This window comes from Mesorhizobium sp. LNHC209A00 (assembly GCF_000502915.1).
In the GTDB taxonomy this organism is placed as follows: Bacteria; Pseudomonadota; Alphaproteobacteria; order Rhizobiales; family Rhizobiaceae; genus Mesorhizobium.
In genome coordinates, this window is record NZ_AYWT01000003.1 from 5,001 (window position 1) to 117,850 (window position 112,850).

110 protein-coding genes, 1 tRNA gene, 2 rRNA genes and 1 pseudogene (2 of these 114 cut by a window edge) are annotated in these 112,850 nt (G+C 63.3%); 55 read left to right on the forward strand and 59 right to left on the reverse strand.

Annotated elements, in window-relative coordinates:
* From X739_RS1000000169925 to X739_RS158255, 3 genes are all read left to right on the forward strand, one after another.
* Positions 1-2,123: ribosomal RNA gene (locus tag X739_RS1000000169925) — 23S ribosomal RNA — on the forward strand; it begins 912 nt to the left of the window's first position.
* A 273-nt stretch (positions 2,124-2,396) separates the two neighbouring features.
* Positions 2,397-2,511, forward strand: a 5S ribosomal RNA gene (rrf, locus tag X739_RS158260).
* Between the two features lie 126 nt (positions 2,512-2,637).
* Positions 2,638-2,714, forward strand: a tRNA-Met gene (locus X739_RS158255).
* Between the two features lie 392 nt (positions 2,715-3,106).
* Here the strand turns inward: X739_RS158255 and X739_RS158250 are convergent.
* The gene (locus X739_RS158250) at positions 3,107-3,424 is read right to left on the reverse strand and encodes a DUF2251 domain-containing protein (protein WP_023793663.1); all 318 of its coding nucleotides are present in this window, start codon (positions 3,422-3,424) and stop codon (positions 3,107-3,109) included.
* Between the two features lie 135 nt (positions 3,425-3,559).
* Positions 3,560-4,477, reverse strand: a complete 918-nt coding sequence (locus X739_RS158245; protein WP_023770718.1) for a LysR family transcriptional regulator — start codon at positions 4,475-4,477, stop codon at positions 3,560-3,562.
* 142 nt (positions 4,478-4,619) lie between these two features.
* Between X739_RS158245 and X739_RS158240 the strand changes: the two genes are divergently transcribed.
* Both X739_RS158240 and X739_RS158235 read left to right on the forward strand, forming a co-directional pair.
* Positions 4,620-5,258 (forward strand): DsbA family protein, encoded by a 639-nt coding sequence (locus tag X739_RS158240; protein WP_023781038.1) that lies wholly within the window; start codon positions 4,620-4,622, stop codon positions 5,256-5,258.
* Between the two features lie 36 nt (positions 5,259-5,294).
* Entirely contained in the window at positions 5,295-5,906 is a 612-nt protein-coding gene (locus X739_RS158235; RefSeq protein WP_023781039.1) for an NAD(P)-dependent oxidoreductase, read from the forward strand.
* Here the strand turns inward: X739_RS158235 and X739_RS158230 are convergent.
* Positions 5,890-7,356: an ROK family protein gene (locus X739_RS158230; protein ID WP_023793666.1), complete on the reverse strand. Its 1,467-nt coding sequence runs from the start codon at positions 7,354-7,356 to the stop codon at positions 5,890-5,892. The genes X739_RS158235 and X739_RS158230 overlap by 17 nt on opposite strands.
* A 35-nt stretch (positions 7,357-7,391) precedes the next feature.
* On the reverse strand, positions 7,392-8,300 hold the full coding sequence (locus tag X739_RS158225) for a tagatose-bisphosphate aldolase (protein ID WP_023793668.1): 909 nt from the start codon (positions 8,298-8,300) through the stop codon (positions 7,392-7,394).
* Between the two features lie 274 nt (positions 8,301-8,574).
* Between X739_RS158225 and X739_RS158220 the strand changes: the two genes are divergently transcribed.
* The 4 genes from X739_RS158220 to X739_RS158205 all read left to right on the forward strand — a co-directional run bounded on the left by X739_RS158220 (position 8,575) and on the right by X739_RS158205 (position 12,799).
* On the forward strand, positions 8,575-9,480 hold the full coding sequence (locus tag X739_RS158220; RefSeq protein WP_023770715.1) for a sugar-binding transcriptional regulator: 906 nt from the start codon (positions 8,575-8,577) through the stop codon (positions 9,478-9,480).
* 432 nt (positions 9,481-9,912) lie between these two features.
* Positions 9,913-10,890 (forward strand): ABC transporter substrate-binding protein, encoded by a 978-nt coding sequence (locus X739_RS158215; protein ID WP_023793671.1) that lies wholly within the window; start codon positions 9,913-9,915, stop codon positions 10,888-10,890.
* A 99-nt stretch (positions 10,891-10,989) separates the two neighbouring features.
* Positions 10,990-12,051, forward strand: a complete 1,062-nt coding sequence (locus X739_RS158210; protein WP_023770714.1) for a ribose ABC transporter — start codon at positions 10,990-10,992, stop codon at positions 12,049-12,051.
* Positions 12,044-12,799, forward strand: a complete 756-nt coding sequence (locus X739_RS158205) for an ATP-binding cassette domain-containing protein (protein ID WP_023770713.1) — start codon at positions 12,044-12,046, stop codon at positions 12,797-12,799. The genes X739_RS158210 and X739_RS158205 overlap by 8 nt, the downstream gene beginning before the upstream one ends.
* 36 nt (positions 12,800-12,835) lie before the next feature.
* Here the strand turns inward: X739_RS158205 and X739_RS158200 are convergent, their stop codons facing one another.
* The 5 genes and pseudogenes from X739_RS158200 to X739_RS158185 all read right to left on the reverse strand — a co-directional run bounded on the left by X739_RS158200 (position 12,836) and on the right by X739_RS158185 (position 18,036).
* Positions 12,836-13,612: an ATP-binding cassette domain-containing protein gene (locus tag X739_RS158200; RefSeq protein WP_023770712.1), complete on the reverse strand. Its 777-nt coding sequence runs from the start codon at positions 13,610-13,612 to the stop codon at positions 12,836-12,838.
* Positions 13,609-14,460, reverse strand: coding sequence for an ABC transporter ATP-binding protein (locus X739_RS158195; RefSeq protein WP_023770711.1), 852 nt, complete (start codon positions 14,458-14,460; stop codon positions 13,609-13,611). Before X739_RS158195 ends, X739_RS158200 begins: the two co-directional genes overlap by 4 nt.
* Positions 14,457-15,287, reverse strand: coding sequence for an ABC transporter permease (locus tag X739_RS158190; protein ID WP_023793675.1), 831 nt, complete (start codon positions 15,285-15,287; stop codon positions 14,457-14,459). The genes X739_RS158195 and X739_RS158190 overlap by 4 nt, the downstream gene beginning before the upstream one ends.
* A pseudogene (locus tag X739_RS01000000165865) lies at positions 15,284-16,281 on the reverse strand (ABC transporter permease). Before X739_RS01000000165865 ends, X739_RS158190 begins: the two are co-directional and overlap by 4 nt.
* 144 nt (positions 16,282-16,425) lie before the next feature.
* Positions 16,426-18,036, reverse strand: coding sequence for an ABC transporter substrate-binding protein (locus X739_RS158185; protein ID WP_023793677.1), 1,611 nt, complete (start codon positions 18,034-18,036; stop codon positions 16,426-16,428).
* A gap of 364 nt (positions 18,037-18,400) precedes the next feature.
* On the opposite strand from X739_RS158185, the gene X739_RS158180 reads away from it, so the two are divergent.
* Complete coding sequence (locus tag X739_RS158180) at positions 18,401-19,591, forward strand: Xaa-Pro peptidase family protein (RefSeq protein ID WP_023770707.1); 1,191 nt, start codon at positions 18,401-18,403, stop codon at positions 19,589-19,591.
* Between the two features lie 192 nt (positions 19,592-19,783).
* Here X739_RS158180 and X739_RS158175 read toward each other — a convergent pair whose 3' ends face one another.
* From X739_RS158175 to X739_RS158165, 3 genes are read right to left on the reverse strand one after another with little or no spacing between them, the layout of a single operon-like run.
* A complete protein-coding gene (locus X739_RS158175) occupies positions 19,784-20,200 on the reverse strand; it encodes a cupin domain-containing protein (protein WP_023770706.1) in 417 nt (138 codons plus the stop codon).
* Between the two features lie 3 nt (positions 20,201-20,203).
* A complete protein-coding gene (locus tag X739_RS158170) occupies positions 20,204-21,070 on the reverse strand; it encodes a phosphoenolpyruvate hydrolase family protein (protein ID WP_023770705.1) in 867 nt (288 codons plus the stop codon).
* Positions 21,071-21,079: 9 nt separating this feature from the next.
* On the reverse strand, positions 21,080-22,276 hold the full coding sequence (locus tag X739_RS158165; protein ID WP_023770704.1) for a Tm-1-like ATP-binding domain-containing protein: 1,197 nt from the start codon (positions 22,274-22,276) through the stop codon (positions 21,080-21,082).
* Positions 22,277-22,412: 136 nt separating this feature from the next.
* On the opposite strand from X739_RS158165, the gene X739_RS158160 reads away from it, so the two are divergent.
* From X739_RS158160 to X739_RS158130, 7 genes are all read left to right on the forward strand, one after another.
* Positions 22,413-23,093, forward strand: a complete 681-nt coding sequence (locus tag X739_RS158160) for a TetR/AcrR family transcriptional regulator (protein WP_023770703.1) — start codon at positions 22,413-22,415, stop codon at positions 23,091-23,093.
* 360 nt (positions 23,094-23,453) lie between these two features.
* On the forward strand, positions 23,454-24,770 hold the full coding sequence (locus X739_RS158155) for an ABC transporter substrate-binding protein (RefSeq protein ID WP_015315631.1): 1,317 nt from the start codon (positions 23,454-23,456) through the stop codon (positions 24,768-24,770).
* 69 nt (positions 24,771-24,839) lie between these two features.
* Positions 24,840-25,745: a sugar ABC transporter permease gene (locus X739_RS158150; RefSeq protein ID WP_023770702.1), complete on the forward strand. Its 906-nt coding sequence runs from the start codon at positions 24,840-24,842 to the stop codon at positions 25,743-25,745.
* A 1-nt stretch (position 25,746) separates the two neighbouring features.
* Positions 25,747-26,706 carry a carbohydrate ABC transporter permease gene (locus X739_RS158145; RefSeq protein ID WP_015315633.1) on the forward strand — a complete coding sequence of 320 codons (960 nt, stop codon included), beginning with the start codon at positions 25,747-25,749 and terminating at the stop codon, positions 26,704-26,706.
* The gene (locus X739_RS158140) at positions 26,703-26,933 is read left to right on the forward strand and encodes a hypothetical protein (protein WP_023793683.1); all 231 of its coding nucleotides are present in this window, start codon (positions 26,703-26,705) and stop codon (positions 26,931-26,933) included. Before X739_RS158145 ends, X739_RS158140 begins: the two co-directional genes overlap by 4 nt.
* A complete protein-coding gene (locus tag X739_RS158135; protein WP_023781632.1) occupies positions 26,930-28,033 on the forward strand; it encodes an ABC transporter ATP-binding protein in 1,104 nt (367 codons plus the stop codon). The genes X739_RS158140 and X739_RS158135 overlap by 4 nt, the downstream gene beginning before the upstream one ends.
* Positions 28,033-29,211 carry an ABC transporter ATP-binding protein gene (locus tag X739_RS158130; protein ID WP_023793686.1) on the forward strand — a complete coding sequence of 393 codons (1,179 nt, stop codon included), beginning with the start codon at positions 28,033-28,035 and terminating at the stop codon, positions 29,209-29,211. Before X739_RS158135 ends, X739_RS158130 begins: the two co-directional genes overlap by 1 nt.
* 7 nt (positions 29,212-29,218) lie before the next feature.
* Here X739_RS158130 and X739_RS158125 read toward each other — a convergent pair whose 3' ends face one another.
* The 3 genes from X739_RS158125 to X739_RS158115 all read right to left on the reverse strand — a co-directional run bounded on the left by X739_RS158125 (position 29,219) and on the right by X739_RS158115 (position 31,532).
* Positions 29,219-29,650, reverse strand: coding sequence for a DUF4437 domain-containing protein (locus X739_RS158125; RefSeq protein ID WP_023770699.1), 432 nt, complete (start codon positions 29,648-29,650; stop codon positions 29,219-29,221).
* Positions 29,651-29,767: 117 nt separating this feature from the next.
* A complete protein-coding gene (locus tag X739_RS158120; RefSeq protein WP_023770698.1) occupies positions 29,768-30,739 on the reverse strand; it encodes an AraC family transcriptional regulator in 972 nt (323 codons plus the stop codon).
* Positions 30,740-30,953: 214 nt separating this feature from the next.
* Complete coding sequence (locus tag X739_RS158115) at positions 30,954-31,532, reverse strand: TetR/AcrR family transcriptional regulator (protein ID WP_023770697.1); 579 nt, start codon at positions 31,530-31,532, stop codon at positions 30,954-30,956.
* Between the two features lie 121 nt (positions 31,533-31,653).
* On the opposite strand from X739_RS158115, the gene X739_RS158110 reads away from it, so the two are divergent.
* Positions 31,654-32,538, forward strand: coding sequence for an SDR family oxidoreductase (locus X739_RS158110; RefSeq protein WP_031251973.1), 885 nt, complete (start codon positions 31,654-31,656; stop codon positions 32,536-32,538).
* Between the two features lie 11 nt (positions 32,539-32,549).
* Here the strand turns inward: X739_RS158110 and X739_RS158105 are convergent, their stop codons facing one another.
* The gene (locus tag X739_RS158105; RefSeq protein ID WP_023770695.1) at positions 32,550-32,894 is read right to left on the reverse strand and encodes a GFA family protein; all 345 of its coding nucleotides are present in this window, start codon (positions 32,892-32,894) and stop codon (positions 32,550-32,552) included.
* Between the two features lie 113 nt (positions 32,895-33,007).
* Here X739_RS158105 and X739_RS158100 point away from each other — a divergent pair, with 113 nt between their 5' ends.
* Entirely contained in the window at positions 33,008-34,312 is a 1,305-nt protein-coding gene (locus X739_RS158100) for an amidase (RefSeq protein WP_023770694.1), read from the forward strand.
* Positions 34,313-34,327: 15 nt separating this feature from the next.
* Here X739_RS158100 and X739_RS158095 read toward each other — a convergent pair whose 3' ends face one another.
* From X739_RS158095 to X739_RS158075, 5 genes are read right to left on the reverse strand one after another with little or no spacing between them, the layout of a single operon-like run.
* Entirely contained in the window at positions 34,328-34,714 is a 387-nt protein-coding gene (locus X739_RS158095) for a hypothetical protein (RefSeq protein ID WP_023770693.1), read from the reverse strand.
* Between the two features lie 40 nt (positions 34,715-34,754).
* Entirely contained in the window at positions 34,755-35,735 is a 981-nt protein-coding gene (locus X739_RS158090) for a hydroxyacid dehydrogenase (RefSeq protein ID WP_023770692.1), read from the reverse strand.
* Positions 35,736-35,749: 14 nt separating this feature from the next.
* A complete protein-coding gene (locus tag X739_RS158085; RefSeq protein ID WP_023770691.1) occupies positions 35,750-36,469 on the reverse strand; it encodes a FadR/GntR family transcriptional regulator in 720 nt (239 codons plus the stop codon).
* A 2-nt stretch (positions 36,470-36,471) separates the two neighbouring features.
* Positions 36,472-37,641, reverse strand: coding sequence for a mandelate racemase/muconate lactonizing enzyme family protein (locus X739_RS158080; protein WP_023770690.1), 1,170 nt, complete (start codon positions 37,639-37,641; stop codon positions 36,472-36,474).
* A gap of 60 nt (positions 37,642-37,701) precedes the next feature.
* On the reverse strand, positions 37,702-38,589 hold the full coding sequence (locus X739_RS158075) for a sugar phosphate isomerase/epimerase (RefSeq protein ID WP_015315643.1): 888 nt from the start codon (positions 38,587-38,589) through the stop codon (positions 37,702-37,704).
* 399 nt (positions 38,590-38,988) lie between these two features.
* Here X739_RS158075 and X739_RS158070 point away from each other — a divergent pair, with 399 nt between their 5' ends.
* The 3 genes from X739_RS158070 (at position 38,989) to X739_RS158060 (ending at position 42,202) form a co-directional block, all read left to right on the forward strand.
* Positions 38,989-40,044: a sugar phosphate isomerase/epimerase gene (locus X739_RS158070; RefSeq protein WP_023770689.1), complete on the forward strand. Its 1,056-nt coding sequence runs from the start codon at positions 38,989-38,991 to the stop codon at positions 40,042-40,044.
* 54 nt (positions 40,045-40,098) lie between these two features.
* On the forward strand, positions 40,099-41,286 hold the full coding sequence (locus X739_RS158065) for a Gfo/Idh/MocA family oxidoreductase (RefSeq protein WP_023770688.1): 1,188 nt from the start codon (positions 40,099-40,101) through the stop codon (positions 41,284-41,286).
* A gap of 64 nt (positions 41,287-41,350) precedes the next feature.
* Complete coding sequence (locus X739_RS158060) at positions 41,351-42,202, forward strand: sugar phosphate isomerase/epimerase (protein WP_023770687.1); 852 nt, start codon at positions 41,351-41,353, stop codon at positions 42,200-42,202.
* Between the two features lie 77 nt (positions 42,203-42,279).
* On the opposite strand, the gene phnE (X739_RS158055) is transcribed toward X739_RS158060, so the two are convergent.
* The 12 genes from phnE (X739_RS158055) to phnG form a co-directional block, all read right to left on the reverse strand.
* Complete coding sequence (phnE, locus tag X739_RS158055) at positions 42,280-43,638, reverse strand: phosphonate ABC transporter, permease protein PhnE (protein WP_245273795.1); 1,359 nt, start codon at positions 43,636-43,638, stop codon at positions 42,280-42,282.
* Between the two features lie 68 nt (positions 43,639-43,706).
* A complete protein-coding gene (phnE, locus tag X739_RS158050) occupies positions 43,707-44,663 on the reverse strand; it encodes a phosphonate ABC transporter, permease protein PhnE (protein WP_023770685.1) in 957 nt (318 codons plus the stop codon).
* Positions 44,664-44,719: 56 nt separating this feature from the next.
* Positions 44,720-45,628 (reverse strand): phosphonate ABC transporter substrate-binding protein, encoded by a 909-nt coding sequence (gene phnD, locus X739_RS158045; protein ID WP_023770684.1) that lies wholly within the window; start codon positions 45,626-45,628, stop codon positions 44,720-44,722.
* Positions 45,629-45,740: 112 nt separating this feature from the next.
* On the reverse strand, positions 45,741-46,598 hold the full coding sequence (gene phnC / locus X739_RS158040) for a phosphonate ABC transporter ATP-binding protein (RefSeq protein ID WP_023770683.1): 858 nt from the start codon (positions 46,596-46,598) through the stop codon (positions 45,741-45,743).
* Positions 46,599-46,808: 210 nt separating this feature from the next.
* Entirely contained in the window at positions 46,809-47,519 is a 711-nt protein-coding gene (locus X739_RS158035; protein ID WP_023770682.1) for a DUF1868 domain-containing protein, read from the reverse strand.
* A gap of 86 nt (positions 47,520-47,605) precedes the next feature.
* Positions 47,606-48,244 carry a DapH/DapD/GlmU-related protein gene (locus tag X739_RS158030; RefSeq protein WP_023770681.1) on the reverse strand — a complete coding sequence of 213 codons (639 nt, stop codon included), beginning with the start codon at positions 48,242-48,244 and terminating at the stop codon, positions 47,606-47,608.
* Positions 48,241-48,948: a phosphonate C-P lyase system protein PhnL gene (gene phnL, locus X739_RS158025; RefSeq protein ID WP_023770680.1), complete on the reverse strand. Its 708-nt coding sequence runs from the start codon at positions 48,946-48,948 to the stop codon at positions 48,241-48,243. Before phnL ends, X739_RS158030 begins: the two co-directional genes overlap by 4 nt.
* 46 nt (positions 48,949-48,994) lie before the next feature.
* Positions 48,995-49,771 (reverse strand): phosphonate C-P lyase system protein PhnK, encoded by a 777-nt coding sequence (gene phnK / locus X739_RS158020; protein ID WP_015315654.1) that lies wholly within the window; start codon positions 49,769-49,771, stop codon positions 48,995-48,997.
* Complete coding sequence (locus tag X739_RS158015) at positions 49,768-50,679, reverse strand: alpha-D-ribose 1-methylphosphonate 5-phosphate C-P-lyase PhnJ (RefSeq protein WP_023770679.1); 912 nt, start codon at positions 50,677-50,679, stop codon at positions 49,768-49,770. The genes phnK and X739_RS158015 overlap by 4 nt, the downstream gene beginning before the upstream one ends.
* A complete protein-coding gene (locus X739_RS158010) occupies positions 50,676-51,788 on the reverse strand; it encodes a carbon-phosphorus lyase complex subunit PhnI (RefSeq protein WP_023770678.1) in 1,113 nt (370 codons plus the stop codon). The genes X739_RS158015 and X739_RS158010 overlap by 4 nt, the downstream gene beginning before the upstream one ends.
* 1 nt (position 51,789) lies before the next feature.
* The gene (gene phnH, locus X739_RS158005) at positions 51,790-52,401 is read right to left on the reverse strand and encodes a phosphonate C-P lyase system protein PhnH (protein WP_023770677.1); all 612 of its coding nucleotides are present in this window, start codon (positions 52,399-52,401) and stop codon (positions 51,790-51,792) included.
* A complete protein-coding gene (gene phnG / locus X739_RS158000; protein WP_023770676.1) occupies positions 52,401-52,862 on the reverse strand; it encodes a phosphonate C-P lyase system protein PhnG in 462 nt (153 codons plus the stop codon). The genes phnH and phnG overlap by 1 nt, the downstream gene beginning before the upstream one ends.
* Before the next feature lie 119 nt (positions 52,863-52,981).
* Between phnG and phnF the strand changes: the two genes are divergently transcribed.
* On the forward strand, positions 52,982-53,731 hold the full coding sequence (phnF, locus tag X739_RS157995) for a phosphonate metabolism transcriptional regulator PhnF (protein ID WP_023770675.1): 750 nt from the start codon (positions 52,982-52,984) through the stop codon (positions 53,729-53,731).
* A 7-nt stretch (positions 53,732-53,738) separates the two neighbouring features.
* Here the strand turns inward: phnF and X739_RS157990 are convergent, their stop codons facing one another.
* The 6 genes from X739_RS157990 to X739_RS157965 all read right to left on the reverse strand — a co-directional run bounded on the left by X739_RS157990 (position 53,739) and on the right by X739_RS157965 (position 61,373).
* Positions 53,739-54,755 carry a zinc-binding alcohol dehydrogenase family protein gene (locus X739_RS157990; RefSeq protein WP_023770674.1) on the reverse strand — a complete coding sequence of 339 codons (1,017 nt, stop codon included), beginning with the start codon at positions 54,753-54,755 and terminating at the stop codon, positions 53,739-53,741.
* Positions 54,756-54,819: 64 nt separating this feature from the next.
* A complete protein-coding gene (locus X739_RS157985) occupies positions 54,820-55,785 on the reverse strand; it encodes an ABC transporter permease (protein WP_023770673.1) in 966 nt (321 codons plus the stop codon).
* A complete protein-coding gene (locus X739_RS157980; protein WP_023770672.1) occupies positions 55,782-57,335 on the reverse strand; it encodes a sugar ABC transporter ATP-binding protein in 1,554 nt (517 codons plus the stop codon). The genes X739_RS157985 and X739_RS157980 overlap by 4 nt, the downstream gene beginning before the upstream one ends.
* Positions 57,336-57,484: 149 nt before the next feature.
* Entirely contained in the window at positions 57,485-58,477 is a 993-nt protein-coding gene (locus X739_RS157975) for an ABC transporter substrate-binding protein (RefSeq protein WP_023770671.1), read from the reverse strand.
* 330 nt (positions 58,478-58,807) lie between these two features.
* The gene (locus X739_RS157970) at positions 58,808-59,806 is read right to left on the reverse strand and encodes an aldo/keto reductase (RefSeq protein ID WP_023770670.1); all 999 of its coding nucleotides are present in this window, start codon (positions 59,804-59,806) and stop codon (positions 58,808-58,810) included.
* A 61-nt stretch (positions 59,807-59,867) separates the two neighbouring features.
* Positions 59,868-61,373 (reverse strand): altronate dehydratase family protein, encoded by a 1,506-nt coding sequence (locus X739_RS157965; RefSeq protein WP_015315665.1) that lies wholly within the window; start codon positions 61,371-61,373, stop codon positions 59,868-59,870.
* A gap of 206 nt (positions 61,374-61,579) precedes the next feature.
* Here X739_RS157965 and X739_RS157960 point away from each other — a divergent pair, with 206 nt between their 5' ends.
* From X739_RS157960 to X739_RS157935, 6 genes are all read left to right on the forward strand, one after another.
* A complete protein-coding gene (locus tag X739_RS157960; RefSeq protein ID WP_023770669.1) occupies positions 61,580-62,482 on the forward strand; it encodes a GntR family transcriptional regulator in 903 nt (300 codons plus the stop codon).
* Between the two features lie 118 nt (positions 62,483-62,600).
* The gene (locus X739_RS157955; RefSeq protein WP_023781067.1) at positions 62,601-62,957 is read left to right on the forward strand and encodes a DUF2946 family protein; all 357 of its coding nucleotides are present in this window, start codon (positions 62,601-62,603) and stop codon (positions 62,955-62,957) included.
* Between the two features lie 95 nt (positions 62,958-63,052).
* Positions 63,053-63,595 (forward strand): copper chaperone PCu(A)C, encoded by a 543-nt coding sequence (locus X739_RS157950; RefSeq protein ID WP_023781068.1) that lies wholly within the window; start codon positions 63,053-63,055, stop codon positions 63,593-63,595.
* A gap of 36 nt (positions 63,596-63,631) precedes the next feature.
* On the forward strand, positions 63,632-64,150 hold the full coding sequence (locus tag X739_RS157945) for a YcnI family protein (RefSeq protein ID WP_023781069.1): 519 nt from the start codon (positions 63,632-63,634) through the stop codon (positions 64,148-64,150).
* Positions 64,151-64,202: 52 nt separating this feature from the next.
* Positions 64,203-65,837, forward strand: a complete 1,635-nt coding sequence (locus X739_RS157940) for a copper resistance CopC/CopD family protein (RefSeq protein WP_023793706.1) — start codon at positions 64,203-64,205, stop codon at positions 65,835-65,837.
* 116 nt (positions 65,838-65,953) lie between these two features.
* The gene (locus X739_RS157935; RefSeq protein WP_023793708.1) at positions 65,954-67,204 is read left to right on the forward strand and encodes an NAD(P)-binding domain-containing protein; all 1,251 of its coding nucleotides are present in this window, start codon (positions 65,954-65,956) and stop codon (positions 67,202-67,204) included.
* Between the two features lie 50 nt (positions 67,205-67,254).
* Here the strand turns inward: X739_RS157935 and X739_RS157930 are convergent, their stop codons facing one another.
* Positions 67,255-68,187 carry a LysR family transcriptional regulator gene (locus tag X739_RS157930; RefSeq protein ID WP_023793711.1) on the reverse strand — a complete coding sequence of 311 codons (933 nt, stop codon included), beginning with the start codon at positions 68,185-68,187 and terminating at the stop codon, positions 67,255-67,257.
* Positions 68,188-68,283: 96 nt separating this feature from the next.
* Between X739_RS157930 and X739_RS157925 the strand changes: the two genes are divergently transcribed.
* Entirely contained in the window at positions 68,284-69,156 is an 873-nt protein-coding gene (locus tag X739_RS157925) for an NAD(P)H-dependent oxidoreductase (RefSeq protein WP_023793713.1), read from the forward strand.
* Here X739_RS157925 and X739_RS157920 read toward each other — a convergent pair.
* On the reverse strand, positions 69,138-70,187 hold the full coding sequence (locus X739_RS157920; RefSeq protein ID WP_023770661.1) for a LacI family transcriptional regulator: 1,050 nt from the start codon (positions 70,185-70,187) through the stop codon (positions 69,138-69,140). The two genes, X739_RS157925 and X739_RS157920, sit on opposite strands and share 19 nt — an antisense overlap.
* 400 nt (positions 70,188-70,587) lie before the next feature.
* Here X739_RS157920 and X739_RS157915 point away from each other — a divergent pair, with 400 nt between their 5' ends.
* The 7 genes from X739_RS157915 (at position 70,588) to mgrA (ending at position 77,997) form a co-directional block, all read left to right on the forward strand.
* A complete protein-coding gene (locus tag X739_RS157915; protein ID WP_023793716.1) occupies positions 70,588-71,826 on the forward strand; it encodes an ABC transporter substrate-binding protein in 1,239 nt (412 codons plus the stop codon).
* A 97-nt stretch (positions 71,827-71,923) separates the two neighbouring features.
* Positions 71,924-72,817, forward strand: a complete 894-nt coding sequence (locus X739_RS157910) for a sugar ABC transporter permease (RefSeq protein ID WP_023770659.1) — start codon at positions 71,924-71,926, stop codon at positions 72,815-72,817.
* Positions 72,810-73,745, forward strand: a complete 936-nt coding sequence (locus tag X739_RS157905; RefSeq protein ID WP_023770658.1) for a carbohydrate ABC transporter permease — start codon at positions 72,810-72,812, stop codon at positions 73,743-73,745. Before X739_RS157910 ends, X739_RS157905 begins: the two co-directional genes overlap by 8 nt.
* Positions 73,746-73,750: 5 nt before the next feature.
* Positions 73,751-74,848: an ABC transporter ATP-binding protein gene (locus X739_RS157900; RefSeq protein ID WP_084056201.1), complete on the forward strand. Its 1,098-nt coding sequence runs from the start codon at positions 73,751-73,753 to the stop codon at positions 74,846-74,848.
* A gap of 55 nt (positions 74,849-74,903) precedes the next feature.
* The gene (locus X739_RS157895; protein ID WP_023793720.1) at positions 74,904-75,650 is read left to right on the forward strand and encodes a sugar phosphate isomerase/epimerase; all 747 of its coding nucleotides are present in this window, start codon (positions 74,904-74,906) and stop codon (positions 75,648-75,650) included.
* Positions 75,651-75,661: 11 nt separating this feature from the next.
* The gene (locus X739_RS157890; RefSeq protein WP_023770655.1) at positions 75,662-76,819 is read left to right on the forward strand and encodes a Gfo/Idh/MocA family oxidoreductase; all 1,158 of its coding nucleotides are present in this window, start codon (positions 75,662-75,664) and stop codon (positions 76,817-76,819) included.
* A 131-nt stretch (positions 76,820-76,950) separates the two neighbouring features.
* Positions 76,951-77,997 (forward strand): L-glyceraldehyde 3-phosphate reductase, encoded by a 1,047-nt coding sequence (gene mgrA / locus X739_RS157885; protein ID WP_023770654.1) that lies wholly within the window; start codon positions 76,951-76,953, stop codon positions 77,995-77,997.
* Positions 77,998-78,069: 72 nt separating this feature from the next.
* Here the strand turns inward: mgrA and X739_RS1000000170305 are convergent, their stop codons facing one another.
* From X739_RS1000000170305 to X739_RS1000000170320, 4 genes are all read right to left on the reverse strand, one after another.
* Positions 78,070-78,369: a trypsin-like serine protease gene (locus X739_RS1000000170305; RefSeq protein ID WP_023770653.1), complete on the reverse strand. Its 300-nt coding sequence runs from the start codon at positions 78,367-78,369 to the stop codon at positions 78,070-78,072.
* Positions 78,366-78,539 carry a hypothetical protein gene (locus X739_RS1000000170310; RefSeq protein ID WP_023770652.1) on the reverse strand — a complete coding sequence of 58 codons (174 nt, stop codon included), beginning with the start codon at positions 78,537-78,539 and terminating at the stop codon, positions 78,366-78,368. Before X739_RS1000000170310 ends, X739_RS1000000170305 begins: the two co-directional genes overlap by 4 nt.
* Positions 78,539-79,309, reverse strand: coding sequence for a hypothetical protein (locus X739_RS1000000170315; RefSeq protein ID WP_023793724.1), 771 nt, complete (start codon positions 79,307-79,309; stop codon positions 78,539-78,541). Before X739_RS1000000170315 ends, X739_RS1000000170310 begins: the two co-directional genes overlap by 1 nt.
* Positions 79,310-79,513: 204 nt before the next feature.
* Positions 79,514-80,563, reverse strand: coding sequence for a caspase family protein (locus X739_RS1000000170320; protein ID WP_023793726.1), 1,050 nt, complete (start codon positions 80,561-80,563; stop codon positions 79,514-79,516).
* A 262-nt stretch (positions 80,564-80,825) separates the two neighbouring features.
* Here X739_RS1000000170320 and X739_RS157880 point away from each other — a divergent pair, with 262 nt between their 5' ends.
* Positions 80,826-81,230, forward strand: coding sequence for a Fur family transcriptional regulator (locus X739_RS157880; protein ID WP_015315682.1), 405 nt, complete (start codon positions 80,826-80,828; stop codon positions 81,228-81,230).
* A 16-nt stretch (positions 81,231-81,246) separates the two neighbouring features.
* Here X739_RS157880 and polA read toward each other — a convergent pair whose 3' ends face one another.
* Positions 81,247-84,177 (reverse strand): DNA polymerase I, encoded by a 2,931-nt coding sequence (gene polA, locus X739_RS157875; RefSeq protein WP_023793728.1) that lies wholly within the window; start codon positions 84,175-84,177, stop codon positions 81,247-81,249.
* A gap of 420 nt (positions 84,178-84,597) precedes the next feature.
* On the opposite strand from polA, the gene X739_RS157870 reads away from it, so the two are divergent.
* The 7 genes from X739_RS157870 to X739_RS157840 all read left to right on the forward strand — a co-directional run bounded on the left by X739_RS157870 (position 84,598) and on the right by X739_RS157840 (position 91,225).
* Positions 84,598-85,989, forward strand: a complete 1,392-nt coding sequence (locus tag X739_RS157870) for a M20/M25/M40 family metallo-hydrolase (RefSeq protein WP_031247689.1) — start codon at positions 84,598-84,600, stop codon at positions 85,987-85,989.
* A 78-nt stretch (positions 85,990-86,067) separates the two neighbouring features.
* Positions 86,068-86,688 (forward strand): ribonuclease D, encoded by a 621-nt coding sequence (locus tag X739_RS157865; RefSeq protein ID WP_031247688.1) that lies wholly within the window; start codon positions 86,068-86,070, stop codon positions 86,686-86,688.
* 13 nt (positions 86,689-86,701) lie between these two features.
* On the forward strand, positions 86,702-86,905 hold the full coding sequence (locus tag X739_RS157860; protein WP_023793731.1) for a hypothetical protein: 204 nt from the start codon (positions 86,702-86,704) through the stop codon (positions 86,903-86,905).
* 108 nt (positions 86,906-87,013) lie between these two features.
* A complete protein-coding gene (locus X739_RS157855) occupies positions 87,014-87,268 on the forward strand; it encodes a GlsB/YeaQ/YmgE family stress response membrane protein (protein WP_023770647.1) in 255 nt (84 codons plus the stop codon).
* Between the two features lie 25 nt (positions 87,269-87,293).
* Positions 87,294-87,440: a hypothetical protein gene (locus X739_RS1000000167740; protein ID WP_023770646.1), complete on the forward strand. Its 147-nt coding sequence runs from the start codon at positions 87,294-87,296 to the stop codon at positions 87,438-87,440.
* A gap of 28 nt (positions 87,441-87,468) precedes the next feature.
* Entirely contained in the window at positions 87,469-88,383 is a 915-nt protein-coding gene (locus X739_RS157845; RefSeq protein WP_023770645.1) for a hypothetical protein, read from the forward strand.
* Between the two features lie 568 nt (positions 88,384-88,951).
* Positions 88,952-91,225, forward strand: a complete 2,274-nt coding sequence (locus X739_RS157840) for a transglycosylase domain-containing protein (RefSeq protein ID WP_023793735.1) — start codon at positions 88,952-88,954, stop codon at positions 91,223-91,225.
* A 25-nt stretch (positions 91,226-91,250) separates the two neighbouring features.
* On the opposite strand, the gene X739_RS157835 is transcribed toward X739_RS157840, so the two are convergent.
* Positions 91,251-91,616, reverse strand: a complete 366-nt coding sequence (locus tag X739_RS157835) for a nuclear transport factor 2 family protein (protein ID WP_023793737.1) — start codon at positions 91,614-91,616, stop codon at positions 91,251-91,253.
* 156 nt (positions 91,617-91,772) lie between these two features.
* Here X739_RS157835 and X739_RS157830 point away from each other — a divergent pair, with 156 nt between their 5' ends.
* Positions 91,773-92,525 (forward strand): SDR family oxidoreductase, encoded by a 753-nt coding sequence (locus X739_RS157830; protein ID WP_023770642.1) that lies wholly within the window; start codon positions 91,773-91,775, stop codon positions 92,523-92,525.
* Positions 92,526-92,620: 95 nt separating this feature from the next.
* Here X739_RS157830 and X739_RS157825 read toward each other — a convergent pair whose 3' ends face one another.
* Both X739_RS157825 and X739_RS157820 read right to left on the reverse strand, forming a co-directional pair.
* Positions 92,621-94,399, reverse strand: a complete 1,779-nt coding sequence (locus tag X739_RS157825) for a cation:proton antiporter (protein ID WP_023793740.1) — start codon at positions 94,397-94,399, stop codon at positions 92,621-92,623.
* A gap of 224 nt (positions 94,400-94,623) precedes the next feature.
* Positions 94,624-95,073 carry a host attachment protein gene (locus X739_RS157820; RefSeq protein ID WP_015315693.1) on the reverse strand — a complete coding sequence of 150 codons (450 nt, stop codon included), beginning with the start codon at positions 95,071-95,073 and terminating at the stop codon, positions 94,624-94,626.
* Positions 95,074-95,453: 380 nt separating this feature from the next.
* Here X739_RS157820 and cysG point away from each other — a divergent pair, with 380 nt between their 5' ends.
* From cysG to X739_RS157790, 6 genes are all read left to right on the forward strand, one after another.
* On the forward strand, positions 95,454-96,902 hold the full coding sequence (cysG, locus tag X739_RS157815; protein WP_023770640.1) for a siroheme synthase CysG: 1,449 nt from the start codon (positions 95,454-95,456) through the stop codon (positions 96,900-96,902).
* Positions 96,899-97,192 carry a DUF2849 domain-containing protein gene (locus X739_RS157810; protein ID WP_015315695.1) on the forward strand — a complete coding sequence of 98 codons (294 nt, stop codon included), beginning with the start codon at positions 96,899-96,901 and terminating at the stop codon, positions 97,190-97,192. Before cysG ends, X739_RS157810 begins: the two co-directional genes overlap by 4 nt.
* 45 nt (positions 97,193-97,237) lie before the next feature.
* Positions 97,238-98,908 carry a nitrite/sulfite reductase gene (locus X739_RS157805; protein ID WP_023770639.1) on the forward strand — a complete coding sequence of 557 codons (1,671 nt, stop codon included), beginning with the start codon at positions 97,238-97,240 and terminating at the stop codon, positions 98,906-98,908.
* Complete coding sequence (locus X739_RS157800) at positions 98,883-99,647, forward strand: phosphoadenylyl-sulfate reductase (protein WP_023770638.1); 765 nt, start codon at positions 98,883-98,885, stop codon at positions 99,645-99,647. The genes X739_RS157805 and X739_RS157800 overlap by 26 nt, the downstream gene beginning before the upstream one ends.
* A 169-nt stretch (positions 99,648-99,816) precedes the next feature.
* Complete coding sequence (locus tag X739_RS157795; protein ID WP_023770637.1) at positions 99,817-100,350, forward strand: DUF934 domain-containing protein; 534 nt, start codon at positions 99,817-99,819, stop codon at positions 100,348-100,350.
* 149 nt (positions 100,351-100,499) lie between these two features.
* Positions 100,500-101,120, forward strand: coding sequence for a DJ-1/PfpI family protein (locus tag X739_RS157790; RefSeq protein WP_023770636.1), 621 nt, complete (start codon positions 100,500-100,502; stop codon positions 101,118-101,120).
* A 46-nt stretch (positions 101,121-101,166) separates the two neighbouring features.
* Here the strand turns inward: X739_RS157790 and X739_RS157785 are convergent, their stop codons facing one another.
* Positions 101,167-102,189, reverse strand: coding sequence for a fatty acid desaturase (locus X739_RS157785; RefSeq protein WP_023770635.1), 1,023 nt, complete (start codon positions 102,187-102,189; stop codon positions 101,167-101,169).
* An 88-nt stretch (positions 102,190-102,277) separates the two neighbouring features.
* Complete coding sequence (locus X739_RS157780) at positions 102,278-102,478, reverse strand: hypothetical protein (protein WP_023770634.1); 201 nt, start codon at positions 102,476-102,478, stop codon at positions 102,278-102,280.
* 237 nt (positions 102,479-102,715) lie between these two features.
* Between X739_RS157780 and grpE the strand changes: the two genes are divergently transcribed.
* Positions 102,716-103,348 carry a nucleotide exchange factor GrpE gene (grpE, locus tag X739_RS157775; RefSeq protein ID WP_023770633.1) on the forward strand — a complete coding sequence of 211 codons (633 nt, stop codon included), beginning with the start codon at positions 102,716-102,718 and terminating at the stop codon, positions 103,346-103,348.
* Between the two features lie 104 nt (positions 103,349-103,452).
* The gene (locus X739_RS157770) at positions 103,453-104,085 is read left to right on the forward strand and encodes a trimeric intracellular cation channel family protein (RefSeq protein ID WP_023793746.1); all 633 of its coding nucleotides are present in this window, start codon (positions 103,453-103,455) and stop codon (positions 104,083-104,085) included.
* A 16-nt stretch (positions 104,086-104,101) separates the two neighbouring features.
* Here the strand turns inward: X739_RS157770 and X739_RS157765 are convergent, their stop codons facing one another.
* The 7 genes from X739_RS157765 to X739_RS157735 all read right to left on the reverse strand — a co-directional run bounded on the left by X739_RS157765 (position 104,102) and on the right by X739_RS157735 (position 111,752).
* On the reverse strand, positions 104,102-104,977 hold the full coding sequence (locus tag X739_RS157765; protein ID WP_023770631.1) for a GNAT family N-acetyltransferase: 876 nt from the start codon (positions 104,975-104,977) through the stop codon (positions 104,102-104,104).
* Positions 104,978-105,218: 241 nt separating this feature from the next.
* Entirely contained in the window at positions 105,219-107,513 is a 2,295-nt protein-coding gene (locus X739_RS157760) for a PAS domain-containing hybrid sensor histidine kinase/response regulator (RefSeq protein WP_023770630.1), read from the reverse strand.
* A 143-nt stretch (positions 107,514-107,656) separates the two neighbouring features.
* On the reverse strand, positions 107,657-108,646 hold the full coding sequence (locus tag X739_RS157755; RefSeq protein ID WP_023770629.1) for an MDR family oxidoreductase: 990 nt from the start codon (positions 108,644-108,646) through the stop codon (positions 107,657-107,659).
* 54 nt (positions 108,647-108,700) lie between these two features.
* Positions 108,701-109,198, reverse strand: coding sequence for a signal peptidase II (gene lspA, locus X739_RS157750; protein ID WP_023770628.1), 498 nt, complete (start codon positions 109,196-109,198; stop codon positions 108,701-108,703).
* Between the two features lie 13 nt (positions 109,199-109,211).
* Complete coding sequence (locus X739_RS157745; protein WP_015315708.1) at positions 109,212-110,069, reverse strand: RNA methyltransferase; 858 nt, start codon at positions 110,067-110,069, stop codon at positions 109,212-109,214.
* A gap of 1 nt (position 110,070) precedes the next feature.
* Positions 110,071-111,153 carry a class I SAM-dependent rRNA methyltransferase gene (locus X739_RS157740; RefSeq protein WP_023770627.1) on the reverse strand — a complete coding sequence of 361 codons (1,083 nt, stop codon included), beginning with the start codon at positions 111,151-111,153 and terminating at the stop codon, positions 110,071-110,073.
* 110 nt (positions 111,154-111,263) lie between these two features.
* Complete coding sequence (locus X739_RS157735) at positions 111,264-111,752, reverse strand: hypothetical protein (RefSeq protein ID WP_023770626.1); 489 nt, start codon at positions 111,750-111,752, stop codon at positions 111,264-111,266.
* 268 nt (positions 111,753-112,020) lie between these two features.
* Between X739_RS157735 and X739_RS157730 the strand changes: the two genes are divergently transcribed.
* Positions 112,021-112,458 (forward strand): EVE domain-containing protein, encoded by a 438-nt coding sequence (locus X739_RS157730; RefSeq protein ID WP_023770625.1) that lies wholly within the window; start codon positions 112,021-112,023, stop codon positions 112,456-112,458.
* On the opposite strand, the gene X739_RS157725 is transcribed toward X739_RS157730, so the two are convergent.
* Positions 112,448-112,850: the end of an ornithine cyclodeaminase family protein gene (locus X739_RS157725; RefSeq protein ID WP_023770624.1), read on the reverse strand. 563 nt of this gene lie beyond the right edge of the window; the window shows 403 of its 966 coding nt (coding positions 564-966); the start codon falls outside the window, past its right edge; its stop codon occupies positions 112,448-112,450. The two genes, X739_RS157730 and X739_RS157725, sit on opposite strands and share 11 nt — an antisense overlap.

The window sequence follows — 112,850 nt, forward strand, 5'->3', positions numbered from 1 at the left end:
TCGACCGAATACCCCAGGGGGTAGAGCACTGGATGGGCTAGGGGTCCTCACCGGATTACCAAACCTAACCAAACTCCGAATACCTGGGAGTACTAGTCGGCAGACACACGGCGGGTGCTAACGTCCGTCGTGAAAAGGGAAACAACCCTGACCTACAGCTAAGGTCCCCAAGTTATGGCTAAGTGGGAAAGGATGTGAGGATCCCAAAACAACCAGGATGTTGGCTTAGAAGCAGCCATCATTTAAAGAAAGCGTAACAGCTCACTGGTCTAAATAAGGGTCTTTGCGCCGAAAATGTAACGGGGCTAAAGCCATACACCGAAGCTTAGGGTTTGGTCCGCAAGGGCCAAGCGGTAGCGGAGCGTTCTGTAAGCTGACGAAGCCATACCCGTGAGGGGTGGTGGAGGTATCAGAAGTGCGAATGCTGACATGAGTAACGTAAGGGGAGTGAGAGACTCCCCCGCCGAAAGACCAAGGGTTCCTGCTTAAAGCTAATCTGAGCAGGGTTAGCCGGCCCCTAAGACGAGGCGGAAACGCGTAGTCGATGGGAACCACGTTAATATTCGTGGGCTTGGAGGTAGTGACGGATCATTGAGGTAGTCCAATCTTATCGGATTGAACGGGCTGCTGCGTGGTTCCAGGAAATAGCTCCCCCTTATAAACCGTACCCGAAACCGACACTGGTGGTCTGGTAGAGTATACCAAGGCGCTTGAGAGAACTATGCTGAAGGAACTCGGCAAATTGCACGCGTAACTTCGAGATCGGAAGAGCGTCNGTAGTGACGGATCATTGAGGTAGTCCAATCTTATCGGATTGAACGGGCTGCTGCGTGGTTCCAGGAAATAGCTCCTCCTTATAAACCGTACCCGAAACCGACACTGGTGGTCTGGTAGAGTATACCAAGGCGCTTGAGAGAACTATGCTGAAGGAACTCGGCAAATTGCACGCGTAACTTCGGAAGAAGCGTGACCCTTTTCCACGCAAGTGGAGGAGGGTGGCACAGACCAGGGGGTAGCGACTGTTTATCAAAAACACAGGGCTCTGCGAAGTCGCAAGACGACGTATAGGGTCTGACGCCTGCCCGGTGCTGGAAGGTTAAGAGGAGGGGTGCAAGCTCTGAATCGAAGCCCCAGTAAACGGCGGCCGTAACTATAACGGTCCTAAGGTAGCGAAATTCCTTGTCGGGTAAGTTCCGACCTGCACGAATGGCGTAACGACTTCCCCGCTGTCTCCAGCATAGACTCAGTGAAATTGAATTCCCCGTGAAGATGCGGGGTTCCTGCGGTTAGACGGAAAGACCCCGTGCACCTTTACTATAGCTTTACATTGGCATTCGTAGTGGCATGTGTAGGATAGGTGGTAGGCTTTGAAACCTGGGCGCCAGCTCAGGTGGAGCCACCCTTGAAATACCACCCTTATTACTATGGATGTCTAACCGCGGCCCGTTATCCGGGTCCGGGACAATGTATGGTGGGTAGTTTGACTGGGGCGGTCGCCTCCTAAAGAGTAACGGAGGCGCGCGATGGTGGGCTCAGAACGGTCGGAAATCGTTCGCTGAGTGCAATGGCATAAGCCTGCCTGACTGCGAGACTGACAAGTCGAGCAGAGACGAAAGTCGGTCATAGTGATCCGGTGGTCCCGCGTGGAAGGGCCATCGCTCAACGGATAAAAGGTACGCCGGGGATAACAGGCTGATGACCCCCAAGAGTCCATATCGACGGGGTTGTTTGGCACCTCGATGTCGACTCATCGCATCCTGGGGCTGGAGCAGGTCCCAAGGGTATGGCTGTTCGCCATTTAAAGCGGTACGTGAGTTGGGTTCAGAACGTCGTGAGACAGTTCGGTCCCTATCTGCCGTGGGTGTAGGAATATTGAAAGGATCTGTCCCTAGTACGAGAGGACCGGGATGGACGGATCTCTGGTGGACCTGTTGTGGCGCCAGCCGCATAGCAGGGTAGCTATATCCGGACGGGATAACCGCTGAAGGCATCTAAGCGGGAAACCCACCTTAAAACGAGTATTCCCTGAGAACCGTGGAAGACGACCACGTTGATAGGCCGGGTGTGGAAGAGCGGCAACGCTTGAAGCTTACCGGTACTAATAGTTCGATCGGCTTGATCGTTCTCATTCCTTATGCCCATCTGACAAAGTCAGATGGTCTGTTCTCACTCACGCTTGTTCCGCCCCGCGGGCGGCGCTACGTGGGTGCGGCGCATCAGCGCCGACGGTCGGTCGACCTTGCGAAGCTTCGCTTCGAAAGGCGCCAGGACCAAAAGAACCGTAAAGGCACAATTAAGACCAGCGAACAGCCCCGAGAGGCACCCGACAGCTCCGCTGTCGATGTCTCTTATGCTTCTTCGCTCAAAAGCTTCTCGAATAACGTGCGTTTTGCCGACCTGGTGGTTATGGCGGAGCGGCTGCACCCGATCCCATTCCGAACTCGGCCGTGAAACGCTCCAGCGCTGATGGTACTTCGTCTCAAGACGCGGGAGAGTAGGTCGCTGCCAGGTCTGCAAAACGCACGTTCAAACTCTCATCCAATCGGATGACAGTGAAATCTTCTCTCTACGTACAGGCCCGCCAACGGGATCACGGGCCGCGAAAGCGGCCCTTTCATTTGGCGGTGAGGAATATGACGCGGGGTGGAGCAGCCCGGTAGCTCGTCAGGCTCATAACCTGAAGGTCACAGGTTCAAATCCTGTCCCCGCAACCAAATACAAAAGAGCCCGCCCTCGTGCGGGCTCTTTTGTATTTTGCTGTGGCAGCCGGCGATTTTACCTGTCATCAGGGCCCCGCAAGGAGGCGGAGCCGACGCCGCGGGACAGAAAACGCAAATCCTGTCCCCCGCAACCAAACAATAACGGCCCGCCAGGTTCAAACCTGGCGGGCCGTTCGCGTTCCGCTCTCATGCCGGACAGAAACTTGCCGGACAGAGACTTGAACCCATCAGCCGCCCCCAAACCAAGCCAACAAAACCACAAAAGAAAACATCAAAAAAGACCGTCGTATGGGTCCAAGTCGGGGCACCGTTGCCTATCCGGATCAGAACCGTTTTAGGTCGTGAACTCATAAAACGGGAGACGGTCGGCCCCGGAGGGCTCTGGTTCAATGCACCGCGAAAATGTGACTATCCTCGAGATCGGCCCAGCGGCCTACCGGATCAGCTATGCGCAGATCAAACATGGCTGACAATGCGCCGTCAACGAACAGCCCGACTGCCGCCACAGATGAGCTCCACCGGATCGAAACGGGCGTGTCAGCAGGCAAGTCGGTCGCTGCTTTGGCATTGAATGCGGAGATGATCCGTTTGCCCTCCTGCTTTCTCATGTCGAGCAAATAGAAGTATGCTGTTTCGTCATCTCTTTCGAATACTGCCCCGAACCGCCCTAGCTCGTGAGTCGCGGTTTCGTAGACATCGATCATAGCTGCTCCTCCTCGCAACTTGGCCAACGCGAGCCGCCAACTTCCTCGCCCTGATCCAACTCGCCTCAATGCGCCCGTGGCGCCGCGCTTATGAGTCTGATGTAAGTTTTTGCCGACCTTCTGCGGCGGCTACATTCACGCCACGGCACTGCCGCGCGATCGCTTTCTCTCGGCGGCGGCGAGCAGGTCCACAAACACGCGCACCTTGGCAGGCCGGAACCTTGCCGGCGGAAAGACGGCGTGGATGCCGCCGGTGGGCAAGGCCCAGTCGGCAAAGACCGGCACCAGCCGCCCCTCGGCGATGTCGTCGCTGACGCTGTAGTCGGGAAACACACCCAGCCCTATGCCGGCAAGCACGCAGGCATGGGCAGCCGGGCTCTTGTCGCAGGTGATGACCGGGTTGAGTTCGGTCAGCACCTTGTCGCCATCCCTGGAAAACAGCCATTGGCCGACGCCGCGAAGCTGGGCGTTTCCGACCCAGGCCAGCGATTGCGCCTGCCGCGGGCTCACGCCCTGCGGCAGGCCTGCGGCGAACGCAGGGCTTGCCACCACGATCTGCCGTATCGTGCCCAGGCGCCGCGTCTGGTTGGAGGAATCAGCAAGCCAGCCGACGCGAATGCCGAGGTCGATCTGCTCGTCGACCAGATTGCTTACCGCGTCGTCGAAGATCACGTCGACGCGCATATGCGGATAAGTTCTCAGATAGGCGGCGATGACCGGCGCGACCATCTTCGTGCCGTAGTCGAGCGGTGCCGTCAGTCTCAACATTCCCGCCGGTTCGACGGCCGCGCGCGAAAGCTCGCCATAGGCGGCCTCCGCTTCCCGCAGAATTATCATCGCACGATCGTAGAAGAGGCGTCCCTCTTCGGTCGGCGCGACACGCCGCGTCGTGCGTCGCATGAGTGTCGCGCCCAATTCCTCCTCGAGCTTGCCAATCTGATGGCTGACCACGGCTTTGGCGACGCCAAGCCGGTCGGCCGCCGATGTGAAGGAGCCAGTCTCCATCACGGTGGTGAAGTAGACGAGTCGATTGAGGTTCAGCAGGTCAGCCACGGCGATCGCTTTTGTATGAATAGATCAGACAGTCTGTATTATTGGATGGTGTTTATCGCAAGGTCGTTGTCTGCCACATACGAGCAACAGTTTTTGACAATCCAGACCGCTGCACGCCGCGCCAAGGGATCTCCAGGCAATCATGAGCAATTCGGATGTGATTTATCTTTTCGATCCGCTCTGCGGCTGGTGCTACGGCGCCGCCCCGATGCTGGACAAATTGGCTACCAGCGGCGTGAGCGTCGAATTGCTGCCGACCGGCCTGTTTTCGGGTGCGGGCGCGAGGCCGATGGATGAAGGTTTTGCCGCTCACGCCTGGGCGAACGACCAGCGTATCGAGCGTCTGACCGGACAAGCGTTCACGCTGGCCTATCAGCACAATGTCCTCGGCATCCGTGGCAGCTTGCTGGACTCGCATGCCGCGACCCTCGGCATCAGCGCCGCCGGCCTGGAAGACCCAAGCCGCCGGTGGACCGCGCTCAAGGCAATCCAACGTGCGCGCTATGTCGACGGTCGCGATATCGTGACTGTAGAAGGCGTGGCTGCGGTGCTCGCTGGTGCTGGCATGATGGATGCCGCCGCGATCCTGAAGAGCCCGACCGAAACCTTGCTGACGTGGCACCTCGAGCTGGTCAATCGTGGCCGCGCGCTGTTCCATCGCTTGCATGCCAACGGCGTGCCTTCGCTGGCGGTCATTCGCAACGAAGCGCCTCGGCTCATCGGTTCGAACGCGCTGTTCGGCAGCTTTGACAATCTTGTCGCCCATATCGCGGCGGCGTGATCCCCAACTGACCTCCAACAAGGACTGGAAAAGAACATGGCAAACGTCGCTCTCATAGGTGCATCCGGCGCTGTCGGCTCGCGCATACTCCAGGAACTCTCCGATCGTGGCCACAGGGTCACCGGTATCGCCCGCAGCCCTGAAAAGATTGCCGCGCTGCCCGGCGTGACCGCCAAGAAGGGCGATGTCTTCGATAAGGAAGGCCTTGCCGAGTTGATCCGCGACCATGATGCAGTGATCAGCGCGGTGCATTTCTTGGATAGCGACCCCGATATGCTGATCGCCGCGGTGCGTGCCTCGGGCGTAAAGCGCTATCTCGTCGTGGGCGGCGCGGGCAGTCTCGAAGTCGCGCCCGGCAAGCGTCTGGTCGACACCGCCGAATTTCCTGCGATCTACAAGGCCGAGGCACAGAAGGGCGCCGACTACCTGGACAAGTTGAAGACAGTCAGCGACCTCGACTGGACGTTCCTGTCTCCGTCCGCGATGTTCGTCCCAGGTGAGCGCACCGGCAAGTTCCGCGTCGGCAAGGACACGCTTCTCGCCTCGGATAAGGGTAGCAGCATCTCCTTCGAGGACTATGCTATCGCCATGGTCGACGAGATCGAGAAGCCGACGCATGTCAGGCAGCGCTTCACCGTCGGTTATTGATTGAATTGACCGACGCGTCGCCGGCCAAGGTCGCTCGGAGCCATGCGGCGATGGCGTCGAAGTCGATCGGCTGCGTGGTATCGACGTCGAAGAGCGGCCCGCGCCGCAGCGGTTCGGCGCGCTTGGCCAGTTCGATCAATTCGGGGATATAGGCAGCGCCGGGATGTCCCGGCAGGCGCTGACCGAGCCGGGCGCCATAGCGTTCGGCCAGAACTTCGCCCGGCGCGTGGCACCAGATTTCGACCGTGTCTTCGACGCCAGCGTTGCGCAGGTGATCCTCGAGCGCTTGCCGCGGCTGGAAGCCGAACCAGGCATCGACGATGAAGGTGCTGCCGGCCGGGGCGTCGCCGACGAGCGACCAGATTGCCTGGTAGCTCGCGCGGCCGAGCGTGCGATTGAATTCGCGGTCGGCGCCGCCGAGCACTTCGAGAAACGGGTTCTTGACCGTATCGAGCGCGAGCAGCGGCCATCCCATGCGATCGGCGATGCCGCGTGACACCGTGCTCTTGCCGCTGGCCGGGATGCCGTTGACGAGCACGGCGCGTCTGGCGCGGCCGGGCTGAACGGAAAGCGATGCCGGTGCCGAAAGCGCCTGGAGACTGGCGCCGATCACTCCGGCGTCGTCGCCGAGCCCCGCCGGCGCCACCGGGCACTGGTACCACGGCGCCAGCGCCAGCGCGTGGCCAAGCGCTTTGTGTGCGGCCCGGCCAAGACCGCCGCCAAGCAGGACGAGGTCGGGGTCGAACAGGGCAACGGTGGTATCGATCGCCGCGCGCAGCGGTTTTGCCCAGGCTGCCAGTATGCCGCGAGCCTGGATGTCGCCGGCGGCGTCGCGGGCAAAAAGCTGGTCGACCGAAACCTCGGGACCAAGGCCAGCCCGCGCTATGTGACGGCCGAGCGCCGTACCCGAACTGGTGGTTTCGACACAGCCGCGCCGCCCGCAAGCGCAGAGTTCGCCGTTGACGTCGACGGTGATGTGCCCCAGTTGCCCCGCCGTTGCCCGGCCGCGCATGATCCGTCGGTTCTGGACAACGGCGCCGCCAATACCGGTGCCGATGGTGAACATGGCGATGTTGTCGTGGCCCTGGCCGGCGCCAAGCGCCATCTCGGCGGCCAGCGCCATGTTGCAGTCATTGTCGACGATGACAGGCTTGCTGGTCATGCTTTCCAGCCGCTGCGCGAGCGCGACCGAAGCGAGGTTGACATAGCCGCCCGACAGCACCGCGCCGCGCCGCGCGTCGACGCGGCCGGGAACGCCGACGCCGATGGCCGCCACATCAGGCGTATCGAGAAGGCGCACCATGTCGGCGACGCGGCCAAGCACCAGCTCCGGGTCAGGCGCGCTCTTTTCGGAAAGGCGTTCGAGGATTTCACCGCTGCCCGAGATGCGGGCGGCACGCAAATTGGTGCCGCCGATATCGATCCCTATGGCCATGGACTTTTGTGGCATGACGTCCTGCACGTGTCGGCGATCAAAGATGGATATCAGGCGGCAGCCTTCTGCCGATAGCGCCCGATCACCGCCTGGATCTCTCGCAGTCGCGGCACCGCGATGGTCTTAAGCCTTTCGCGCTGAATGTCACGATCGAGCGAGATGCAGTCCTTCCACAGCGATCGGCCGGCGATGACGCCGGAGGCGCCATTTTGCATGGCGATCTCGACCTGGCCAAGGAAAGTGGCGTGGTTGACGCCGGCCGAAAGTACGGCCCACGGCACTTCGCCGGCCATTTCAGTGATGTTGGCGCAGGCTTCCGGCGTTCCGGGGTAGGGAAGCTTCAGCACCTTCGCGCCGCATTCCAGCGAAATCCTCGTACCCTCCTCGACCAGCCAGGGCGTCTTGGCCGCATAGTCCTCGGGGCTTTCCCCTTCGAGCTGATAGGTCAGGAATTCGACGACGAGCAGCAGGTCTTCTTTGCCGAAGTCGGTGATGCATTGGCGCAGAATGGCGATGTTGTGCTCGTTGGCTTCAGGCTTGTCGGCCCGCAGATACACCATGATCTTGCCGCCGGTGCCGCCCAATTCGCGCACGCGCCGCGCATCGATGCCGGGGACCAGCCGCGACAGCCGATAGCCCTCCGGCGAGACGTCGAAACCGGACGCGTCGAGACCGATGAGGAGTGCGGTATCGCGGTTCAGCACGCCGTCGTCGACAACCCTTGGCACCGCGCAGAGCGGGTCGAGCAGCACGCAGGACGCCGCGCTCGCGAGGTAGCGCGTGATGTCGGCCTTGGTGTCGCCGAGCATGTCGTTGGTGATCCTGGCCTGGTCCGCGGGGTCCGACGCCAACAAGGTGCGCATGCCGCCGCGCTGGTCGCAAGCGATGGCCACCATGGCTCCATCCTTGCCGCATATCTGCTGGTAGCCGCGCAGTTCCGCGGTGGTCATCTTGGTCATGGTTTTCTTCTGTCCGATGTTGGCGCGCCGAGGCGCTGATCCCGTGGAAATAAATGTCAGTTCGCCCGCCTGCCGGCAGGAAGAGTTGCCGCCTGATGCATCGCCGGCTGCTGGGATAAGCAGCCTGGCCGGCGCTTGGCTGGTGTCCCCAAAAGTTGCGAGTTCACCGGATTTGCGCGATAACTCGCATCGGCCTATACGGGTGTAACACGTTGCTGAAAGGAATTGCAAGCTGTCTGTTCCCTCCGTCCAGGACGCGACCGCATCGCGCACGATGCTGCACACGGTTGCCAAGTTGCACTATGTGGAGGAGATGTCGCAGGTCGACATAGCGCGGCAGCTCGGTGTCTCCACCGCGACGATTTCGCGCCTGCTGCAACGGGCGCGGGCGGAAGGTATCGTGCGCATCGAGGTGATCGACCTGGCGACGCCGGAGGATATTACCAGGCAGCTTGTCGACGGATTGAAATTGCGGGACGCCGCCGTTGTCGAGACGCCGGGGGCCGGCGCGCTGACGGCGCTTTCCGCCCCGCTAGGCGCTTTGCTCAGGCAGGCACAACTGGTGGCCGGCTCCGTGGTCGCCATCGGCTGGGGGCGCGCCGTGCGCGAGGTCATCCGAGCCGGTCTGCCGCGTATGCCGGGCGTGCTGACTGTGGCCGCTACGGGCGGCATGCAGCAGCACGCGGCGCATTTCCAGGTCAATGAATTCGTGCGGCTCGCCGCCGAAGAGTTTGGCGGGAAACCGCACTTTATCCATGCGCCCTATATGCCGTCCAGCGAACTGCGAGAGGTCTTCCTCGGAGACGCCACCATCCGCGATGCCGTCGCGCTGTGGGACAGGACCGACGTCGCGATCGTCGGCATTGGCCTGCCGCACGCCATCAACCCACCCGAGGCGAGTGCCGCCACGCCGACCGAGCAGGCGCTGGTCCATGCGGCTGGCGACGTCCTTCGCCATTATTTCGATGCGGAAGGCGCCCTGATCGCCTGGGAAGGGGAGAGCAGGATGATCGCCATGTCGCCAGCGCAGCTTCGCGCCGTACCGCTGGTGATCGGCGTCGCAGCCTCGCCGGAGAAGGCGACGGCAATCATCGGCGCCGTTCGTTCTGGGCTCATCAACACGCTGGTGACGGATACCAAGACGGCGCAGGCCATCCTCGCGGTTCTTGCAACGCGATAGCGGCGGATATGTCGACTGATGCGGCGCTGTCGGTGCGGAGAGAAGCCGTTGCGAAATCGATTGTGTCGCCTCGGAGTCGGGACGATAGTCCGCAGGAGCTCGGAGGAGCAGTCAGATGGCGTCTGGAAAAGCCGGCGTTGCGGCCCCGGAAAAACCGAGTTGCAATTTATTTCTGCAAAGTGTTACAAACTGCCGATCCGCCGTGCAGGCATGCCTGGCGCGATGGTCCCCTGACCTCGCGGAGGCGAGGAAAGTGAGCACGGGGATTGTGCCGGTCGGCTCGACCGGCTGATATTTAGACTGGAGGGCGCTTGGGAGGAGCTGCCCGCGAAAGCAAACAGCGTTCCGGCCGTCGGCATCCTGCCCCTGAGCGGATAACGGCCATTCCAATGTCACCGAAACGGCAGAACTGCCAACAATGAGGAGGATGTCATGAAGAAGATCGTTGCCGCGCTCGCGGCGCTTGCCGTCAGCGCGACGGTGCTGATGGCGCCCGCGCAGGCGCAGGACAAAAAATACACCATTGCGCTCATTCCGGGCCTCACCACCGACGGCTTTTACATTACCATGCGCAAGGGTGCCCAAGCGGCCGCCGACGCGCTCGGCGTGAACCTGGTCTTCCAGGGTGCTCCGGACTTCAACCCGGTCACCCAAGTGCCGGTGCTCGACGCGGTCATCGCCAAGAAACCGGATGCGATCCTGATCGCGCCGACCGATAAGGTCCAGCTGGTCGAGCCGCTGCGCAAGGCCAACGACGCCGGCATTCCGGTCATAACAGTCGATACTTTCATCGGTAGCGGCGTCTACCAGACGGGTGCTGGGGATGCCGATTTCCCGCTGGCCTACATTGCCTCGGACAACGTTCTGGGCGGCGAGATCGCCGCGCGTGCGCTTGCCACCGCCGTCGGCGACAAGGGCAAGGTCTATGTGTCGAACGTCAAGCCCGGCATCTCGACCACCGACCAGCGCGAAGAAGGCTTCAAGAAGGAGATGGCCAAGCATACGGGCATCACCGTGCTGGAGACGCAATTCAATGACGATGACGCCAACAAGGCGGCCTCGCAGCTGCAGGCCGTCTTCGCGCGCAATGCCGATCTGGTCGGTGTGTTCGGGGCCAATTTGTTCTCCGCGCTGGGTGCGGCCAACGGCGTCAAGCAGGCCGGGCAGAGCGGCACCGTCAAGGTCGTCGCCTTCGATGCACCGACCAGCATCGTCGACAACATCAACACCGGCCTGGTGGACGTGGCGATCGCCCAGCATCCCGCCGAGATCGGCTACTTCGGCGTCGTCTCGGCCTATGCCCACCTGACCGGCCATTCAATCCCGGTCACGATCGGCACCGGCTTCACGATCATGGACAAGTCCAACATCGCCGACCCGAACATCTCGAAGTATCTCTACTCCGAGTAGGTCAAGACGAGCTTGGCTCCTCCCGGTCCGCCGGGGGGAGCTCGTGCCGGGTTCCCAGAGGCGGGGCCTGTTTGAACACAGCCGCGCCGCGGAGTATTCATGACATCGACATCACCAGCCCAGTCGGCCGAGAAGCATGTCGCCCCCCAGGCCGATCATGGCGATCCGGCCAGGAGCCTGATCGGACGCATCGCCGAAGGGCGCGCCTGGTTGTTCCTCGCCGGTCTGATCATCTGCTTCGAGGCATGGTCGAGGTTCGCCTTCGGTGCGACGTTCGTGCTCAACCCTTTCAACCTGCAATCCATCGCGATCTTCGCCATAGCGCCGCTGCTGCTTGCGACCGGACAGACTTTCGTCATCATTTCTGGCGGTATCGATCTGTCGCTCGGCTTCATCATGGGCCTTGCCGCCGTCGTTGCCGCGCATGCCACCAATATGGCGGGCGCCGCCATTCCCTTGCCGCTGGCCATGCTGGCGGGCATCCTCGCCGCGGTGATCGTCGCCGGCTTGCCCGGCATCATCAATGGCCTGCTGATCTCGCGCCTCAGGGTGCCGCCGTTCATCGGCACGCTCGGCATGTTCGGCGTCGCGCGCGGCGTTGCCTTCCTGCTTGCCGGGGGCACGACGGTGCCGGTGCAGAATTCCTGGTTCGCGCTGCTCGGCAACGGCAAGTTCCATGGCGTGCCCTATCTGGTCGTGATCGCCGCCGTCTTCGTCGTGGTGATGCATTATCTGCTCAGCCAGACGCGGTTCGGCCAGCACAATTATGCCATCGGCGCCAATGTGCAGGCGGCGCGGCGCGCCGGCATCGATATCAGGGGCCACATATTGCGGCTCTATGTGCTGTCGGCGATGTGCGCCGGTCTTGGCGGGGCGCTCTACGCGGCGCGCTTCACCGCCGGTGCGGCGCAAGCCGGCGAGCCACTGCTGCTCGACAGCGTCGCGGCGGTCGTCATCGGCGGCGCCAGCCTGTTCGGTGGCTCCGGCACCATCCTGGGCACGGTCGCCGGCGCGCTGGTGATCGCGGTCATCCAGTACGGGCTGGTCTTCGTCAATGTCGAGCCGTTCTGGCAGTTCATCGCCGTCGGCGTCGTCATCATCATTTCCGTGCTCATAGACCAGGCGCAGCGCCGGTTCAGTGGAGGCCGCCAGGATGAATAGCAACGACCAGAACACCCCCTTGCTCGAGGTCCGCAACCTGTCCAAGCATTTCGGCGCCGTGCGCGCGCTCAACGATTTCTCCATGGCCGTGCGGCCAGGCGAAGTCGTGGCGCTGGCCGGCGATAACGGCGCGGGCAAGACGACGCTGATCAAGGCGATCTCGGGCGTGTTCCAGCCGACAGGCGGCGAAATCCTGCTCGGCGGCCAGCAGGTGGCATTCGCGACGCCGCAGGAGGCGCGCGAAAAAGGCATCGAGACGATCTATCAGGATCTGGCTCTCGCCGACAATCTGTCGATCGGCGCCAACATTTTCCTTGGCCGCGAACCGATGCGCAAGGCGTTCGGCTTCCTGCCGGTGCTCGACCGCAAGGCGATGGCCGAGGCGGCCAGAGAGACGATGAAGCGACTGGATTTCCACGTCAGCCGGATGAACGCCCCGGTCAGCAATTTCTCCGGCGGCCAGCGCCAGGCCGTCGCCATCGGCCGTGCCGTCTACTGGGATGCGCAGATCCTCATCATGGACGAACCGACCGCGGCACTTGGCGTGCCGGAACAGCGCAAGGTGATCTCGCTCATCCACCAGCTCAAGGCGCAGGGACGCGGCGTGATCTTCATCTCGCACAATCTGCAGGATATCTTCGCGGTCTCGGACCGCATCGTCGTACTGCGCCGCGGCGTCCAGGCCGGCGAGCGCAAGATTTCCGAGACCAACCATGACGAGGTCGTCAGATTGATGGTTGGGGGGTAGGCCGTCCTGTCGGCATGATCTTGTTTGAAGACCGGATCATGGTCTGTTCCTGTTCAGTCTAGGCGCAGCCGCGACCAGTGCCTTGCCGATGGCCGATCGCGGCGCGTCGATAACGGTTCGGGCAGCGCCGCTCTCGGCAATCCGCCCGGCATCGAGAAGGATGACGCGGTGGGCGACCGCCCGGACGACGCCAAGATCATGCGAAATGAAGAGATAGGCGATCCGTTCCTCGCGCTGCAGGTCGAGCAGGAGATCGAGGATCTGGCCGCGCACCGAGACGTCGAGCGCCGACACCGCTTCGTCAAGCACGATCAGCGGCGGCTTCGTGGCGATGGCGCGGGCAATCGCCACACGCTGCCGCTGACCGCCGGAGATTTCATGGATTGCGCGGGGCGCGAGATCGGCCGCCAGGCCGACGCGCTCCAGCAGGGCAGCGATGCGGCGCGGGCGCTCTGAGCGCGGGCCGACGCCATGAATGCGCAAGGGGTCATCGAGGACGCGCGCCACCGTGGCGCGCGGATTGAAGGCGGCCAGCGGATCCTGGAACACCATTTGCAGGCGCGCGCGACGGGCTCGAAGTGCCGAGCCGCCCAGAGCCAGGAAATCATCGCCTTCGAATTCAATGCGTCCGCCATCCGGCTCGATCAGGCGCAGCGCCAGCCGCGCGATGGTCGACTTGCCGCTGCCGGAAGGGCCTGCCAGCGCCAGCGTTTCGCCGGGCTCGATATGAAAGGAGACATCGTCCACCGCAGCAAGGGTCGTGCCGCCGCGACTATAGCGTTTGGTGAGATTGGACACTGTCAGCAGGCTCATGCATTCAGCCTGCTTCGGTGCAGCAGCGGCTCGGCGTCGAGGCCGATATGGGCGTCGAGCAGCGCGCGGGTATAGGCTTGCGTCGGGGCTTCGACAATCTGCTCGGTCTTGCCAAACTCCACCACCTGGCCGTGGCGGAACACAGCGATGCGTTCGGCAAGCTCGGCGGCGAGCGCAATGTCATGGCTGATAAACAGCAGCGTCATGCCGTCCTCGGCCACAAGCCGTCGAATCAAATCGACGATCTCGGCCTGCACGATGGTGTCGAGCGCGCTGGTCGCCTCGTCGGCGATCAGCAGTTTCGGCCCGGCGGCAATCGCGGCGGCAATCGCCACACGCTGCTTCTGGCCGCCGGAAAGCTGATGCGGGAAGGCACGCAGGGCGGAGTCGGGGTCGGGCAAGCGGACGCGTTCGAGGAGGGTTTTGGCTTTGGCAAAGGACCGGTGCCAGTCAAGGTTGAGATGGGTGCGCAACACCTCGGCTATCTGCTTGCCCACGGTCATCACCGGGTCGAGGCTGGCTGATGGGTCCTGGAACACGAAGCCGATATCGCGGCCGCCGAGGGGGATATTGTCGCGAAGCAGGAAAGGTTCGCGTTCCGGCTCGAGGGAATGCGACATTTGAATTTTCGAGGTCTGCCAGTCGATACTCCCCTCAATCCTGGCGCTCGCCGGCAACAATCCCGCGATCGCCAGCGCCAGCGTGCTCTTGCCCGAACCGCTTTCACCGATGATGGCCAGCCGTTCGCCTGCCTGGATATCGAGAATAATGTTCTTCAGCGCGGCGACCTCGCTGCCATCACGGCGGTAGGTCACCGTCAGATCTCGGATCGACGCCAATACCGTCACGACAGGCCCCCGCGTACCGCCGTCGTTTCGACGATGCCTTCGCCGGCGAGATAGACGCCGAGCACAGTCAGCACCAGCGCAATGCCCGGGACGATCGAGAGGAACGGGGCGGTGCGCAAGACAGCGCGACCTTCCGCGATCATGCCACCCCAGGTAACCCGGTTGGGGTCGCCAAGACCAAGAAAAGACAGGGCTGCTTCGGTGAGGATCGCGGCGGCGACGATCACCGATGACATCCCCAACATCGGCGGCAAGGCATTGGGCAGCACCTCGCGAAAGGCGATTTCCAGGGGATGCATGCCAATGACACGGGCACTGGCGACATAGTCGCGTTCGCGAATGGAGAGGACTTCCGCGCGGGCGACCCGCGCCGGTCCCGTCCAGGTGCCGAGCGCTATTGCCATGACGACGACGCCGAGCGAGGGCCCAACCACGCTGACGAAGGCCAGCGCCAGCAGGAAGCCCGGCACGGTTTGGAAAGCGTCAGTGATGCGCATCAGCACCTCGTCGATCAGGCCGCCGGCGAAACCGGCCAGCGTGCCGATCACCGCGCCGACGGCGAGTGCCGCGGCCGCCGCGGCCAGACCGACCGCCAGCGACGTACGGGCGCCGTGGAACAGCTCGGCCAACACGTCGCGGCCGAGCCGGTCGGTGCCGAGCGGCAGCGACCAATCCCGGAAGGGCGGCAGCAGCGCCGCGCCGGCAATGGCTTGCGGGTCCCCGGGAAACAGCAGCGAGGCCGACAGCGCCATGGCGAAAAGCGCCGCCAGGATGATGGCACCGGCGACCGCCTCGGGCGTGCGCAGAAAGCGGCGCAGACGGCTCATGCACCGGCCCCGCTGGCGCCGACGCGCGGGTCAAGGAAGGCATAGGCAATGTCGACGACAAGATTGATGACGATGACCAGGACGGCGCTGGTAAGAATGATGCCGAGCAGCAGCGGCGTGTCGCGCGCGGCCACCGCTTCCTGCGCCAGCCGGCCGAGGCCCGGCACCGCAAAGACGCTCTCGATGACGACGCTGCCGCCGAGCATCTGCGCCGACTGCAGGCCGAGCATGGTGACCAGCGGCAGCAGCGCATTGCGGGCGACATGAGCGAGCACGATGCGGCGGCGCGATAACCCCCTGGCGCGGGCTGCCAGCACAAAATCCTGGCGCCAGGCCTCGGCCATGCCGGCGCGCATCATGCGCAGATAGAGCGCCAGATAGATGAAACCGAGTGCGCAAACCGGCAGCACCAGATGGACGGCGATGTCGGCGGCGCGGTCGAGGCCGGTCTTGTCCGAGGCCAGGGTTTCGACGCCACCGATCGGCAGCCAGCGCAGGTCGACGGCGAAGATCACGATCAGCACCAGGCCGAGCCAGAAGCCGGGCACTGCGTAGAGCGCCAGCGAGGCGACGGAGAGAAAACGGTCGCGGAAGCTGCCTGGCCTGGCGCCGGCATGGATGCCGAGCGCCGAGCCGAGGCCAAAGGAGAGCGCGGTGGCGCTGACCATCAGGAAGANATCAGGAAGAGCGTGGTCGGCAGTCGCTCGAGGATGACATCGCGGATCGGTCGGGAAAAAGTGACGGACCGGCCGAGATCGAGATGCAGCAGTGCCCAGAGGTAGTTGGCGAGCCGCGTCAGCTCCGACTGATCGAGACCCCAGCGGTGGCGCAACAGCTCGATCATGCCGGCGTCGCCGCCGGTCGAGACGATGTAGGCGTCGACCGCATCGCCGGGCGCTGCTTCGAGCAGCACGAAGGTGCCGATGACGACGATCAAAAGTACGAAGATGCTGCCGACGAGGCGACGGCGCAGGAGGACGAGGGCGCGACTCATGCGGACCTCGAATGTGCGATAAAGGACATAAGGAAATGTCGAGCCCAGGGGCCCCCTTCTGTCCTGCCGGACATCTCCCCCTCAAGGGGGTAGATTGGCTGCTGCCGATGTTTTTCCTCGCGAACTCTCATCCGCGCAAGTCTGTCACGATTCCAGATACGTGTCCGCCCAGTTCGACACCGCCCAGCGCGGGTTGTTGGCGATGTTGCCGACCTTGTCACTGGCGACGCTGATAAAGCTCCATTCGGCGACGTTGATCAGCGGCAGGTCGGCCGCGACCTGCTTCTGAAACTCCTTGTAGAGGTCGGTGCGCGCCGTGGTGTCGAGCGTCTCGGAGGCCTTGGTGATCAGGGCGTCGAGCGCGTCATTCTTGTAGCCGCCCTGGTTGGAGAACGGCACGCCATCGGGAATGCCGCTCTGCACCAGGATGGTGGTCGAGATCGCCGGGTCGCCGCGGAAAACCGGCGGGCCGACCGCGAGGTCGAAGGCGTGGTCGGTATAGACCGCCTTGATGTGGGCGGCCGAGTCGTTGTTGACCAGCTGCGCGTCGATCCCTATTGCCGCGAGCGCCTGACGCAGATAGTCGCCGAACTGTTTCGTCTCGTTGAAATAGGGGGCAGGCAAGAGCCTGAGCGAGAAGCGGTTGCCGTCGGCGCCTTTCTTATAACCGGCTTCGTCGAGCAGCGCGTTGGCCTTGTCGACATCGAAGGCATAGATCGGCACGTCGGCGGTGTAGAATTGCGGATCGTTCTTCGGCACCGGGCCGGTCGCCGTGGCGGCGTAGCCGAGGAACACTGTCTTGACGACGAAGTCCTTGTCGATGGCGTGCGCGATGGCCTGACGCACCTTGAGGTCGGCCAATTCCTTGCGGCGATGGTTGATCTCGACCACGAGCTGGTAGGTGAGGCCCTCATAGCCCTTGGTGATGACCTTCAGGCCGGGAACCTTGGAGATGCGGTCGAGATCGGCCAGCGGCACGGCCGAGAAAGCCGCGAGTTGGATTTCCTCGGCCTCCAGCGCGGCGGCGGCCGAGGTACGGTCGGGCAGGACCTGATAGATGATCTCGTCAAGATAGGGCTCGTCCTTGCCCCAGTAGTCGACGTTCTTCGTCAGCCGGTAATACTGGCCGGCCTTGTACTCGCCGAACTTGAACGGACCCGTACCGATCGGTGCGTTGTTGGCAGGGTTGTCCTCGATCTTGCCGACTTCGTAGATGTGCTTCGGCACCACGCTCGACAGCGCCGGCAAGGCGTTGCGGATCAGCTGGAACGGCGTCGGCTTGGCGAATTTGAACACGGCGGTCAGATCGTCTGGTGTCTCGACCGTGCTGAGGTCCTTGAACACGGTCCGGCCGAGATTCTGCAGCGGCTTCCATATCTGCAACGCCGAGAAGGCGACGTCGGCCGAGGTGAACGGCTTGCCGTCATGCCATTTGACTCCTTCGCGCAGCTTGAAGGTCGCCGAGAGCCCGTCGGCGGCACCTTCCCAGCTCACCGCCAGCCGAGGCGCGAGCCCGCCCTTGGCCTCGAAGGAGGCTTCGGCCAGCGTCTCGACGATCTTGCTGGAGATGAAGAACACGCCGTTGGAGGCGACGATCGCCGGGTTGAGATTGCGCGGCTCGGAATCGGCGGCAAGCACGAGCCGTCCGCCCTTCTTTGGCGTCTGCGTCCAGCCCAGGGCCGGCATGGCGGTGGTGGCCAGCAGCAGTGCCGACCCGGTAAGCATGGTGCGTCTGGAAATGATGAAACCTGACATGATCGAACTCCGTCCTCTCCTCCACCCGACCCGGCGCGACGTCGAACGTCGGCGCGCGCATCGGCATCCTTGCGGCGGAGATTATGGGCCTTGCCGAGGGTTTCGCCAGAGACGGAATTGGCGCATCCTTGCTTGGCTTTGAAATTTCCGTCCGCTGGACCAGTTTAGCACAAGCCCAGTCAATTCGATTGGCTGGTAGGACCAGATTAGCGGATATGCGCACAAATGACGCTTGGGTGACCACCGAACGTTGTGTTCGTGAACATTCTGGCTGGACCAGAGCGAGAAAAATAGTGCAGGTTTGATCGCGAGCCGGGGATCGGATGCGAAACAGCGCCAATCCCGGCAATTCAGGGAGAGAGTGATGAACATTGCACCAGGCAAGAGTGCCGTCAGCAATATCCCGTTCGAGCAGGCCAGGGTCGACCGGCTGATGGATGAGGCCAGCATCGACGTGCTGCTCGCGACCTCCAAGCACAACACGCAATATCTGCTGGGCGGCTACAAGTTCATCTTCTTCGCCGCCATGGATGCGATCGGCCACAGCCGCTATTTGCCGATCGTGGTCTACGAGAAGGGCGGGCCGGATCATGCTGCCTATATCGCCAACCGCATGGAAGGCGGCGAGCACCAGAACCACTCGTTCTGGACGCCGACGCTGCATGCCGCCTGCTGGGGCACTCTCGACGCCGCCAATCTTGCCGTCGAGCATGTCAGGAAGATCGGCAAGGGCGATGCCCGCATCGGTATCGAGCCCGGTTTCCTGCCTTCGGACGCTTATGCGCTGATCCGCAAGGCATTGCCCGATGCGAAGCTGATCGATGCGACCGACATGCTGGAACGTATGCGTGCCATCAAGACCGACGCGGAGTTGGAGAAGCTTCGCATGGCCTCCGAGCTGATCACCGATTCCATGCTGGCGACCATCGCTTGGGCGCGCGAGGGCACGACCAAGGCCGAGATGATCGAGCAGATCAGGCGCGAAGAGACCAATCGTGGTGCGCATTTCGAATATTGCCTGCTGACGCTGGGCTCCAGCCATAACCGCGCCACCTCCCCGCAAGCGTGGAGGAAGGGCGAAGTGCTGTCGATCGATTCCGGCGGCAACTATCACGGCTATATTGGCGATCTCTGCAGGATGGGCATTCTGGGCGAACCCGATGCCGAGCTCGAGGATCTGCTGGCCGAGGTCGAAACCGTGCAGCAGGCGGCGTTCTCCAAGGTGAAAGCCGGCACGCTTGGCGGCGACATGATTGCTTACGCCGAGGGTGTGCTGAAGACATCCAAGGTCGCGCCCTATACGGATTTCTTCGCCCACGGCATGGGGCTGATCACGCACGAGGCGCCGTTCCTGATGACCAACCACCCGGTGACCTATGAAGGCACCTATGCGGCCAAGCCGCTGGAGAAAAACATGGTGCTGTCCGTGGAGACCACAATGCTTCACCCGACGCGCGGCTTCATCAAGCTGGAGGATACGCTGGCGGTGACCGAGAGCGGGTACGTGATGTTTGGCGATCGGGGCCGGGGATGGAATAGGGGTGGGACGGCCTGATTTTGGAGGGCGGCGCTGCCCCTCATCCGCCCTTCGGGCACCTTCTCTTCGTAGAACGGGGAGAAGGGAGCAGCCTCAGCACTGGCAATTGGCGAAAGCGTCGATGACAGCACCTTTCTCCCCGTCAGTATACGGGGAGAAATGTCCGGCAGGACAATGAGAGGCGGCGCTGCCTCCAGCAGAATAGGTTGATCAACTGCGCGGCGGGATCAGCCTGAAATCCGGCAGTTCGCGCAGACCCAGTTCCGGCCCGGCCGGCGAATAGACGACGAACAACTGCATCGGCCCGTCGCCGGTGTTGAGCGTCGAATGGAAGCGGCTTTCCGGCACATAGATGGTGCAGCCGGGGCCGACTTTCTCGACCACCGGATTGCCCTTCTCGTCCTCGACCATCTGCTCGCCATGGCCCGAGATGACGAAGATGATCTCTTCCGCACCCGGATGGTTGTGGCGGGTATGGCCCTTGCCCGAGGGCAGGTCGACGACGCCGCCGGAAAAGCGGGTCGCGCCGTTCACTTCAGGTGCCACCGTCAAAGAGAGTTTTCCCCAATCGAAGCCGAAGGCGCTGACGTCCTTCGGGTAGACAAACACCTTGCTCTTGTCGGCCATCTCTCATTGTCCCATCTTTTTCTTGGCGGTCTTCTCACCGCCGAGCGTCACCGCCTTGAAGTCCGCCGTCTGCCTGGCGATCGCGGCTTCCGCCGGCAGCCGTTCCATCGAGCTTGCGCCATAAAAGCCGTGCAGGCCCTTGGCGTGGGAGAGGATGTAGCGGGCATCGTCGGGCATCGAGATCGGGCCGCCATGGCAAAGCAGGATGACATCCTTGCGCACTGAGCGCGCCGCCTCGGCAATGGCGTCGATGGCCACGACGCAGTCGTCGAGCGACTTGGCCGAGGTGGCGCCGATCGAGCCGCCGGTGGTCACGCCCATATGGGCGACAACGATGTCGGCGCCCGCCTTGGTCATGGCGCGCGCTTCTTCGGGGTTGAAGACATAGGGCGTGGTCAGGAGGTCGAGCTTGTGTGCCTCGGCGATCATGTCCACCTCTAGGCCGAAGCCCATGCCGGTCTCTTCGAAACTCTGTCGCATCTGGCCGTCGAACAAGCCGATGGTGGGAAAGTTCTGAACGCCGGAAAACCCCATCGTCTTCAGTTCCGCCAGCAGCAGCGGCATGATGACGAAGGGATCGGTGCCGTTGACGCCGGCCAGCACCGGCGTGTGTCTGACCACCGGCAGCACCTCATAGGCCATCTCCTTGACGATCTCGTTGGCGTTGCCATAGGCGAGCAGGCCGGCGGCCGAGCCGCGGCCAGCCATGCGGTAGCGGCCGGAATTGTAGATGATGATGAGGTCGATGCCGCCGGCCTCCTCGGCCTTGGCAGACAGACCGGTGCCGGCGCCGCCACCGACGATCGGCACGCCTTTGTCGATCATTCCCCGGAACTTCTTCAGTATGTCCTTGCGTGGTATGGCTGGCATGTCTGGGTCTCACTGTCTGGCGATGTCGAGAAAGGCCGCGACCGCCGCCTTGGCAAAGTCCGGATCGTTGATGTGCAGCGCTAGGCGGGTGACGCGGCGCGTCGCACCCGGCCTGATGGTGCGCTCAATGGCTTCGAACAGAGCTGCGTCGGCTTCCGGATCGAAGAAGGGGGCGCCTTCGATGTCGAGCGCGGAAACGCCATTTTCCGGGATCAGGAAATGCACCGGGCCTTCGCAGTGGGCGAGCCTTGTGCCGATCCATTCGCCGATCGCGCGGCATTCCCGCGCGGTCGTGCGCATCAGCGTGACGTTCGGATTGTGCTCGTAGAACAGCCGACCACGATGATGCTCCGGAATGGTCGATGGCGCCCAGAAATTGACCATGTCGAGCGCGCCGACCGAGCCGACATAGGGCAGCTTGGTGCGGGCGATGGCACCGAAACGATCCTCCGTCGCCGGCAACACGCCGCCGAACAGCAGGTCGCAGATCTCCGTCGTGGTGATGTCGACGACACCCGACAGCAGACCGCTGTCGGCCAGCTTCTCCATGCTGCGGCCGCCCGTGCCAGTGGCATGGAAGACCATGCAATCATAAGTCGAGCGGAGGTGTTCGGCGATTGCCGTCACGCAAGGCGTGGTGACGCCGAACATGGTGAGGCCGATCGAGGCCTTGCCGTCCGCTGCAGGCGCCGGATTGACCGCCATGCCCGCTATCGCCTGGGCGGCGTTGTGCAGCACGACACGAGACAGCCGGTTGAGGCCTGCCATGTCGGTCACCGATGGCATCATGATGATGTCGGACACGTCCACATAGGGGGCCGTGTCGCCCGAGGCCAACGTCGAGACCATCAGCTTGGGCAGACCGAGAGGCAGCGCGCGTAAGCCCGCTGTGATGATCGAGGTGCCTCCGCCGCCGCCAATGCCAATGATGCCCGATATGTCGTCGCGGGACCGGACAAAGCGCGTGAAGGCCTCAGCCATTGCCGCAACCGATCTGCCGCGGTCGTCGATGCCGAGCACCGCACCGCGGCCATCGGGGTGATGGGCGGCTACCTCCTCAGCCGAGACGTCGACCGGCACGGTCGCGCCTCGCGTGCCGACATCGACACGGCAGACGACGGCCCCCGTCGCGGCGATCGCATCGGCCAGGAAGGCGAGTTCCTCGCCCTTGGTGTCGGCGGTGCCCACCACATGGATACGCTTCATCCGCGCCTCCCTCGGCTGGTTGGTTCGAAGGTGGTGATGCTCATCAGAAAGCTTTGTGCGCCGTAGAGCGTCAACGTGGCCACTCCAGGAAAAGGGCTGCCATTGCAAATTTTTGAGACGCGCGTATCGTATTGGCATGGATGTCTCACGTCAACAACCCGCAACGGACGACAACGCCGGGGAGAGGGCCGAGCGCGGACCGCGGGCGCGGACAAAGCGGCTGATGCTGGAGACGGCCACGCGACTGATGCAGGCGGGTGCCACGCCTTCCGTCAGCGAGGTCGCGGAGGCAGCCGAGGTCTCCCGGGCCACGGCCTACCGCTATTTCCCCAGCCAGGCAGCCCTGGTCCAGGCCGTCGTCGACGAGGGGCTGGGGCCAATCTTGACCTGGAAGTCCACCGCCGCCGATGCCGAGCGCCGCGTCGCCGAACTGTTCGATACGGCCATGCCGCGCATCGAGGCCTTCGAGGCGACATTCAAGGCTGCGTTGAAGCTGTCGCTCGATCAATGGGCGCGGCGCCAAGCGGGCACGCTGGGCGGAGAACCGGCCTTTACGCGCGGCCATCGCGTCGAATTGCTGAAGGAGGCGCTCACGCCGCTCAAGGGCCGCTTGCCGCCGCGCGACGTCAAGCGGCTGGCGCAGGCGCTGTCGCTGATCTTCGGCGTGGAGGTGCTGATCGTGCTCAAGGATATATGGGGGCTGGACAGCCGCCGGACGATGTCGGTGGCGCAATGGGCGGCGAGTGCGCTGGTGCGCACGGCAATCGCGGAGTCGGCTTATGGTGGTGATGGGTCTGCTTCAGGAGCGGCAGAATAGTCTCGATCTGGTTCGACCAGATTTCCCTGCATACCGCTGATCCTAGCCCAAAATAAGGTCATGGGGCAAGGCCAATGTGTATCACTGAGTAGGAAAATCATGGGAAAACAGGCAGATAAAGCTCCACTTGGACGGTAACGGCCCAGCCCTCCGTTCAAGAAAGGACTTGACGTCGCTGCAGGATTGGTAATACCAGATCAAGGAAGATAAGCGGTTCGAAAGTGAGGGCTGCGATCCATTTCCGGACAGAGCGAGGAGGCTCCGAATTCGGAAAAGCGCGACCACGGGAGGAACTACCAGGGCCGGCTCCGTCGCCGGCTCGCACGACAAGGTAGAATGCGCACAAGGGAGGAAATCATTATGCGCAAGTTAGTGACCAGCATGCTTGCTGGTATCGGCTTAACGCTTGCCTGCGGAACGTCCGTCTACGCGCAGGAAAAGTCGCTCACCATCTTCTGGGCGGAATGGGATCCGGCCAATTACCTGCAGGAACTCGGCAACGAGTACGAGAAGGAAACCGGCGTCAAGATCACGGTGGAGACCACGCCCTGGTCCGACTTCCAGACCAAGGCCTTTACCGAGTTCAACGCCCATGGCGACGCCTATGACCTGGTCGTCGGCGACTCGCAGTGGCTCGGCGCCGGCTCCACCGGCGGCCACTACGTCGACCTGACCGACTTCTTCAAGAAGCATGATCTCGGCAACGTCATGGCACCGGCGACGGTGAAATATTATGCCGAGTATCCCGGCAACAGCGGCAAATACTGGGCGATCCCGCTTGAGGGCGACGCCGTCGGCTGGTCCTATCGCAAGGATTGGTTCGAGGATCCCAAGGAAAAGGAAGCCTTCAAGGCCAAATACGGCTACGACCTCGACGTGCCGAAGGATTTCAAGGCGCTGCGCGACATCGCCGAGTTCTTCCACCGGCCGGATCAGAAGAGATACGGCATCGCCATCTACACCGACAATTCCTACGACGCGATGGCGATGGGCTTCGAGAACGCGCTGTTCTCCTATGGTGGTGAGCTGGGCGACTACACGACCTACAAGGTCGACGGTCACATCAACTCCGACAAGGCGGTGGCCGCGCTCGATGCCTACAAGGAGCTCTACAAGTTCACGCCTCCGGGCTGGGCCAAATCGTTCTTCGTCGAGGACAACCAGGCAATCACTGAAAACCTGGCCGCGATGAGCATGAACTTCTTCGCGTTCTTCCCCTCGCTGATCAACGAGGCGTCGAACCCGAATGCCAAGAACACCGGCTTCTTCGCCAACCCTCCCGGTCCAAATGGCGATCAGTTCGCCGCACTCGGCGGGCAAGGCATCTCCGTCATCTCGTACTCGAAGAAGCAAGACGAGGCGATGAAGTTCCTCGAATGGTTCATCAAGGACGAGACCCAGAAGAAGTGGGCTGCCCTTGGCGGCTATACCTGCAGCCAGGCGGTGCTCAAGTCGCCTGAGTTCCAGAACGCCACGCCCTACAACAAGGCCTTCTACGAGACCATGTTCAAGGTGAAGGACTTCTGGGCGGTGCCGGAATATGCCGAACTGCTGCAGCAGCTCAACCAGCGCGTTTATCCCTACATGATCGGCGGCAGTGGCACCGCCAAGGAAACGCTGGACGCATTGGCTGGAGACTGGAACGCGACCTTCAAGAAATACGGCCGCGTCCAATAATCCTTCATGTCCCGCGGAGGGGGCGGTGTCGCCTCCTCCGTTTCTTTTTCTTGAACCGGGAGCAGGGTCTTGGCGACCACGATGATCACCACCCTCGACAGATCCACGCGCGCCGCGGCACGCGGCCTAAGCGATATCTCCATCCGCAATCTCTTCATCATCCCGACGGTTCTGTTCCTGATCGTCTTCAACATTTTTCCGCTGATCTACTCGCTCGGCTATTCCTTCACCGACTTCCGCGCGTCGACCAATGCGCCGGCGAATTTCGTCGGGCTGCAGAATTATCGCGACCTGCTCAACGACCCCTATGTCTGGTCGAACTTCGCCATCACGGCGAAATACGTGATTGTCTCGGTCGTCGGACAGCTGCTTGTCGGCTTCGGCGTGGCGATGCTGCTCAACCGGGACATTCCGCTCAAGGGTCTTATCACCACGCTGCTGCTGCTGCCGATGATGCTGTCGATGGCGGTGGTCGGGCTATTCTGGAAACTGCTTTACGACCCGTCATGGGGAGTTATCAACTATGCGCTCGGGCTCGGCAATTTCGAGTGGCTGGCCGATCCCAAGATGGCACTCTACGCTGTTGCGTTGACGGATATCTGGATGTGGTCGCCCTTCGTCATGCTGCTGTCGCTGGCCGGACTGTCGGCGGTGCCGAAGCATCTCTATGAGGCCGCCGCGATCGACCGCGCCGGGCCGTTCTACACGTTTTTCCGCATCACCCTGCCGCTGGTCGCGCCGATCCTGATGATCGCCGTCATCTTCCGCACCATGGAAGCCTTCAAGACCTTCGATCTCGCCTACATCCTGACCAGCCAGCCGACGGCCGAGCTGATCTCGATCCGGCTCTACAAGATGGCGTTCCAGGAATGGCAGACCGGGCGCTCCTGCGCGATGGCCTACATCGTTCTGATCATGGTGCTGGCGATCACCAACATCTACGTCAAATATCTCAACAAGGTGAAGGAGCGCTGAGATGGCAGCCGTCCGCACTTCTTCCGAAATCACCTTCAACCGCGTCGCTATAGTCGCCGTGCTGCTGGTGACGATCATCTTCCTGGCGCCGATCTACTGGATCGCCTCGACGGCGTTCAAGCCGCGCAATCTTGCCACCACTATTCCGCCGACCGTCGTCTTCCAGCCGGAGATATCGCCGTTCGTGAAGCTGTTCACCAAGCGCTCTCAATTGCGCAGTCCGCCGTCGCCGGAAGAGTACGCGGCGGCCCCATGGTGGGAGCGGGTCGTCTTCGACGGTGGCGAAAAGATCGTGCGCGACGGCAAGGGCCAGGTGCAGTGGTCGGGCTATCCGAGCCGCTTCCTGAACTCGCTGATCATCGCCATCACCTCGACAGTGCTGGCCGTCGGCATGGGCACGTTCACCGCCTATGGCTTCTCGCGCTTCAGGGTGAAGGGGGAGGCGGACCTGCTCTTCTTCATCCTGTCGACACGCATGCTGCCACCGGTGGTGGTCGCGATCCCGATGTTCCTGATGTACCGCGCGGTCGGCCTCAACGATACCCACATCGGGCTGATCATTCTCTACACCGCCTTCAACCTGTCCTTTTCGGTGTGGCTGATGAAGGGTTTCATGGATGAAATCCCGAAGGAATATGAGGAGGCGGCACTGGTCGACGGCTACACACGCATGGAAGCCTTCTTCAAGATCGTGCTGCCGGAGGCCGCCACCGGTATCGCCGCCACCGCCGTCTTCTGCTTCATCACGGCGTGGAACGAATACGCCTTCGCGCTGATCATGACCAACCGCCGCGCCCAGACGGCGCCGCCGTTCATCCCGAGCCAGGTCGGCTCGGGCCTGCCGGACTGGACGGTGATAGCCGCCGGCACCTTCCTGTTCCTGCTGCCGGTCGCCATCTTCACCTTCCTGCTCCGCAACCATCTGCTGCGCGGCATGTCCTTCGGAGCGATCCGCAAATGAGCTTTCGCGCCATCAATCAGAAATATCTGGAGCCGGGTTCGCAGATACTCATGGTGCTCGGCATCGTGGCCCTCTGCCAGCCCTGGAACATGACCCTGCACACCTACGGCCTGACCATCATCCTGATCGGACTGATCGGCTTCAACATCACCTCGAAGATCGCGCCCGAGGAACAGGCCGGCACCGGTCATGCCGCGGACGCGCGAAATCCGGGAGCACAGCATTGACCCAGATCGAGCTTCGCGGCGTCCAGAAATTCTTCGGTGCCGTCCAGGTCATCAAGGACCTCAACCTCAAGATCGCGGACAATGAGTTCATCGTGCTGCTCGGCCAGTCCGGTTGCGGCAAGACGACGACGTTGCGCGCCATCGCCGGACTGGAAACCATCGACGAGGGCGACATCCTCATCGACGGCAAGCCGGTCCAGCATCTGAAGGCCGCCGACCGCGACATCGCCATGGTGTTCCAGTCATTCTCGCTCTACCCGCATATGAGCGTATACGAGAACATCGCCTTTCCCTTGCGCGCCACGCGCAAGAGCAAAAGCGAGATCGACCAGGAAGTGCGCTCGGTCGCCAAGACGCTGCAGATAATGGATTTGCTGGCGAAGAAGCCGTCGGCGCTTTCGGGCGGCGACATGCAGCGCGTCGCGATCGGACGGGCGCTGGTGCGGCGGCCGAAGGCGATGCTCATGGATGAGCCGATCGGCGCGCTCGACGCCAAATTGCGCGAGGAGATGCGGGCCGAGATCAAGCGGCTGCATATCAAGCAGGGCTCGACCACCATCTATGTCACGCACGACCAGATCGAGGCGATGAGCCTCGCCGATCGTATCGTCATCATGCATGAGGGCGTGCTGCAGCAAGTGGGAACGCCCGACGAGGTCTATTCGCGGCCGGCCAATCTGTTCGTGGCCCAATTCGTCGGCAGTCCGGTGATGAATGTCGCCGACGCGGCGGTTGCCGAAACACCGTCATCGGCTTCAGTTACGGTTGGTGGAGCGGCTTCCGGCTTTGAGTTTCCGCGGGCGCTGCTGTCGAAACTCAACGGCCACGCCAGCGGCCAACTCGCACTCGGCATCCGGCCGGAAGGCGTCCTCATTCGCCGTGACGCGGCCGATGGCTTCATGGCCGTCGAGACGCAGATCGTGGAACCGCTCGGCTCCTTCGACATCGTCGACCTCAAGGTTGGCTCTAAAATGCTGCGGGCCCGCACGAAGAGCGGCTTCGTTGCCGGACCGGGCGAGAAGGTGTTTGCCCGAATCGATCCGACCCAGGCGCATTTCTTCGACAAGGCAAGCGGCAAGTCGCTTGAGGTGAGGCTCTGATGGCCCATATCCAGCTCAAGAACATCTCCAAGAGCTTCGGCAACCACACGGCCTTGACCGGGCTCGACCTCGACATCGCCGATGGCGAATTCTTTGTCCTGCTCGGCGAGACGGGCGCCGGCAAGACGACGACGCTGCGGCTGATTGCCGGCCTGGAGAAGCCGAGCGAGGGGCAGGTCTTCATCGACGGCGTCGACGTCGCCGACTGGGGCGCGGCCGAGCGCGACGTGGCGCTGGTGCTGCAACAGTATTCGCTCTACCCGCGCTACACGGTGCGCGAAAACCTCGAATTTCCGCTGAAACCGAAGATCCGCCGGCTGCCGGATGCCGAGATCAAGGACCGCGTCGACCGCGCCGCCCGCACGCTGCGGATCGAGCATCTGCTCGACCGCAAGACCGACCGCCTGNTCAAGGACCGCGTCGACCGCGCCGCCCGCACGCTGCGGATCGAGCATCTGCTCGACCGCAAGACCGACCGCCTGTCCGGCGGCGAGATGCAGCGCGTCTCCATCGGCCGCGCCATCGTGCGCAAGCCGCGCGTGTTCCTGATGGACGAGCCGCTGTCGGCGCTCGACGCCAAATTGCGCGAGGCGCTCCGTACCGAGTTGAAGAACCTGCAGATACAGCTTGGCGCCACCTTCCTGTTTGTGACCCACGACCAGATCGAGGCGATGTCGATGGGCGACAAGGTCGGCGTGCTCAACCATGGCCGGATCATCCAGACCGGCACGCCGCACGAGATCTACAACAACCCGCGCGACACCTATGTGGCGAGCTTCGTCGGCTCGCCGCCGATGAACCTCATCGACGGCAGGCTGGTGAACGGCCGCGCGGTGATGGCGCCATTGAATTTCGAACTGCCCTTTGCGGGGGGAGCCAAGATTTTTACGGGGGCTGGGGCGAGTGCGGCGACCGACGGTCGCCCGCTCGTCTTCGGCATCCGTCCGGAGGATGTTTATCTGGAAAGCGGCGCGCCGGTCGAGGCGCGTGTCCACGACGTCGAGAACCATGGCGTGGAAAAGATCCTGACGCTGCGGGTCGGCGATACAACTCTTCGCGCCACGGTGCCGGCCAGGACCGATGTCGCGATCGAGCAACCGGTGCGCTTTGCCTGGAATCCTGACAAGGTGGTGCTGTTCGACAAGGGCAGTGGTGTCAGCCTGCGGCACGCGTCATAGGGCGCGGCTATTTCGGCAGGTAGGTCTCGTAAGGCGTGTCGTTGATCAGCAGGATCACGCATTCCGTCTCCGAGAGGCACGCGTCGTCATGCATCTCATTGGCCTTCTGGGTCCAGTAGGATCCAGCTGGCAGTTCGACCTTGGTCGCTTCACCGCCTTCAATCTGCCAGTGCGCCCACAGACCCTGAATGACCACGGCGCGATAGTCTGCGGTGTGCGCGTGGACAGGCGCGCGCCAGTTGCCCGGGACTTTCAGCAAGGTTCCGGCAGGGCCTTTGGCCCTTTCGCCCCACAGTGGTCCCAGGCGCTGCGGCTGGTCCGGCGCCTCGGCGACGTAAGGGATCTTGCCTGCAGGGAGATAGCTGTCCTCGAGGGCAAAGGCGTGTCCGGGAATGACCGACAGGACACCAAGCGCGAGCAGTACGAAATGATTGGCCATGGGATTTTCCTCCACGGGCCAGATTATCCGCCGGAAGCTGGCCTGCAATGACGCTGCGTCCAAAAGACCAGGCAATTCCTCCAGCCGGAAGGATCGCAGCGATTTGTCGTCCCGACGTCAGGACGGCTTGTCGCCGGCACCAACGTGGCGCAGATGGCTTGGCGCCATGCCCATCACCCGCTTGAAGGCGCGGCTGAAGGATGCTTCCGAATCATAGCCTAGCTTCGCCGCCGCCACCGATACTCTCATGCCATCGCGAGCCAACCATTGCCTGGCCTGGTGCATGCGCACGCGCAGCACATATTTGGCCGGCGTCTCTCCGACCACTGTGGCGAAGCGCTTGGCAAAGGCCGAGCGCGAGGCTCCCATCATCCGCGCCAGCGCCTCGACGCTCCAATCGCGATCCGGCTGCAGGTGGATGGTCGCCAGCACCTTGCCGACGTCGGGATTGCGGACGGCGGCGATCCAGCCGGTGGCATCGCCACAGCCGTTCTCGACCCAGGAGCGGATGATCGTGGCGGCGAGCACATCGGCAAGGCGGGCCAGAATCCCCCCGGAGCCGACCCGATCCATCGTCACCTCGGAGGCCATCGCGTCGAGCAGATGCTGAATACCCGGGGCGTTCGCCATCAACTTATGTGCCTGCATGAGGGTGGGCATCATGTCGAGCAGCGGATGCGAGCCGTCGAGATTGAAATGCATGCTGCCGCAAAACAGCAAGGTCTTGGGCCCACTGCACTCGTTGGAGACGTCGTAGATGTTCTCGCACACCGGTTCGATCGTATAGCTGCCGATCGGCACCGGAGGCACGCCGGGCGCGCTGGCCAGGACATGCTCGTCGCCGCGCGGGATCAGAAGCGCGTCACCCACCGAGAGTTCGATCCACTCCCTGGCGGGTGAGAACAACCAGCAGCCCTGCTGGCCGATGAAATGAAACCGCGCCGCCCTCTGTGCGGGGAAGGAAACGGCCCAGGGCTCGCCCAACACGCAGCGGCCATAGTCGACGCCGTCGAGCCGCAATCCGCGCAGCATGTCGGTCAGAGGATCGCCAGAAGTCGACAGTGCCACTTTGGACGAATTGTAGTTCATTGCGGTGTTTCTAGCATGGGAACTCCAAGCCGTCACTCCCATGTTGCAGTGCGGCCGGATGCTGCGCTGCAGACAAACAGAAGACCGACCGCATAGCAGCCCCGGCGGCAAGGCCATGGAGCCGCGACGCTGCTGCCGTCGTAGTTCCTGCGCGGCCCAAAGCAGTCCGAATAGTCTCTCGCAACAGCCACCGCTGGCAACGGCTCGAGAACCCTTACGGTTTTCGGGCCGCTTGCGTCGTGATGGCGGCAACGAAGCGGTTGAGACTGTCCTCGACATAGACGGCCACTTCGATCGTCGGATCGAAGCTCCACCATAGCAACGAACCTTGCCAATGCGATGCCATGAGCAGGCCAACGTCTTGCGGCGGGTCGTCGATTTCGGCGAAGCAGGCCGCAAGAGCGGCGCATAGGAATGCCTTCCAGGCAGCGCCACGCGCCCTCAGAACGGGGTCGCGCAGATCCTCGCGCAAGACGAGCAGGCCTTCGGCATAGGTTTCGATGCCGCCATAGCCTTGCGATAGCGCAACCAGCAATTCGATGGCGCCAGCCGGGGTTCTTACAATGTCTGTGGCCAGCGTTCTGGTCTTGTCGTCAAGACCGTCCCAGGCATGCAGCAAGGTGCGCTGCTTCAACCGCGCTTTGTTCTTGAAGCGCTGCACCAGGGTTGCGCCTGAAAGGCCGCAGGCTTTTGCCAGACGCTCGAAGGTGAGGGCCTCCGGGCCGTGCTCGTGGATCAATCGCAATGCGGCTTCCAGCACCTGCTCGTCGGACCGGGTTTTGGGACGGGTCATCTTGACATCCTGATATAACCGAATGATCATTTATATATGATGCGGGCGGCGTGAGCCAGCTCGGATTTGATCGATGATGCTGTTTTGGAGAGTTCAATGACGCTGCAGGGGAAAGTTGCCCCTGGTTGCCGGCGGCACACGGGGTGCCGGGCGTGGCATAGCGATCGAACTCGGCGCCGCCGGCGCCACGGTCTATGTCACGGGGCGGAGCACGCGCGGGCAGCCATCGGAGTATGCCCGGCCTGAGACGATCGAGGAGACGGCGGAATTGGTTACCGCGAATGGCGGCAGGGGCATTGCAGTGCGGGTCGATCATCTCATCGCCGATGACGTACGCGGCCTGGTCGGGCGCATCCGGGCCGAACAGGGTCGGCTCGACATACTGGTCAACGATATCTGGGGCGGTGAACAACTGTTGGAATGGAACAAGCCGGTCTGGGAGCACAATCTGGAGAACGGCTTGCGGATGATGCGCCTGGCCATCGACACGCATCTGATCACCGCGCACCATGCCTTGCCGTTGATGATCGAGCGGCCGGGCGGGTTGCTTGTCGAAATCACCGACGGTACCGCCGAATACAATGCCGGGCATTATCGCCTGTCGCCCTTCTACGACCTTGCCAAGGTAGCGGTGAACCGCATGGCTTGGGCCCACGCCAAGGATCTTGCGAAACACGGCTCCACATCGGTCTCGCTGACGCCGGGCTGGATGCGTTCGGAAATGATGCTGGAGCTTTACGGCGTTGCCGAGGAAAACTGGCGCGACGCCACGGCAAAAGTGCCGCATTTCGTCATTTCCGAAACGCCGCGCTTCGTTGGCCGCGCCGTTGCCGCTTTGGCGGCGGATCCGGATCGCGAGCGCTGGAACGGGCAGTCACTGTCCAGTGGCGGGCTGGCGCAAGTCTACGGTTTCACCGATTTGGACGGTTCGCAACCCGATGCCTGGCGCTATGTTCCGGAAGTTCAGGATGCCGGCAAACCGGCTGACGCGACAGGCTACCGATAAAGCAGAATTGCTCAGGCCGAACGCCCGTCGAAGTCGAAGATCGACAAGGTGGACGGGTCGAGACCGGTGACGCAATTGATGTTGACGTAAGCGCTGCGTTCGCCTTGGCTGGTGTCCTCGGCAAATGGATGGATGCCGCAGGTTCGGCAGAAGCGGTGTGCTATTCTCGCCTCGCCGAATGTGTAGCGGCCAAGGTCATCGCCCCAGGCGACGAGCGTAAGCTTGTCGTGTGGCACGGCCCATAGCAGCGCACCCTTGCGGGCGCAGATCGAGCAATTGCAGCGCACGACGCCCTCAAGTTCGCCCTCCACCTCGAACGCAACCTTGCCGCAATGGCAGCTGCCTTTGTACAGCATCAGTATCTTCCTGTCTGGCAGGTGCAAAGGCACGCTGGCCGGGTTATCCCTTCGGCAGTCCCAACGGCTGCTTGCCTTAAAGACGTTCCATTCTGGCGGAGTCCGACACCAACATGCAACCAATCCGCGACCGCCTCGAAACTATCATGTCACGTCTTACCAATCGTGTGGCCGACGAGAAGGTCTTCACGAAGCTCTATGCCGAAGCGGCGCGGGTCGCGGCTGACGCCAGCGATGCCCGCAAGAGAGTGGGCGTGACACTCGGCCCGCTCGACGGCACCATTGTCTCGATCAAGGACCTGTTCGATGTCGCCGGCGAGCCGACCACGGCCGGGTCGCTGATGCGCAGGACCGCCGCGCCGGCACAGCGCGACGCCGCCATCGTCAGCCGGCTTAGGCAAGCCGGTGCGGTCGTCATCGGCAAGACCAACATGACCGAGTTCGCCTTCACCGCGATCGGCGACAACATGCATTACGGCACGCCTGGCAATGCGACGGACGCGAGCCGCATCCCCGGCGGTTCGTCATCCGGGGCCGGTGTGTCCGTCGGTGAGGGGACGAGCGACATCTCGATCGGCTCCGACACCGGCGGCTCGATCCGCATTCCGGCGGCGCTCAATGGCGTCGTCGGCTTCAAGCCGACGGCGGGGCGCGTGCCGCTCTCCGGCGCCTTCCCGCTTTCGGGCACTTTGGACTCGGTCGGCCCGCTTGCGCGAACCGTCTCGCAATGCGCCGCCGCCGACTCGGTTATGGCCGGCGAAGTGCCGACGGAGTTGGTGGCCATTCCACTTGCCGGGCTTCGCATCGGCATTCCGCGCGGCGTTCTTTTCGGCGAGACGGAAGGCGAGCTTGCCGCCGCCTTCGAGTATTGTCTCGGCAAGATCGAACAGGCTGGCGCACGCATTACGGATCTGTCGATCGACGACATGATCGCGGATCTGCGCGCGGCCACCAAGCGCGGTTCGATCGCGGCGATGGAGGGCGCGGAAGTGCATGCTGACTGGCTGGCGACAGGCGCATCGGTGCCGGTCGACCCGCATGTCAGCGGGCCATTGTCGCGGGCGGCGCTGCTGCCGACGCCGGTCTATATCAGGGCGCTCGGCCGCCGTGCCGTGCTGGCCGCCGCCATGGATGAGCGGCTGGCATCGGTTGACGTGCTGGCGTTGCCAGCCACGCCGGTGACGGCGCCGGCCATCGCTTCCATGGCCGAGGATGCCGAGTTGCGTGACCGCACCGAAGCCCTGCTGCTGCGCAACACCCAGATCGCCAACCAGTTCGACCTTTGCGCAATCTCGTTGCCGATGCCGGGACCATCGCTGCCGATGGGGTTGATGCTCGTGGCGCGCAACGGCCATGACCGGCATCTGCTGCGGATCGCGGTGTCGGTGGAGAGGCTGCTGGGGGTTGATCGGCAGTGACTCGTAGATGACGGATCAATGCGATGAACAGTGCTTGCGTTCGCTGTCCTTGGCGGTGCGCACGATGCGGGTCGCGACCAGCCGGGGCAGGCTGTATTCCTTGCCGGCGAAGGTCTGGATGCGGTGCTCGATCGAGCCTCTGACGACGATCTTTCCGCTATAAAGCACGTCGGACTGAGCCGTTATCGCCTTGTCGGCCCGCGGCAATCCGCTGGTGTCGATCGACACGCCCTTGATGGTGCCGGTGCCAAGGTCGAGTGCGCTGCTCGACGGGCAGGGCGCCTTGAAGCAGCGTAGTCCGTTGTCGCAGTAGACATAGCTGCTCTCGGCCGCTGCGAATGACGGCGAGGTGCAGATGGACGAAGTTGCGACAATCAGAACTGCAACGCGAAGACCGGACATGGCCCGCAACGTCGCGGAGAATTGGGGCGAAACCGCGATGCTATATCCGCGCCGGAAATCGACGCCGGTAGTGATCGACCACTTCTGGATTGCGCAGATTGACAGGCAGTTTGTTGGCCAGCACCAGAAGGGCTTCGCCGGCCGCGCCGACGCCCATGCGCATCATCGATTCCTCGGTAATGCCTGCCATATGCGGGGTGACGATGACGTTGTCGAAGCCGAAATAGGGATGATTTGGCGGCAGCGGCTGCGTAGAGAAAACGTCGAGCGCGGCGCCGCCGACGCGGCGCTCCTGCAAGGCCTCAACCAGCGCGTCGTCATCGACGACCGGTCCGCGCGATACGTTGATCAGCAGTGCGTTGGGTTTCATGCGGGCGATGCGCTCGCGGCTGATCAGGCCGCGTGTCTCCTGCGTCAGCGGACAGCAGAGCACGATGATATCGCTCTGCTCGACCAGCGCGTCGATCGACAGGAAGCCGACCTTTTCCGGCGCCGGCTGCATGCTGCGTGTCGTTGCCACCACTTTGAGGTCGAAGCCGTGTGCGGCGATGTGGCCGACCGCCTGCCCGACGGCGCCGAGACCAACGATGCCGATGGTCTTGCCGGCGAGTTCGACGTTGGCATTGGCATGCTCGCGTCCGGCCAGCCAGCCCTTGGCGCGCAGGTCGCGGTCGACCCTGCGGAACTGCCGCAGCAGTGCAAGCGCGGTGAACATGACATGTTCGGCCACCGAGCGGGCATTGACCGCCGGCACGTTGGCCACGAGCACGCCGGCCGCCGCGGCCGCTTCCATCGGGATCATGTCGAGCCCGGCGCCATGGCGGATCGCGGCCCTCAGCTTCCATGCAACCTCGAACAGCGCCGGCGGCAGCGGCGCCCGCACGATGACGATGTCGGCATCCTTGGCTTCCCTCGCCAATGTGCCGGGGTCAAGCGCCGAAGCGATGATCAACTGGCCGGCGCCGGCCAGCTTGGCCGTGGCGCGCGGGTGCAGCGGATGCGTTGACAGGATCTTTGGCACGGTCTGGGTCACGGTCAGGCCCTTTCGAGTGCCGCGCCCGCGGGCGAAGCCGCCATGCCGCCCTCGATCAATCCCTTCCAATAGCTTTCCGCGCCTTGCAGATGGGCGCTCATCAGCGCCTGGGCGAGATTGCCGTCGCGGCGCAGCAGCGCCTCGTAGATCTGCACGTGCTCGGCGTGCGAGCGCACGCTGCGTTCGGGATCGTTGAAGTAGATCGGCAGGCGCTGCTCGCCCATCAGATAGTAGACGCTGCAGATATTGTGGAAGACGCTGTTCTTGGTGGCGCGCACGATCTCGAGGTGAAACTCGCGGTCCTCCTTGGCCAGACCTTCGCCAGCGGCGATGCGGTCTTCCGACGCTTTGAGGATTTCGCGCAGGCGCTCGAAATTCTCCTCGGTGGCGCGCGAGCAGGCAAGCTCGGCGGCCTTGATCTCATGGATCTTGCGCAACTCGACCGTCTCATAGATCTGCAAGGGATCAAGCGGCAGGCCGGCCCGTGCGAACAGCGCCAGCGCCTCGACGCTGGCCTGCTTGGTGTCGATGTAGATGCCTGACTTGGCGCGGCGCTCGACGATGCGCATTGCCTCGAGAATGGCGAGCGCTTCGCGGATCTGGCCGCGGCTGACGCCGAAATGCTCGGCCAATTCGCGTTCCGACGGCGTGCGGCCGCTCTCCTTGTCCGAATGGGAGAACAGATAGGCGGCGAGTTCCGCGAGAAGGTTCTTTTCTTTCATCGTCAATTGCGTTGCGCGTGCGCCTCCAGGAATCGCTCCGAAACGGTGAATCCCAATCCGGGCTTTTCCGGGATCGCTATCATACCGTCCTTGGCTTCGACAGTCTCTTCGACCAGATCGTGGATCATCGGGTTGGCGCCGAGCGAATACTCGACGGTGAAACTCGAAGGCGACGCGGCGCAGACATGCAGCCCGGCGAAGAAGCAGGGCGCGCCGGCCCACAGATGCGGTGCAAAGCGCAAATTGAAGGCGCTGGCGATGGTGCCGATCTTCATCGCTTCGCTGATGCCGCCGCAGAAGGCCGGGTCCGGCTGGAAGATGTCGGCGGCCTTGAGCACGGCGAGATCGCGGAAGGCATAGCGTGTCGCCTCGCTTTCGCCGGTGGCGATCGGAACGGCGCCGGAGGCGCGCACTTCGGCCATGCCTGCCTTGTCGTCGGCGATAACAGGCTCCTCGAACCAGGCGAGATCGAGGTCTTTGACGAGATGGATGAAGCGTTTGGCTTCCGCTACCGTGTAGGTGCCATGGGCGTCGACCATCAGCTCGACGTCGGGGCCGAGGGCCTGGCGTGCGGCGCGCACGCGGGCAGCGGAAACGTGTGCCGCCCCATCCATGGCGCCCACCCGCATCTTCAACGCCTTGAAGCCGCCTTTGGCGATGTAGGATTGCAATTGCTCGCCGATGGCATCGGCGGAGGCCCAGCCGCCCGAGGCATAGGCCTGCATGCGATCGACCTTGCGGCCGCCGAGAAGCCGCCAGACCGGTTGGCCCAGCGACTTGCCCAGGATGTCCCAGAGCGCGATGTCGACCGCGCTTATGGCGGCGACGCTCATCCCACGCCGCGCCAGTTGCGGCATGGCGTGGCCGGCATGGGCGGCACTTTGGTGGCGCACACCGTTGTAGAGCATCTCCCAGATGATGCCGATGTCGGCCGGGTCGCGGCCGATCAGCTGCGGCCCGACCTCGTGGTTCAGCATGTGGACGAGTGCGCCGTAGCTGCCGGCGCTGCCGGCTGCGTTCTTGCCTTCGCCCCAGCCGACCAGCCCGTCATCGGTTTCGACGCGCAGGATGGCGGCGTCGAAGGTCGTCACCTGGCCGAAGTCGCTGCGATGCTGCTTCGCGGCTTCGATCGGCACGCGGACCCACCAGGCCTGGACTGTCTTGATGCGCATGTTTTTCCCCAGCCCTGCCGCCGGTCGGGGCGGAAGGGCAAATTTCCCAGCGGCGGTCGACTACTTGATCAGCGGCAGCAGCGTTTCGGCGGTGATGCGCATCTGGTCGGTGTAGAATTTCTCGGTGAGCACGCTGGAGCCATGGTCCTGGATGAACTTCAGCTGCTCGGGCGAGATATCGACCGGGTGACGCTCGACCATGTCGGGATAGGGTGCTGCCGGCGTACGATCGACCGGGGCGACGAACTCATTGGTCAGTGCGCCGTCGTAGCCGACTTCTTTCAACGTGGCGACGATCCTTGGCCAGTCGATCTGGCCCAGGCCGGCGGCAAAGCGGTTGTTGTCGGCGACATGGAAGTCGAACAGACGCTTTCCGACCTGGCGGATAGCGTCATGCACGTTAAATTCCTCCATGTGGATGTGGTAGGCGTCGAGGCAGACGCCGCATTCTGGGCTGACCGCGTCAGCCAGCGCCAGGGCCTGGGCGCCGCGATTGAACAGATAGGTTTCGAAGCGGTTGAGCGGTTCGACGGCGATCTTGACGCCGACCTTCTTGGCATGAGTGAAGCATTCGCGGGTCGCGTCGACCACCCACTTCCATTCCTCTTCCTCGGTGCCGTCCGGGACCACCTTGCCGACTGTCGCCGGAACCAGCGTGATGATCTCGCCGTCGAGCTCGCCGACCATCGTCAGCACATCCTTGACGTACTGCACGGAGCGTTCGCGCTGGCCCTGGTCCCTGGCGGCGAGGTTGCGTTCACCCAGCATCAAGGTCACCGCGCCCCAGCAGCGAATGCCATGCTCCTTCAGCAACGCCCGCGTCTCCTTGGTCTTGTACTGCGCTGGCTCGCCGGAAATCTCGATCGACTCATAGCCGAATTTCTTGATGCGCTTCAGCGTCGTCTCAAGCGGTTCCGCGCGCATCCAGTTGTGCGTCGAAAGATGCATGGTCTGTCCTTCCCAGATTCGTCCGTATGGTTTGCCTGCGACATGCATCGCCGCAAGACGACGCAAGGGTTCCTCCCCAAGGCATCCCCAGCCTTTTCCTGCAAACTGGTTAGACCAATTGGGCCTGAAATGAGGTCTACAGCAAATTCCTCAAGACGGCAACAACTGTGGAAGCGCGACTTTCATGGTGAATTAGTTTGTTGATTACATTGCGATATGTGCCGTTATTTCGCGCTTTGGGAGTGCCTTTTCGGCGCATTCCAAGGCTTGACCAGATTGCCTTATTTGGTCATACCAGAATGACGGTGTCGGCAGAGCGTCCGACGCGATAAGACCAAAGTGACTGGCCCGGCTTTTATCAGGCGCTATGCTTGGTCATGACAAACAAGGAGGATGCCGATGCCGACGACAATGAAGGGCCCTGGGCTGTTTCTGGCGCAGTTCGCGGGCGATGCCGCACCGTTCAATTCGCTGGCGTCGATCACCAAATGGGCCGCCGGTCTCGGCTACAAGGGCGTGCAGATCCCGACCTGGGACGCGCGCCTGTTCGACCTCAAGAAGGCGGCGTCTTCCAAGGGCTATTGCGATGAGGTGAAGGGCATCTGCACTGACGCCGGGGTCGAGATCACCGAATTGTCGACGCATCTGCAGGGGCAATTGGTGGCGGTGCATCCGGCCTATGACGCCCAGATGGATGGGTTCGCGCCGCCGTCGGTGCACAACAACCCGAAGGCGAGACAGGAATGGGCTGTCGAACAGATGAAGTTCGGTGCCAAGGCATCGCGCAATCTCGGGCTGAATGTCTCGGTGTCGTTCACCGGCTCGCTGGCTTTCCCCTACCTCTATCCCTTTCCGCAGCGGCCCGCCGGACTGATCGAGGAAGCCTTCGGCGAACTCGGCAAACGCTGGAAGCCGATCCTCGACGCCTATGAAGACAATGGTGTCGATGTCGGCTACGAAATCCATCCTTCGGAGGACGTGTTCGACGGGGCGACCTTCGAGATGTTCCTCGACGCGGTCGGCGGCCACAAGCGCTGCAACATCAATTACGACCCTTCGCATTTCCTGCTGCAGCAACTCGATTATCTCGAATTCATCGACATCTATCACGAGCGGATCAAGGCGTTCCACGTCAAGGACGCCGAGTTCAATCCGACTGGACGGCAGGGCGTGTACTCCGGTTACCAGAGCTGGACGAACCGCGCCGGCCGGTTCCGTTCGCTCGGCGATGGGCAAGTGGATTTCGGCGGCATCTTCTCCAAGCTTACCCAGTACAACTACGATTCCTGGGCGGTGCTGGAGTGGGAATGCTGCTTGAAGCATCCGGAGGATGGTGCCGCCGAAGGGGCGCCCTTCATCCAGCACCACATCATCCGGGTGACGGAGAAGGCATTCGACGATTTCGCCGCCGGCACCACGGACAAGAAGCTGCTGCGCGCCATGATGGGAATTTGACACGGCTTTCCCTCCTCCCTCGGGGGAGGGGTATCTCACACGAGGGAGAAGAACATGGTTGGTGCATCGAAGTCGGAAACGGGAGGCGGCCCGATCCGCTACGGCATGGTCGGCGGCGGGCAGGGCGCATTCATCGGCGCGGTGCACCGGATCGCGGCGCGCATGGACAATGATTTCGTGCTGGTCGCCGGCGCCCTGTCTGCTGATCCGGCACGCGCGAAAGCCTCGGCCGCCGAACTCGGGCTCGATCCCTCACGCAGCTATGCGTCCTACGCCGAAATGGCCAAGGCCGAGGCGAAGCGCTCGGATGGCATCGAGGCGGTGGCCATCGTCACTCCCAACAACGTGCATGTGCCGGCGGCCAAGGCCTTCCTGGAAGCAGGCATCCACGTGATCTGCGACAAGCCGCTGGCAACGACCCTGGCCGAGGCGAAAAAGCTTGCGGCGATCGTCGAAAAGACCGGCAAGGTGTTCGTGCTCACCCACAACTACACCGCCTATCCGATGGTGCGGCAGGCGCGTGAAATGGTCGCCAAGGGCGTGCTCGGCGACATCCGCATCGTGCAGTCGGAATATCCGCAAGACTGGCTGACCGAGGACCTCGCCGCCACCGGCCAAAAGCAGGCGGCGTGGCGTTCAGACCCCAAGCAGGCGGGCGCCGGCGGTGCGCTCGGGGATATCGGCACCCATGCCTACAATCTCGCCCGCTTCGTCTCCGGGCTCGAACTCGACTCCCTGTCGGCCGATCTCGACGCCTTCGTACCGGGCAGGCTGCTCGACGACAATGTCAACGTCATGCTGCGTTTCAAACCGACGGGAAAAACGCATCCGGCCAAGGGCATGATCTGGGCGAGCCAGGTGGCGCCCGGTCATGAGAACGGCCTGAAGCTGCGCATCTATGGTTCGAAGGGCGGGCTGGAATGGGTGCAAGCCGATCCCAACTATCTCTGGTACACGCCGTTCGGCCAGCCGAAGCAGTTGATCACCCGCAACGGCGCCGGCGCGCTGCCGGTGGCGGGCCGCGTCAGCCGCGTACCGTCAGGCCATCCCGAGGGCTACCTCGAAGGCTTCGCCAACATCTACCAGGAGGCCGCACGCGCGATCCGCGCGGCACGCAAGAAGGGTGGCAAGCCGGCAAAGGATGTCGTCTTCCCGACCATCCAGGACGGCGTCGAGGGCATGGCCTTCATCGAGGCCTGCGTGAAGTCGTCGAAGAAGAATGGGGCCTGGACCAAGCTGTAAGAGGCGCCGAGCAACGAAGGGGCGGGAACAACCAGCCGGTTGTCAACATTGGGGGAGGGCGTCGATGAAGATCGGCATGTGCATGTTCTTGTGGACGACGGCGGTATCGAAGAAGCACGAGCCGCTGCTTCGCGACATCAAGGCAACCGGCTTCGACGGTGTCGAAATCCCAATCTTCGCCGGCACGTCGGACGACTACAGGAAACTGGGCGAATTGCTCGACCGTATCGGGCTGGAGCGGACCGCCGTATCAGCCATGGGCGATCCGGGGATGAACCTGATTTCTGCCGATGCTGCAACGCGCAAGGCCGGTATCGACTACATGAAATGGGCCATCGATTGCGCCGATGCGCTTGGCGCCCGCACGCTGAGCGGACCGCTGCATTCGACGCTCGGCGCTTTTTCCGGGTCCGGACCGACCGCCGCCGAAAAGAAGCGCTCGATCGCCTCGCAGCGTGCCATCGGCGACCATGCCGGCAAGCGCAACGTCACCATCGGGCTGGAGGCGCTGAACCGCTTCGAATGCTATCTTCTCAACACCATGGCAGACCTATCGGAGCATATCGATGCCATCGACCGGCCGCACATCAAGGCAATGTACGACACGTTCCACGCCAATATCGAGGAAGCGGACCCGATCGGCGCCTATACGAAGCATCGCGGCAATGTCGTGCATATCCACATATCGGAGAACGATCGCGGCGTGCCCGGGCGTGGCAACATTCCGTGGAAGGAGACCTTTTCCGCCATCCGCAAGAGCGGTTATGACAACTGGCTGACGATCGAAGCGTTCGGCCGCTCGCTGAAGGATCTGGCGGCGGCGACCAAGGTGTGGCGGGATTTTTCCGAGACGCCGGAAGCCGTCTATCGTGACGGGTACAGGCATATCAAGAACGGCTGGAGGAACGCGGGATAAGAAGCCGATCTCGCTGCGTCAGCGATCCTTCGCGCCCCCGCTATCCCGCCGGCCTCTAGTAAGTTTTACATCACAAGCTATCCCTGCTGGGCCTGGATTCTATTGTAGTCGTGGATCGTCCGGCTCAGCCGGCGGCGCAGGAAGTTGGATATGTTGTCGAAAATGAAGACGACGAGCAGGATCAGCAGCACCATGTAGAAGACGTTGGCCCAGTTGGAATTGGTACGCATCGCTTCCCACAGTTTCAGGCCGATGCCGCCGGCGCCGACGGCGCCGATGATGGTGGCGCCGCGGGTGTTGGATTCCCACTGGTAGAGCGTCTGGCTGATGAAGACCGGGATCACTTCGGGCATCACGCCGTAGCGCTGCACCAAGATGCCGTTGGCGCCGGTCGAGAGCACGCCTTCGCGCGGCTTGTCGTCGATGTTCTCCAGGCCTTCCGAATAGACTTTGCCGAGGGTGCCGATCTCGGTGAAGAAAATCGCTGCACTTCCCGCCAGGGGGCCGGGGCCAAAGGCGCGGGTGAAGAACAGCGCCCAGATCAGCATGTCGACCGAGCGCATGAAGTCGAAGAAGCGCTTGAGCACCTGGCTGAGCATGCCACTCGGCGTAATGTTGCGCGCCGCGAAGAAGGCAAGGGGGAAGGCGACGATGCCGCCGAGCAGCGTGCCGAGGAAGGCCATGACAATGGTCTGCAGGAGCTTCGTCCAGACGTCGCCGTGCTGCCACTGGGCGTTGTTCCAGATGTTGTCGCCGGCAAGAGCAAGGTTGGTGGTACCTGGTTTCAGCTCCGGTCCCGAGATGATCAGCGAGATCACTTCCCGCGCTGATTTGCCAAAGAAGGGCGAGCGCGTGTCGAAGACGAAGTTCGCCCAGCCGAGGAAGCGCTTGCGCACCTTGACGCGGTCGACAGTGACGCGCACCTCGCCGACGAAGCCCATCTTGGCCACCACCTCGTCGTCATGGGCGGTGATCCAGTCCGGTACCGCGTCCGTGACCACCGGCTTGCCGCTGGTCAGCGAAACAGACACGGTCTGGCCGTTGGCGACGATTGTCGCCTGCGTCTTGTCGAAGGTGACGGATTTTGCCGGACCGTCGATCAGCACGGTGAAGGTGCCGTCTGGATTCCTGACCACCCAGTCGGGATTCGGGTTGTCGCCCAGCGCGGAAAAGCGCGGGTATTTGGGCGTGATCTCCGGCTGGTCGAGACGGAATTCCGGCTGCAGATCGTAGCTGATCCATTGCGTCAGGAAGAGCGGCAGGCGCTCCCAGTGCGATTCCCGCAGGACCTGCGGCAGGCTGAAGAACCACAAGGCATAGATCAGATAGAGGAGCGTACCGACGAACAGAAGGAGCGGACCGAAGCGCTTGTATGCCGGGCGCCGGAACACCTGCGGGTGTCGGGCCTCGATCGACAGCATCTCCTCGGCGGTCATGGTCGTTTGTCCTTCCATTTGGCCATGACCTCTTCCGAAGACCGAATGCCACTTTTCGGGGTCATGGCCTAAGCCCCCATCATAAAGGCTTGTTCGCCGACCAGCTTGCGCCGAAGCCAGGCGGAAAACTGGTCGATGATGAAGATGGTGGTGAACAGGAGCAGCACCAAAGCCAGCGTCTTGGCGCCGAAGCCGCGTGAGATGGAAAGCTTCAGCTCCTCGCCGATGCCACCGCCGCCCACGGCGCCGATGATGGTCGAGACGCGGACGTTGATCTCCACGCGCAGCAGCGTGTACGACATGAAGTTGGGCAACACCTGCGGCAGGCCGGCAAAGCGAACCCGCTCGAACCAGTTGGCGCCGACCGCGCGCAGGCCTTCCTCGGCTCGCATGTCGATGTTCTCGTTGATCTCGTAGAACAGCTTGCCGAGCGCGCCGATGGAATGCAGGCCGATGGCGATGACGGCGGCGATCGGACCGGTCGAGACGATGGCCGCGAACAGGCCGGCGATGACGATTTCGGGAAAGGCGCGCAGCAATTCCATGAAGCGCTTGACCACCAGCCTCAGTGCCGGATGGGGTGTCAGGTTGCGCGCCGCGGTGAAGGAAAATGGCACCGCGAAGACAAAGCCGATGAAGGTCGAGACCAGCGCGACGTTGACGGTGGTCAGCATCAGTTCGAAATATTCGGGGATGTAGAAATCGCCCCAGACGTGGACGCGGCCAAGCGGGAAGTTGAATTCCTGGGTGCCGGTGTCGTGCGGCGAGGCGATATCGAACAGAGCCCGCCAGACGTCGTTCCAGTCCTTGGGGACCAGCCAGCTCAGGAAATCCAGAATATGCGGCAGCCGGTCGAAGAAGTGCCCGGCGTTGGCTTCGTCGGCGAACCACATGCTGGCGAACATGGCGGCGAGCAGCAGGCCGACGCCGAGCACGGTATAGAACCGGCGCAGCGACGTCTGGCGTCGCCAGGCAGCGGCCATCTGGTGGGTGTCGCCGGAGGGGGCTGTCACGGAAAGGGTCATGATGGGAGATGCAAAAAGGGCGGTACTTCAGGTACCGCCCTTTTGCAATTTCGCCGTTAGCCGCCGATAGCTGCCTTACGGGCTTCGACGATGACGCTGTAGAAGTCCGGCTTCACCGGAACATAGCCGGTAAAATCGCCACCCTCGACGCCTTCGAAGCAAGCCTTGTCCTTCTTGGGCAGATCGGTGAAGAAGGTGGTCAGCTTGGCGGTCATGTCGTCGCCGATCGCGGTGCGCACGACAAGCGGGCCGTTCGGGATCAGGCCCGAGCGCCAGACTTCGACGAAGTCGTTGGGGTCGACGGCGCCCTTGGCGACTTCCTTGTGGAATGTGCCGGAGGTGTAGCCGTTCTTGAAGTCGCCGATGCCCGAGGAATCGTCGACCGCGACGTCGACCTTGCCGTCACGCACGGCCAGGACGTTGTTTTCGTGGCCGCCATTGAACTGGGTCGAAGCGAAGAAGGTTTCATTCGAGGCACCGGTGTCCTTCGGAATCTGGGTCAGCGGGATCAGATAGCCGGAGGTCGAATCCGGATCGGCATAGCCGAGCCTCTTGCCCTTGGCCGACTTGATGTCGGTGATCCCCGACGTCTTCAGCGCCAGCCCGATCGAATAGTAGCCGGTGGAGCCGTCGGTCTGCTTGGTGGTGAGGATCGGGGTAACCGCCTTCGGATCCTTGAGATAGACGCTGGCGTAGCCGGAAGCGCCGAGTTCGGCGAAGTCGAGCGTCCCGCCGAGCAGGCCCTGGATGACGCCGTCATAGTCGGCGGCGGGGAACAGCGAGACCTTCTCGAAGCCAAACTCTGCCTTCAGGTGATCGGCCAGGCACTGGTAGTTGCGCAGCCGGTCGGTTTCGTTTTCACCGCCGAGAATGCCGACGCGAAATTCTTTCATGTCGGCGGCATGGGCCATGCTGGTGGCCATGGCGAGCACCGAAACGGCGCTGAAAACCATCTTCCTGAACATCTGTTATCTCTCCTGTAGGTTCCGGCCCCGCGCCGGCAGCGTTCTTGATCTTGACAAGTGCCCTTGACGCGGGCGGACGATCCAGGCTGCTCACTTTTGGCCCGTAATGGGCTCAGTATCCCGGGAATGCGGGTTCGAGCGGTCCGGCGGATGCGGCGATCTTCTGCTTGAAGGCAACACTGGTGGAGGTGATGACCTCCGATATCTCGCCGCCATTGCTGTCGGCGCCATAGACAAGACGCACGGCTTGGCGGTCGAGCTCTTCGGGCGGGCCGTCGAAGACGACCTTGCCGGCGGCCATGCCAATGATGCGGTTGCAATAGGTGCGGGCGGTATCGAGCGTATGCAGATTGGTGACAACGGTGATGCCTTCGCGCAGGTTGATGTCCTGCAGCGAATCCATCACCACCTTGGCGTTGAGCGGGTCGAGCGAGGCGATCGGCTCGTCGGCGAGGATCACCCTGGGCTGCTGCATCATGGCGCGGGCGATTGCGACGCGCTGCTGCTGGCCGCCCGACAGCGTACCGGCGGGCTGAAGTGCGGTGCGGGCGATGTCGAGCCGCTCGAGCGCGGCGACCGCCTCGGCGCACTCGGCGCGCGAAAACATGCCTAGAAGATTGGACAGGGTCGAACGGTGGTTCAGTTTGCCGAGCAGCACGTTGGTCAGCACGTCGAGGCGCGGCACCAGGTTGAACTGCTGGAAGATCATGGCGCAGTCGCGCTGCCAGCGCCGCAGCGGCGAGCCGCGCAGCTGGGAGACCTCGGCGCCGTCAAAAAAAATCGACCCCTGGCTGGGGTCGACAAGACGGTTGATCATGCGAAGAAGAGTTGACTTGCCGGCGCCCGAACGACCGATGACGCCGACCATCTGCCCCTGCGGGATCGAGATGCTGACGTCGCTGACGGCAGTGTTCTTGCCAAATCGTCGGCTGACGCCGCGGATTTCGAGTGTGGCAGAGCTTGCTGACATGGGCTGGTTCCAGTCCGGTCCATATTGATCGTCAGGCACTCGCCTAACGCAGCCACATGAACCTGCCGTGTCGCGATGATGTCAGTTTTGTTACGCTCCACAGGGGCGACGGCTGAAGCGCGTCGCGCTTCAGGTCTTTTGTTTTTATGCATGTCGTTCTCCCGACACCGAGGTCACTTTCGGCGACATGCATTGGCGCCTGGCGGGCGATCAGCCGAGCACCAGCAATTCCTCGAAATGCTTCATGTCGCGGAATGCGCAGAAGGCGGGAGCCTTGATCTCGATCACCGGCGCCTGGCGCGCGAAAAGCGCCAGGCAATCGTCAACCCGCGCCTGCCACGCGGCGGCTCCATCGTCATCAAGGCGCTGGATCTGATAGGCGAAGGTGATGTGGAAGACGTAGGTGTCGTGATCGGGATGGCGGTAGCCGAACGGCACCGCGAGCGCATCGCGCCATTGACGCATGATGCGCACATCCTCGTCCGTCGCGCCGGCGACGGTGAGGCCGGTCGGCACGATCTCGACCACCTTGATGTTGAATGGGCCGAAGCCCTCGAACCCTTTCAAGCGCCCCAGATAGAGGCGGGTCATGGCGTCGATGCTGGTGTCGAGCGGCACGTCCTGCGGCCAGTAAGGCAAGCGGCGGCGATATTCGATGATGCCCTGGAACAGCGTCATGTGCAGGCTGGAGACCGGCGTGAAGGCGAGGCGGTCGGCATCAGGCATCGCCAGCATCTTCTCGCGGACGGCCAACACCACCGCTTCCGAATGCGAGCCGCCGACTAGATGGCTGACGACGGTGTTGCCCGGCTCGAGGAGGAAGTTGCCTGAGGAATCGTAGCGCGTGCCAAGATGCGCCGGCGACGCCGGGTTGGAGCCGGCGAAGAATCCGGCGAGCGAGGGTTTGATGGTGTCGAGCATGGCGATCTCCTTGAAGGAGATCGCGTCCTGTCCGAGTCCTGTGTCAAGGATATGAACAAGCCGGCGATCTGGCGAAGATGTGAGGGCTATGCCCCTTTGCCCGATGCACTTTCCTCGTATTTCTCCAAAAATGCTTCGGCCGTCAGCTCCCGAAAATCGTCGAGCGCGGCGCGCAGCCTTGCGTGATCCCAGTCCCACCAGGCAAGCGCCTGGTAGCGCGCGGCGGTGCGGCGGTCGAAGCGCTCGCGGATCGGTTTTGCCGGTACCCCGGCGACGATGGTGTAGGGCGCGACGTCTTTCGAGACGACCGCTCCGGCGCCAACGGCGGCGCCGTCACCGATGGTGACGCCGGGCAGGACGGTCGAGCCGTGGCCGAGCCAGGTGTCGTGGCCGATGGTGACGCGCTTGGCGCGGCGCTCAGCGAAGAATTCACTCTCATGCTCGGCGTCGTCCCAATAGTCGGAGGCGCGATAGGTGAAGTGGTGGAGCGTCGGCCGCCAGGTCGGGTGGTTGGTGGCGTTGAGGCGCACGCTGGCGGCGATGTTGGCAAACTTGCCGATCGTCGCGCACCAGACCGCGCAGTCCTGCATCATGTAGGAATAGTCGCCGAGCTCGCTTTCCGAAACCCGGCTGCGGTCGGCGATCTCGGTCCAGCGGCCGAGTGTCGAGTTGTGCACCTCCGCCGTCGGGTGAACCAGCGGCGTCTCCGATAGCTTCCTGGTCATGCGGCGAGTTTTCCCGGAGCGAAGGCGGTGACGTCGATGATGCGGTCGGCCACCGCCTCGCGCACATCGTGATCGTGGAAGATGCCGAGCAGGGCAACGTCAGCCGCCTTCTTGGCGGCGATGAGTTCGATCACCACGTCGCGGTTCGTCGCGTCGAGCGATGCGGTCGGCTCGTCGAGCAGCAGGATGGGGTGCTCGGTGATGAAGCCGCGCGCGATGTTGACACGCTGCTGCTCGCCGCCCGAGAAGGTTGCCGGCGGCAGCATCCAGAGTTTTTCCGGGAGGTTGAGCTGGGCCAGCAACGCGCGTGCCTTGGCTCGGGCCGCCTCGCGCTCCTCGCCGCGTTCAACCAGTGGCTCGGCGACGACGTCGAGAGCCGAGACGCGCGGCACGGTGCGCAGGAACTGGCTGACATAGCCGATCGTCTGCCGGCGTACGGAAAGCACGGTGCGCGGGCTGGCATGGGCGAGGTCGATCAGTCCGTCCTCGTGCCTGACGATGATCTGGCCTTCGTCGACGGCGTAGTTGCCGTAGAGCATCTTCAGGATCGAGCTCTTGCCGGCGCCGGACGGGCCGCCGAGCACGGTGCATTCACCGGCCTTGATCGAGAACGAAACGCCGGTGACGACGGGCAGTTTGATGCCGTCGCGCAGATGCATGGTAAAGCTTTTGGCAACGTCGGAGACAACGAGTGGGGTCGGCATCAGAAGGTTCTCCAATCGTCGATGGTCGGCCGGACACGCGCCATCATCACACCTGCAAAATCGAGGAAACGAGCAATTGCGTGTAGGGCGCGCGCGGGTCGTCGAGGACGCGGTCGGTGAGGCCGCTTTCGACGACGCGGCCGTCCTTCATCACCATCATGCGCTGTGACAGAAGCCGCGCCACGGCGAGGTCGTGGGTGACGACGATCGCGGCCAGGCCAAGGTCGGTGACCAGCCCGCGCAACAGGTCGAGCAGGCGTGCCTGCACCGAGACATCAAGGCCACCGGTAGGCTCATCCATGAACACCAGCCTTGGCCCGGTGACGAGATTGCGGGCGATCTGCAGCCGCTGACGCATGCCGCCGGAAAAGGCGCGCGGTTCGTCGTCGATGCGGTCTTCCTCGATCTCGACGCGTGATAGCCAGTCGACCGCCGTGGCGCGGATCTTGCCGTAGTGGCGGTCGCCGACCGCCATCAGCCGTTCACCGACATTGGCGCCGGCCGACACCGTCATGCGCAGGCCATCGGCCGGGTTCTGGTGGACAAAGCCCCAGTCGGTGCGCATCAGGAAGCGGCGCTCGGCCTCGCTCATGCGGTAGAGCTCGCGGAACTGGCCATCGCGCATGCGGTAGCTGGCGGTGCCCGACGAAGGCAAAAGCCGTGTCGACAGGCAGTTGAGCAGTGTCGTCTTGCCGGAACCGGATTCACCGACGACAGCCAGGACTTCGCCGGGCCACAGGTCGAAGGAGACATTGTCGCAGCCAACGCGCGAGCCATAGAATTTGGAGAGCGCCGAGACGCGCAGCAGCGGTTCGTCGGTCATTGGGCCGGCTCCATTTTTCCCGCGGCAAGATCGGTTTCGGGGGCAAGGTGGCCGCGATGGCCGTCGGCGCGCCGCTTCTCGCAATAATCGGTGTCGGAGCAGACGAACATGTGGCCGCCATGGTCGTCGAGGATGACCTCGTCGAGATAGACATTCTCGGCCGCGCACAGCGCGCAGGGCTGATCGAAAGTCTGCACCTCGAACGGATGGTCCTCGAAGTCGAGGCTGACGACATCGGTGAAGGGCGGCACCGCATAGATGCGCTTTTCGCGGCCGGCGCCGAACAGCTGCAGGGCCGGCGAGCGGTGCATCTTGGGATTGTCGAATTTCGGCGTCGGCGACGGGTCCATGACATAACGGCCCTCGACCTTGACCGGATAGGCATAAGTGGTGGCGATGCGGCCGTGCTTGGCGATATCCTCATAGAGCTTCACATGCATGAGGCCGTATTCCTCCAACGCATGCATTTTCCGCGTTTCGGTCTCGCGCGGCTCGAGGAAGCGCAGCGGTTCGGGGATCGGTACCTGGTAGACCAGCACCTGGCCCGCGGTCAGCGGATGCTCGGGAATGCGGTGGCGTGTCTGGATGATGGTGGCGCTGGCGGTATCGGTGGTGACCGCGACATTGGCGACCTTCTTGAAGAACGCACGGATAGACACGGCGTTGGTGGTGTCGTCGGCGCCCTGGTCGATGACCTTCAGCACATCGTCGGGGCCGATGATCGACGCGGTGACCTGCACGCCGCCAGTGCCCCAGCCATAAGGCATCGGCATTTCGCGCGAGGCGAACGGCACCTGATAGCCGGGGATGGCGATGCCCTTGAGGATCGCCCGGCGGATCATCCTTTTGGTCTGCTCGTCGAGATAGGCGAAGTTGTAGGTGGCGATGTCTGTCGGTTGCGCAGTCATTCCGCTGCCTCCTTTTTTTCTTCCGCCTTCGCTGGATTTTCGCGAGCTTCGTACTCGGCGCGGATGCGGCGCACGAGGTCGAGTTCGGCCTGGAAGTCGACATAGTGCGGCAGCTTCAGATGCTCGACGAAGCCGGTCGCCTGGACATTGTCGGAATGCGAGATGACGAATTCCTCGTCCTGGGCGGCGGCGACGATGTCCTCGCCGAGTTCTGAGGCACGCAGCGCCCGGTCGCAGAGCGCCATGGCCATCGCCTTGCGCTCGCTCTGGCCGAAGACGAGGCCGTAGCCGCGGGTGAATTGCGGCGGCGCCTTGGCCGAGCCCTTGAACTGGTTGACCATCTGGCATTCGGTGACGCGCACCGTGCCGAGCGGCACGGCGAAGGGCAGTTCGGGAACGTCGAGTTCCAGCTCGACCTCGCCGATGCGGATTTCGCCGACAAAGGGATGATTGCGGGCATAGCCGCGCTGGGTGGAATAGCCGAGCGCCAGCAGAAAACCCTCGTCGCCGCGCGACAGCGCCTGCAGGCGGATGTCACGCGCCATCGGGAATTCCAGCGGCTCGCGCGTGATGTCGCCGGGCACATGATCGCCAGGCATCTGGCCATCCGGTTCGATCAGGCCTTCACGGGCGAGGATCGCCGAGACGCGCGGCATCGCCTGCGCTTCCGTCTCGCGCCGCAAGGGCTCGGCGACATCGGCACCGGCGGCGAGCTCGGGGTCGAGCAGGCGGTGCGTGTAGTCGAAGGTCGGACCAAGCAACTGGCCACCGGGCAGGTCCTTGTAGGTCGCCGACACACGCCGCTCGACCAGCATGGTGCCGGTGTCGATCGGTCTGGAATAGCCGAAGCGCGGCAGCGTGGTGCGGTAGGCGCGCACCAGGAAAATCGCCTCGATCATGTCGCCGCGCGCCTGAACGATGGCCAGCGCGGCCAATTCCCTGTCATAGAGTGAGCCTTCGCTCATCACCCTGTCGACGCCGAGCGCCAGCTGTTCGACGATCTGGTCGAGGCGAAGTGCGGGCACCGAGCGGTCGCCGCGCCGGCGGTCGGCAAGCAGGCTGTGGGCGTTGGCAATGGCGGCTTCGCCACCTTTTACGGCGACATACATCTTACGCCTCCATCGTCTTGATACGCGTCGTGCGCGGCAGGCAGGCTATGCCGTCAGATGTGGCGAGGACGATGTCGACGCCGCGCGGAAAGCGCCTGATATTCTGCTTCCACTGCTCGACGAAATGGCGCGGCATCCGTGCCGGCGCGATCGTGGCGCTGGTTTCGATACCCGGGCCTTCCAGCAACAGCGGGGTCCCTGAAGTGAGATCGCCGACCTGCAGGATCAGCGTCGTCGATCGGTCGGGATAATCCTGCGTGCCCTGCGAAAAACCGTCGAGCGCCATCATCTCGGCCGGCGTGGCAACAAACGCGAAATGCGCGTCGGGCGGCGTGTTGGCCAGCGGCGCGCCCGTATGGAAACCAAGCCAGGACCCGATCGCGGCGGAGGCATGGAGGGCAGGGTCGAGCCAGAGCGGCGTGTCGTTGTCGCATAGCGCCAGTGCCACGGCGCCCGATGTCGCCGAGAGCGGAGCCGGTGGGCGGGCCAGGGCCGGCAAGGGCTGGAAGCTGCCCGGCCGCGCCATGGCATCCATGACGGCCCGAAACACGGTCTGAGCGTTGAAGACCGGATCGGCGAAACCGCCCTCGATCGATTGCGCAGCGATATCCATCAATCTTCTCCGCGAACCATGGTGAAGAAATCCACCTTCGTTGCCGCCGTCTCGGCGCGGCGTTTTTCGTGGGCAGCGGTGAGAGCCGAGCGTAAAGGCGTAATGAGCCTGGTCTCGACCTCGGTGCGGCGGGCAGGGTCCTGCCAGAGCGCGTCGGCTATTGCTCCCAGCTTCGCCTTCTGCTTGTCGCGGCCAAGCGCGTAGCAATGGCCGACCTGCCCGGATGGCAGCCGGACAGTGGCACGCGTGACGGTCGCCTCGCCGAAATTGAAGGGCGCGCCGCCGCCGCCGATGCGGCCACGCAGCGTGACCAGGCCCGTCTCGGGACCGCGCAGAAGTTCGGCTTGCGAAGGCAGGCCGGACTCGTTCCAGAGCCGGACGATGTCTTCGCCGCTCGATTGCGCCAACGTCGCCATGGCGGCCTTGCGCTCGGCCTGGTCGCGGGCTTCCTGTCCTCGCATCGCCAATTTCCTCTTCATTATATTTGTCTATTGATATAGACAACTATACAAATTATACCTAATACCTAGCGCGAGTCCATGACGGGTGGATGACATCTGACGGAAAGCGGGGGCAATCCATGAGCGAACGACAGCAAGCCGACAGCATCGAGCGACGCAGCGGCGTCTCACTGTGGCGCCAGATCGCCGACAGGATCCTGCAATCGATCGCTGCCGGCGATTTCGCCGAAAATGCCGCGCTGCCGCCGGAGGTGGCACTGGCCGAACACTATGGCGTCAACCGTCACACGGTGCGCAGCGCCATATCGGCGCTTGTGCAGGAAGCGGTGCTGCGGGCCGAGCAGGGACGCGGCACCTTCGTCCTGTCGCGCAAGCGGCTGTCATATCCGATTGGCGCGCGGACACGCTTTTCAACTGGCCTGCAGGGGCAGACGTCGGAACGGCACATCGTGCTGCTCGCTTCGTCGGTCGAGCCCGCCAGCCAGCGCGTGGCCGAAGGCCTTGGCCTTGCCAGGGGCGCCGAGGTGATCCGGTTGGAGACACGCGGCGAGGCTGACGGACGGCCGGTGTCGCGCGCCGCCGGATGGTTCGATGCCAGACGCTTTGTCGGGATCGACAAGGCGATGGCGCAAACCGGTTCTATCACCGCCTCGCTCGCACGTTTCGGTATCGACGATTATCTCAGGCAATCGACCGTGCTCTCGGCGCGCCATGCCGACGCCGCCGATCTCGCCGATCTCGACCTGCAGCCGGGCGCCATCGTCCTGGTCACGGTGGCGGTCAACGTCACGCCCGACGGCCAGCCAATCCAGTTTTCGGAGTCGCGTTTTCCGGCCGAGCGAGTGGAGTTGAAGCTGTCGGCGCTGTGACGCCTGGCTATCCGATCTCGATCACGGCCTTGATCAGGCCCGACTTTTCGTGGGCCCAGCGTGCGAGATCGCCTGGCGTATCGGCCAGCGTGGTGCGGTGGGTGACAAGCTTGGACAACGGCACGGCACCATTGCGGATCGAGGCCGCGACATGGTCGAAGTCGGCGCGCAACGCATTGCGGCTGCCGATCAATGTCATTTCTCGCTTGTGGAACTCGGGATCGGAAAAGGCAATGTCGTCCTTGACGACGCTGACCAGTACCAGCGCTCCGCCATGCGCGACGTGGGCGAAGGCCGATTGCACCGATCGCGTGTTGCCGGTGGCGTCGAAGACCACGTCGAAGCCTTCGCTGCCGGTCGCATCACGCACCAGATCGGACACGGGTGCTTGCGAGCCGTCGAGAATCGAAAAGCCGAGTTCACTCACCGCGAAGACCAGTCTTTCGGTGCTCATATCGAGAAGTGTCACATCCAACCCGGCAATGCGGGCGAAGATGGCGGTGCCGAGCCCGATCGGCCCGGCTCCGATGACCAGAGTGCGGGCGCCAGGCTCGGCCCGGGCGCGCCGGACGGCATGCGCCCCGATGGCCAGGAATTCGACGGCGGCGGCGTCGGCGAGCGACAGGCCGTTGGTGGGATAGAGATTCTCAGCCGGCACCAGGATCTGTTCGCACATGGCGCCGTCGCGGTGCACGCCGAGCACTTCGATCCTGACACAGCAATTGGGCTTGCCATGCCGGCAGGCGATGCATTTGCCGCAGGAAAGATAGGGGTTGACGATCACCGGTTCGCCAAGGGCGAGGTCGACGCCTTCGCCCCGCTCGATCACGGTGCCGGAGACTTCATGGCCCATGACGCGGGGATAGGCGAGGAAAGGGTGCTTACCCTCGAAGATATGGTAGTCGGTGCCGCAGATGCCGACATGACTGACCGCCACCAGAGCCCAGCCGGGAGGCGGGGCGCCGGGAGCCGGGTGGTCTTCGACAACAAGGTCGCCGGGCGAGCGGCAGACGACGGCTTTCATGCTTTGATCCAGTCTGTTCAAGAAATCGCCGGCCCGCGCCAGGCCGGCGATCGATTGGAATGCGTCATTTGCCGCGGCGGCGCAGTCCGTCGAAGTAGACGATGATGATGATCAGCGCGCCGGTGATGATGCGCTGCCAGAACGAGTTGACGTTGAGCAGGTTGGCGCCGTTGTTGATGGTGGCCAGGATGAAGGCGCCAAGCAGCGGCCCGTGCACGGAGCCGACCGCGCCGAACAGCGAGGTGCCGCCGATGACCGAAGAGGCGATCGCCTGCAACTCCCAGCCCTCGGCCTGGGTCGGGTTGCCGATGCCGATGCGGGCGGCGAGCAGCACGCCGACGAAGGCCGCGCACAGGCCGGAAAGCGTATAAGCCATGTAGATGGTGCGCTGGACATTGACGCCGGACAGGCGCGAGGCCTCGGCGTTGGATCCGACCGAAAAGAGATAGCGGCCCCAACGGCTGTGATGCAGGAAGACATAGGCGGGCACACCCACCAGGATCACCATCCAGAACAAATTGGGGATGCCGACAAAGGAATTGCGCGAGAAGGCGGTAAAGCTGTCGCTGTTGATGTTGATCGAGTTGCCGTTGGTCATCAAAAGGCCGATCCCGCGCAGCGAGGTCAGCGTCGCCAGCGTGATGATGAAGGGCGGCAAGCCCATCTTGACGATGCCGAAGCCATGGAAAAGGCCGATGGCGACACCGACGAGCAAGGTGATCAGGATGGCGACCGCGATCGGAACGCCGGCATTGATCAGCAGGGCGACGACGACGGTGGCGAAGCCGACCACCGCGCCGACCGACAGATCGATGCCGCCGGTGATGATGACGAAGGTCTGGCCGACCGCCATGATGGCGATCATCGAACCCTGCCGCAGAAGATTGGCGATGTTGTTGCCCGAGGCGAAGCTTGGCGTCGCCAGGGACAGGACGATCCAGAGCAGCACCAGCAGCGCCAGCAGCGTCAGCCCGAACAGGACGTTGTAGTTGCGCTTCGGTTTTTCGGCGGGGATCGCCTCGATGCTCATGTCTGTCCTCCCAGTTTTTCTTGTTTCTCGGCGAGCGCCTGCGTGAGAATGTCCTCGTGACTGGCGGTGTGGAACCCGTGCGTGGCCACCAGCTTGCCGCGCCGGAACACGTGCAGCGTGTCGGCCAGTTCGTAGACCTCCGGCAAATAGGACGATATCAGGACGATGCCGGCGCCCTTCGACAACAGTTCCCCGAACAGGCGATAGATCTCCGCCTTGGTGCCGACATCGACGCCGACCGTCGGCTCGTCGAAGATGAACAGCTTGGCGCCATGCGCCAGCCATTTGCCGATGACGATCTTCTGCTGGTTGCCGCCCGAAAGGCTTGACGCCAGCGCCCCGCGCGTCGGCGTCTTGATCCTGAGGCCGGCGATCTGACGGTCGGCCTCGGCCTTTTCTTTCGCGTTCGAGATCAACAGATTGCTGGAGATGCGCTTGTAGATCGGCAAATTGAGGTTGAGGCCGACCGGCAAATTGAGGCAGAGGCCCTGGTCGCGACGGCTTTCCGGCGCCAGCGCCATGCCGAGCTTGATGGCGTCGTGCTCGGAGTTGATCTGGACGTCCTTGCCTTCCCACAGGATCTGGCCGGCCGACTTCTTGTGACGTCCATAGAGAGAGGTGACGAACTCGCTGCGGCCGGCGCCGATCAGTCCATAGAGGCCGACGATCTCACCGGCACGCACCGTCATCGAGATGTTCTCGAAGCCTTTGCCGGACAGGTTCCTTGTTTCGACGATCGGAGCGCCAGGCGTGAAATGCTCCTTGTGGTAGACCTGTTCGATCGAGCGGTTGATCATCATCTTGACCAGCTCGGCATCATTGGTCTCTGCGATGTTGCGTGTGCCGACCAGCGTGCCGTCGCGCAGCACGGAAACCCGGTCGGCCAGTTCGAAGACCTCCTCCATGCGATGGCTGATGTAGATGATCGTCACCCCTTCACCCTTCAAGCGGCGGATCAGCGTGAAGAGCTGGTCGGCCTCCTTGCGGGTGAGGTAGGCCGTGGGTTCGTCGAAGATCAGGAATTTGGTGCCGCGCACCGTGGCGCGGGCAGCGGCGATCAGCTGTTGCTGGCCGATGGTGAGATCACCCAGCACGACATGCGCCGGCAGGTCGAAGCCGAGATCGTCGATAATCGTCTGCGCTTCCCTGACCATGGCGCGCTGCTGCAGGATGCCGAAACGGGAATTTTCCTCGCCGAGGAACATGTTGGCGGCAACCGTCAGGTGACGGCACAGCACGACTTCCTGGTGCACGGCATTGATGCCGAGCGCCATAGCTTCATGCGGCGTCGCCAGGGCTGCCGGCTGCCCTTCCCAGAGGACCTCGCCAGAGGTCCGCGGCATGACGCCGGTCAGGAGTTTGATGAGGGTCGATTTGCCGGCGCCGTTCTCGCCGACGATGGCGTGGATTTCGCCTGACTTGAAGGCGAGATTGACCGGCTTCAGCGCATGGGTGCCGGGGTAGCGTTTTTCCAGCCCGCGTAGTTCGAGGATGGTCCTGCCGGGTTCCAGCACGGGGGCCGGATGCAGTTCCTGCGCCGTCGGCGTCATGGCAATCCTCCCAGATTGGCCTCGCGGTTGGCATTCGGCGAGGCTGCGGTCGTCTTTCAGGCAAAGGCCAAACGGGCTGATCGCCAAGCCGCTTTGGCGGCGGATGCTTCCGGGGCCCTGGCCCCGGAAGCGGTTTTAACGCCGGCTGCTTAGAGCTTTGGATTGAGCAACGCGTCGATCTTGGGGTCCTTCATATTGGCCTTGGTCACCAGATTGGCGCCGGTGTCCACATTGGCCTCGACCTTCTCGCCCTTCGAGGCGGCAAGCGCGGTCTTGATGCCGTCATAGCCCATCCGGTAGGGATCCTGGACGACGAGGGCGGAAATGACGCCGTCGTTGAGGAACTTGATCAGCTTCTCGTCGCTGTCGAAGCCGACCAGCGCCAGCTTGCCGCCAAGGTTGTTTTCGGCGACGGCCTGGCCGACGCCCTGCGCCATGATCAGGTTGGAGGCGAAGATGCCCTTGAGGTTCGGATTGGCGGTGATCAGGTCGGTGGCGATGTTGAGCCCGGTGGTGGCCTGGCCGTCGGCGTATTTGTCGGCGACCAGCTTCAGGCCGGGATATTTTGCCTTGAGCTGCTCAGTGAAGCCCTGCTTGCGCTGTTCGAGCGAGCCGGCGCCGGGAGCGTTGGTGATCAGGGCGACGTCACCCTCGACCTTGCCGCCATTGGCGGCGCCGATAGCGGCGGCAAGGCCGTCCGCGGCGACGCGTCCGCCCTGCACGTTGTCGGTGGTCAGGAACGAGGTGAAGGCCTTGGAGTCGGCGCCGGAGTCGATGCCGATGACCTTGACCTTGGCGGCCGCTTCATCGATCGGCTTGCCCAACGCCTTGAATTCGGTGGGCGCGATCACGATCGCGGCGGGGTTGCTGGCGACGGCGTTCTCGAGGATCGAGACCTGGCCGTTGACGTCGGTCTCGGCCTGGGCGCCGAGTTCCGGCACGTTGATGCCGAGATCCTTGCCAGCCTTGCGGGCGCCGGCCAGAACGATCTGCCAGTAGAAGGACGTGGTGTCCTTGACGATGATCGGGATGGTCACATCCGCCGCCGAAACGGGTGCGGTATGCATGACGCCGGTGAGCATCGATGCTGCCGCCAGGGCCATGACGGCGCGGCGGTTGAGAATGCTGGTCACGAATTTCATAGGATCCTCCCTAAGTCGCCCGGTGAACGTTAACGGAAGCTCCGTCCGGATAGGCGTGGCCCAAACAGAACTTTATCAATAAAAAACAGTTGCACCGTTTTGATAGTGCATCGATCCAGCCGATGCAAGCGGTGTTTGAGCCGGTTCTTCCCGACAATGACTCCCCTGGCGGCGGCTTCTCCTTTGTCGCGGTCAGGCGCTCCCGTCTCCGTTCTGTGAAGCTATGGAATATTAATTCCATAAATCAGTCAATATGGAATGTTCATTCTTCTCCGGATCGCGACATCGTGAAGGCTGGTCGCGCCCCCGTGCACATCGCCAAGATGCGCTTCAATGCAGTTCCTGCACCACCGTATAGGAACGATACCTGGCATATTCCGTCTCCGGCACGTCGATATCGAGCAGCTCGAGGTTGCGCGTCAGGTTTGCCAATTTTGCGGTACCGGTCAGCACGGTGGCAACCGCGGGTTCGTGCAAAGGAAACTGGAACGCGGCGGCGGGCAGCGGGTAGCCCCCTTCACCGGCAATCTTTTCCATGGCATCGACACGGTCGAGAACATCGCGGCTGGCGGGCTGGTAGTCGAAATGCGCGCCCTGCACCGGCCCGGTCGCCAATATGCCCGAGTTGAAAACCCCGCCAATGACAAGCGAGGTCCGTTGCGCCCGGCATAGCGGCAGCAATTCGGCTTCCGCGCTGCGGTCGAGCAAGGAATAGCGGCTGGCGAGCAGGATGCAGTCGAGCGGCGCGCGGCGCATCACGTCGAGGCAGATCTCGACTTCATTGACGCCGAGCCCGTAGGCGGAAATCGTGCCGGCCCGCTTCAGTTCCTCGAGCGCCTTGAGGCCGCCGTCCATAAACTGGCGAAAATGCAATTTGGTTTTCTCGACCCCATGCGTGTAAACGCCGATATCGTGGACAAACAGGATGTCTATCCTGTTTAGCCCAAGGCGCGCATAGCTGAACTCGACCGAGCGCATGATGCCGTCATAGGAATAGTCGTAGTCCAGCGCGAAGGGCAGCGGATCGACGTAGGAGTGGTCTGGCACCTGATCTTCGGGCACCGGGTGGAGCAGGCGGCCGACCTTGGTCGACAGCACATAGGAGTCACGCGGCTTGTAGCGCAGGAAATCGCCGAAGCGCCGTTCCGACAGGCCGAAACCGTAGAAGGGCGCGGTGTCGAAATAGCGCAGGCCCGCCTCCCAGGCGCCCTGCAGCGTTTCCATCGCCGCTTCGCGCGAACACGCCCGGTAGAGGCCGCCGATCGCGGCGCCGCCGAAACTGACTTCGGTGACCTCCAACGCGGTCTGGCCGATGCGGCGTTTTTCCATGCGCAACCTCCCTATCCCGGCCACCTGTCCGGCCGGGCAGTCTATCGGATATCAATCGAAATCAGAGCGTCGCGCCGAGATGCCAGGGCACGAATTCGTTGTCCCCGTAGCCAAAATCCTCGCTCTTGGTCTTGCGACCCGAAGCCGTCTCGACGATCAGTTCGAAGATCTCGCGGCCCATGCCGGCAATGGTCTTTTCGCCGGAGGCGATGACGCCGCAATTGACGTCCATGTCCTCCTCCATCTGGTGATACATGGTCGAGTTGGTGGCGACCTTGATCGAGGGGGTCGGCCGGCAGCCGAAGCAGGAGCCGCGGCCGGTGGTGAAGACGATGACATTGGCGCCGCCCGCGACCTGACCGGTGGCAGAGACCGGGTCGTAGCCGGGCGTGTCCATGAACACCAGCCCATTGCCGGTGACCTTCTCGGCGTAGCCGAAGACGCCGTTGAGCGGCGTCTGGCCGCCCTTGGCGACCGCGCCCAGCGACTTTTCCAGGATGGTGGTGAGGCCGCCGCGCTTGTTGCCGGGCGACGGATTGTTGTCGATCGAGGCGCCATGCTTGGCGACGTGATCCTCCCACCATTTCACGTAACCATCGAGCTTCTTGGCGACCTCGGGGCTTGCGGCGCGATAGGCGAGCAGGTGCTCGGCGCCATAGATTTCCGTCGTCTCGGAGAGGATGCCGATGCCGCCGACGCCAGCGAGGATGTCGACGGCCGCACCCAGCGCCGGATTGGCCGTGATACCCGACATGCCATCGGAGCCGCCGCATTGCAGGCCGACGACGATTTCGCTGACGGGGATCGGCTCGCGCTTCAACTGGCCGACTTCCTCGGCGATCTCGGCCAGCACGCCCATCGCCTTTTCGACCGATTTGCGCGACCCGCCGGCATCCTGGATGTTGAAGTGGCGCTTGCCGGCGGCGGCACCCTTCTGGCCGTAAAGCGTGAGCTGGTTGACCTCGCAGCCGAGCCCGACCATCAGCACGCCGCCGAAATTCGGGTGGCGGGCATAGCCGGCAAGCGTGCGGTGCAGCACCATCATGCCGTCGCCGGTGCCGCTCATGCCGCAGCCCTGGCCGTGGACGATGGGCACGAAGCCATCGATCCCGGGATATTTCGGCAAAAGGGTCCGGTTAGCGGTATCGGCGATCGAATGGCAGACGGTGGCCGAGCAATTGACGCTGGCGATGATGCCGATGAAGTTACGGGTGCCGGCGCGGCCATCGGCGCGGCGATAGCCCATGAATGTCCGGGCGCGGTCGGCCTCCGTCGCATGCTCGGCCTCGCTTGGCGGCACCACGGGGAGGCGGCCGGCCTCGAAAACCAGATTGTGCGAATGGACATGTTCGCCCGGCGCGATGTCCTGTGTGGCGCGACCGATCGCCTGAGCGTATTTGACCACGGCTTCACCCGCGGCAATCGGCTTGATCGCCACCTTGTGGCCGGGCTCGATGACGGTGGCCGCGAGCGCGCCGCCCGGCAGCGCGGTGCCGATTTCGATGCGGCCATTGGCAACGGCGACATTGTCGGCGGGGGACAGAAGAATGGTATTCGAGACGTTCACGGGCGGTTTCCTGGGTGATCCTGGGATGCGCGGATTGACACGCGCCTGTTAAGAGTTAATGTCTTTTATCGTGAAAAAACAGTTTTGCGTCAATCGTTTTTTCACGGCGGTTCCGCCCTGGGTAAGTGGTGGCACTGTAGACGATGGAACGTCATATTGCGCTTCAAGCCGGCCGCCGCAAGCGCTGGCGTGCAACGGGTCAGGGGATGTCGAAGAGCAACAACGTCTACAAGGACGCCTTTAACCGTTGTCTGAGGCTGCTCGATGAAGCGCGCAGCCTGCCTTCGGAACCGGAGCTGGGTGCGCTGCTCGGCGTCAGCCGCACGACCGTGCGCAGCATCCTGGCGCGGATGGAAGAGACCGGGCTGATCGCCTGGAACAAGCGCGCCAAGACGGTGCTGCGCGACCCACGTTCGGATGATTTCTTTCCCGAGGAAGAGACCGACACGCTGGCCGAGATCATCGAACGGTCGTTCATGCGCAGGCTGCTGGCCGGCGGCGCCGAGGCCGGCATGCAGATCAACGAGCTCGAACTGGCGCGCGAGATCGGCGTCGGCACCACGAGCGTACGCGAGTTCCTGATCCGCTTCTCCCGCTTCGGCCTGATCGAAAAACGCCGCAACAGCCATTGGGTGCTGAAAGGCTTCACGCGGGCCTTCGCGCTGGAACTGACCGAGATCCGCGAAATGTTCGAATTGCGCTCGGCCGCCGCCTTCACCGCGCTGCCGCAGGACAGTCCGGTATGGAGCGATCTCGATCGGCTGGAAGGGGAACACCGCGTTCTGGCACGCGAGATCGCGACGCGTTTCAATGAGTTCTCGGAGCTGGACGAGCGCTTGCACCGGCTCATCCATCGTGCCTCGCGCAACCGCTTCATCGTCGATTTCTACGACGTCATCGCCATGATCTTCCATTACCACTACCAGTGGAACAAGGCGCAGGAACGCGAGCGCAACGAAGTCGCGATCGGCGAACACCTTGCCTATATCGAGGCGCTCAAGTCGCGCGATCTCGGCAAGGTCGATGCCGCCTGCCGCAAGCACCTGAAGTCGGCGCGCCAGACATTGCTGACCTCCATCCCGGAAAGCCGGCCATCCCAAAAGAACTGATCCTGCCGTGTTGCCGCAGCATGGAATTGCCGATTTTCGACCTCTGGCTGCCGTGGTAGGGATAGTCATCGATCGTTTGAAGAGGCAAATGGTGAACCGCCGCGAGAGACGCTGGAGCATGCCGGTCGCGCTTGTCGCGGCCTGTTTGCTGTTGCTCCAGTCGACACTTGGCGCGTTCACCTTCAGCATCGGCCCTGATACCGCGCAGCTCGATGCCTTCGGCAACGTCATCTGTACCCGGGACGGCGCTACCCAGCTTCCCGCCGGCGACCAGCACCCGTCGCATCTGCCGGCCTGCTGCACACTCGGCTGCAGCATGTTTTCGCCGGCCTATACGCCGCCGCCCGATGCCGGGCTTGCGCTTGCCTCCCTTTCCTTCGAGACCGTCGCCTTCGTCTTCCCGGCGACCACGCATCTCGACTTCGCCCGCGAACGCTCCCCATCGAACCCGCGCGCGCCGCCACCGGCGGCTTGAGCCTGCTTGCTCGCGGAACCTTTCGCGAGCGTACTCATCCAAGATCAAACATTCGCGACCGGCGACGGCGCGATCATCACGTCATGGAGCAAACCATGTCCCATCCTTTCCGTATGTCTGCGGGCACTGTGTTCGGCCGAACCCTGTCTCGCTTCAAAGCCAATCTCGGCCTTGCCGCGTTGGCCCTCGCGCTTGTCTTCCTGGGCGCCCAGGCGGTCCTGGGGCATGAATTCAAGGTCGGCGATCTCGACATCGAACACCCCTGGTCGCGCGCCACGCCTGCCGGCGCCAAGGTGGCCGGCGGCTATTTCACCATCGTCAACAAGGGCAGTACACCGGACCGGCTGCTGTCGATTTCATCCGATGTCTCGGAAAAGGCCGAACTGCATCAAATGGGCGTCAAGGACGGCGTCATGACCATGCGGCCAGTGGATGGTGGCCTGGAAGTCCCGGCAGGCGGCAAGGTGGCGCTGGCGCCGGGTGGCTACCACCTGATGTTCATCGGCCTGAAGCGCCAACCCAAGCAGGGTGAAAAATTCGCCGCCACGCTGACCTTCGAGAAGGCCGGCACGGTCAATGTCGAGTTCGCCGTCGAAGGCATGGGCGAAATGGGCGGCATGGACGACCACGCCAATTGATCGCGCCGATCACAGTTTGAAATCAGAGGGACCATCATGAACAAATTTTTTTTGGCGGCCGGCGCGTTTCTCGTGCTGGGGACAAATGCCGCCTTCGCGCACATCACGCTCGAGACCCAGGAGGCGGCAGTCGGCTCGACCTACAAGGCTGTGCTGCGCGTGCCGCATGGCTGCGACGGCAAGGCGACGACGGCCGTGCGCGTGCAGATCCCGGAAGGGGTGATCGCGGTGAAGCCGATGCCGAAGCCCGGCTGGACGCTGCAGGCCAAGAAGGGCAAATATGAAAAATCCTACCAGCTCTATGGTCAGGCGGTTGCCGACGGGGTCAAGGAAGTCGACTGGAGCGGCGGCAATTTGCCAGATGAATTCTACGATGAGTTCGTCTTCCGCGCGACGCTGACGGCCGACCTGCCCGCCGGCCAGAAGCTGTACTTCCCGGTAGTGCAGGAATGCGGCGATGCCGCCGCCCGCTGGATCGAGATACCGGCGGCCGGACAGGATGAGGACGCGCTGGAGAACCCGGCGCCCAGCATCAAGCTCACGCCGAAGAAATAGCTGTTCTCCCTGGCGCTCTGCTTGTCGGAGCGCCGCATCCCCACGGCATGGCATGATCGCAACACCTTCCTGGATGCTCGATACGAACAGCAAGCTCGTCGGCTGGATTGCCGGCGGGCTGCTCGCCGCGGCCATGGCGCTCATCGTCATGGCCTCGACAAGCCAGGCCCTTGCTCATGCGGCGCTGATCAAGACCGATCCGGCCGACGGTGCGGTGCTGGCGCAGGCCCCGGCGCGGTTCTCGCTGACCTTCAGCGAGCCGGTCTCGCCGCTGGTGTTGACGTTGATGACGCCCGACGGCACCCCGGTTCCGCTGACCGACTTCCGTCTTGGCGATCAGACGGTCGAGATCGACAATCCGCGGGCACTCAAACCCGGCACGCATGTGCTGAGTTGGCGTGTCATTTCCGCCGACGGCCATCCGGTCGGCGGCTCGCTGCTGTTTTCCATCGGCGCGCCAAGCGAGCCGCCGGCCGTGGCCGAGGCGATTGACTGGCCGCTGCGGTCGGCGATCTGGATCGGCAAGGTTTTTCTCTACATAGGCCTTTTCCTCGGCATTGGCGGCGCGTTCGCCTTCGCCTGGCTGGCCGGGGATGGCCGTGCCGGCCAGCGCTTTGTCACGGCCGCGATCTTGTGCGGGCTGGTGGCGGCCCCCTTGTCGCTGGGCTTTCAGGGTCTCGATGCGCTCGGGGCGCCGCTCTCCCATCTGGCGCAGGCGGTGATCTGGGACACCGGGCTCGGCACCAGCTTCGGCTGGACGGTGCTGATCGCCCTGGTCGCCTTGGGACTTGGCCTGCTGTCGCTGGCCGGGCCGCGCGCGGCCGCCAGGCCGCTTGCCCTTGCCGGGCTGGCTGGCGTCGGCGTCGCACTCGCCGCCAGTGGCCATGCCAGTGCGGCCGAGCCGCAATGGCTGACACGGCCGCTGGTCTTCGTGCATGGCGTCGGCATCGCTTTCTGGGCCGGCGCCTTGGTGCCGCTCGGCCTCGCGCTGAAGCGTCAAGCGGCGGGCGCCGTCGAATTCCTGCACCACTTCTCATGGGCAATCCTGCCCGTGGTGGCCTTGCTTGCCGCGGCAGGCATCGTGCTGGCCGTGATCCAGGTGCAGACACTCTCGGCGATGGCCGACACAGCCTATGGCCGGCTGCTGCTGGTCAAGCTCGCATTGCTGGTCTTCCTGTTCACCCTTGCCGCGGTCAATCGCTGGAAGCTCACCGCTTCGGCCGAGGCGGGAGCGACCGAGGTGCAACGCAGGCTCACCCGCTCGGTCGGCGTCGAAGTGCTGATCGTGCTGGCGATCTTCGGAGTCGCCGCGGGCTGGCGCTTCACGCCGCCGCCACGAGCACTGGCGATCGCGGCGGCGCAGCCGGTTTCGCTGCACATCCACGCGCTGCAGGCGATGGCCGACCTCAGCATCACGCCCGGCCATGCTGGGCCGGTGGTCGCCTCGATGATCATCATGACCGGCGATTTCGGACCGCTAGACGCCAAGGAGGTGACGCTGGTGCTGTCGAAGCCCGATTCCGGCATCGAACCGCTGAGGCGCGCGGCCACCAGGCCCGGCGACGGCAGCTGGCGTGTCGACAACCTCGTCATCCCTGTACCCGGCCGCTGGATGGTGCGCATAGACATCCTGGTCTCGGACTTCGAGATGGTGAAGATCGAGGCGCCAGTCGACATCAGACCGTAATGTCCCGGCTACACAATTGGGCGAGGCGGTTGACGCGGGCCTGTAGGGCCGTCAATCATTCAAGCAACAATGAGCGCAAGCTCGAAAACACCAGATCCGAAAGCAGGGAAGAAACGATGGAAAAAGCCGAAATCGGCCTGATCGGCCTTGGCACTATGGGCTCCAACCTGGCGCTGAACATCGCCGAGCACGGGCACCGCATCGCCGTCTTCAACCGCACAAGGGCCCGCACCGACGCTTTCGTCGAGAATTCCGGTGCGCTCAGGGACATGGTCGTCCCCTGCTACAGCCTTGAGGAACTCGCCGCCGCGATACGGCCGCCGCGCCCGCTCATCATCATGGTGCTGGCCGGCAAGCCGGTCGACGAGCAGATCGAAGCGCTGCGTGGCGTGCTGTCCGACAACGATATCGTCATCGATGCCGGCAATGCCAATTTCCGCGATACGATGCGGCGCTTCTCCGAGCTCTCTGGCTCGGGTTTGACCTTCATCGGCATGGGTGTCTCCGGCGGCGAGGAGGGCGCGCGCCACGGACCCTCGATCATGGTCGGCGGCACGGAAGACTCCTGGAAGCGCGTAGAGAAGGTGCTGACCGCCATCTCCGCCAAGTTCAAGGACGAACCTTGCGCGGCCTGGCTCGGCACTGACGGCGCCGGCCATTTCGTCAAGACCATCCATAACGGCATCGAATATGCCGACATGCAGATGATCGCCGAAATCTACGGCATCCTGCGTGACGGCCTCGGNGTCATCGAGGCGCAGCAGCTCGGCATTCCGGCGACCGCGATCGAAGCGGCGGTGGCGGCGCGCGTGCTGTCGTCGATCAAGGACGAACGGCAGGCGGCTGAAAAGGCCTATGGCAATATCGGCGTGACCAGGATTTCCGGCGACAAGGACGCGCTGCTGAAAGACCTCGAACTGGCGCTGTTCGCCGGCAAGATCGCCGCCTACGCGCAGGGCTTCGCGGTGATGAGCGGCGCTTCGAAGGAGTTCAACTGGAACCTGCCGATGCCGACCATCGCCAAGATCTGGCGCGCCGGCTGCATCATCCGCTCGCAGATGCTCGACACGATGGCCGAGGCCTTCAGTGGCGGCGCTTCGACCAACCTGCTGATGGCGCCAGCCTTCATCAGCTTGATGCAGGAGGCGCATCCCTCGCTGCGGCGGGTCGTGGCGAGGGCTTCCGAAGCCGGCGCGCCGGTGCCTGCACTGTCTTCGGCTCTTGCCTATTTCGACAGCTACCGCCAGGGCCGCGGCACCTCGAACCTGATCCAGGCGCAGCGCGACTTCTTCGGGGCGCATGGTTTCGAGCGCATCGGCGAGCAGGGCGCGTTCCACGGACCGTGGGGCAGCGGCGCGGCTGGCTAGATCACGCTCATGGAAACATCCGGCTTAGCTTGGATGCCGTGCCGGAATACTTATCGCTCCACATGCGGCTTCTCGATCCCGGGGATGCCGCCGATCTGTTGGGCAAGAAAATCGACCAGCAGCCGGACCCGGGCGATGCCCGCCCGTTCGGGGACGATCAGCATGCTGAGCGGAACCGACGGCAGCGCATAGTCCGGCAGAATCGCTTCAAGCCGGCCGGACGCCAGGAGATCGCCGACAAGCCATTGGTGGGCGGGCGCAATGCCGCGCCCGGCGAGCAGGGCTTCGCGTGCGGCAAGTCCGTGGTCGACCCGGAGGCGCCCTGCAAACGGCACTGTACGGCGGTTGCCGTCTGGTCCTTGCAGCACAAGGGTGTCGCTGCCGGCAACGTTTGACATCCGGATACCTTCGTGATCGGCCAGGTCTCCGGGACTTTCAGGCCTGCCGCGTTCAGCGAAATAGCCGGGCGCCCCCACGAGCAGTCGCCGGGATTGGCCGAGCGCCCGCAATTTCATGGAACTGTCGGTGAGCGGGCCGAGACGAAGCGCGATGTCGACGCCTTCCGTGACGAGGTCGATGCGTTCGTCGGTGAGGCTGAGATCGACGCCGATGTCGCGATAGCGGTCCTGAAACGCGAAGATAAGCCGGCTGACATGAAGCACCCCAATGGCTGCGGTGCAGGAGAGCCGGATCGTGCCCGCGGGCGCTGCGCGCGTGCCGCGAACCTCGTCGCCCGCCTGTTCGACAAGGCGCAGGATCTGCAGGCTGTCCGCATAATAACGGCTGCCCTCATCGGTCATCGTGACACGCCGGGTGGTCCTGCTGAGCAAGGCGACCCCGACGGCGTCCTCCAGTTCCCTCAAATGGCGCGTGACTGTCGACTGGCCGATCCCGAGTTCTCGCGCGACCGCCGACAGACTGCCTCGTTCAGCAACGCGCACGAAGGTGCGCATGCGCTCGAGCGTGACAGCTGATTTATCCATTAATCGGCAGAATATTATTCATTCCCGACATGTAGCGGATGATGCGGCCGCTGGCTATCTCAGGGTCAACGTTTTCCAACGGAGGATCGACTAATCATGAAAGTCCTACTTGTCTTTGCCCATCCCGAGCCACGGTCGCTCAACGGCACGCTGCGTGACGTCGCCGTCAAGGAACTCAAGGCTCAAGGCCACGAGGTTCGGGTGTCCGACCTCTATGCGGACAGTTGGAAATCGGAGGTCGACCGCGCTGACTTCCCCGAGCTTTCGCCAGACGCGCGGCTGGTGCCGGTGGTGGCCTCCAAACAAGCATACGAGTCCAACGCGCTGACTGCGGACGTCAAGACCGAGATCGAGAAGCTGCTTTGGGCCGATGCGCTGATCCTGCAGTTTCCGCTGTGGTGGTTCACCATGCCGGCGATTTTGAAAGGCTGGGTCGATCGGGTCTTCGCCTACGGCTTCGCCTATGGCGTCGGCGAACATAGCGACAAGCGATGGGGTGACCGGTACGGCGAGGGCACACTCGCGGGCAAGCGAGCGATGCTGATTGTGACAGCCGGCGGCTGGGAGGATCATTATTCCCCGCGTGGCGTCAACGGACCGATCGACGACCTGCTGTTCCCGATCAATCACGGAATCCTCTATTATCCGGGCTACGACGTGCTTCCGCCGTTCGTGATCTACAGCGCGGACCGTCTCGATGCAGCCGGCTTCGAGCTTGTCGCCGAACGCCTGCGCGAACGGATGCGGACACTGGCGACCACGGCGCCCATTCCCTATCGACGGCAGAATGGTGGCGATTATCTGATCCCGAGCATGCGACTTCGTGCCGAACTAGGCGATCCGGAAGCAGCCGGCTTCGGACTTCACGTGAACCGCGGGGCTACCGACCAGAACGGTTCCTGCTTTCATGGAACGGACGTGGATTTGCGCGCTCGGATCCAGGCAGACGCTCAGTCAGAGCGTCGATAGGCCACGACGCCCTTCGGCTCGCTCAGGCTTTGCAGCGAGCCGGGCGCGGCGCCGCCGATCCAGCCTAGCACCGAGCGGGCGAGTTCCGACCCGGCAAGGCGGAAGTCTTCGTTGACGACCAGTAATTCATGCCTGAACAGATGCAGCAATTCCGACGATTGCTTCGACACCACGTCGACGTCGCGGCCGAGCTTGAGGCCGGCGTCCTCGATGCCGGCGACGATGGCGAGGGTCGCGGCGGCGGCACTGCTGATGATGCCGTCCGGCCGGATGTCTCGCCGCATCAGCTGCGCGGTCCTGGTCCTGATCTGTTCGATCGAGTGGTCGATCGAAACGGTGTTGAACGGCACCTCGCTGGCGCCCACTTCGCTCAGAGCGTCGGCAAAGCCGTTGACCGTGTGGCGGTAGTAGCTCAAACCCACCGGCGGCGTCACCAAAGCGAGCCGGCGGCGGCCCAGGCCGGCGAGATGGCGCACCGCCTCGGCCGCGAAGGCGTAATTGTTGAAATCATGATAGGGATGCACGAGCCCCATATCGGTTCGGCCGTGGGTCGCGAAGGGAATGCCGCGCTCCAACATGTAGCGGGCGCGGGGATCGTTCGGCTGCGTGCGTGAAATGATGACGCCGTCGGCGGAGCCTGTCTCCACGAGATAGCGCACCGGATCCAGCGGATCCTGCGAGCGCGAATATGGTGTCACGATCAGGTGGTAGGGCGTGTCGGCGATGACTTCCGTGACGCCATAGATGATGTCGGAGACAAAGCTCATGAGTTCGTGCTCGGTGTTGAGCACGAGGCTGATGACATTGGTCTTGCCGGTCCTGAGGCGCACGCCGGCGCGGTTCGGCCGATAGCCGATCTGCTTGGCCACGAGCTGGACGCGGCGCCTGGTCTCGGCGCCGATCTCGGGCGCGTCCTTCAAGGCCCGTGAGACGGTGGTGACGCCAAGTCCGGTCATAAAGGCAAGCGTCTTCAGCGTCGGCCGCTCCTGTGCCGTCGCCTCGTCATCCTTGGCCTTGCGCTCTTTGTCCATCCGTCCCGCCCATCAGGCGCATAGCAGCCGCCGAGCAGCCCGGCAATGTTGCGGCCGCTCCCCATGGCGCGTCACCTACAGTGGAAGGAATATACTGAAACGTTACAGCTGTCACGATCGGTGTAAAACGGGTGCTGGCGGACGCAAAAAGAACCCGTCAACCGCGTGGCGAAAAACCGTTGGGATTCAGAGGGAAGCGTGCTCCTAGCAAGTTTCTTGCTGCTTTTGCCTAGGACGCGGAGCATTTCTGCATATTGCGTCGCACAATGTCGCGACAGCGAGTGATTCTGTTCGTAGCTCGAAAAATGTCGAAGTGACACTTGCCGGAAGGGGTTGCGTACGGGCTTCAATTGCCGTATCGAAAATCTGTAACGTTTCAGATTTCTGGGAGGAAGCCGAAATGCGATACAAATTCCTGACCGCTGCCTTGGCCGCGACTGTTGCGCTCAACTTTGCCGGGCCGGCGGCCGCGACCGATCTGGAAGTGACCCATTGGTGGACCTCCGGCGGCGAGGCGGCGGCCGTCGCGGAACTCGCCAAGGCGTTCGACGCCACCGGCAATCACTGGGTCGACGGCGCCATCGCCGGATCCGGCGGCACGGCGCGGCCGATCATGATCAGCCGCATCACCGGCGGCGATCCGATGGGGGCCACGCAGTTCAATCACGGCAGGCAAGCGGAAGAGCTGGTTCAGGCTGGCCTCATGCGCGACCTCACCGATGTCGCCATTAAGGGCAAGTGGACGGATGTGGTACGGCCCAAGAGCCTGCTCGACTCTTGTACCATCGACGGCAAGATTTATTGCGTGCCGGTCAACATCCATTCCTGGCAGTGGCTGTGGCTGTCGAACGCGGCGTTCGAGAAGGCCGGCGTGCCTGTGCCGAAGGACTGGAATGAGTATGTGGCCGCCGCTCCGGCGCTGGAGAAAGCCGGCATCGTGCCGCTCGCGGTCGGCGGACAGGCTTGGCAGGCATCGGGCGCCTTCGACGTGCTGCTTGCCGCGGTCGGCGGAACCGACACCTTCCTCAAGGTCTACAAGGACAAGGACGCCAAGTTCGCGGCCGGTCCTGAAGTCGCCAAGGTGTTCAAGGCGGCCGACGATGCGCGCAAGATGGCCAAGAACACGAATGTGCAGGACTGGAACCAGGCCACCAACATGGTCATCACTGGCAAGGCCGGTGGCCAAATCATGGGTGACTGGGCTCAGGGCGAGTTCCAGGTCGCCGGCAAGACCGCCGGCAAGGACTACACCTGCCTTCCCGGCCTCGGCCTGAACGAGGTCATCGCAACGGGCGGCGACGCCTTCTATTTCCCGCTGCTCAAGGACGCCGACAAGTCCAAGGCGCAGGAGGTGCTGGCGCAGACGCTGCTTGATCCCAAGACCCAGGTCGCCTTCAACCTCAAGAAGGGCTCGCTGCCGGTGCGCGGCGACGTCGACCTCAACGCGGCCAATGATTGCATGAAGAAAGGCCTTGCCATCCTGGCCAAGGGCGCGGTCATCCCATGGACGGACCAGCTGCTCTCGCAGGACAGCCAGAAGCAGAAGGAGGACCTGTTCTCGGAGTTCTTCGCCAAGCCCGATATGAGCCTTGAAGAGGCGCAGAAGCGCTTCGCCGACATCATCGCTTCGGCTGATTGACGACTGACGAGCCGTCCGCTCCCGACCTTGCCAGGCAGGGCCGGGAGCCAAGGCGTGCTGACTTTCCGCCCTTATCCGATCCAGCACGGCTGTACCGATGAGCAAGAGCGAACGCCCGAGCCAACTTTTCCGCAATCTCAATGCGAAGGTCGCGTCGATCCCGATGATCCTCACCGCGATGGTGGTCTTTGTCGGTGGCACCGCATGGACGGTGCTCTACTCCTTCACCAATTCGAAGCTGCTGCCGCGGCTGAATTTCGTCGGACTCGACCAGTACTACCGGCTGTGGGCGACGCCGCGCTGGCTGATTTCGATCGAGAACCTTTTGATCTATGGCGTGATCTCACTGGTGTTCTCGCTGGTGATCGGCTTTCTGCTGGCTGCCCTGCTCGACCAGAAGATCCGTTTCGAGGACACGTTCCGGACCATCTTTCTCTACCCCTTTGCGCTCTCCTTCATCGTCACCGGCCTTGTATGGCAGTGGCTGCTCAATCCGGATTTCGGCGTCCAGGGCGTGGTACGAGGCCTCGGCTGGACCAGCTTCGACTTTAATCCGCTCTACAATTCCAGCATCGTCATCTACGGCATATCGATCGCGGCGCTTTGGCAAGGCACGGGGCTGATCATGTGCCTGATGCTGGCGGGCCTGCGCGGCATCGACGAGGACATCTGGAAGGCCGCACGGGTGGACGGGATTCCCATGTGGAAGACTTATCTGTTCATCATCATCCCGATGATGCGGCCGGTTTTCATCACCACGCTGGTGATCATCGCGTCCGGCATCGTCAAGGTCTATGACCTCGTCGTCGCGCAAACCAGCGGCGGGCCGGGCATCGCCTCCGAAGTGCCGGCCAAATACGTCTACGACTACATGTTCTTCGCCCAGAATCTCGGCCAGGGCTTTGCCGCCTCGACCATGATGCTGCTGTCGGTGATGATCGTCATCGTGCCGTGGGCCTATCTCGAATTCGGAGGCCGCAAGCGTGTCTGATCATGCCGTATCCTTGTCCGCCACGTCGTCAGACCTCCGGGCTGGCGCCTCCGGCCCGAGCGGACCAAAGCCGCGGCATATGTTCTCGCGCCGTAACATTTTCCTGTACGGCACACTCATCGTCGTGGCGCTCTACTATCTCCTGCCGCTCTATGTGATGGTCGTCACTTCGCTGAAGGGCATGCCGGAGATCCGCCTCGGCAACATTTTCTCGCCGCCGCTCGAGATCACCTTCGAGCCCTGGGTCAAGGCGTGGTCGCAGGCCTGCACCGGCCTCAATTGCGACGGGCTCTCGCGCGGGTTCTGGAATTCGGTGCGCATCACCGTTCCCTCGGTGATCCTGTCGATCGCCATCGCCTCGGTGAACGGCTACGCGCTGGCCAACTGGCGCTTCAAGGGCGCCGACACCTTCTTCGTCATCCTGATCGTCGGCGCCTTCATTCCCTATCAGGTGATGATCTATCCGATCGTCATCATCCTGCGCGAAATCGGCCTCTATGGCAGCCTTACCGGCCTGGTGATCGTGCATTCCATTTTCGGCATGCCGATCCTGACGCTTCTGTTTCGCAATTATTTCACCTCCATGCCGGAGGAGCTATTCCGGGCGGCGCGCGTCGATGGCGCCGGCTTCTGGGGCATCTACCTGCGCATCATGCTGCCGATGTCGCTGCCGATCTTCGTCGTCGCCGTCATCCTGCAGGTGACCGGGATCTGGAACGACTTCCTGTTCGGCGTCGTCTACACCCGTCCCGACACCTATCCGATGACGGTGCAGCTCAACAACATCGTCAACTCGGTGCAAGGCGTGAAGGAATACAACGTCAACATGGCCGCCACCATCCTGACCGGGTTGGTGCCGCTGATCGTCTATTTCATTTCCGGCAAATTGTTCGTGCGCGGCATCGCCGCCGGCGCGGTGAAAGGGTGATGGCGATGGCGGCGAACGGCACCAGCGTTTCGATCCAGGATCTGTCGCTGAACTTCGGCGCGGTCTCGGTGCTGCAGACGCTCAATCTCGATGTCGCCGAAGGCGAGTTCATCGTGCTGCTCGGGCCTTCCGGCTGCGGCAAGTCGACCTTGCTCAACTGCATCGCCGGTCTGCTCGACATTTCGGAAGGCCGCATCTTCATCAAGGGCAAGAACGTCACCTGGGAAGAGCCCAAGGACCGCGGCATCGGCATGGTCTTCCAGTCCTATGCGCTCTATCCGCAAATGACGGTGGAGAAGAACCTGTCGTTCGGGCTGCGTGTCGCCGGCATCGCCAAGGACGAGATCGCCAAGCGCATCGCGCGCGCCGCCGAGATCCTGCAGATCGAGCCGTTGCTGCAGCGCAAGCCGGCGGCACTCTCCGGCGGCCAGCGTCAGCGCGTGGCAATCGGGAGGGCGCTGGTGCGCGATGTCGACGTCTTCCTGTTCGACGAACCGCTGTCCAATCTCGATGCCAAGCTGCGTTCGGAGCTGCGCGTCGAGATCAAGCTTCTGCACCGCAAGTTGCAGAACACGATGATCTATGTCACCCACGACCAGATCGAGGCGATGACGCTGGCCGACCGTATCGCGGTGATGAAGGGCGGCGTCATCCAGCAGCTCGACGCCCCGCAGACCATCTACAACCGCCCGGTCAACCGGTTTGTCGCCGGCTTCCTCGGTTCGCCTGCGATGAATTTCGTCGAGGGTCAGTTGGAGGCTGGCACGACGGCGGTGTTCAAGACCGGGGATTTGGCCATACCGCTCGATCGCTATGCCTTCGACGGCGCCGGCAACAAGAGCGGGCCTTGCGTGTTCGGGATTCGGCCCGAGCACGTTGCCTTTGGCGAGGCCGCGAATTCGATGCCCTTTGCCACCGATGCCGCCGTCGAGATCGTCGAGCCGATGGGCTCCGATACGCTGGTGTGGACGAAGCTCGGCAGCCGCATTTTTTCGTTCCGTGTCGAGGCGGAAAAGACGCTGCGCAATGGCGACCCGATCCGGATCGGCTTTGATCCTGCCCGCGCCTCGCTGTTCGATACTCCATCCGGCAACCGCATGTAGCTCCCAAGAAAACCATCCTCCCAAAGACAATCCCCAAGCAGAACGGACAGAGATGATGAACTGGTCATTCCAACTTTACAGCGCCCGCAATTTCTTGCCTTGGACCGATGTGCTCGAAATGCTCGGCAAGCTCGGCTACGCCGAGGTCGAAGGGTTCGGCGGCGTCTATGACGATCCCAAGGCCTTCCGCGCCGAGCTCGACAAGAACGGCCTTGCCATGCCGACCGGGCATTTTTCCATCGATGCGCTGGAGAATGATTTCGACGGCGTGCGCCGGATCGCGGAAACGCTCGGCGTCAAGCTTTTGATCTGTCCCTATCTGATGGCCGAGGACAGGCCATCCGACGCCGCCGGCTGGCGCGGTTTCGGCGAGCGCCTGGCCAAGGTCGGCGAGGTCGCGTCGAAGGCCGGCTATGGCTTCGCTTGGCACAACCATGATTTCGAGTTCAAGACGCTCCCCGACGGCTCGGTGCCGCAGGATCATATCCTGTCGTCCGCGCCCAATATCGGCTGGGAAATGGACGTCGCCTGGGTGGTGCGCGGCGGCTCCGATCCGCTGCCCTGGATCGAAAAGCACGGCCAGCGCATCGTCGCCGTCCATGTCAAGGACATGGCGAAGGCGGGCGAGGGGCTGGATGAGGATGGCTGGTCGGATGTCGGCCACGGCACGATCGATTGGGCCGGCCTGATCAAGGTGCTGCGGGCCAAGAGCGCGGCGAAATACTTTGTCATGGAACAAGACAATCCCAACGACATCGAACGCTTCGCCCGCCGCTCGATCGCAACCGTCAAGAGCTACTAGGAACAACCACCATGGCAAAGAAGCTGGGTACTGGGAAACTGGGTGTTGGCGTCATCGGCTGCGGCAACATCTCGAAGGCGTACTTTTCGCTGGCGCCGCTGTTTCGCGGCATCGAGATGCGCGCCTGCGCCGACATCAACATGGACGCGGCCAGGGCGCGGGCTAAGGAATTCAAGCTCCGCGCCGAAACCGTCGAGGATCTGCTCAAGGCCGACGATATCGACATCATCGTCAACCTGACCATTCCGGCCGTGCACTACGAGGTGTCGAAGCAGGTGCTCGATGCCGGCAAGCATGTCTATTCCGAGAAGCCGTTCGTGCTGTCGCTCAAGGAGGGCCAGGATCTCAAGGCGCGGGCGCAGAAGAAGGGGCTGCGAATCGGTTCGGCGCCGGACACCTTCCTGGGCGGCGCGCACCAGCTGGTGCGCGAACTGATCGACGAGGGGAAGCTTGGCAAGATCACCAGCGGCACCTGCCACGTCATGGGCCACGGCATGGAGCATTGGCACCCTAATCCCGACTTCTTCTTCCAGCCCGGCGCGGGACCGGTACTCGACATCGGACCGTACTACATCACGAATCTGATTCAGCTGATCGGGCCGGTGAAGCAGGTGGCGGCCTTCGCTACGACTCCGGCCAAGGAACGGACCATCAGCTCAAAACCGCGCGCAGGCGAAAAAATCCCAGTCAACACGCCGACCACGATCCATGGCCTGCTGGAATTCGAGAACGGCGCCGTGGTGACGCTGAACACCAGCTGGGATGTGTGGGCTCACGGCCACGCGCCGATGGAACTCTATGGCGAGGCCGGGACGGTGTTTGTGCCGGATCCGAACTTCTTCGGCGGCGACGTGCGCTTCACCGAGGAAGGCAAGCCGGTCAAGAAGCTGCCGAAATGGAAGCATCCGCTTGGCATTCCCAATGAGATGCATGGCCAAGGCATGATGGCCAATTACCGCACGGCGGGCCTGGCCGACATGGCGCTGGCGATCGCCGAAGGGCGGCCGCACCGCTGCTCGATGGAACTCGCGCTGCATGCCGTCGATGTCATGACCGGCCTGCTGCGCTCCGGCGAAACCGGCAAGTTCGTCGCCATGCAGACCACTTGCGAGCGTCCGGCCGCGCTTGGCGTCAAGCCGGCCAAGGAGCTGCTGGCCAAGAAGAAGTAGTCGCGTGGATTATCGATAATTTTGCTTTACCCTCTCCCCGTTCCTCAGGGGAGGGGGTAAGGATGGGTTATGGGGCATGTCATCGCCTCTGCGATGACGGTACCTGTCCGTTCAGTTTCGAGGATTTCCCCATGCCCTATATCGCCGCTGAAAACCGCTACGAGAAAATGATCTACAACCGCTGCGGTCGGTCCGGCCTCAAGCTGCCGGCGATCTCGCTGGGGCTGTGGCACAATTTCGGCGACGACACGCCGCATCGGACCAAGCAGGCGATCGTCCGCAAGGCCTTCGATCTTGGCATCACCCATTTCGACCTCGCCAACAATTATGGGCCGCCTCCCGGCTCGGCCGAGACCGCTTTCGGCGAGATACTGCGTACCGATTTTGCCGCCTATCGCGACGAACTGATCATCTCGACCAAGGCCGGGTACGAAATGTGGGCCGGCCCCTACGGCGAATGGGGCGGGCGCAAATACATGCTGGCCAGCCTCGACCAGAGCCTGAAGCGAATGGGCCTCGATTATGTCGACATCTTCTACTCGCACCGCTTCGATCCCGATACGCCGCTCGAAGAAACCATGGGCGCGCTCGACCATGCGGTGCGTTCGGGCAAGGCGCTCTACGCCGGCATCTCGTCCTACAACTCGCAGCGCACCCGCGAGGCCGCCGACATATTGAGGCAACTCGGTACGCCCTGCGTCATCCATCAGCCGAGCTATTCGATGCTGAACCGCTGGGTCGAGGAGGACGGACTGCTCGACACGCTCGAGGGGCTCGGCGTCGGCTCCATCGTGTTCTCGCCGTTGGCGCAAGGGATGCTGACCGACAAATATCTCGGCGGCATTCCCGATGGCAGCCGGGCCTCCCAGGGCAAGTCGCTGAAGACTGCTTTCATCAACGACCGCACCATTGCCAACATCAAGGCGCTCAACGCGATCGCCGGCAAGCGCGGCCAGACGCTGGCCCAGATGGCCTTGGCCTGGGTGCTGCGCAGGGGCCGGGTTACCTCGGCGCTGATCGGCGCCAGCCGGCCCGAGCAGGTCGAGGACTGCGTCGGGGCGCTGAAGGTGCTCGACTTCAGCGACGTCGAACTTGCCGAAATCGATACATACGCGCGCGAGTCCGACATCAATCTGTGGGCTGCTTCCGCCGAACGCAAAGGCCCGCCGAGGAAATAGGCTCGCTTGGCAAGCCGGCAGGCAAGAACGGCGGGATCCCGCCGTTCTTCATTGCAATCCGAAGCGGCCGCTTCAGGGGGACTTTGGCTTCTGGGCGGTGCCGAGCCCGGCCTTGGGTTTTTCGGGCGCTGGAGCCTTGGTCTTCATCTTCTCATCGATCCAGGCGGTGTAGTTGGCCAGTCGGGTGTAGATGCCATAGGCGTCCTTGTGGCCGCAGGCGGCGCTGCCGTCAGCCGGACCTTCACCCCAACTGACGACGCCGACCTGGACCGGGCCGCCGGCGACGGTCATGAAGAGCGGGCCGCCGCTGTCGCCATTGCAAGCGTCACGCACACCGCTGGTGGTGCCCGCGCAGATCATGTTGCCGGTCACGGGTGGGTCATGTCGGCGGCAATCGCATTGGCCGCGGCATCGATGCCCTTTTCCGAATAGCGCATGCGGTGCGACAGGTCTCCGAGGGCCGCTTTCAGGTCATGCGCATAGATGGCCTTGATGCCGCTGTTGCAGGCACCGTTCGGCTGAAGATCGAGATCGGCGACCATCAGCGTGGTTGGAAAGGGTGCCGTCCTGCATCTTGCCCCAGCCGGTGACGGTGGTCCCGTGGGATCTCTGCATCGTAACGCTGAAGCAGGATGTCGGCACCAATCTCGAGCGTGGCCTGCGGCGCCAGCCGCTCGGCAACGATGTGGGTGATCGAATAGTCGCTGCCGACATAGAGCACATTGATGTCGACCAGCTGGTCCGAGCTGTTCTTCGCCAGCACGTGCACCTCGTCGCCAGGCGAGACGCGTGGCACCACCGAGGCCTGCAACGGCTCCAGCCCGTCGCCGTCGCGACGCTTGACGTGGAATTGCACGTCGACCTCCTCGGGCTTGTAGTCCGAGGCCGCCGCGAGCCTGGAAAGCCCGGTGGCCCGGAAGATAGTGCGCAAATTCGTGGTCGTCGCATCGACCAGCTTCTTGCGATCGTCGGGGTGGATGATGATCAGCGGCGGCCTGCCGCCATCCTTCAAGGTCACGTCGCCCGAGGCCGGCAGGAACCATAGGGCCGGCTTGTCGGTCGCGTTCTTGTCGGCGCCGGCAATGGCATTCTCGCGCATCACCGCGAAGCGCAGTTCCGCGCTCTTGCCCGGATCGACCAGTTCGATGGTAAAGCCGGTCTCCTTGGCCGCGGCCAGTTCGTCGAGAACCGAATTGACGAGTGCTTTTTCCTTCTCCAGTCCCTTCGTCACGGCGGGCCGCGCGACGGCGAGCTTGTAGTCGACGGCGATTTCGGCCAGCCGTGCATAGGCATTGGCAGGGATGTCGGCCACTTTGAGCGCGGGCCCTGTCGAACTCGACCGGCTTGACGCGGCTCTCCAGGTTCTTCGCCGATTCCACTTCGAGATAGCCGACCGCGTCGGACAGCGACGACAGCGCCGACGGCAGGATGGCAAGCTTGCTGCCTGGGGCAAGACGATGCAGCAGGCCGGCGCCGATCGACGCCTCGCCGTCCCTGACGACAATGGGCCACTGCATCACCGCGTCCGTCTTGTCGGTGCCGAGACGCGCGCGTCGAGTTCGCCTTCGAACAGCGGCGTCGGTCGGGTGCGGCTGTCGGCCGAATATTGCTGCAGCACGGCCTGGCCAAGCTGCCGGTAAGTGACGTCTGGGTTTTCAGCGAGCTTCGACAGGATGGTGAAGGTGAACAGGCCGAAGCGCGGCGCATCGGCCGTGCGCTTGGGGAGTGGCATCTCCGGCGTCGTCTCCACCGTCTGCGCGGCATAAAAGGCGACCAGCTTGCCCTTGGTGACCGGTTCGCCGCTGGTCGGCGTCAGGTTGAAGGCGGGCTTGCGTTGGCCGTTCCCGTCGATGCCGCGCGAGGCGCTCGCGACGGTGTCCCCATAGGTCTTGATGGCCGCCGCCCTGGCGGCCTCGTCGCCACCGACCAGGTCGGCGAATTCGACCTTGCGATCCAACTCGTCGTCGACCTCCACCGCGCGGGTCGCGGTGCCGGAATGGCAGCAGTCGAACACCGCCCAGACGAAGGCGCCCTTGTCGCGGATGGCATCGAGCGCTTCGCCGATCTCATTGTCGACCAGTGCGTTCGGTACGCCGGCATCGCGGTTGATCCATTTTTCAATGTCGACGGGCAGGAAGATCTCGTCGAGACCCTCGGTTTCGTCGCCCTTGACCATTTCCGGCTGCTGCGCGCCGTGGCCGGACAAATGCAGGTAGACGAAGTCGTCGCGCTGAACCTTGACCGCAAGGTCGGCCAGTGCCGTCTTGATCGCGGCATGGGTCGGCAAGCCGTTGGCGCCGGGCACGTCCTTGGCCAGGAGCGTGACGTTCTCCGGCGCGAAACGTACCGGATCGGGCACGTTCTTCAGCAGGTACTCGTGGACCAGGCCGGCATCGTTCTTCGGCCCGATCAGCCAGTTCCTCCGCGGCAGGGCCGGATATTCGGTGCAGGCGACCAGCAGCGCATGGTAGGTGCGCGATGCGGCCAACGCCCGGGACGAAACCGTGCCGGCGGCCATCAGCGCGGACGTGCCGACAAGCAGCGTCCGGCGTGTCAATTTGATCATGTTGCTTCCCCAAGCCCGATCGAATTTCCCAAGCCCGATCGAATTTCCCAGGCGAAGCCATCCATGTCGAGGATTTTATCAGTATTTTGAATGTCGCCCGCTCATCAAGCCTGCGATCACCAATGTGCCGGCACGTCATCGATCGGTCCGGGACAACAACAGAAGAGTAGCAAAGAAGGCGGTTCGTCGCTATCTGAATGGGATCGGGTCGTTTGCACGCGCAGACAGCCCGCCAACAGCGCAGGACAAGTGGAACAGGACCATGGCGGCAAGGGATGTGCTGACGAAAAACCAGTTGTGCGTGCTCGAGAAACTCGAGATCGCCAGCGGCCCGCTCAGCGCCTACACCTTGCTCGATCAGCTTCGCGAGCGCGGTTTTCGCGCACCATTGCAGGTCTATCGCGCGCTCGACACACTGGTGAAATCAGGCTTCGTGCACCGGCTGGAAAGCATCAATTCCTTCGTCGCCTGCGCCGAGCCGCACGACCATAGCCACTCGATGACGGCCTTCGCCATCTGCGATACTTGCGGGCAGGTGACCGAAATGTCCGATCACGACGTCGACCACCGGCTGAACGAATGGGTCAACTCGACCGGCTTCGCCGCCAAGAAGGCGGTGATCGAATTTCGCGGGACCTGCGCGAAATGTTTGGCGCAAGCGGCCTGAGGGCCTCGCTAGCGCGTTAGTGTGCCTCGTCCCAGTTGTTGGCGGCCCGCGCGTCGACATGCAGCGGCACCGACATCGAAACCGCCGGCATCGCCGCGTTTTCCATGACATGGCGCACGACGGGGATCGTCGCCTCGACTTCCACTTCCACCGTTTCGAAGATAAGTTCGTCATGCACCTGCAGGAGCATGCGGGCCGACAGCTTGGCCTTGTCCAAGGCTTCCTCCATGCGGATCATGGCACGGCGGATGATGTCGGCGGCGGTGCCTTGCAGGCGGGCGTTGATCGAGGCGCGCTCGTTGAAGGCGCGCAGAGAAGGGTTCGACGACCTGATGTCGGGATAGTGGATGCGGCGGCCGAAGATCGTTTCGACGAAGCCGTGCTCGCGGGCATAGGCCTTGGTCTCCTCGATATAATCGCGGATGCCGGGAAAGCGCTCGAAGTATTTCTTGATGTAGGCGCTCGCCTCTTCGCGCGGGATCGACAGCTGGTTGGCGAGACCGAAAGCCGAGATGCCATAGATGATGCCGAAATTGATAGCCTTGGCGCGGCGGCGCACTTCCGAAGGCATACCCTCCACCGGCACGTTGAACATTTCCGACGCTGTGATGGCGTGGATGTCGGCGCCATCCGCAAAGGCCTGCCGCAACTGCGGGATTTCGGCGACATGGGCGAGCACGCGCAGTTCGATCTGGCTGTAGTCGGCTGACACCAGCCGGAGGCTCTTGTCGGTGATGAAGGCGGTCCGGATCTTGCGGCCTTCAGCCGTGCGCACCGGGATGTTCTGCAGGTTCGGGTCGGAAGACGACAGACGGCCCGTCGTCGTCGCGGCGAGCGCGTAGGAGGTGTGGACGCGTTTCGTGTCGGGATTGACGAAGCCGGGCAGGGCATCGGTGTAGGTCGATTTCAGTTTGGTCAGCTGGCGCCAATCGACGATCTTGCGCGGCAGTTCGTGCCCTTCCGCGGCAAGGTCTTCGAGCAGCTGCGCCGAGGTCGACCACTGGCCGGTCTTGGTCTTGGAGCCGCCGGGCAGGCCCATGCGGCCGAACAATATGTCGCCGAGCTGCTTGGGCGAGCCGATGTTGATGCGCTCGCCGATGAGCAGGTAGATTTCCTCCTCGAGCCGGGCCGCACCTTGCGCCAGTTCCCCCGACAGCCGCGACAGGATCTGCCGATCGACCGAAATGCCGCGCTGTTCCATGCGCGCCAGCACCGGCACCAGGGGCCGCTCCAGGCGTTCATAGACCGAGACCAGGCCCTTGGCTGCAAGCCGGGGCTTCAGCACCAGCCACAGCCGCAACGTCACGTCGGCATCCTCGGCGGCGTGAGCGGTCGCCCTGTCGATGTCGACCTGGTCAAAACCGACAGAGCTCTTCCTGGAGCCAGTCACGTCCTTGAGTTGAAGGGGTTTATGGCCAAGCCATTTGTCGGCAAGGGCATCCATGCCGTGGCCGTGCGGCGTGCCGGCGTCGAGCACGTAGGAGATCAGCATGGTGTCATCGAACGGCGCGACATCGATGCCGTAGCGGCTCATGATGACCAGATCATATTTCAGGTTCTGCGCGATCTTCAGCACCGACCTGTCCTCGAACAGGGGTTTGAGGACCGCCAGAGCCTCGCGAAGCGGAATCTGGTTTTCGAGCGTGCCGCCGCCAAGCAGGTCGCCATTGCCGCTCTTGTGGGCGAAGGGAATATAGCCGGCGCGGCCAGGCGCTGTGGCCATGGCCAAACCGATCAGTTCGGCCTGCATCGGATCGGTCGAGGTGGCCCTGACGTCGAAGGCAGCGATACCGGCCTCCCGCGCCTCGGCGACCCAGGCTTTCAGCGTCGCGATATCGCGGATGCCCTCATAGGCCGAGGTATCGATCTTGGCGGTCGCCGCTCTCTCCAGCCGCAATGCGGCCAGGAGGGAAGGGGTGTCGCCTTGTTTTGGCGTCTCCGTCGTCTCGATTTCAGCAGCCCGGGCAACGGGCGGTGTTCCGGCGCCGACATCGGGGCCATGTGCGTTATCGGCGCGTTCGACGGGCACCGCGATGGCCTGGACGTCGCCGGCCTCGGTGCCTGTCGCTTCCGCCACACGGCGCGTCAGCGAGGTGAATTCCATGGTCTTGAGGAAGCCAATCAGCTTCGGTCCGTCGGGGGCATGCAGGACGAAATCGTCCAATCCTTCCGCCACCGGCACATCGTTCTTCAGCGTCACCAACTGGCGCGAGATGCGCGCCTTGTCGGCGTTGGCGATGATCGATTCCCGCCTTTTCTCCTGCTTGATCTCGCCGGCGCGGGCGAGCAATTCGTCGAGGTCGCCGAACTGCTCGAGCAATTGCGCCGCGGTCTTTGGCCCAATGCCCGGCACGCCAGGCACATTGTCGACGGAGTCGCCCGTCAGCGCCTGCAGGTCGATCATCTTTTCCGGGGGCACGCCCCATTTCTCGACGACTTCCGGAATGCCGATCTGGCGATCCTTCATCGGGTCGTACATGCCGACGGTTTCGCCAACCAGCTGCATCAGGTCCTTGTCGGAGGAGATGATGGTGGTGTCGCCGCCGGCCTCGCAGGCCAGCCGGCAATAGGTGGCGATGAGATCGTCGGCCTCGAAGCCTTCCATCTCGACGCAAGGCAGGTTGAACGCCCTAGTTGCCTGGCGGATCAGGCCGAACTGCGGGATCAGATCCTCGGGCGGCGCCGAACGGTTGGCCTTGTATTCGGGATAAAGATCGTTGCGGAAGGTTTTCGAGGAATAGTCGAAGATGACGGCGAAATGCGTCGGCACTATGCCCACATCGGTGTTGCGGGCATCCTGCATCAGCTTCCACAGCATGTTGCAGAAGCCGGAAACGGCACCGACCGGCAGGCCGTCCGACTTGCGGGTCAGCGGCGGCAGCGCGTGATAGGCGCGGAAGATGTAGCCGGAGCCGTCGATGAGAAAGAGATGATCGCCTTTTTTCATGCCGGCAGGGATAGCGCGGCGCGATGGCTTGGTCCATGCCAAAGACATCGCCAGATACAACACCCTGACAGATCGTGACCCGGACGGATCGGAGGCATACAGGCCCGCTCACGGGGACGTTACAAAAGTGTAACGTTGACGCCCTTGAATCGCCACGTTCACAGACCCAAATAGACGTCATCGGCAGTTTTCGCCGAAGTCCGGAGCAAGGCCCGTCCCCCGCCTATACCGGACAATTGCGGCAGCCTATCCCCCCTCTCCGGGCTGCCGCATCGTTTGGAGTAAAAGGCCGCCGTGGTTCCCCCTCCACCACGGCGGCATTTTTTTGCCCGCGGCGGCCATCCGGGTCGTGGTCCAATCGCCCCGGGCTTTTCGTTTCGCCGCTCTGCCTTTACGGTTCCGGCACTGAATCGAAAGGCTATGCAAATGTCCGCAGTCTCCCCCGTCCTCGACCGTCTCGACAAGAATCTCGACCAGAGCCTGGAGCGGCTCTTCGGCCTGCTCGGGATCAAGTCGATCTCCACCGATCCAGCCTACGCCGCCGACTGCCGCAAGGCGGCGGAATGGCTGGTGGCGGAACTCAAACTGATCGGCTTCGACGCCAGCGTGCGCGACACGCCGGGCCACCCAATGGTGGTTGCGCATCATGATGGGCCGGCTGGGGCGCCGCATGTGCTGTTCTACGGCCATTACGACGTGCAGCCGGTCGACCCGATCGAACTGTGGGAAAACGACCCCTTCGCCCCCGCGATCAAGGAGGTCGGACCTGGTCACAAGATCATCACCGGGCGCGGCTCGGCCGACGACAAGGGTCAGCTGATGACCTTTGTCGAGGCATGCCGTGCCTGGAAACAGGTGCACGGCAGCCTGCCGTGCCGGGTCACCATCCTGTTCGAAGGCGAGGAGGAATCCGGCTCGCCCTCGCTGAAGCCGTTCCTCGAGGCCAATGCCGAGGAGCTCAAGGCCGACTTCGCGCTGGTCTGCGATACCAGCATGTGGGACCGCGACACGCCGTCGATCTGCGTCGGGCTACGCGGTCTGGTCGGCGAGGAGATCACGGTTAAGGCCGCCGACCGCGACCTGCATTCGGGCCTGTATGGCGGGGCTGCCGCCAACCCGATCCGCATCCTGGCCAAGGTGCTGGCCGACATCCACGACAAGGACGGCCATATCACCATCCCGGGCTTCTATGACGGCGTCGAGGAAACCCCCTCGCAGGTGCTGAAATCATGGGAGACGCTGGGCGAGACGGCCGAGACCTTCCTCGGCCCTGTCGGCTTGTCGATCCCATCGGGCGAAAAAGGCCGCTCGGTGCTGGAACTGACCTGGGCGCGACCCACCGCCGAATTCAACGGCATCATCGGTGGCTACACCGGCAAGGGTTTCAAGACCGTCATCGCGGCGGAAGCCTCGGCAAAGGTCTCGTTCCGCCTTGTCCATAAGCAGGATCCGGCCAAGATCCGCGCGGCCTTCCAGAAATTCGTCAAGGAACGCATCCCAGCCGATTGTACGGTCGAATTCCACGCTCATGGCGGCTCACCGGCAATCCAGCTTTCTTACGACTCGCCCTTCCTGGCCAAGGCCAAGACAGCGCTTTCCGACGAATGGCCAAAGCCCGCGGTGACGACCGGCAGCGGCGGCTCCATTCCGGTCGTGGGCGACTTCCAGACCTATCTCGGCATGGAATCGCTGCTGGTCGGGTTCGGCCTCGATGACGACCGCATCCACTCGCCCAACGAGAAATACGAGCTCAGCTCCTTCCACAAGGGCCAGCGCTCCTGGGCGCGCATTCTGGATGCGCTGACACGCTGAGCGCGGAAAACACGTTTTCTTGTTGATTTTTCACCGGATCGCGGCGAGGACGGGTAACGCCGCGACCCGGAGAAAACGATGAGCGATATCCGCTTCCATAAAAACGATCTGCCCGACCTTTCGCACTACGATGTCGCGGCGGTGGCGATCGATACGGAAACGCTTGGCCTCAAACCGCACCGAGACCGGCTCTGCGTGGTGCAGATCTCGCCTGGCGACGGCAGCGCCGATGTCATCCAGATCGCGCCGGGCCAGAAGGAGGCATCGAACCTGGTCAAGCTGCTGGCAAACGACAGGGTGACCAAGCTGTTCCACTACGGTCGCTTCGACCTCGCCGTGCTCTACCACGCGTTTGGCGTGATGGCCGAGCCGGTGTTCTGCACCAAGATCGCCTCGCGGCTGACGCGCACCTATACCGACCGGCACGGGCTGAAGGACATCTGTTTCGAGCTTCTCGGCGTCGGCCTGTCCAAGGCGCAGCAATCGTCGGATTGGGCGGCCGAAACGCTGTCGCCCGAACAGCTCGAATACGCCGCCTCCGATGTGCTCTATCTGCATCGTTTGCGCGATGCGCTGGCGGGACGGCTGGCGCGCGAGGGCCGCACTAAGGAGGCGGACGCCTGTTTCCGCTTCCTGCCGACGCGGGCCAAGCTTGACCTGATGGGCTGGGACGAAGAGGATATCTTCGCTCACAGCTGAGAAAAGGGATGAGATGGCGGACAGAAAGCCGATATCGACCGCGCCGACCGACGGCTCAAAGGTCACCGTCACCTGGAAGGACAGCGACGGCGTCCTCAATGAATCCATAGCGCAATACCGCGACGGCGGCTGGTGGGTCTACACCGACAGTCATACGCAGAAGAAGGTCGAGCCGACCAGCTGGCGGCCCGCTGCCAGCGACGACCACGACCAGTGAGCGCCGCTGGTGGGACGGGGTGCTTTCGACTAGCCTGAAGTCGTTGATATCGGGGCCGATTCGGAGCCTTCCGCTCCGCACCCGCCCTCTTGCACGGAGAAACCCGCCATGGGTGTCGAAAGCCTTCTCGTCTTCATCCTCATCGGTGCCATCGCCGGCTGGCTCGCCGGTCTCATCGTTTCGGGTTTCGGCTTCGGCCTGATCGGCAACATCATCGTCGGCATTATCGGCGCCTTCATCGCTGGCTGGCTGTTTCCGCGCATCGGCTTGTCGATCGGCGGTGGCATCATCGCCTCCATAATCCACGCCACGATCGGCGCCATCATCCTTTTGGTTCTGGTCAGGGTCCTGAAACGAGCCTGAGGCTCGGCATGACAGAAGGCGCGCCATGAAGCAGAACACGCTCTATCTCCTCATTGGCGCGCTCATCATCGTGATCATCGCACTGGGCGTCTACGTCTACCGCGAGCAGGCCAGGCCGAAAGGCGTCGAACTCAGGATCGACGACAAGGGCATTTCAATCCAGCAGAACTGAACCCGCCGGGCGGATCCAGGAGCGTGACATGGAGGCTTCCGACGCATGGCAGAGCGGAGAGCGGCCCAGGATCACCGTGGCGGAATGGGAGAGGTTGAACCGGCCGCCACGACGCGAGGCGTTGCTGCGCTATTACTGGCGGACTTTTCGCTTCCTGAGGACATCCGCGCCGATCAGCGAATTGCAGGGACGACAGCAATCGTTCCGTGACGCGGTCGTGGCCACTGTTGCCTTCAACCGGCCTGATGTGATCGCATGGCAGATCCACCTCGTGCGCCGACACCTGGCCGAGCACGAGAGCTATGTCGTCTTCGACAACAGCAAGAAGGAGGAGGCGAGGGAAGCCATCCGCGACCTCTGCCAGCGCCAGCACGTCCCCTATGTAGCGTTGCCGAGGAACAGGCTGACGGTCAGCAGATCGCACGGCCAGGCGCTCAACTGGATCGTGCGCAATTTCATGACCGGCTTGGCCCCGAAGGTCTTCGGCTTCATCGACCATGACATCTTTCCGACGGAACCGTTTTCAATCCACGACCGGCTGAAGGGCAAGACCATTTACGGCAGTGTCCGCCGCGACACGCCGACGCCGGGCGGCTGGTTCTTGTGGCCCGCCTTCTGTTTTTTCGACGGAAGCCTGTTGCGACAGCGGCTGGATTTCGCGCCGAGCTACAAATTCCGTATGGACTCGGGTGGCGGCAACTGGCCGCTGCTCTACCGCACGATCGACCATGCGCTGGTCAGATTTACCGAGAACAAGTTGCTGCGCTGCGGCGAGGGCGATGACGAGCACGAGGATTTCTTCATGTCGGTCGACGGCTGGCTGCATGTTACCAATGCCTCGAACTGGCGAAGGCAGCCGGTCGACAGGCGCGAACAACTCATCGCCTTGTTGCGGCAGGCGGCGGGTCCTGACCAGTTGGATGTGAAGTTCGAGCCGATCTAAAAGGTTCGCCATGTCGCGTCGGCTCCAGATGGCCTTTGATCGACAAACGCGAGCCAGCCGATCCAGATCGCGGCCAACTCGCTGCACGTGCAGACCTGGCGGCTCGCCTGCAAGCGGTCGACTGTCTCGACGGCCGAAAGCGGCACGCACTGTTTGGTCGCTGGCGATCGAGGAGCAACGGGCGTCGCGACCCGGCGCGTTCAATCGGTGTGCGCGACGAGGAGACCTTTCTGGGGGTCGGGCCAGTGTCGAGGAAGGCGGCCCGAAGGGCCTCGACAACGACCGCTCGAACAGTGTCGTTGCGGTCACCTGCGAGGTAGGCGCTGGCCTTCTATCCGCTGGCGTCGATTGTCGGAACGGCAAGCTCGGGGATCGAGCCAGGCTTGGCGCGCTTTTAGGCGCCGGCCGTTTCCCTGATGGCGAACCGACGGTGTCGGAGAGAAGAGGATTAACAAATTCCTAACGGAATTCAGAGGTTTGGCCGAAGGCCTGCTTAACCCGCCCTTAAATCGCCGCATCTACTCTTCAACCCGAGCGCCATTGGCACCGGGGACATCAAGCGCAGCGCATGGCGAACCGCAGAGACAGTCGCATCGAGCCCAGCTTCGAGGGACCGCCGCGAGCGAGATCCCAGACGGGTCTTTCGGTGAGCGAGGAGGACCGCGTCGTGCCGAACAACAGCAAAGCCTCCGCCAAACGCAAATCATCCAACGCGAAATCGTCGCGGGGGAAACGCGGCGGAGGCGGGCGCGGGCTGTTCGGCGTGCTCGGCCGGCTGTTCTACTGGTGCTTCGTGCTCGCCATCTGGGGCGGCATCGCGGTGGCCGGCGTCGTCATCTACTACGGCGCCAAGATGCCGGCGGCCACGACCTGGTCGATTCCCGATCGTGCGCCCAACATCAAGATCGTCTCGGCCGATGGGCAATTGCTCGCCAATCGCGGCATGAGCGGCGGCGAGGCTGTCGGCCTGCACGAAATGTCGCCCTATATCCCCGAGGCAGTCATCGCCATCGAGGACCGCCGTTTCTATTCGCATTTCGGTGTCGATCCGATCGGCCTGTCGCGCGCAATGGTCACCAACCTCATCGGCGGGCATTTCTCGCAAGGCGGTTCGACGCTGACGCAGCAATTGGCCAAGAACCTGTTCCTGACGCCGGACCGTACATTGGAGCGTAAAGTGCAGGAGGTGCTGCTGGCCCTGTGGCTCGAGCACAAGCACAGCAAGGACCAGATCCTCGAAATGTACCTCAACCGGGTCTATTTCGGCTCCGGCGCCTATGGCGTCGAGGCGGCCTCGCGCCGTTATTTCGGCAAGAGCGCGCGCGACGTCACGCTGTCCGAAGCCGCCCTGCTTGCCGGCCTCTTGAAGGCGCCCTCGCGGCTGTCGCCGGCGCGCGATCCCAAGGCCGCCGAGGAGCGTTCGCAGCTGGTGCTCGGGGCCATGCGCGAGGAGGGCAAGATCAGCGAAAAGGAGCTGAAAACGGCGCTCAGCGCACCGGCGACGCGCTCGCCATCCTACTGGACCGGTTCGGAAAATTATGTCGCCGACACCATCATGGAAGAATTGCCCGACCTGATCGGCGACGTGCGCGGCGATATCGTCATCGATTCTACCGTGGACCTGAACCTGCAGAAGCTCGCCGAAAAATCGATCCGCCGGCTGATCGACGACAGCGGCAAGAAGCTCAACGTGACCCAGGGCGCGCTGGTGTCGATCGACGATTCCGGCGCGGTACGCGCCATGGTCGGCGGCTACGACTATTCGACCAGTCAGTTCGACCGCGCCTCGGAGGCGCGCCGGCAGCCGGGCTCGGCGTTCAAGCCGTTTGTCTATATGGCGGCACTTGAGGCCGGCCGCACGCCTGACAGCATCCGCAACGATGCGCCGATCAAGATCGGCAACTGGACACCGGACAATTACGGCGGCAAGTACTTTGGCAAGGTCACCTTGGCGACAGCGCTGGCAAAATCACTGAACTCGGTTGCCGCGCAGCTGACCATGGAAGTCGGGCCGAACGCGGTGGTGGAAGCCGCGCACCGCATGGGCATCCAGTCCGACCTGCAGGCCAACACCTCGATCGCGCTCGGCACCTCGGAAGTGACGCCACTGGAGCTGACTTCGGCCTATGTGCCCTTCGCCAATGGCGGCTACAAGCCGGACATCCATTTCATCCGCCGCGTGACGACGTCGGACGGCAAGGTGCTCTATGATAGCGCCGGCGGCAGCGCACCGCGCGTGATCAAGCCCGAGATCGTCGGAATGATGAATTCGATGATGACCGGCACGGTCGAGGTCGGCACCGCCAGGAAGGCGGCTTTCGCCTGGCCGTCGGCAGGCAAGACCGGCACCAGCCAGAATTCGCGCGACGCCTGGTTCGTCGGCTATACCGCCAATCTGACCACCGGCGTATGGTTCGGCAATGATGACGGCACGGCGATGAAGAAGGTCACCGGCGGCGCGCTGCCGGCGCAGGCCTGGCACGAATTCATGGTCGCCGCGCATGAGGGCGTGCCGGTGCGGCCGCTGCCCGGCACCTGGAAATCGACTCCGGCCGACACCATCGTGCCCGACGAGATTCCCTCGGCCAGCAACAACCAGCCGGCACCGGTTCCGCCGGCGCCCGTCGGCCAGCAGGCGCCGGCCGCGCAGGCCGCGGGACAGGCGACGCCAGCGCCGGTCCGTACGGCGCGGCCTGCCCAGACCGTCGATGCCGATGGCTTCGATATGCCAGCGGATGACGGCACCACCGCTTCGGTCGGACATCCGGTGCCGCCAGGCAGCGTCGGTGGTCGGCTCAAGAAACGGCAGACGTCGATCCTGGATATCCTTGGCGGCGGCTAGTTAGGGCGGCGGCTAGTTTGGGCGGCTAGTTCGCCCGTGGCTTGGCACTGCCCAGTTTCTTGCTGTCAAAGGTCAGCTTGTCGCTGTGGATCTTTCCGTCGCTGACCGTGAGATGCTTGGCGCAGGACAGCGCCCCCGACGACTTCGTCATCAGGTCGTACATCAACAGCGCCTGGTGGTCGTCCCCGAACGCGGCGATCATGCGCACACCGGTCACGTCCTCGGAGAGCTTCGTAAGCCCCTTCAAGTAAGGTTCCTTGCCGGTCGATTGCTGCATCGGCCCATCGAAAACGACATCGTCGGCAACGTAGGACGCCGCCTTTTCAAGGTCGTGGCTCGTCCACGCCTTCGTGAAGGCCGTTGCGATGTCGAGGGGAGCTGGCTGTGCCATGGCTTTCTCCTGATGGATTGGTGTGAACCCAGATCTTGCGATTGTCGAAACCAACGGCAAGCCGGCGTCCAGGTTCCTCATGTCGGCCCATGGTGACATTTCGGCCTCTCGCCTCCGAGACACGGTTCGGCTACACCTCCGGCCGGAGACCGCGACATGGCTGAACTCGACACCAGAAAAACCATCGTGCTGACCGGCGCCAGCCGCGGTATCGGCCATGCCACGGTCAAGCGCTTTTCGCGCGAGGGTTGGCGCGTCATCACCTGTTCGCGCCAGGCCTTTGCAGAGGATTGCCCGTGGCCGGCAGGGCCGGAAGACCACATCAAGGTCGACCTCGCCGATCAGGAAGATGTCGGTATTGCGGTCTCGGAAATCCGCCATCGGCTGGAAGCGCATGGCGGCCAGCTGCACGCGCTGGTCAACAACGCCGGCATTTCGCCCAAGCTCAAGGATGGCAACAGTCGCATGAACTCGATCGACACGCCGATGCATGTCTGGCGCGACGTGTTCCAGGTCAATTTCTTCGCGCCGATCATGCTGGCGCGCGGCCTGTTCAAGGAATTGGCGGCGGCGAAAGGCTCGATCGTCAACGTCACGTCAATCGCCGGCACCCGCGTGCATCCCTTCGCCGGCACCGCCTATGCGACGTCGAAGGCCGCTCTCGGCTCGCTGACGCGCGAGATGGCGCATGATTTCGGCCCGCACGGCATCCGTGTCAACGCCATCGCGCCAGGCGAGATCGATACCGCGATCCTGTCGCCGGGCACGGAAAAGATCGTCGAGACCATCCCACTGCGGCGCCTGGGCACCACGGCGGAAGTCGCCGACATCATCTTCTTCCTGTGCTCCGGGCAGGCATCCTATGTCACCGGCTCGGAAATCCACATCAATGGCGGCCAGCACGTGTGAACTGGTCGAGCCAAGGCCCGCTCATCTGGTCGGAGTGACAACAGCCTTGGCAATTCATTCGTGGCTTGATCAACGCGCCTGTGGGCAGCGCCGGCTCAGGCAGCGGACGGTTCAGCGACACGCGACTTGTGGCCAAGCACCTCTTCGACAATGCCACGCGCGATTTCGCGTTCGCCCATGATCACCGTATTGGCGCCGAGCCCCTTGAGATGCTCGACCTCGGCGTCGGAATGGGCGCGGGCGACGACGTTGATGTTGGGATTGGCGGCGCGCGCCCTCAGCACGATCTGGCCAGCCTCGAAGGCATTGGGGATGGCAAGGATCAGCCGCGTGGCGCCTTCGGGATTGGCGGCGGCGAAGACTTCGGTGTTGGCGGCGTTGCCGGCGACGGCTTCGATGCCGTCTGCTTTCAGCCTCGCCAGCGTCTTGTCGGCGTCCTCGATGACAAGGAAAGGCCGTGCTGCATCTTTCAACGCCGCGCCGACGAGGCCGCCGACGCGGCCGTAGCCGATCAGGATGGCATGACCGGTGAGCGCCGTCCTTGGTGGCGGGCCGTCTTCCTTTTTGGACGCTACGGCGACCGAGGCGACTTGGCCCGGTTCCGTCGCTGGACCAACCGGCTTGGCGTCCGTCGGCGGTGCCGTCCTGGCGGCGCGGGCCTCGAGCCACGGCTTCATCCAATCGATGATCAGGAACATCAGCGGGTTGAGTACGATCGAAAGGATGGCACCGGCCAGGATGAGGTCACGTCCCTGTTCCGGCAGAAGTTTCAGCCCGACGCCGAGTTCGGCCAGGATGAAGGAGAATTCGCCGATCTGGGCGAGGCTGGCCGAAATCATCAAGGCCGTGGCCAACGGATAGCCGAAGGCGACGACGATGACGAACGCCGCCAGCGACTTGCCGATGACGATGATGGCCAGCGTCGCCAGGATCGGCAGGCCGTTGCTGAACAGGCTGAACGGGTCGAACAACATGCCGACGGAGACGAAGAACAGCACCGAGAAAGCATCGCGCAGCGGCAGCGATTCTTCCGCGGCGCGGTGGCTGAGCTCGGATTCGCTCATGATCATACCGGCGAAAAAGGCGCCCAGCGCCAGCGAGACGCCGAACAGTTTTGCCGCGCCGAAGGCGACGCCGAGCGCTATTGCCAGCACCGAGAGGCGGAACAGTTCGCGCGACCCGGTATGGGCGACATAGTGCAGGATCCACGGAATGACCCTGCGGCCGACCACCAGCATGACGATGACGAAGGCGGCGACCTTCGCCAGCGTGATGCCGACGACACCCCAGATGCCATAAATGGCCGGCAGCGACAGCAGGCCGCTCGAATGGGCCTGTTCCTGGCCGCCGAGCACGCCGGCAAGTGCCGGCAACAGCACCAGCGCCAGCACCATGGCCAGATCCTCAACGATCAGCCAGCCGACGGCGATGCGGCCGCGCTCGGTCTCGATCAGGCGGCGTTCCTGAAGCGCGCGCAGCAGCACCACGGTCGAGGCGACCGACAGCGCCAGGCCAAACACCAGGCCCGCGCCCATCGACCAGCCGAGCATCCAGGACAGCCCGGCGCCGAGCGCCGTGGCGAAGCCGATCTGGACAATGGCGCCCGGCACGGCAATGGCGCGGACCGACAGAAGGTCCTTCAGCGAAAAATGCAGGCCGACGCCGAACATCAGGAGGATGACGCCGATTTCGGCCAATTCGTTGGCAAGGCCAGCGTCGGCGACAAAACCGGGTGTGTTCGGCCCAACCAGCACGCCGGCTACGAGATAGCCGACCAGTGGCGGAATGCGGAACCGATTGGCGAGGGCGCCGAAGACGAATGCCAGCCCCAGACCGGCGACGATGGTGGCGATAAGGGGCGTGTCATGCGGCATTGTCTATGGAGCGCCTTTTAAGCTAGCGATGTCGGATATGCGCCGCCCTAAGCCGCCGCCTGTTTGCAATATGGTGGACGCGGTGTCGGCGATGCAACCCGCAAAGCCGCGAAATCAACGTCGAGACGGCAAAAACTTGACCGGCCGCTGAGTGACTGCCGGTCAAGTGCCTGGGTTCAGTGGTAACCGTGCTGCGACCCGATAGGCCCCTTCGCCGCGCGTGGTCAGGCTGCCTGCAGCAACGCCTCGATCTCGAAGATGGCGTGGTTGGTCATGGTCTTCGGGATTTCGGCCGTCACCTTGTCGCCAACCTCCTTATGCAGCTTCTTGCGCATCGCGCCGAGCACCATTGGCGGGGCGACAAGCACAAGGCTGTCGAATGCACCCTCATGTGCAAGCTTGTAGAGGCGGGCGGCAATCTCCTCGGCGAAGCGCTCCTTGCCGATGCGATGCCAGTCGGTCTCCTCGACCGCGCTGCGATGCACGGATGGGCCGTCATTGTATCGACCGGGGCTGTCGCTTCCCTGTTCGCGTGTGGGCGGGTTCTCCTGTTCCATCACCTGCACGACTTCAAGGTTGGGAAACTTAGTGTCGCCGGCGTTCTTGAGCAGGAGCGCCTTTTCGCCGTCGGCCACCAAAACCCAAATGCCATGCTTCAGTTTGATCGTGTTCATGGGAACGCTCCTTGTTGAGTGGTGGCTATACCGGGAACGCATTTTGACCCGTCAACGTTCCACCCGAACGGAGGACCGAGTGGCCGTGCAGCCAGGCCCTGAAGACGAAATCACCGCTGCACGACTTTAATTTACTGAATTGGTAGAAATTAGAAAAAACTGTTTTGTGGGACAGGTCGCCGGCAGCTAAAAGTGCCTGAAATCAAGGCGCATTTCAGCAGCTCGGGCGCTCCCGGTGCATGGGCATGGAATATTTTTCTCCTGCCCTTCGCGGTTGCGAAAAAGCGATTGCCTGCCATCACCGGATGCGCGAGTGCTTTGCTTCTGCTTTTTTACGCTTGGGCGTAAAACTGCGATCCTGTTCCCGGATTTGCTTTGTCATGTCGCAAGCCACCACCAAGCTCAACTCCTTTCCCGTCTTCATGCGGGTCGAGGGCGAAGCCGTGGCCATTGTCGGCGGCGGCGAGGAGGCTTTGGCCAAGGCGCGGCTGATCGCCCAGTCGAGCGCGGTCCTGCACATCATCGCTAGGGATGCCGAACCGGAGCTGTTGGCCTTCATCGCCGAGTCCGGCGCCAACTATATGCCCGGCGCGTATAACGCCTCGCAGATCGAAGGCGCCGTGATGGTGTTTGCCGCCAGCGGCGACGAGGCGCTCGACCGTCGCGTCGCCGCCGATGCGCGCCGGCTGGGCATTCCCGTCAATGCCGTCGACCGGCCGGACCTCTGTGATTTCTTCACCCCGGCGCTGGTCAACCGCGCACCGGTCGCCGTGGCGATCGGTACCGAAGGCGCGGGCCCCGTGCTTGCACAGATGCTGCGCAGCCGAATCGACCGCATGCTGTCGCCGTCGCTCGGGCCACTGGCAGCGCTTGCGGCGTCGTTCCGCAATGCCGCCGAGAGATTGCCCAGGGGCAGTATACGCCGCCGTTTCTGGAGCGACTTCTTCGGCGGAGCGCCAGCACGCGCCGTCGAGGCCGGCGAATTTTCGCAGGCGCGCGAAGCCGCCACCGACCTGCTGTTGTCCAACGCGCCCGTTCGCGGCCACATCGCCCTGGTGGGCGCCGGTCCCGGCGCCGAGGACCTCCTGACCCTGCGGGCGCATCGTCTGCTGATGGAGGCCGATGTCATCGTCCATGACGCGCTGGTCCCGGAGGCGGTCGTCGCCATGGGCCGCCGCGATGCCGAGCGCCTGCCGGTGGGAAAGCGCAAGGGCTGCCATACCAAGAGCCAGGCCGAAATCAATGCGTTGCTGGTGGATCTCGGCCGTCAGGGCAAGCGCGTCGTGCGGCTGAAATCGGGCGATCCTCTGGTGTTCGGCCGCGCCGGCGAGGAGATGGCCGCGCTTCGTGACGCCGGCATCGCCTATGAGGTGGTTCCGGGCGTCACAGCGGCCTTTGCCGCTGCCGCCGATTTCGAACTGCCGTTGACGCTGCGCGGCGTTTCCTCCTCGATGGTGTTCACCACCGGCCACGATCTCAAGGGCAATTCACTGCCGGATTGGGCCAAGCTCGCCATTTCCGGCGCTACCGTTGCCGTCTACATGGGCCGCTCGGTCGCGGCCGAAGTTGCCGGCCGGCTGATCGAGGCGGGCTTGTCGCCGGACACCGCGGTCGCCGTGGTCGAGAATGCCAGTCTGGCCAATCGCCGACGCTTCCACGGCACGCTTGCCGACTTGCCGTCGCTGGAAGCGCGCGCCGATCTGTCGGGCCCGGTCATGACCATCATCGGCGACGCCGTCGCCGGTGCCAATTTCGAGCGGTCCGAGCCGCTCGCGGCACACAGGCTCGAGAGCGTGCCCGTAGCAGCCGCCGAGGGAGTTCAGCCATGAAGATACTGACCGCCAATCGCCTCGGCGACGGTATTGCCGTCTGGTACGCCGATGGCGGCTGGGCCGAGACGGTGGATCATGCGGACCTTGCCCACGACAAGGCGGCCGAGGATCGGCTGGAGGCGATCGGCGCCAAGGCCCACGCCGACAATGAAGTGGTCGACGTCAATCTGATCGATGCGGACATCGTCGACGGCGTTGTCGAGCCGGTGCGGCTGCGTGAGAAGATCCGCGCCGCCGGCCCGACCATCCGCAACGACCTCGGCAAGCAGGCCGAGCGGGCGGCATAGCCAGGACACCAGGTGAACGGGCGGACGCGCCCTGAAAGACGAAGCATGTACCGTTACGATGAGTTCGACCACGATTTTGTCCAGGCCCGCGTCGCCGAGTTCAGCGACCAGGTCGAGCGCCGGCTGTCCGGCGAGATTACCGAGGACCAGTTCCGGCCGCTCCGGCTGATGAACGGCGTCTATCTGCAGCTGCACGCCTACATGCTGCGCATCGCGGTGCCCTACGGGACGCTGAACGGCAAGCAGTTGCGCATGCTCGGCCACATCGCCCGCAAATACGATAAGGGTTACGGCCATTTCACCACGCGCCAGAACATCCAGTTCAACTGGCCGGCGCTGTCGGACATTCCGGCGATCCTGGCGGACCTGGCCAGCGTGGAGATGCACGCCATCCAGACCAGCGGCAACTGCATCCGCAATGTCACCGCCGACCATTTTGCCGGGGCTGCCGCCGACGAGGTCGCCGATCCGCGTCCCTATGCCGAAATCCTGCGGCAGTGGTCTTCGGTGCATCCGGAATTCTCGTTCCTGCCGCGCAAGTTCAAGATCGCGGTGACGGGAGCCGAGCGCGATCGCGCCGCCATCCAGACGCACGATATCGGCCTGCACCTCAAGAAGAACGCCGCCGGCGAACTCGGCTTCGCCGTCTACGTCGGTGGTGGCCAGGGCCGTACGCCGATGGTGGCGAGGAAGATCCGCGACTTCTTGCCCGAAGCCGACCTTCTCTCCTACTGCACGGCGATCCTGCGCGTTTACAATCTCCATGGCCGCCGCGACAACAAGTACAAGGCGCGCATCAAGATCCTGGTCCACGAGACCGGCGCCGAGGAAATCACCCGCCAGGTCGAGGCCGAGTGGCAGGAATTGAAGGACGCGGAGCTGAAGCTGCCCGAGGCGGACATCCGCGCCATCGAGGCTTATTTCGCACCGCCCGCGCTGACCGGGCGGCCGGACGGCGACGCCGCCGTCAAGGTGGCGCGGCTGGATTCCAAGGGCTTCTCGGACTGGCTCGAGCAGAACGTGGTGACGCACCGCCACCCCGACTACGCGGCGGTGACGATCTCGCTCAAGGGTATCGGCGAGGTGCCGGGCGATGCGACCGACAGCCAGATGGAAGCGGTCGCCGACATTGCCGAGAAATATGCCTTCGACGAGCTTCGCGTCAGCCACGAGCAGAACCTGATCCTGCCGCATGTGGCGCGTGCCGACCTCAAGGCGGTCTATGACGCGCTGGTCGACATCGGGCTGGCGACGGCTAACTCCAACCTGATCTCGGACATCATCTCGTGCCCGGGCCTCGATTATTGCGCGCTGGCGACGGCACGCTCGATACCGATCGCACAGGAAATCTCGCGCCGCTTCGCCTCGCTGGAGCGGCAGCGCGAGATCGGCGAATTGAAGCTGAAGATCTCCGGCTGCATCAATGCCTGCGGCCACCACCATGTCGGCCATATCGGCATCCTCGGTGTCGAGAAGAAGGGCTCCGAACTCTACCAAGTGACATTGGGCGGTTCGGCCGACGAGAACACTTCGGTCGGCGAGATCATCGGCCGGGGCTTCTCTTCGGAAGAAATCACCGATGCCATCGAGCAGATCGTCGACACCTACCTCGGCCTTCGGCTCAACCCGCAGGAAAAATTCATCGACGCCTACCGCCGTGTCGGTCCCGCGCCGTTCAAGGAGGCGCTCTATGCTGGCGAAGCCAAGGCCGCTTGACCATATTGCCGACGTCGATGACGGCATCGCCGCCAAAGCGGCGGGGTTTGACGCGCTCTACGGTCATCTCAGCCCGATCGAGATCATCGAACGATCGGCCAACGATCTGTTTCACGACGAGATCGCTGCCGTGTCTTCGTTCGGCGCGGATTCGGCGGTGCTGCTGCATATGATCGCCAAGATCGACCGTACGCTACCGGTCATCTTCCTCGATACGGGCAAGCATTTCGAGGAGACGCTCGGCTATCGCGACGCGCTGGTCGCCGATTTCGGATTGACCAACATCCGGGTGATCAAGCCGGACGAAGCGGCGCTCGAACGGATCGACCCGACCGGCAATCTGCACCAGAACAACACCGATGCCTGCTGCGACGTGCGCAAGGTCGAGCCGCTGGCACGTGGCGTCGCACCCTTCCGCGCCTGGTTCACGGGCCGCAAACGCTTCCAGGCCTCGACACGGGCCGCACTTCCGGTGTTCGAGGCGGTAGGCCCTCGCATCCGCATCAATCCGCTGGCGCACTGGACGACGTCGGACCAGGCCGACTACATGCGCGCGCATGCGCTGCGCGAAAACCCACTGGTCGCCTATGGTTATCTGTCGATTGGCTGCTTTCCATGCACGCAGCCGGTGCAGCCGGGCGAGGATGCGCGCAGCGGCCGCTGGGCCGGCCACGCCAAGACCGAGTGCGGCATCCATCTGTCGGGACTGGAAGTGTCGCTGACCGACGCATCACTATAGGGTATGTTGCAATTCAGGTGAGGCAGGCCTGCAAACGGCGGCTTCCTGCGCTTCCGGTGCCCACGGACTTCAAGTACGTTCCGCTCCGGTTCTCGCAAGCAGCCGTTTTCGACACAGCCTGACCTGAATTTCAACACATGCTCGAGCTCTTCGAATTTTAGGAATTTTGATGACTGGACTGACGACACCGGAGACCCGGCTCTGGACCCCGGAGGGTTTTCGCGAGGACGAGTGGAGCCATGCCGAAAGTGCCGACGCGCTTTCCGGCAATGGCCGATTCATCCTGCCGCTGCAGGCGTTCCTCGATCTCGACCCGGAGGTGCGCCGCTCGGCGAAGGAGCGGCTCGGCGTCGTGCTGCAGCCCGGCGACCAGCTCGACAAGATCGCCGATCTGCTCGACCAGTTGTCGCTGGTGGCGCTGGCCTTCCCGGCTTTCGGCGACGGCCGCTCCTTCTCCAAGGGCGAACTGCTGCGCAGCCGCTATCACTTCACGGGCGCGCTGCGTGCCACCGGGCAGGTCCTGGTCGACCCGTTGCCGCACATGCTGCGGCTTGGCTTCGATGAATTCGAGATCTCGAATCCAGTGCTCTTGAAGCGCCTTGAAGAAGGCCGCACCGGCGGGTTGGGGCTTTACTACCAGCCGGCCGCCATAGTGGAGACCAAGGGTCCGAAATATTCCTGGCGGCGTCTTCGCAACAGCTGACGCTTTTTCCAGGAAGGCCGAAGGCCCTCTCACTCGAAGCTGGTCGTACCAATTGTGTGATTTGCGCTTTTCCTCTCGGCATCTTGCCCTTAGGATATCGCTGTTATTTCGCGACCCGAAATAAATGGCCACAAAGGGAGGAACCGGGAATGGCTGGCAAGAAGATATTGATGCTCGTTGGCGAGTTCAGCGAGGAATATGAGATTTTCGTCTTTGAACAGGCCATGCATGCCGTCGGCCATACCGTGCATGTCGTTTGCCCGGACAAGAAGGCAGGCGATGTGCTGAAGACATCGCTGCACGATTTCGAGGGCCACCAGACCTACACCGAGAAGCCCGGACACGATTACATCCTCAACAAGACGTTTTCCGAGGTGGATCCGGCCCAGTACGATGCCGTCTACGCGGCGGGCGGGCGCGGTCCCGAATACATTCGTATCGACAAGCGCGTGCAGGCGCTGGTGCGGCACTTCCATGAGACAGGAAAGCCGATCTTCACCATCTGCCATGGCGTGCAGATCCTGATCGCGGTCGACGGCGTGGTGCGGGGCAGGGAAGTGGCGGCGCTTCATTATTGCGAGCCGGAAGTCACGCTGGCCGGCGGCATCTATGTCGACGTCGCGCCCAACGGGGCCCATGTCGACGGCAATCTTGTTTCGGCCAAGGGCTGGCCGGGCCTGTCCAATTTCATCCGCGAATGCCTGAAGGTGCTGGGCACGGAGATCCGCCATGGCCAGATCCTGATGCGCGACGAGCGGCAAGCGGCCTGAGAAAGGTTTGGGGAACTACCGCCGCGCGCTGGCGCGGCGGTATGCTCTACGCCGCCATCCGCGCTTCGCGGAACGACACCAGTTTTTGGCGGCTTTCGTCCCACAAGGCCAGTTTGACGCAGCGCAGGCTCTCGAGCAGCGTGACGCGGCCGATGCCGCGCAGCTCGGGATAATCCCGCAGCACTTCCTGCAGCCGGTAGCCGGGCACCTTGGCGGAGAGGTGGTGGACGTGGTGAACGCCGATATTGCCGGTGAACCAGTTCAGCACCGGCGGAAGGTCGTAATAGGACGAGCCGTGCAGGGCGGCGCGCTGGAACTCCCATTCCTCATCCTTCGCCCATTCGGTCTCCTCGAACTGGTGCTGGACATAGAACAGCCAGATGCCGGCCGAACCGGCAAGAATGACGATCGGCAGATGGACGATCAGGAACGCACCAGGGCCGATGACCCAGATGAGGATGGCCGCGGCAACCGCGATGCCAAGATTGGTGGTCATCGACGACACCCAGGGCGTCAGGCCGCCGCGCATCATGCCGACGGGCAGCCTTTGCGAGAAGATGAACAGCCAGATCGGCCCCAGGCCGAACATCACCAGGGGATGGCGGTAGAGGCGATAAGCCAGGCGACCCCGCCAGGACATCCGCCGGTATTCGGCGACGGTCAGCGTCCTGATATCGCCCATGCCGCGTTCGTCGAGGTTGCCGGCGCTGGCATGATGGGTGGCATGGGCACGCCGCCAGCAGTCGTAGGGCGTCAGCGTCAGGATGCCCAGCGCGCGGCCGATCCAGTCATCGGCAATGCGATTGGCAAAGAAGGAGCCATGGCCGCAATCGTGCTGGATCATGAAAATCCGCACCAGGAAACCGGCCGCGGGCAGGATCAGGACCAGTCCCCACCAATGACCATAGGCATAGGCAGCGGAAGACAGAGCCCACAGCGTGGCGAAAGGAATGAGGGTGATGGCCAGTTCGAGTGTGCTACGCCGCCTGTCAGGCTTCTTGTAGCGCGCCAGGATCTTTAGCCAGGCGCGCTTGCTGTTGGCAGCTGCCTCGGGGGAAATCATGTTCATCAGGAAGCATAGGCGGGGTGTGCCGCCACCGCAAGCCAGGGATCACGCAAAGTTACTGTGCGTAATTGTCGCGTAAGGCCCGGGTGACTTACTGCCGTCGCCATCCGGCGTCGCCATTCTCGACCCGGTCGAGATGCTCGAGCAATTGCTCAAATCGGTCCGGGATGTCAGGTTCGATGCGGAAGGCTGGCAAGGTGCGCAGAAAGCGCGTCACTGCCTCGGCGCCAAACTGCCGCCGAACCTCCGCAGCGAGCCTTTCTCCTTTTTCAAGCTTGTTGCGGGTCATCATTTCAAAAATCCTGCGTCGGCTCCGAAACTCCCCCAGCAGCGGAATGGTTCCCGCATCACCGCTTCGTGGCAAGCAAAGCCGGCAAGTAGGGTAAAATTTGAATTAAAATCGAAGCGTCCCACCGTGCTTGCCTGATCCGGTCGCAGGCTCTTGCCGTCGCTTTCCCCTTGATTTTTGGCCTGCGAACCTCGATATCGGGCACAAAATCCATACCATTCGAGATGACGGGAAACGGCGATGAGCGACCAGGCAAAAGACGAACGCACGCCCAATGAAGCCGAGGCGGCCGAGGCCAATGCCGAGCGCACGGAAGGCAGCATCGATGGCGACTACGAAGCGCTTGTGCGGCTGCTGAAGGAAAATGAAGAGCTGAAGGACCGCGCGCTGCGGGTCGCGGCCGAGATGGAAAACCTGCGCCGCCGCACCGCGCGCGACGTGCATGACGCGCGCACTTATGCGGTGGCGAATTTCGCCCGCGACATGCTGTCGGTGTCGGACAATCTGCGCCGCGCCCTGGATGCCATTTCCGCCGAGGCCAAGGCATCGGGGGATGCCGGCTTCAAGGGGCTGATCGAAGGCGTCGACCTGACCGAGCGCGCCATGCTGTCGGCGCTGGAACGGCATGGGGTCAAGAAACTTGCTCCCGAGGGCGAGAAGTTCGATCCCAATTTCCACCAGGCAATGTTCGAAGTGCCCAATCCCGATGTCCCGGCCAACACCGTGGTCCAGGTCGTGCAGCCGGGCTATTCGATCGGCGAGCGGGTGCTTCGCCCGGCCATGGTCGGCGTCGCCAAGGGCGGTCCGAAAATTGCCGCCGACGCGCCGGTCGAGCCAGGGCCGGTCAATGAGCAGGCCGAGAAAGATGCGTGATTAGTGGGGTAGCGAATAGAGAGTAGTGAGTAGCAAGGACCGGGACGAGTAGGCGCCTGCTTCGCCAATTGCCATTCACTACCGACTACTTCACTACTCACTCCATGAACCCGATCGCCCTCCTCGACTATGCCGGCGTTGCCGTCTTCGCGGCGACGGGGGCGTTGGCGGCGTCGCGCAAACAGCTCGACATTATCGGCTTCCTGTTCCTGGCCAGCGTCACCGGCATCGGCGGCGGCACGCTTCGTGACGTCATCCTCAATCTGCCGGTTTTCTGGGTCGCCAACTCGAGCTACGTTCTGATCTGCGCGGCGGTCGCGGTGCTGGTGTTCTTTGCCGCGCACCGTGTCGAATCCCGCTGGAAATGGCTGCTCTGGCTCGACGCCATCGGATTGGCCGCTTTTTCGGTGATGGGTGCGGCCAAGGGTCTGGCCATTACGGGTTCGCCGGTCGTCTCCGTCATCACCGGCGTGCTCACCGCCACGTCAGGCGGCATCCTGCGCGATCTGCTGGCCGGCGAGCCCTCGGTACTGCTGAGGCCGGAAATCTATGTTACGGCCGCTCTGGCAGGCGCTGCCATCTTCACGGCTGGCGACGTCACAGGATTGCCGCCGATTTTTTCAGAGCTGGCCGGCTTCGCCGCGGCGTTCGCCGTTCGCGGCGGCGCGCTCCGTTTCGGCTGGACCTTTCCAGCCTACAAGAGCCGGCCCGGCCGGCGGCCGGAAGACATTCCATGAAAAGAAGCTATTCGCGTCACGCGGCGAAGCGCTGCGCTTCCCCGCCATAGTAGTTGACGTAGCGGGCACCGATCTCCTTGACCGGCATCACGACGAAAATGTCGACCGTGGAGAATTCGCGGTCGATGACGCAACCATCGCCGATGCGAGCGCCGACCCGCAGATAGCCCTTGACCAGAGGCGGCATCGCCGCGATCGCGGCCTTGGTGTTGACCGCCTCGATCGGCATCAGATCCATGGAGCAATAGCGCCCGGACACAGCGCGCACGTCCCAGGCCGAGTTGGTGCGGCAGTGATGGGCAAGATAGGTGAGCGCCTCCGCATGCGCGGCCGGCACGGTGCCATGGAACGAGGCGCAGCCGGTCATCACCCCGATCTGGTAGTGATTGATGTAGGCCCAGATGCCTTGCCATAGCGCTTCGATGGTGCGCTTCGAACGGTATTCCGGCAAGACGCAGGAACGGCCGAGTTCAAGGAACCGCTGGCTGGGATGGCGGGCGATGAGCTTGGTCAGCTCGAATTCGCCTTCGGAATAGAAGCCCCCGGCGGTTGCCGCGATTTCTTGCCGCAGCAAGCGATAGGTACCGACGATGCGGCGGTGCTCAGGGCCGGACAGCGTGGTGTCGAGGACGAGCAGATGGTCGCAGAGCGGGTCGAAACGGTCGGCGTCGCGGCGGTCCTGCGCCTGGAACAGATCCTTCCTGGCGCCAAGCTCGTCATAGAATACACGGTAACGCACTTCCTGCGCGGCCGCGATCTCGGCCTCGTTGCGGGCGAGCCGCACTTCGAGATTGCCGATACGGCCGAGCGCCGCACCCTTTATGACGGAATCGACATTACGTCCGGCGAGCAAGGCGCTGCTGGCGTTCGGCCGAGTGTCACATTCCGGCATAACTGTATGCACGAGTGATTCTCCTTCGAGCCATCCCTCTTGGCACGGGGATACGGTGTAGGTGCAACAGGATTGTGACAGTACCGTGATACGGCGTTGCGGGCAATACTTCGTCGGCTGGCGAAAACGGTCAACCGGCTACGTTGCGTCACAGGACCCCACGGCGCGTCGCGTTCGCGGGGCGCCGAGAATGCGCTGCTTTTCGGCGGCATTGACCAGCCACGCACCCGGAAAAGCAGGCTCAGGCGGCGACCTGGCCCTCGACGGCGCTGACCAGTGCATCGGGGTCGAGCGGCTTGGTGACGAAGCCGCTGGCACCGTGGGCGAGCACCGCATGGCGGGTTTTTTCCTGGCTGTCGGCCGACAGCACCATAATCGGCACCGGCGGCACGGAGGCCTCCTCTTCATGGCGGCGGATCGCGGCAATGGCGTCCAGTCCGTCCATGACCGGCATGTGGAGATCCATCAGCACCACGTCGAAGCGATGCTTCTGGCCGGCACCGGTGACCGCCTCGACGGCGGCCTTGCCGTTGCCGACCACCTTGACGCGATGCCCGGCCTTCAACAGCGTCGCGCGGGCCAACATGGCATTGATGTCGTTGTCCTCGGCGATCAGCACGGACAGGCCGTGCTGGCGTTCGCCTGAGGCACGAAGCGCCGGCGCGCGGCGTTTTTCCGGCTGCGGCTGGGCCAGGACCGGTGCGTGGCTGCTCAAAAGGACACGCAAAAGTGTTCCTCCGCGCACCGGCCGGGCAAGGAAAGTCGCGTAGCCGCTGGCACGAAACTCGCCCAGCATGCCGCGGTCGGTGGGTGCGATCAGCGTGACGGCTTCGCAATCGGAAAACCCATGCTGGCGAAGACGCTTGAGCAGCCTTCCGTCACTCTCTTCCATGGCCGCGTCGACCAGAAGCACGTCGCAGCCGTCGGCGAAGGATGCGGCCTGAGCCACGGTGGTGGCGATGCCGGCCGCGCCGCCATTGGAGCGGATGGTGCGGGCGATGGCGTCGGCCTCGACGGTGTTCTTGGACACGATCACGGCGCGTCGTCCGGCAAGCGCGTTCAATCGGCCCTGCGGCGGCTCGGTGGCTGACGTGGCGGGAATCTCGAAGACGAATTCGGATCCCTGGCCAAGCCGGCTGGAAACCGAAATCGTGCCGCCCATGGCGGCCACCAAGCGCTTGGAGATGGCAAGTCCCAGTCCAGCACCGCCATGCGTGCGCGTCGAGGTGCCGTCGGCCTGTTCGAACTCCTCGAAGATGCGCTCCATGTCCTCGTCGCGCAGGCCGGGACCCGTATCGGCGATGGTGAAGCAGATGCGGTCGCTGGTCTCGGTTCGGGCGCGCGCGACGCTGACCAGCACGCCGCCACTGTCGGTGAACTTGATGGCGTTGCCGATGAGGTTGAGCAGCACCTGCCGGACCCGGCCCGGATCGGCGGTGATCAATTGCGGCACATCCGGTTCGACATGGCAGCCGAGGCCGATATTCTTGGCGAAGGCCCGCGCGGCCATCAATTCGATGATGTTGTCGGCGATCTCGCGCACCGACATGGGCTGCGGTTCGGGATCGAAGCGTCCGGCCTCGATCTTGGAATAATCGAGCAGGTCCTCGATCAGGGCAAGCAAGGCGCTGGCCGAGGTCGAGATGGCGCCGACATAGGTCTGCTGCTCCGGCGAAAGGCTGGTGTCGGCAAGCAGCCTGGCCATGCCCATGATGCCGTTCATCGGCGTGCGGATCTCATGGCTGACGGTGGCGAGGAAGCGCGACTTGGCCTGGCTGGCGAACTCGGCCCGCTCGCGCGCGGTGATCATGGACGACTCAGCGCGCTTGCGTGCTGTGATGTCGCGGGCGATGGCGCGATGCGAGACGGCACCGCTGTCCTTTTCGCGCACCGACAGCTCGATCCAGGAGAACCAGCGCGGGCCCGTCGGCGTGCGGATGGCAACGTCGGTGGAACTCAGGCATTCATGATCTGAGAAAGCCGCATCGGGAACGATGCCGACCTCGATCCCGAATTCGGCCAACGTCTTGCCGGCAAGATCGCGCGGATCGGTTTCGACGATGTCGGCGAACACCTTGTTGGCGTAGACGATGTAACCGTCGCGGTCGCGATGGATGACGAGATCGCCGAGCGCGTCGATGAGACCGCGAAAGCGCTCCTCGCTTTCCTGCATCTCCCACATGCGGTCGGCCAGCGTCTCGATCTCGGCGCGGTTGCGGGCGGTGGTTTCGTCGAGCAGGACCGCGGTGCGGCGTACGCTGCGTCTGGCGCGCAGATGCATGGCCAGGCCAGCAAGGCCGGTTGCCAGCAAGGCAAGGCTGATGAAGACTGGCGCCCCGGTCAGGGATGAGAGGCCGGCCAGCAGCATGACGGCAACGAAGGTCAGGACCGGCAGGCCTTCGCGCTTGGCCGGTTGCTGATCAGGGACCAGCGGCGGCGCGGCGATAAACCGCCGCGCCGATACCGGCAGTTGCGCCGATGCCGCATCGATGTTGTCGCCGGCGTCGGCCTGTTGGCTGTCGGATTCCGCGATCATGCGAAATCCTTTGCCAGATAGAGATTATGGAAAATTGCGGGGGATCGTTCGAATTTTAGTTGATCGGGCGTTTTTGGCCCGGCGGCGACGGATTTGCCAGCCAACGGGGGATTTCGCCCCGCGCCTGCCACCCCTGAGCCGGGTCACATGTCGACGACGACGCGGCCGCGGATCTTGCCGTCGACGATGTCGTGTGCCGCACCGATGATGCCGTCGAAGCCGATGGTCGTGGACAGGCTGGCGAGCTTGTCCACATCGAGATCGGAGCCGATGCGCCGCCAGGCCTCGAGGCGTACGGCCTTCGGCGCCATCACCGAATCGATGCCGAGCAGGGAGACGCCGCGCAGGATGAAAGGGGCGACACTCGACGGAAGATCCATGCCGCCGGCCAGGCCGCAGACCGCGACCGCGCCGCCATAGGAGGTCATCGACAGCACATTGGCCAGCGTGTGGCTGCCGACCGAATCGATGCCGCCGGCCCAGCGCTCCTTGGCCAACGGCTTGGCGGGTTGGTTGAGTTCGTCGCGCGATATCACCTCGGCGGCGCCCAGGTTGATCAGATAGGGGCTTTCGGCGTTGCGGCCGGTCGACGCGATGACATGGTAGCCGAGGCTGGACAGGATCGAGACGGCGACCGAACCGACGCCGCCGGCAGCACCCGTCACCACGACAGGTCCGCGCTCAGGCAGGATGCCGTGCCGCTCCAGCGCCATGACGCAGAGCATGGCCGTATAGCCGGCTGTGCCAACCGCCATGGCATCATGCGCGCTCATGCCTTCCGGCAGAGGCACCAGCCAGTCGCCCTTGACGCGGGCGCGCCCGGCATAGGCGCCGAAATGGGTTTCACCGACACCCCAGCCATTCAGGATGACCTTGTCGCCCTTGCGCCAGTGGGGATTGGAAGATGAGATGACGGTGCCGGCAAGGTCGATGCCCGGCACCAGCGGCCATCGACGGATCACCGGAGCCTTGCCCGATATCGCCAGTCCATCCTTGTAGTTCACCGTCGTTGCCTCGACCGCGATGGTGACGTCGCCCTCCATCAGATCGGCGTCGGTGAGATCGGTCACGGCGACGGACTGCTTTTTCTCCGCATCGCGCGAAACGAGGATGGCTTTGAAGGTTTCGGTCATCTTTTTCTCCGCGAACTTTGCTCGGCGTGACTGTGCGGCGATGGCCGCGCGAGGTCAATCTTCGGAAGGCTTGGCGTTCGGAGGCGTGGATTCACGCCGCCAGCCGATGAGTTCGTCGAAGACGACCATCGCCGCGCCCACCGATATGAAGGCATCGGCAAGGTTGAAGACGGCGAAGGACCAGACCGGCGTGTGGAACAGGATGTAATCGATGACATGGCCGTAGACGGCGCGGTCGATCAGATTGCCCAGCGCGCCGCCGATGATCAGGGCAAAGCCGGTGCGGGCGATGACATGGCCCGATGGCGTGCGCGTGGCGAGGTAAAGCACGAAAGCGACGACCAGCACCGCGATGACAACCAGGCCGGTGTCGCCGAAGGAGGAGAACATCGAGAAGGCGATTCCGGTGTTGTAGGTGCGGAACAGCGCCAGAAAGGGCAGGAGGTCGAGCTTTTCCTGGAAGGGCAGTCCGGCTTCGACCAGTGTCTTTATCCACTGGTCGAGCGCGATGGCGACGATGACGAGCAGCGCGTAGGGAGACCATGATTTCACGATTGGGCAACCCTCATTGCTGGTCCGAAATTGGTTCGAGCTTCAGCGCGCCGCGCCGGATCTCGAACAGCATGATGCCGGTGGCGACCGCGAGATTGAGCGAATCGGCGCGGCCCGCCTGCGGAATCCTGAGCAGCCTGTCGCAGCTTGCCGCCAGGCTTTCGGGCAGGCCCTGCTGCTCATTGCCCATCATCAGCAGCACCGGCCCGCGGGAAAAATCGACCGAGCGGTAGTCGACCGCGCCTTTCAGATGCGTGCCGGCAACGAGCCCTGAAAAACCGCCGCGCCAGGCAAGGAATGCCTCTGTCGTTGCCTTGGCCACCGGTATGGCGAAGATCGACCCCATGGTGGCGCGCACCGTTTCCACCGAAAACGGATCGGTGGTGTCGCCGACCAGGATGACGCCCTTGGCGCCGACGGCATCGACGGTGCGGATGACGGTGCCGAGATTGCCGGGATCGCGCACCCGGTCGAGCGCTACCCAGACATCGCCATTGTCGGCACGGATGTCCTTCAAGGCCAGGAATTTCTGCGAGAAGACGCCGACCACCATTTGTGGATTGTCGCGGCGGGTGATGGCGACAAGCACCTTTTCCGATACTTCGAGCACGGTGCCGCCGGCGGCGACGGTGCGTGCCGCCACCTTTTCCACGGCCGCGTTGCCGCGTCCGGCCTTGGCGAAAACCAACGTCCTGATCTGCCAGCCCAAGTCGAGCGCATCGATGACCAGCTTCAGCCCCTCGGCCATGAAGGCGTTCTGCTGGTCGCGGAATTTCTTCAAGGCAAGTGCCTTGATGTCCTTGACCAGCGGATTGGCGAGGCTGGTGACTTCCTTCACCTGACCGGGCGCGCCGGCATGCCGTTCGTTCATGTCAGGCCACCCAGCGCGAAAACAGCGACGTCGAAAGCGCCCGGCCGGCGGACTTTTCACGGATGATCAGCTCACCCGATTCAACCTTGCCGCCCATGCCGGCGAAGGTGTCGCGCATCAGAGCGTGGATGGCGAAGAAGGAGGCACGAATCGAATAGGCGGTCAGCACCACGGCAAGCGGTTTCGGAGTCAGGATCGAGCGACAGAGATCCGTCAAATCAGGCAGGTCCTCGAACAATTGCCAGACCTCGCCCTTGGGGCCGCGGCCATAGGCCGGCGGATCGAACAGGATGATGTCGTAACGGCTGCCGCGACGCTCCTCGCGTTCGGCGAACTTGACCGCGTCGTCGACGATCCAGCGGATCGGCTTGGCGCCAAGTCCCGATATCTCCTGGTTTTCGCGGGCCCAGCCGATCGCCTTCTTCGAGGCGTCGACATGGGTGACCTCGGCGCCGGCGCGCGCGGCCACCAGCGAGGCAAGGCCGGTATAGCCGAACAGGTTGAGTACCTTGACCGGCCGCCTGGCGGCGGCGATCAGCCCGGCCATATGGTCCCAGTGCGAGGCCTGCTCGGGAAAGACGCCGACATGGCGAAACGAGGTGAAGCGGCCGAGATAGTCGATGCCGTCATGCTTCATCGGCCAGGTTTCGCCGAGCGGCGTCTTGGGAAAACGCCAGCGGCCGATGCCCTCCTCGTCGGTGTCGCCGGTGAAGATCGCGTCGGCACGCTCCCAGTCCTTGGCCGGCAGAGCCTTCTGCCAGATCGCCTGGCCCTCGGGCCGCACGATCCGGTAGGGGCCATATTGTTCAAGCTTTTGTCCCGCGCCGCTGTCGAGCAGCGCGTAATCCGCGTTGGGTGCCACTTCGAGGATTACCGGAAGTTGCTCAGCGGGCAGGACGCCGTCGCGACGGGCTAGGTTGCGGGGCGTGGATTTTGGTGCGGGCTGGTCCGGCTTCAGGTCTTGCCGCGGCCTGACCTCCGGCCTGGCCACGCCGCGACCTTCCGGTGGACGCGATTGCGCGGCTTCGCCTTTACCCGGTTGATGCGGGCGGCCGTCGCGGCGTTTGTCGCGAAAAGACTTCAAGAGACAGCTTCTCCGGCGGTTCGGCCCGCTTCTGCCACAGCTATGCCCATCGGCGCAACAAACCCGAGCCACATTGCGATTGCGAGGGTTAGGGCGATTGGGACGATGGCTTAGCCGCCACGTCCGATCGAAAGCAGTGCGACAACCAGCGAAACGAAGCCGGCAGCCTTGGCCGCCGTGACGGCCATGTGGCCGGTTTCCCAGCGCAGCCGTATGACTTCGAAATTGTCTGGAATTCGCCCCGGCACCCAGGTGGCGAGAATTTTATTGGCCGGTCTGACGAGAATGAACCAAAGCACGAGTGATAGTACATAGAGCAAGGTGGCGGCGAGTGCGAACCAGAACGCCGGCCGATCCTGGCGCAGCAGCCATGCCAGCAGTCCCGGGCCAATGATTGCCGCGACATCCAGCGGCGCGCCAACGATTGCGAAGAGCAGGAACTGGCCGTTGAAAACGGTGGCCTCGCGCCAAAGCGCCGGGGACCATCGGGTGAGCCGGGGCGCCGATTCCAGGACATGGGCGAAGGACGGTCCGAGGCTGAGCGCAGCGATCATTGCGGTCAAGACAGACCAGAACAGCAGGAAGCCGTATAGTCGCATGACGCAACAACGATTCCGCGCCGAAGCCGTTCCGAACGGCCGCACTTGCCATTGCCGCGGCTCTGGCCCTATCGTTCGGCACTTCGGCACTTCGGCACTTCGGCACTTCGGCACTTCGGCACTTCGGCACTTCGGCACTTCGGCACTTCGGCACTTCGGCACTTCGGCACTTCGGCACTTCGGCACTTCGGCACTTCGGCACTTCGGCACTTCGGGCCGATTGCCGGGCAGCGTTGGCCGACGGACAACAGGCCAATTAGGAACAGACATGAACGCTTGTTGGATCGCGGTGGCGTCGGCGCAGCATGTCCGGCGCGGCCGCCAGGACGGCTTCATGCAGGTCAACCATGGCAAGGCGGCACCGCTGCGCCGCGTCAGGCCCGGTGACGGCATCGTCTATTACTCGCCGACCACGGTTTTGGGGGAGAAGGACGGTCTGCAGGCGTTCACGGCGATCGGCACGGTGCGGGAAGGAGACCCCTACCAAGGCGACATGGGCGGCGGCTTCACGCCGTTCCGCCGCGATGTCGACTGGGCGCAGGCACAGGAAACGCCGATCAAGCCATTGCTTGAGAGGCTGGAGTTCACCTCAGGCAAATCGAACTGGGGCTACCCGTTGCGCTTTGGCTTGTTCGCCATCAGCATGGCCGATTTCGCTTTGATCGCGGAGACGATGGGCGCCAAACTCGCTTCGACTAGCCCCTGAGTGCCTTGTAGACAGCAATGCCGGCGGCCAAGTCCTCCAGCGCGGCGCCGACCGACTTGAACAGCGTAATCTCGTCCGGGCTGCCGCGACCTTCCTTTTGGCCGCGCGCCAGTTCGTGCAGGTCGGCCACGATGGCGTCCGGCTTCAGCACGCCTGAGGCCAGTGGCTGGACGATGTCGCCGGCTTCCTTGGTGGCGCCGGCACGGGTGTCGACATAGACGCGGGCGCGCATGATCGCGTCGTCATCGCTTTCGCGCATCGCAGGCGTGAAGCCGCCGACCAGGTCGACATGGGTTCCCGGCCGCAGCAACGTGCCCTTGAGCAGCGGCGTGGTGGTGATTGTCGCCGAGGAGACGATGTCGGCCTGGCCAAGCTCGGCATCGAGATCGGTC

Coding starts and splice junctions, on each gene's coding strand:
- X739_RS158250 (WP_023793663.1), bottom strand. CDS start 3,424: ATGATCGATGTCTACGAAACCGCGACTCACGAGCTAGGGCGGTTCGGG.
- X739_RS158240 (WP_023781038.1), top strand. CDS start 4,620: ATGAGCAATTCGGATGTGATTTATCTTTTCGATCCGCTCTGCGGCTGG.
- X739_RS158235 (WP_023781039.1), top strand. CDS start 5,295: ATGGCAAACGTCGCTCTCATAGGTGCATCCGGCGCTGTCGGCTCGCGC.
- X739_RS158230 (WP_023793666.1), bottom strand. CDS start 7,356: ATGCCACAAAAGTCCATGGCCATAGGGATCGATATCGGCGGCACCAAT.
- X739_RS158225 (WP_023793668.1), bottom strand. CDS start 8,300: ATGACCAAGATGACCACCGCGGAACTGCGCGGCTACCAGCAGATATGC.
- X739_RS158220 (WP_023770715.1), top strand. CDS start 8,575: ATGCTGCACACGGTTGCCAAGTTGCACTATGTGGAGGAGATGTCGCAG.
- X739_RS158215 (WP_023793671.1), top strand. CDS start 9,913: ATGAAGAAGATCGTTGCCGCGCTCGCGGCGCTTGCCGTCAGCGCGACG.
- X739_RS158210 (WP_023770714.1), top strand. CDS start 10,990: ATGACATCGACATCACCAGCCCAGTCGGCCGAGAAGCATGTCGCCCCC.
- X739_RS158205 (WP_023770713.1), top strand. CDS start 12,044: ATGAATAGCAACGACCAGAACACCCCCTTGCTCGAGGTCCGCAACCTG.
- X739_RS158200 (WP_023770712.1), bottom strand. CDS start 13,612: ATGAGCCTGCTGACAGTGTCCAATCTCACCAAACGCTATAGTCGCGGC.
- X739_RS158190 (WP_023793675.1), bottom strand. CDS start 15,287: ATGAGCCGTCTGCGCCGCTTTCTGCGCACGCCCGAGGCGGTCGCCGGT.
- X739_RS158185 (WP_023793677.1), bottom strand. CDS start 18,036: ATGTCAGGTTTCATCATTTCCAGACGCACCATGCTTACCGGGTCGGCA.
- X739_RS158180 (WP_023770707.1), top strand. CDS start 18,401: ATGAACATTGCACCAGGCAAGAGTGCCGTCAGCAATATCCCGTTCGAG.
- X739_RS158175 (WP_023770706.1), bottom strand. CDS start 20,200: ATGGCCGACAAGAGCAAGGTGTTTGTCTACCCGAAGGACGTCAGCGCC.
- X739_RS158170 (WP_023770705.1), bottom strand. CDS start 21,070: ATGCCAGCCATACCACGCAAGGACATACTGAAGAAGTTCCGGGGAATG.
- X739_RS158165 (WP_023770704.1), bottom strand. CDS start 22,276: ATGAAGCGTATCCATGTGGTGGGCACCGCCGACACCAAGGGCGAGGAA.
- X739_RS158160 (WP_023770703.1), top strand. CDS start 22,413: ATGGATGTCTCACGTCAACAACCCGCAACGGACGACAACGCCGGGGAG.
- X739_RS158155 (WP_015315631.1), top strand. CDS start 23,454: ATGCGCAAGTTAGTGACCAGCATGCTTGCTGGTATCGGCTTAACGCTT.
- X739_RS158145 (WP_015315633.1), top strand. CDS start 25,747: ATGGCAGCCGTCCGCACTTCTTCCGAAATCACCTTCAACCGCGTCGCT.
- X739_RS158140 (WP_023793683.1), top strand. CDS start 26,703: ATGAGCTTTCGCGCCATCAATCAGAAATATCTGGAGCCGGGTTCGCAG.
- X739_RS158125 (WP_023770699.1), bottom strand. CDS start 29,650: ATGGCCAATCATTTCGTACTGCTCGCGCTTGGTGTCCTGTCGGTCATT.
- X739_RS158120 (WP_023770698.1), bottom strand. CDS start 30,739: ATGAACTACAATTCGTCCAAAGTGGCACTGTCGACTTCTGGCGATCCT.
- X739_RS158115 (WP_023770697.1), bottom strand. CDS start 31,532: ATGACCCGTCCCAAAACCCGGTCCGACGAGCAGGTGCTGGAAGCCGCA.
- X739_RS158105 (WP_023770695.1), bottom strand. CDS start 32,894: ATGCTGTACAAAGGCAGCTGCCATTGCGGCAAGGTTGCGTTCGAGGTG.
- X739_RS158100 (WP_023770694.1), top strand. CDS start 33,008: ATGCAACCAATCCGCGACCGCCTCGAAACTATCATGTCACGTCTTACC.
- X739_RS158095 (WP_023770693.1), bottom strand. CDS start 34,714: ATGTCCGGTCTTCGCGTTGCAGTTCTGATTGTCGCAACTTCGTCCATC.
- X739_RS158085 (WP_023770691.1), bottom strand. CDS start 36,469: ATGAAAGAAAAGAACCTTCTCGCGGAACTCGCCGCCTATCTGTTCTCC.
- X739_RS158080 (WP_023770690.1), bottom strand. CDS start 37,641: ATGCGCATCAAGACAGTCCAGGCCTGGTGGGTCCGCGTGCCGATCGAA.
- X739_RS158075 (WP_015315643.1), bottom strand. CDS start 38,589: ATGCATCTTTCGACGCACAACTGGATGCGCGCGGAACCGCTTGAGACG.
- X739_RS158070 (WP_023770689.1), top strand. CDS start 38,989: ATGCCGACGACAATGAAGGGCCCTGGGCTGTTTCTGGCGCAGTTCGCG.
- X739_RS158065 (WP_023770688.1), top strand. CDS start 40,099: ATGGTTGGTGCATCGAAGTCGGAAACGGGAGGCGGCCCGATCCGCTAC.
- X739_RS158060 (WP_023770687.1), top strand. CDS start 41,351: ATGAAGATCGGCATGTGCATGTTCTTGTGGACGACGGCGGTATCGAAG.
- phnE (WP_245273795.1), bottom strand. CDS start 43,638: ATGACCGCCGAGGAGATGCTGTCGATCGAGGCCCGACACCCGCAGGTG.
- phnE (WP_023770685.1), bottom strand. CDS start 44,663: ATGACCCTTTCCGTGACAGCCCCCTCCGGCGACACCCACCAGATGGCC.
- phnD (WP_023770684.1), bottom strand. CDS start 45,628: ATGTTCAGGAAGATGGTTTTCAGCGCCGTTTCGGTGCTCGCCATGGCC.
- phnC (WP_023770683.1), bottom strand. CDS start 46,598: ATGTCAGCAAGCTCTGCCACACTCGAAATCCGCGGCGTCAGCCGACGA.
- X739_RS158035 (WP_023770682.1), bottom strand. CDS start 47,519: ATGCTCGACACCATCAAACCCTCGCTCGCCGGATTCTTCGCCGGCTCC.
- X739_RS158030 (WP_023770681.1), bottom strand. CDS start 48,244: ATGACCAGGAAGCTATCGGAGACGCCGCTGGTTCACCCGACGGCGGAG.
- phnL (WP_023770680.1), bottom strand. CDS start 48,948: ATGCCGACCCCACTCGTTGTCTCCGACGTTGCCAAAAGCTTTACCATG.
- phnK (WP_015315654.1), bottom strand. CDS start 49,771: ATGACCGACGAACCGCTGCTGCGCGTCTCGGCGCTCTCCAAATTCTAT.
- X739_RS158015 (WP_023770679.1), bottom strand. CDS start 50,679: ATGACTGCGCAACCGACAGACATCGCCACCTACAACTTCGCCTATCTC.
- X739_RS158010 (WP_023770678.1), bottom strand. CDS start 51,788: ATGTATGTCGCCGTAAAAGGTGGCGAAGCCGCCATTGCCAACGCCCAC.
- phnH (WP_023770677.1), bottom strand. CDS start 52,401: ATGGATATCGCTGCGCAATCGATCGAGGGCGGTTTCGCCGATCCGGTC.
- phnG (WP_023770676.1), bottom strand. CDS start 52,862: ATGCGAGGACAGGAAGCCCGCGACCAGGCCGAGCGCAAGGCCGCCATG.
- phnF (WP_023770675.1), top strand. CDS start 52,982: ATGAGCGAACGACAGCAAGCCGACAGCATCGAGCGACGCAGCGGCGTC.
- X739_RS157990 (WP_023770674.1), bottom strand. CDS start 54,755: ATGAAAGCCGTCGTCTGCCGCTCGCCCGGCGACCTTGTTGTCGAAGAC.
- X739_RS157985 (WP_023770673.1), bottom strand. CDS start 55,785: ATGAGCATCGAGGCGATCCCCGCCGAAAAACCGAAGCGCAACTACAAC.
- X739_RS157980 (WP_023770672.1), bottom strand. CDS start 57,335: ATGACGCCGACGGCGCAGGAACTGCATCCGGCCCCCGTGCTGGAACCC.
- X739_RS157975 (WP_023770671.1), bottom strand. CDS start 58,477: ATGAAATTCGTGACCAGCATTCTCAACCGCCGCGCCGTCATGGCCCTG.
- X739_RS157970 (WP_023770670.1), bottom strand. CDS start 59,806: ATGGAAAAACGCCGCATCGGCCAGACCGCGTTGGAGGTCACCGAAGTC.
- X739_RS157960 (WP_023770669.1), top strand. CDS start 61,580: ATGTCGAAGAGCAACAACGTCTACAAGGACGCCTTTAACCGTTGTCTG.
- X739_RS157955 (WP_023781067.1), top strand. CDS start 62,601: ATGCCGGTCGCGCTTGTCGCGGCCTGTTTGCTGTTGCTCCAGTCGACA.
- X739_RS157950 (WP_023781068.1), top strand. CDS start 63,053: ATGTCCCATCCTTTCCGTATGTCTGCGGGCACTGTGTTCGGCCGAACC.
- X739_RS157945 (WP_023781069.1), top strand. CDS start 63,632: ATGAACAAATTTTTTTTGGCGGCCGGCGCGTTTCTCGTGCTGGGGACA.
- X739_RS157940 (WP_023793706.1), top strand. CDS start 64,203: ATGATCGCAACACCTTCCTGGATGCTCGATACGAACAGCAAGCTCGTC.
- X739_RS157930 (WP_023793711.1), bottom strand. CDS start 68,187: ATGGATAAATCAGCTGTCACGCTCGAGCGCATGCGCACCTTCGTGCGC.
- X739_RS157925 (WP_023793713.1), top strand. CDS start 68,284: ATGAAAGTCCTACTTGTCTTTGCCCATCCCGAGCCACGGTCGCTCAAC.
- X739_RS157920 (WP_023770661.1), bottom strand. CDS start 70,187: ATGGACAAAGAGCGCAAGGCCAAGGATGACGAGGCGACGGCACAGGAG.
- X739_RS157915 (WP_023793716.1), top strand. CDS start 70,588: ATGCGATACAAATTCCTGACCGCTGCCTTGGCCGCGACTGTTGCGCTC.
- X739_RS157910 (WP_023770659.1), top strand. CDS start 71,924: ATGAGCAAGAGCGAACGCCCGAGCCAACTTTTCCGCAATCTCAATGCG.
- X739_RS157900 (WP_084056201.1), top strand. CDS start 73,751: ATGGCGGCGAACGGCACCAGCGTTTCGATCCAGGATCTGTCGCTGAAC.
- X739_RS157895 (WP_023793720.1), top strand. CDS start 74,904: ATGAACTGGTCATTCCAACTTTACAGCGCCCGCAATTTCTTGCCTTGG.
- X739_RS157890 (WP_023770655.1), top strand. CDS start 75,662: ATGGCAAAGAAGCTGGGTACTGGGAAACTGGGTGTTGGCGTCATCGGC.
- mgrA (WP_023770654.1), top strand. CDS start 76,951: ATGCCCTATATCGCCGCTGAAAACCGCTACGAGAAAATGATCTACAAC.
- X739_RS1000000170310 (WP_023770652.1), bottom strand. CDS start 78,539: ATGGTCGCCGATCTCGATCTTCAGCCGAACGGTGCCTGCAACAGCGGC.
- X739_RS1000000170320 (WP_023793726.1), bottom strand. CDS start 80,563: ATGATCAAATTGACACGCCGGACGCTGCTTGTCGGCACGTCCGCGCTG.
- X739_RS157880 (WP_015315682.1), top strand. CDS start 80,826: ATGGCGGCAAGGGATGTGCTGACGAAAAACCAGTTGTGCGTGCTCGAG.
- polA (WP_023793728.1), bottom strand. CDS start 84,177: ATGAAAAAAGGCGATCATCTCTTTCTCATCGACGGCTCCGGCTACATC.
- X739_RS157870 (WP_031247689.1), top strand. CDS start 84,598: ATGCAAATGTCCGCAGTCTCCCCCGTCCTCGACCGTCTCGACAAGAAT.
- X739_RS157865 (WP_031247688.1), top strand. CDS start 86,068: ATGAGCGATATCCGCTTCCATAAAAACGATCTGCCCGACCTTTCGCAC.
- X739_RS157860 (WP_023793731.1), top strand. CDS start 86,702: ATGGCGGACAGAAAGCCGATATCGACCGCGCCGACCGACGGCTCAAAG.
- X739_RS157855 (WP_023770647.1), top strand. CDS start 87,014: ATGGGTGTCGAAAGCCTTCTCGTCTTCATCCTCATCGGTGCCATCGCC.
- X739_RS1000000167740 (WP_023770646.1), top strand. CDS start 87,294: ATGAAGCAGAACACGCTCTATCTCCTCATTGGCGCGCTCATCATCGTG.
- X739_RS157845 (WP_023770645.1), top strand. CDS start 87,469: ATGGAGGCTTCCGACGCATGGCAGAGCGGAGAGCGGCCCAGGATCACC.
- X739_RS157840 (WP_023793735.1), top strand. CDS start 88,952: ATGGCGAACCGCAGAGACAGTCGCATCGAGCCCAGCTTCGAGGGACCG.
- X739_RS157835 (WP_023793737.1), bottom strand. CDS start 91,616: ATGGCACAGCCAGCTCCCCTCGACATCGCAACGGCCTTCACGAAGGCG.
- X739_RS157830 (WP_023770642.1), top strand. CDS start 91,773: ATGGCTGAACTCGACACCAGAAAAACCATCGTGCTGACCGGCGCCAGC.
- X739_RS157825 (WP_023793740.1), bottom strand. CDS start 94,399: ATGCCGCATGACACGCCCCTTATCGCCACCATCGTCGCCGGTCTGGGG.
- X739_RS157820 (WP_015315693.1), bottom strand. CDS start 95,073: ATGAACACGATCAAACTGAAGCATGGCATTTGGGTTTTGGTGGCCGAC.
- cysG (WP_023770640.1), top strand. CDS start 95,454: ATGTCGCAAGCCACCACCAAGCTCAACTCCTTTCCCGTCTTCATGCGG.
- X739_RS157810 (WP_015315695.1), top strand. CDS start 96,899: ATGAAGATACTGACCGCCAATCGCCTCGGCGACGGTATTGCCGTCTGG.
- X739_RS157805 (WP_023770639.1), top strand. CDS start 97,238: ATGTACCGTTACGATGAGTTCGACCACGATTTTGTCCAGGCCCGCGTC.
- X739_RS157800 (WP_023770638.1), top strand. CDS start 98,883: ATGCTGGCGAAGCCAAGGCCGCTTGACCATATTGCCGACGTCGATGAC.
- X739_RS157795 (WP_023770637.1), top strand. CDS start 99,817: ATGACTGGACTGACGACACCGGAGACCCGGCTCTGGACCCCGGAGGGT.
- X739_RS157790 (WP_023770636.1), top strand. CDS start 100,500: ATGGCTGGCAAGAAGATATTGATGCTCGTTGGCGAGTTCAGCGAGGAA.
- X739_RS157785 (WP_023770635.1), bottom strand. CDS start 102,189: ATGAACATGATTTCCCCCGAGGCAGCTGCCAACAGCAAGCGCGCCTGG.
- X739_RS157780 (WP_023770634.1), bottom strand. CDS start 102,478: ATGATGACCCGCAACAAGCTTGAAAAAGGAGAAAGGCTCGCTGCGGAG.
- grpE (WP_023770633.1), top strand. CDS start 102,716: ATGAGCGACCAGGCAAAAGACGAACGCACGCCCAATGAAGCCGAGGCG.
- X739_RS157770 (WP_023793746.1), top strand. CDS start 103,453: ATGAACCCGATCGCCCTCCTCGACTATGCCGGCGTTGCCGTCTTCGCG.
- X739_RS157765 (WP_023770631.1), bottom strand. CDS start 104,977: ATGCCGGAATGTGACACTCGGCCGAACGCCAGCAGCGCCTTGCTCGCC.
- X739_RS157760 (WP_023770630.1), bottom strand. CDS start 107,513: ATGATCGCGGAATCCGACAGCCAACAGGCCGACGCCGGCGACAACATC.
- X739_RS157755 (WP_023770629.1), bottom strand. CDS start 108,646: ATGACCGAAACCTTCAAAGCCATCCTCGTTTCGCGCGATGCGGAGAAA.
- X739_RS157745 (WP_015315708.1), bottom strand. CDS start 110,069: ATGAACGAACGGCATGCCGGCGCGCCCGGTCAGGTGAAGGAAGTCACC.
- X739_RS157735 (WP_023770626.1), bottom strand. CDS start 111,752: ATGCGACTATACGGCTTCCTGCTGTTCTGGTCTGTCTTGACCGCAATG.
- X739_RS157730 (WP_023770625.1), top strand. CDS start 112,021: ATGAACGCTTGTTGGATCGCGGTGGCGTCGGCGCAGCATGTCCGGCGC.